Source organism: Ramlibacter sp. WS9 (genome assembly GCF_003797765.1).
Classification (GTDB): domain Bacteria; phylum Pseudomonadota; class Gammaproteobacteria; order Burkholderiales; family Burkholderiaceae_C; genus Ramlibacter.
In genome coordinates, this window is record NZ_RKMB01000007.1 from 112,056 (window position 1) to 226,038 (window position 113,983).

Annotated in this window: 100 protein-coding genes, 1 pseudogene and 1 riboswitch (2 of these 102 only partly in view); of the genes and pseudogenes, 58 read left to right on the plus strand and 43 right to left on the minus strand. The window is 65.2% G+C overall.

Annotated elements, in window-relative coordinates; all coding sequences use genetic code 11:
• Positions 1–1,122 carry the 3' portion of a DUF748 domain-containing protein gene (locus EEB15_RS13195; RefSeq protein ID WP_141510446.1) on the plus strand. It extends 2,295 nt beyond the left edge of the window, so the window shows 1,122 of its 3,417 coding nt (coding positions 2,296–3,417); its start codon lies beyond the left edge, outside the window; its stop codon occupies positions 1,120–1,122.
• A gap of 27 nt (positions 1,123–1,149) precedes the next feature.
• Here the strand turns inward: EEB15_RS13195 and EEB15_RS13200 are convergent, their stop codons facing one another.
• The 4 genes from EEB15_RS13200 to EEB15_RS13215 all read right to left on the minus strand — a co-directional run bounded on the left by EEB15_RS13200 (position 1,150) and on the right by EEB15_RS13215 (position 5,580).
• The gene (locus EEB15_RS13200) at positions 1,150–1,986 is read right to left on the minus strand and encodes a heme-binding protein (protein WP_141510327.1); all 837 of its coding nucleotides are present in this window, start codon (positions 1,984–1,986) and stop codon (positions 1,150–1,152) included.
• Positions 1,987–2,111: 125 nt separating this feature from the next.
• On the minus strand, positions 2,112–3,386 hold the full coding sequence (gene guaD / locus EEB15_RS13205) for a guanine deaminase (protein ID WP_141510328.1): 1,275 nt from the start codon (positions 3,384–3,386) through the stop codon (positions 2,112–2,114).
• Between the two features lie 5 nt (positions 3,387–3,391).
• Positions 3,392–4,462, minus strand: a complete 1,071-nt coding sequence (locus EEB15_RS13210; protein ID WP_141510329.1) for a BMP family ABC transporter substrate-binding protein — start codon at positions 4,460–4,462, stop codon at positions 3,392–3,394.
• 74 nt (positions 4,463–4,536) lie between these two features.
• Positions 4,537–5,580 carry an adenosine deaminase gene (locus EEB15_RS13215; protein ID WP_141510330.1) on the minus strand — a complete coding sequence of 348 codons (1,044 nt, stop codon included), beginning with the start codon at positions 5,578–5,580 and terminating at the stop codon, positions 4,537–4,539.
• A gap of 166 nt (positions 5,581–5,746) precedes the next feature.
• Here EEB15_RS13215 and EEB15_RS13220 point away from each other — a divergent pair, with 166 nt between their 5' ends.
• From EEB15_RS13220 to EEB15_RS13250, 7 genes are read left to right on the plus strand one after another with little or no spacing between them, the layout of a single operon-like run.
• Positions 5,747–6,256 (plus strand): hypothetical protein, encoded by a 510-nt coding sequence (locus EEB15_RS13220; protein WP_141510331.1) that lies wholly within the window; start codon positions 5,747–5,749, stop codon positions 6,254–6,256.
• Between the two features lie 3 nt (positions 6,257–6,259).
• On the plus strand, positions 6,260–7,612 hold the full coding sequence (locus EEB15_RS13225) for a c-type cytochrome (protein WP_141510332.1): 1,353 nt from the start codon (positions 6,260–6,262) through the stop codon (positions 7,610–7,612).
• A gap of 21 nt (positions 7,613–7,633) precedes the next feature.
• The gene (locus tag EEB15_RS13230) at positions 7,634–9,442 is read left to right on the plus strand and encodes a cbb3-type cytochrome c oxidase subunit I (protein WP_141510333.1); all 1,809 of its coding nucleotides are present in this window, start codon (positions 7,634–7,636) and stop codon (positions 9,440–9,442) included.
• The gene (locus tag EEB15_RS13235; protein WP_141510334.1) at positions 9,439–10,128 is read left to right on the plus strand and encodes a cytochrome c oxidase subunit 3; all 690 of its coding nucleotides are present in this window, start codon (positions 9,439–9,441) and stop codon (positions 10,126–10,128) included. Before EEB15_RS13230 ends, EEB15_RS13235 begins: the two co-directional genes overlap by 4 nt.
• Before the next feature lie 36 nt (positions 10,129–10,164).
• On the plus strand, positions 10,165–10,887 hold the full coding sequence (locus EEB15_RS13240) for a heme-copper oxidase subunit III family protein (protein ID WP_141510335.1): 723 nt from the start codon (positions 10,165–10,167) through the stop codon (positions 10,885–10,887).
• A 15-nt stretch (positions 10,888–10,902) separates the two neighbouring features.
• Positions 10,903–11,292, plus strand: coding sequence for a cytochrome C oxidase subunit IV family protein (locus EEB15_RS13245; protein WP_199236524.1), 390 nt, complete (start codon positions 10,903–10,905; stop codon positions 11,290–11,292).
• A 29-nt stretch (positions 11,293–11,321) separates the two neighbouring features.
• Complete coding sequence (locus EEB15_RS13250) at positions 11,322–11,837, plus strand: DUF1269 domain-containing protein (RefSeq protein ID WP_141510336.1); 516 nt, start codon at positions 11,322–11,324, stop codon at positions 11,835–11,837.
• Positions 11,838–11,852: 15 nt separating this feature from the next.
• Here EEB15_RS13250 and EEB15_RS13255 read toward each other — a convergent pair whose 3' ends face one another.
• From EEB15_RS13255 to EEB15_RS13275, 5 genes are read right to left on the minus strand one after another with little or no spacing between them, the layout of a single operon-like run.
• Positions 11,853–13,028, minus strand: a complete 1,176-nt coding sequence (locus EEB15_RS13255; protein ID WP_141510337.1) for a BMP family ABC transporter substrate-binding protein — start codon at positions 13,026–13,028, stop codon at positions 11,853–11,855.
• Positions 13,029–13,066: 38 nt separating this feature from the next.
• The gene (locus EEB15_RS13260; protein WP_141510338.1) at positions 13,067–13,987 is read right to left on the minus strand and encodes an ABC transporter permease; all 921 of its coding nucleotides are present in this window, start codon (positions 13,985–13,987) and stop codon (positions 13,067–13,069) included.
• A 1-nt stretch (position 13,988) separates the two neighbouring features.
• Positions 13,989–15,068 (minus strand): ABC transporter permease, encoded by a 1,080-nt coding sequence (locus tag EEB15_RS13265; protein WP_141510339.1) that lies wholly within the window; start codon positions 15,066–15,068, stop codon positions 13,989–13,991.
• The gene (locus tag EEB15_RS13270; protein WP_141510340.1) at positions 15,061–16,629 is read right to left on the minus strand and encodes an ABC transporter ATP-binding protein; all 1,569 of its coding nucleotides are present in this window, start codon (positions 16,627–16,629) and stop codon (positions 15,061–15,063) included. The genes EEB15_RS13265 and EEB15_RS13270 overlap by 8 nt, the downstream gene beginning before the upstream one ends.
• A gap of 38 nt (positions 16,630–16,667) precedes the next feature.
• A complete protein-coding gene (locus tag EEB15_RS13275) occupies positions 16,668–17,675 on the minus strand; it encodes a LysR family transcriptional regulator (RefSeq protein WP_141510341.1) in 1,008 nt (335 codons plus the stop codon).
• Positions 17,676–17,787: 112 nt separating this feature from the next.
• On the opposite strand from EEB15_RS13275, the gene xdhA reads away from it, so the two are divergent.
• From xdhA to EEB15_RS13305, 7 genes are all read left to right on the plus strand, one after another.
• Complete coding sequence (gene xdhA, locus EEB15_RS13280; protein WP_141510342.1) at positions 17,788–19,242, plus strand: xanthine dehydrogenase small subunit; 1,455 nt, start codon at positions 17,788–17,790, stop codon at positions 19,240–19,242.
• Between the two features lie 76 nt (positions 19,243–19,318).
• Complete coding sequence (xdhB, locus tag EEB15_RS13285; protein WP_141510343.1) at positions 19,319–21,637, plus strand: xanthine dehydrogenase molybdopterin binding subunit; 2,319 nt, start codon at positions 19,319–19,321, stop codon at positions 21,635–21,637.
• A gap of 112 nt (positions 21,638–21,749) precedes the next feature.
• Positions 21,750–21,899: a hypothetical protein gene (locus EEB15_RS33660; RefSeq protein WP_158290096.1), complete on the plus strand. Its 150-nt coding sequence runs from the start codon at positions 21,750–21,752 to the stop codon at positions 21,897–21,899.
• 51 nt (positions 21,900–21,950) lie between these two features.
• Positions 21,951–22,340, plus strand: a complete 390-nt coding sequence (locus tag EEB15_RS13290; RefSeq protein ID WP_141510344.1) for a RidA family protein — start codon at positions 21,951–21,953, stop codon at positions 22,338–22,340.
• A gap of 29 nt (positions 22,341–22,369) precedes the next feature.
• Positions 22,370–22,533, plus strand: a riboswitch (FMN riboswitch).
• Between the two features lie 86 nt (positions 22,534–22,619).
• Positions 22,620–23,135: a 6,7-dimethyl-8-ribityllumazine synthase gene (locus EEB15_RS13295; RefSeq protein ID WP_141510345.1), complete on the plus strand. Its 516-nt coding sequence runs from the start codon at positions 22,620–22,622 to the stop codon at positions 23,133–23,135.
• Positions 23,136–23,324: 189 nt separating this feature from the next.
• Entirely contained in the window at positions 23,325–26,207 is a 2,883-nt protein-coding gene (locus tag EEB15_RS13300; RefSeq protein WP_141510346.1) for a DUF2339 domain-containing protein, read from the plus strand.
• On the plus strand, positions 26,204–27,613 hold the full coding sequence (locus EEB15_RS13305; RefSeq protein WP_141510347.1) for a DUF3999 family protein: 1,410 nt from the start codon (positions 26,204–26,206) through the stop codon (positions 27,611–27,613). Before EEB15_RS13300 ends, EEB15_RS13305 begins: the two co-directional genes overlap by 4 nt.
• A 19-nt stretch (positions 27,614–27,632) precedes the next feature.
• On the opposite strand, the gene EEB15_RS13310 is transcribed toward EEB15_RS13305, so the two are convergent.
• The 6 genes from EEB15_RS13310 to EEB15_RS13335 form a co-directional block, all read right to left on the minus strand.
• A complete protein-coding gene (locus tag EEB15_RS13310) occupies positions 27,633–28,526 on the minus strand; it encodes a LysR family transcriptional regulator (protein WP_141510348.1) in 894 nt (297 codons plus the stop codon).
• A gap of 122 nt (positions 28,527–28,648) precedes the next feature.
• Entirely contained in the window at positions 28,649–29,644 is a 996-nt protein-coding gene (locus EEB15_RS13315) for an ABC transporter ATP-binding protein (protein ID WP_141510448.1), read from the minus strand.
• 35 nt (positions 29,645–29,679) lie between these two features.
• Positions 29,680–30,663: an ABC transporter ATP-binding protein gene (locus EEB15_RS13320; protein ID WP_141510349.1), complete on the minus strand. Its 984-nt coding sequence runs from the start codon at positions 30,661–30,663 to the stop codon at positions 29,680–29,682.
• Positions 30,663–31,604, minus strand: coding sequence for an ABC transporter permease (locus tag EEB15_RS13325; RefSeq protein ID WP_141510350.1), 942 nt, complete (start codon positions 31,602–31,604; stop codon positions 30,663–30,665). Before EEB15_RS13325 ends, EEB15_RS13320 begins: the two co-directional genes overlap by 1 nt.
• Positions 31,570–32,529, minus strand: coding sequence for an ABC transporter permease (locus tag EEB15_RS13330; protein WP_141510351.1), 960 nt, complete (start codon positions 32,527–32,529; stop codon positions 31,570–31,572). The genes EEB15_RS13325 and EEB15_RS13330 overlap by 35 nt, the downstream gene beginning before the upstream one ends.
• Before the next feature lie 23 nt (positions 32,530–32,552).
• Positions 32,553–34,349 (minus strand): peptide ABC transporter substrate-binding protein, encoded by a 1,797-nt coding sequence (locus EEB15_RS13335; RefSeq protein ID WP_141510352.1) that lies wholly within the window; start codon positions 34,347–34,349, stop codon positions 32,553–32,555.
• Positions 34,350–34,516: 167 nt separating this feature from the next.
• Here EEB15_RS13335 and EEB15_RS13340 point away from each other — a divergent pair, with 167 nt between their 5' ends.
• The 6 genes from EEB15_RS13340 (at position 34,517) to EEB15_RS13365 (ending at position 42,307) form a co-directional block, all read left to right on the plus strand.
• Positions 34,517–36,229 carry an MFS transporter gene (locus tag EEB15_RS13340; RefSeq protein ID WP_141510353.1) on the plus strand — a complete coding sequence of 571 codons (1,713 nt, stop codon included), beginning with the start codon at positions 34,517–34,519 and terminating at the stop codon, positions 36,227–36,229.
• 156 nt (positions 36,230–36,385) lie between these two features.
• On the plus strand, positions 36,386–38,614 hold the full coding sequence (locus EEB15_RS13345) for an indolepyruvate ferredoxin oxidoreductase subunit alpha (protein WP_141510354.1): 2,229 nt from the start codon (positions 36,386–36,388) through the stop codon (positions 38,612–38,614).
• Positions 38,615–38,618: 4 nt separating this feature from the next.
• A complete protein-coding gene (locus tag EEB15_RS13350) occupies positions 38,619–40,199 on the plus strand; it encodes an indolepyruvate oxidoreductase subunit beta family protein (RefSeq protein ID WP_141510355.1) in 1,581 nt (526 codons plus the stop codon).
• Positions 40,200–40,224: 25 nt separating this feature from the next.
• Complete coding sequence (locus EEB15_RS13355) at positions 40,225–41,208, plus strand: tripartite tricarboxylate transporter substrate binding protein (RefSeq protein WP_141510356.1); 984 nt, start codon at positions 40,225–40,227, stop codon at positions 41,206–41,208.
• 122 nt (positions 41,209–41,330) lie between these two features.
• Positions 41,331–41,744 carry a thioesterase family protein gene (locus EEB15_RS13360; RefSeq protein ID WP_141510357.1) on the plus strand — a complete coding sequence of 138 codons (414 nt, stop codon included), beginning with the start codon at positions 41,331–41,333 and terminating at the stop codon, positions 41,742–41,744.
• A gap of 74 nt (positions 41,745–41,818) precedes the next feature.
• On the plus strand, positions 41,819–42,307 hold the full coding sequence (locus EEB15_RS13365; protein WP_141510358.1) for a DUF3016 domain-containing protein: 489 nt from the start codon (positions 41,819–41,821) through the stop codon (positions 42,305–42,307).
• 5 nt (positions 42,308–42,312) lie between these two features.
• Here EEB15_RS13365 and EEB15_RS13370 read toward each other — a convergent pair whose 3' ends face one another.
• The gene (locus EEB15_RS13370; protein ID WP_141510359.1) at positions 42,313–43,626 is read right to left on the minus strand and encodes a glycerate kinase; all 1,314 of its coding nucleotides are present in this window, start codon (positions 43,624–43,626) and stop codon (positions 42,313–42,315) included.
• 157 nt (positions 43,627–43,783) lie between these two features.
• Here EEB15_RS13370 and EEB15_RS13375 point away from each other — a divergent pair, with 157 nt between their 5' ends.
• Positions 43,784–44,059, plus strand: a complete 276-nt coding sequence (locus EEB15_RS13375; protein ID WP_141510360.1) for a type II toxin-antitoxin system Phd/YefM family antitoxin — start codon at positions 43,784–43,786, stop codon at positions 44,057–44,059.
• A gap of 4 nt (positions 44,060–44,063) precedes the next feature.
• Positions 44,064–44,483 (plus strand): putative toxin-antitoxin system toxin component, PIN family, encoded by a 420-nt coding sequence (locus EEB15_RS13380; protein ID WP_141510361.1) that lies wholly within the window; start codon positions 44,064–44,066, stop codon positions 44,481–44,483.
• Positions 44,484–44,501: 18 nt separating this feature from the next.
• Here the strand turns inward: EEB15_RS13380 and EEB15_RS13385 are convergent, their stop codons facing one another.
• From EEB15_RS13385 to EEB15_RS33965, 9 genes and pseudogenes are all read right to left on the minus strand, one after another.
• A complete protein-coding gene (locus EEB15_RS13385; protein ID WP_141510362.1) occupies positions 44,502–46,622 on the minus strand; it encodes a 3'-5' exonuclease in 2,121 nt (706 codons plus the stop codon).
• 24 nt (positions 46,623–46,646) lie between these two features.
• Positions 46,647–47,279: a hypothetical protein gene (locus tag EEB15_RS13390; RefSeq protein WP_141510363.1), complete on the minus strand. Its 633-nt coding sequence runs from the start codon at positions 47,277–47,279 to the stop codon at positions 46,647–46,649.
• 17 nt (positions 47,280–47,296) lie between these two features.
• The gene (locus tag EEB15_RS13395; RefSeq protein ID WP_141510364.1) at positions 47,297–50,170 is read right to left on the minus strand and encodes a site-specific DNA-methyltransferase; all 2,874 of its coding nucleotides are present in this window, start codon (positions 50,168–50,170) and stop codon (positions 47,297–47,299) included.
• A gap of 1 nt (position 50,171) precedes the next feature.
• Positions 50,172–51,014: a DNA damage-inducible protein D gene (gene dinD / locus EEB15_RS13400; RefSeq protein ID WP_141510365.1), complete on the minus strand. Its 843-nt coding sequence runs from the start codon at positions 51,012–51,014 to the stop codon at positions 50,172–50,174.
• Positions 51,015–51,028: 14 nt separating this feature from the next.
• Positions 51,029–54,079 (minus strand): annotated as a pseudogene (locus EEB15_RS13405) (BPTD_3080 family restriction endonuclease).
• Positions 54,080–54,233: 154 nt separating this feature from the next.
• Positions 54,234–55,199 carry a tripartite tricarboxylate transporter substrate binding protein gene (locus tag EEB15_RS13410; protein ID WP_141510366.1) on the minus strand — a complete coding sequence of 322 codons (966 nt, stop codon included), beginning with the start codon at positions 55,197–55,199 and terminating at the stop codon, positions 54,234–54,236.
• A 23-nt stretch (positions 55,200–55,222) separates the two neighbouring features.
• Entirely contained in the window at positions 55,223–56,689 is a 1,467-nt protein-coding gene (locus EEB15_RS13415; protein ID WP_141510367.1) for an amidohydrolase family protein, read from the minus strand.
• A gap of 43 nt (positions 56,690–56,732) precedes the next feature.
• A complete protein-coding gene (locus EEB15_RS13420) occupies positions 56,733–57,806 on the minus strand; it encodes a tartrate dehydrogenase (RefSeq protein ID WP_141510368.1) in 1,074 nt (357 codons plus the stop codon).
• Positions 57,807–57,913: 107 nt separating this feature from the next.
• Entirely contained in the window at positions 57,914–59,047 is a 1,134-nt protein-coding gene (locus tag EEB15_RS33965; protein ID WP_199236525.1) for a hypothetical protein, read from the minus strand.
• Between the two features lie 75 nt (positions 59,048–59,122).
• On the opposite strand from EEB15_RS33965, the gene EEB15_RS13430 reads away from it, so the two are divergent.
• Together EEB15_RS13430 and EEB15_RS13435 are read left to right on the plus strand one after the other, a co-directional pair.
• Positions 59,123–60,055, plus strand: coding sequence for a LysR family transcriptional regulator (locus EEB15_RS13430; RefSeq protein ID WP_141510369.1), 933 nt, complete (start codon positions 59,123–59,125; stop codon positions 60,053–60,055).
• Complete coding sequence (locus EEB15_RS13435) at positions 60,052–60,843, plus strand: alpha/beta hydrolase (RefSeq protein ID WP_233259478.1); 792 nt, start codon at positions 60,052–60,054, stop codon at positions 60,841–60,843. Before EEB15_RS13430 ends, EEB15_RS13435 begins: the two co-directional genes overlap by 4 nt.
• A 6-nt stretch (positions 60,844–60,849) precedes the next feature.
• Here EEB15_RS13435 and EEB15_RS13440 read toward each other — a convergent pair whose 3' ends face one another.
• Positions 60,850–62,658 (minus strand): DUF885 family protein, encoded by a 1,809-nt coding sequence (locus EEB15_RS13440; RefSeq protein ID WP_141510370.1) that lies wholly within the window; start codon positions 62,656–62,658, stop codon positions 60,850–60,852.
• Between the two features lie 141 nt (positions 62,659–62,799).
• Here EEB15_RS13440 and EEB15_RS13445 point away from each other — a divergent pair, with 141 nt between their 5' ends.
• From EEB15_RS13445 to EEB15_RS13470, 6 genes are all read left to right on the plus strand, one after another.
• The gene (locus tag EEB15_RS13445) at positions 62,800–63,198 is read left to right on the plus strand and encodes a nuclear transport factor 2 family protein (protein ID WP_158290097.1); all 399 of its coding nucleotides are present in this window, start codon (positions 62,800–62,802) and stop codon (positions 63,196–63,198) included.
• A 27-nt stretch (positions 63,199–63,225) separates the two neighbouring features.
• Positions 63,226–63,594, plus strand: a complete 369-nt coding sequence (locus EEB15_RS13450; protein WP_141510372.1) for a VOC family protein — start codon at positions 63,226–63,228, stop codon at positions 63,592–63,594.
• Positions 63,595–63,604: 10 nt separating this feature from the next.
• Positions 63,605–64,132 (plus strand): orotate phosphoribosyltransferase, encoded by a 528-nt coding sequence (gene pyrE / locus EEB15_RS13455; RefSeq protein ID WP_141510373.1) that lies wholly within the window; start codon positions 63,605–63,607, stop codon positions 64,130–64,132.
• Between the two features lie 82 nt (positions 64,133–64,214).
• Positions 64,215–64,787, plus strand: coding sequence for a GNAT family N-acetyltransferase (locus EEB15_RS13460; protein WP_233259479.1), 573 nt, complete (start codon positions 64,215–64,217; stop codon positions 64,785–64,787).
• Complete coding sequence (locus EEB15_RS13465; protein ID WP_141510374.1) at positions 64,784–65,764, plus strand: MBL fold metallo-hydrolase; 981 nt, start codon at positions 64,784–64,786, stop codon at positions 65,762–65,764. The genes EEB15_RS13460 and EEB15_RS13465 overlap by 4 nt, the downstream gene beginning before the upstream one ends.
• Positions 65,765–65,823: 59 nt before the next feature.
• A complete protein-coding gene (locus EEB15_RS13470) occupies positions 65,824–66,066 on the plus strand; it encodes a hypothetical protein (protein ID WP_141510375.1) in 243 nt (80 codons plus the stop codon).
• 30 nt (positions 66,067–66,096) lie between these two features.
• Here EEB15_RS13470 and EEB15_RS13475 read toward each other — a convergent pair whose 3' ends face one another.
• The 5 genes from EEB15_RS13475 to xdhC form a co-directional block, all read right to left on the minus strand.
• Positions 66,097–71,385 (minus strand): KGGVGR-motif variant AAA ATPase, encoded by a 5,289-nt coding sequence (locus EEB15_RS13475; RefSeq protein WP_141510376.1) that lies wholly within the window; start codon positions 71,383–71,385, stop codon positions 66,097–66,099.
• Positions 71,386–71,397: 12 nt separating this feature from the next.
• The gene (locus EEB15_RS13480) at positions 71,398–72,000 is read right to left on the minus strand and encodes a hypothetical protein (RefSeq protein WP_141510377.1); all 603 of its coding nucleotides are present in this window, start codon (positions 71,998–72,000) and stop codon (positions 71,398–71,400) included.
• A gap of 85 nt (positions 72,001–72,085) precedes the next feature.
• Positions 72,086–73,411, minus strand: coding sequence for a nitrilase-related carbon-nitrogen hydrolase (locus EEB15_RS13485; RefSeq protein WP_141510378.1), 1,326 nt, complete (start codon positions 73,409–73,411; stop codon positions 72,086–72,088).
• 53 nt (positions 73,412–73,464) lie between these two features.
• A complete protein-coding gene (locus EEB15_RS13490) occupies positions 73,465–74,670 on the minus strand; it encodes a urate hydroxylase PuuD (protein WP_141510379.1) in 1,206 nt (401 codons plus the stop codon).
• 143 nt (positions 74,671–74,813) lie between these two features.
• Positions 74,814–75,617, minus strand: coding sequence for a xanthine dehydrogenase accessory protein XdhC (xdhC, locus tag EEB15_RS13495; RefSeq protein ID WP_141510380.1), 804 nt, complete (start codon positions 75,615–75,617; stop codon positions 74,814–74,816).
• 140 nt (positions 75,618–75,757) lie between these two features.
• Here xdhC and EEB15_RS13500 point away from each other — a divergent pair, with 140 nt between their 5' ends.
• Positions 75,758–76,285: a hypothetical protein gene (locus tag EEB15_RS13500; RefSeq protein ID WP_141510381.1), complete on the plus strand. Its 528-nt coding sequence runs from the start codon at positions 75,758–75,760 to the stop codon at positions 76,283–76,285.
• Positions 76,286–76,287: 2 nt separating this feature from the next.
• Here EEB15_RS13500 and uraH read toward each other — a convergent pair whose 3' ends face one another.
• Positions 76,288–76,641, minus strand: a complete 354-nt coding sequence (gene uraH, locus EEB15_RS13505) for a hydroxyisourate hydrolase (RefSeq protein ID WP_141510382.1) — start codon at positions 76,639–76,641, stop codon at positions 76,288–76,290.
• A 67-nt stretch (positions 76,642–76,708) separates the two neighbouring features.
• Here uraH and EEB15_RS13510 point away from each other — a divergent pair, with 67 nt between their 5' ends.
• Genes EEB15_RS13510 through EEB15_RS13525 form a run of 4 tightly spaced genes read left to right on the plus strand, consistent with a single transcriptional unit; the run spans position 76,709 to position 81,373 of the window.
• Positions 76,709–77,377, plus strand: coding sequence for a GntR family transcriptional regulator (locus EEB15_RS13510; protein WP_141510383.1), 669 nt, complete (start codon positions 76,709–76,711; stop codon positions 77,375–77,377).
• 11 nt (positions 77,378–77,388) lie between these two features.
• Positions 77,389–78,336, plus strand: a complete 948-nt coding sequence (gene puuE / locus EEB15_RS13515; protein ID WP_141510384.1) for an allantoinase PuuE — start codon at positions 77,389–77,391, stop codon at positions 78,334–78,336.
• A gap of 2 nt (positions 78,337–78,338) precedes the next feature.
• Positions 78,339–80,153 (plus strand): 2-oxo-4-hydroxy-4-carboxy-5-ureidoimidazoline decarboxylase, encoded by a 1,815-nt coding sequence (gene uraD, locus EEB15_RS13520; RefSeq protein ID WP_141510385.1) that lies wholly within the window; start codon positions 78,339–78,341, stop codon positions 80,151–80,153.
• The gene (locus EEB15_RS13525; RefSeq protein ID WP_141510386.1) at positions 80,150–81,373 is read left to right on the plus strand and encodes an ArgE/DapE family deacylase; all 1,224 of its coding nucleotides are present in this window, start codon (positions 80,150–80,152) and stop codon (positions 81,371–81,373) included. The genes uraD and EEB15_RS13525 overlap by 4 nt, the downstream gene beginning before the upstream one ends.
• A gap of 340 nt (positions 81,374–81,713) precedes the next feature.
• Here EEB15_RS13525 and EEB15_RS13530 read toward each other — a convergent pair whose 3' ends face one another.
• On the minus strand, positions 81,714–82,628 hold the full coding sequence (locus EEB15_RS13530) for a LysR family transcriptional regulator (protein ID WP_141510387.1): 915 nt from the start codon (positions 82,626–82,628) through the stop codon (positions 81,714–81,716).
• A 155-nt stretch (positions 82,629–82,783) separates the two neighbouring features.
• Between EEB15_RS13530 and gcl the strand changes: the two genes are divergently transcribed.
• From gcl to glxR, 3 genes are read left to right on the plus strand one after another with little or no spacing between them, the layout of a single operon-like run.
• Positions 82,784–84,568, plus strand: coding sequence for a glyoxylate carboligase (gene gcl, locus EEB15_RS13535; protein WP_141510388.1), 1,785 nt, complete (start codon positions 82,784–82,786; stop codon positions 84,566–84,568).
• A gap of 14 nt (positions 84,569–84,582) precedes the next feature.
• Complete coding sequence (hyi, locus tag EEB15_RS13540; protein WP_141510389.1) at positions 84,583–85,404, plus strand: hydroxypyruvate isomerase; 822 nt, start codon at positions 84,583–84,585, stop codon at positions 85,402–85,404.
• On the plus strand, positions 85,401–86,300 hold the full coding sequence (glxR, locus tag EEB15_RS13545) for a 2-hydroxy-3-oxopropionate reductase (RefSeq protein WP_199236526.1): 900 nt from the start codon (positions 85,401–85,403) through the stop codon (positions 86,298–86,300). The genes hyi and glxR overlap by 4 nt, the downstream gene beginning before the upstream one ends.
• A 13-nt stretch (positions 86,301–86,313) precedes the next feature.
• Here the strand turns inward: glxR and garD are convergent, their stop codons facing one another.
• Complete coding sequence (gene garD / locus EEB15_RS13550) at positions 86,314–87,900, minus strand: galactarate dehydratase (protein ID WP_141510390.1); 1,587 nt, start codon at positions 87,898–87,900, stop codon at positions 86,314–86,316.
• A gap of 24 nt (positions 87,901–87,924) precedes the next feature.
• Positions 87,925–88,932: a LacI family DNA-binding transcriptional regulator gene (locus EEB15_RS13555; RefSeq protein WP_141510391.1), complete on the minus strand. Its 1,008-nt coding sequence runs from the start codon at positions 88,930–88,932 to the stop codon at positions 87,925–87,927.
• Positions 88,933–89,171: 239 nt separating this feature from the next.
• On the opposite strand from EEB15_RS13555, the gene EEB15_RS13560 reads away from it, so the two are divergent.
• The 9 genes from EEB15_RS13560 to EEB15_RS13600 all read left to right on the plus strand — a co-directional run bounded on the left by EEB15_RS13560 (position 89,172) and on the right by EEB15_RS13600 (position 96,137).
• Positions 89,172–90,134: a tripartite tricarboxylate transporter substrate binding protein gene (locus EEB15_RS13560; protein ID WP_141510392.1), complete on the plus strand. Its 963-nt coding sequence runs from the start codon at positions 89,172–89,174 to the stop codon at positions 90,132–90,134.
• A gap of 62 nt (positions 90,135–90,196) precedes the next feature.
• Complete coding sequence (locus tag EEB15_RS13565) at positions 90,197–91,141, plus strand: 2-hydroxyacid dehydrogenase (RefSeq protein ID WP_141510393.1); 945 nt, start codon at positions 90,197–90,199, stop codon at positions 91,139–91,141.
• 16 nt (positions 91,142–91,157) lie between these two features.
• The gene (gene gudD, locus EEB15_RS13570; protein WP_141510394.1) at positions 91,158–92,489 is read left to right on the plus strand and encodes a glucarate dehydratase; all 1,332 of its coding nucleotides are present in this window, start codon (positions 91,158–91,160) and stop codon (positions 92,487–92,489) included.
• Positions 92,490–92,538: 49 nt separating this feature from the next.
• Entirely contained in the window at positions 92,539–93,327 is a 789-nt protein-coding gene (locus tag EEB15_RS13575) for an HpcH/HpaI aldolase/citrate lyase family protein (protein WP_141510395.1), read from the plus strand.
• A 28-nt stretch (positions 93,328–93,355) separates the two neighbouring features.
• Positions 93,356–94,240, plus strand: a complete 885-nt coding sequence (locus tag EEB15_RS13580) for a 2-hydroxy-3-oxopropionate reductase (protein WP_141510396.1) — start codon at positions 93,356–93,358, stop codon at positions 94,238–94,240.
• Positions 94,241–94,869: 629 nt separating this feature from the next.
• Positions 94,870–95,277, plus strand: coding sequence for an MAPEG family protein (locus tag EEB15_RS13585; protein ID WP_141510397.1), 408 nt, complete (start codon positions 94,870–94,872; stop codon positions 95,275–95,277).
• A gap of 92 nt (positions 95,278–95,369) precedes the next feature.
• Entirely contained in the window at positions 95,370–95,582 is a 213-nt protein-coding gene (locus tag EEB15_RS13590) for a type II toxin-antitoxin system HicB family antitoxin (RefSeq protein ID WP_141510398.1), read from the plus strand.
• The gene (locus tag EEB15_RS34460) at positions 95,575–95,796 is read left to right on the plus strand and encodes a type II toxin-antitoxin system HicA family toxin (protein WP_141510399.1); all 222 of its coding nucleotides are present in this window, start codon (positions 95,575–95,577) and stop codon (positions 95,794–95,796) included. Before EEB15_RS13590 ends, EEB15_RS34460 begins: the two co-directional genes overlap by 8 nt.
• Positions 95,797–95,924: 128 nt before the next feature.
• Positions 95,925–96,137, plus strand: coding sequence for a hypothetical protein (locus tag EEB15_RS13600; RefSeq protein WP_141510400.1), 213 nt, complete (start codon positions 95,925–95,927; stop codon positions 96,135–96,137).
• Positions 96,138–96,454: 317 nt separating this feature from the next.
• Here the strand turns inward: EEB15_RS13600 and EEB15_RS13605 are convergent, their stop codons facing one another.
• The 3 genes from EEB15_RS13605 to EEB15_RS13615 all read right to left on the minus strand — a co-directional run bounded on the left by EEB15_RS13605 (position 96,455) and on the right by EEB15_RS13615 (position 98,875).
• A complete protein-coding gene (locus EEB15_RS13605) occupies positions 96,455–97,651 on the minus strand; it encodes a substrate-binding domain-containing protein (protein ID WP_141510401.1) in 1,197 nt (398 codons plus the stop codon).
• A gap of 103 nt (positions 97,652–97,754) precedes the next feature.
• Positions 97,755–98,522 (minus strand): carbon-nitrogen hydrolase family protein, encoded by a 768-nt coding sequence (locus EEB15_RS13610; RefSeq protein WP_141510402.1) that lies wholly within the window; start codon positions 98,520–98,522, stop codon positions 97,755–97,757.
• An 86-nt stretch (positions 98,523–98,608) separates the two neighbouring features.
• The gene (locus EEB15_RS13615) at positions 98,609–98,875 is read right to left on the minus strand and encodes a GlsB/YeaQ/YmgE family stress response membrane protein (RefSeq protein WP_141510403.1); all 267 of its coding nucleotides are present in this window, start codon (positions 98,873–98,875) and stop codon (positions 98,609–98,611) included.
• Positions 98,876–99,229: 354 nt separating this feature from the next.
• Between EEB15_RS13615 and EEB15_RS13620 the strand changes: the two genes are divergently transcribed.
• The 8 genes from EEB15_RS13620 (at position 99,230) to EEB15_RS13655 (ending at position 105,713) form a co-directional block, all read left to right on the plus strand.
• On the plus strand, positions 99,230–100,267 hold the full coding sequence (locus tag EEB15_RS13620; protein ID WP_141510404.1) for an ABC transporter substrate-binding protein: 1,038 nt from the start codon (positions 99,230–99,232) through the stop codon (positions 100,265–100,267).
• Positions 100,268–100,281: 14 nt separating this feature from the next.
• Positions 100,282–101,091: an ABC transporter ATP-binding protein gene (locus tag EEB15_RS13625; protein WP_370283575.1), complete on the plus strand. Its 810-nt coding sequence runs from the start codon at positions 100,282–100,284 to the stop codon at positions 101,089–101,091.
• The gene (locus EEB15_RS13630; protein WP_141510405.1) at positions 101,088–101,858 is read left to right on the plus strand and encodes an ABC transporter permease; all 771 of its coding nucleotides are present in this window, start codon (positions 101,088–101,090) and stop codon (positions 101,856–101,858) included. Before EEB15_RS13625 ends, EEB15_RS13630 begins: the two co-directional genes overlap by 4 nt.
• Positions 101,859–101,861: 3 nt before the next feature.
• On the plus strand, positions 101,862–102,692 hold the full coding sequence (locus EEB15_RS13635) for an urease accessory protein UreD (protein ID WP_141510406.1): 831 nt from the start codon (positions 101,862–101,864) through the stop codon (positions 102,690–102,692).
• A 176-nt stretch (positions 102,693–102,868) separates the two neighbouring features.
• On the plus strand, positions 102,869–103,339 hold the full coding sequence (locus EEB15_RS13640) for a hypothetical protein (protein WP_141510407.1): 471 nt from the start codon (positions 102,869–102,871) through the stop codon (positions 103,337–103,339).
• Between the two features lie 127 nt (positions 103,340–103,466).
• Entirely contained in the window at positions 103,467–104,708 is a 1,242-nt protein-coding gene (locus EEB15_RS13645) for a DUF4382 domain-containing protein (RefSeq protein ID WP_141510408.1), read from the plus strand.
• A 79-nt stretch (positions 104,709–104,787) separates the two neighbouring features.
• Positions 104,788–105,513: a L,D-transpeptidase gene (locus EEB15_RS13650; protein ID WP_141510409.1), complete on the plus strand. Its 726-nt coding sequence runs from the start codon at positions 104,788–104,790 to the stop codon at positions 105,511–105,513.
• On the plus strand, positions 105,510–105,713 hold the full coding sequence (locus EEB15_RS13655; RefSeq protein ID WP_141510410.1) for a hypothetical protein: 204 nt from the start codon (positions 105,510–105,512) through the stop codon (positions 105,711–105,713). The genes EEB15_RS13650 and EEB15_RS13655 overlap by 4 nt, the downstream gene beginning before the upstream one ends.
• On the opposite strand, the gene urtE is transcribed toward EEB15_RS13655, so the two are convergent.
• The 5 genes from urtE to urtA form a co-directional block, all read right to left on the minus strand.
• A complete protein-coding gene (gene urtE / locus EEB15_RS13660; RefSeq protein ID WP_141510411.1) occupies positions 105,714–106,406 on the minus strand; it encodes an urea ABC transporter ATP-binding subunit UrtE in 693 nt (230 codons plus the stop codon).
• A gap of 3 nt (positions 106,407–106,409) precedes the next feature.
• Entirely contained in the window at positions 106,410–107,285 is an 876-nt protein-coding gene (gene urtD, locus EEB15_RS13665) for an urea ABC transporter ATP-binding protein UrtD (protein ID WP_141510412.1), read from the minus strand.
• Positions 107,282–108,409: an urea ABC transporter permease subunit UrtC gene (gene urtC / locus EEB15_RS13670; RefSeq protein ID WP_141510413.1), complete on the minus strand. Its 1,128-nt coding sequence runs from the start codon at positions 108,407–108,409 to the stop codon at positions 107,282–107,284. Before urtC ends, urtD begins: the two co-directional genes overlap by 4 nt.
• 2 nt (positions 108,410–108,411) lie before the next feature.
• A complete protein-coding gene (gene urtB / locus EEB15_RS13675; protein WP_141510414.1) occupies positions 108,412–109,986 on the minus strand; it encodes an urea ABC transporter permease subunit UrtB in 1,575 nt (524 codons plus the stop codon).
• Between the two features lie 154 nt (positions 109,987–110,140).
• Positions 110,141–111,403 (minus strand): urea ABC transporter substrate-binding protein, encoded by a 1,263-nt coding sequence (gene urtA, locus EEB15_RS13680; RefSeq protein ID WP_141510415.1) that lies wholly within the window; start codon positions 111,401–111,403, stop codon positions 110,141–110,143.
• Between the two features lie 429 nt (positions 111,404–111,832).
• Here urtA and EEB15_RS13685 point away from each other — a divergent pair, with 429 nt between their 5' ends.
• Together EEB15_RS13685 and EEB15_RS13690 are read left to right on the plus strand one after the other, a co-directional pair.
• A complete protein-coding gene (locus EEB15_RS13685; protein ID WP_158290098.1) occupies positions 111,833–113,773 on the plus strand; it encodes a TonB-dependent siderophore receptor in 1,941 nt (646 codons plus the stop codon).
• Positions 113,770–113,983 carry the 5' portion of a VTT domain-containing protein gene (locus EEB15_RS13690; protein ID WP_141510417.1) on the plus strand. It continues 476 nt past the right edge of the window, so only the first 214 of its 690 coding nucleotides appear in the window; its start codon is at positions 113,770–113,772; its stop codon lies beyond the right edge, outside the window. The genes EEB15_RS13685 and EEB15_RS13690 overlap by 4 nt, the downstream gene beginning before the upstream one ends.

Genomic DNA, 113,983 nt, shown 5'->3' on the forward strand with positions numbered 1-113,983 from the left:
GACGAATTTGGTTCGGCCCGGATCCGCGGCGAGCTGAACCCGTTCGCCCTTTCCAACAACACCGATGTCAACGTCGTCTTCAAGAACGTCGACATGGTCTCCGCATCGCCCTACAGCATGAAGTTCGCGGGCTACCGCATCGCTCAGGGAAAGATTTCACTGGACCTGGGGTACAAGATCCGCAACAGCCAGCTCGAGGGCGCGAACCAGATCGTCATCGACCAGCTGACGCTGGGCGAACGCGTGGACAGCCCCGATGCGCTCAAGCTGCCGTTGGAGCTGGCCATCGCCATCCTGAAGGACAACGACGGCCGCATCGACCTGGGCCTGCCGGTGTCGGGCGACATGAACGACCCGCAATTCAGCTACGGCGCGATCGTCTGGAAGGCCATCGGCAATGTGCTCGCGAAGATCGTCACCTCGCCTTTTCGCGCGCTGGGCGGGTTGCTGGGCGTCTCGGGCGACAAGCTCGAGTCCATCGACTTCGATGCGGGCAGCGCCAAGTTGCTGCCCCCTGAGCGGGAAAAGCTCAAGCAGATGGCGCAGATCCTGGCCAAGCGCGCGCAGCTCAAGCTCGCGGTGCCCGGTCATTACAGCGAAACCGCCGACGGCGCCGCGTTGCGCATGCGCGCCGTCCGGCTGGAGGTCGCGAAGCGCGCCGGCCTGAAGCTGGAAGCGGGCGAGGAGCCCGGCCCCATCGACGTCAATGACCGCGCGGTGCGCAAGGCGATGCGCGAGCTGTACGCCGAACGCTTCGGCGACGCCGAGCTGGACAAGGCAAAGAAGACCGCGGAGACCGCGGCGCCTGCGTCGCCGGGCGCTTCCGCTCCCGCGCCGGACAAGCTGCCGGTGTGGCAGCGCGTAACGAAGATGGTGCAGGGCGAGCCGCAGGTGGCGGACGCCGGGGCCTTCTATGCGCAATTGCAGCAGCGCCTGAACCAGAACCAGAAACTGGCGCCCGATGCGTTGGCGCAGCTGGGCGCACAGCGCGCCGAAGCTGTCGTCGCTGCGTTGAAAGAAGCGGGAGCGGATGCGGCGCGGGCCACGGCGGGCCCACCGGCGAATATCGAAGCCGCCGTGGGCAAGCCCGTTGCGCTCAAGCTCGAACTGGCTGCCCGCTAGCCACCGCTGCCCCGGTTCGCTCAGGCCTCAGGTTCTGATCAAGGTTGCCACCGAAATGTGGGGCCAATCGATGTTCAGGAAGTTCAGGATCACCGTCTGGGTGTACTGCAATTGCAGGAACTGCGTGCCGTCGGCGCGCTGCACCGTCTCGATCCAGAAGGTCGCGTCCATCCGCGTCGCGTTGGCGTTGACGGTCACAAACGGGATATTCACGATGCCGCCCACCGGAATCGAGGCCACCTCCAACACCACGGTGTTGACGATTTCCTGGTCCGCGATCGCGTCCACCAGCGCCTGGTTCATGTTCGACACATAGGCCTGCTTCATCCCGGGCGGCAGATTCGAGTGCAGATAGGGGTCCAGATAGCCCAACCCCACGGAGGCCATCCCGGGGCCTGTCGGCTTGGAGCTGACGGGCGCAATCTTGGGCGCATGAGAGACGGTGAAGCCCGTGCCTTGGGCCAGCAGCGAGTCGCCATGCGGAATGGTGGACTGGCGCACGATGCTTGCCGGCGCGGCAGGCGCTGTCGTGGCGGGCACGTTCAGCCAGATGCCGGGCTCGATGTGGATGCCCTCGTGGGTTTGCGCATCATTGACGCGCTGCAAATAGGTCAATCCGAAAATCCCGATGTCATCCTGCGCCGAGCCGCGATTGGGGACGACACCCCCGATCGAGTTGAACTGAAGCATCTCGGTGGTGGCATTGAGCATCAGACGGAACTTGGCATCGTGCTGCTTGTCGGGCAACGCGATCAAGTTGAACCCGCTTCCGGACCACGTGCCGGCAAGCTCGGCAAGCGGCCCCAAAGGGGAAGAAGGTTGGTTTCGCGGCTGGGCAGCGCGCAGGGGAGACGAGACGCTCATGGGATGGTTCCTCCTGGTTTATTGACTGTCGAGACCCGACGTGTGGTCGGGTCCGGGGCATCGTAGGAGGAATCGAAGAGGACTGCCTCCCCAACTTGCAGGAGGAAACGGGAAATCGCGGCCTTCTACGCGATCACTGCTTTCTCGATCACCCGGTCATCCCCCAGCACGATCAGCGAGAACAGCAATTCGTCCAGGCTGCCCGCCTGCGCCGTCTTGCGCGCGAGCAAGGGCGTCGCGGCCGGGTCCAGCACCACGAAGTCCGCCTCGCAACCCGGCTGCAGGTTGCCGACCACGCCATCCAGCCCCAGCGCCCGCGCCGCACCCGCCGTGTGCTGCCACCACAGGTCCTGCGGCGACAGCGACACGCCCTTCTTGGTCTGGCCCTCGCGCCCCACGTAATACGCGGCCAGCATCGTGTGAAATGGGCTGAAGCTGGTGCCGCCGCCCACGTCGCTGGCCAGGCCGTACTTGAAGCCCGCGCGCTGCGCCGCTTCGTAGTCGAAGAAGCCGCTGCCCAGGAACAGGTTGCTCGTGGGACTGACCGCCGCCGCCGCGCCGGTGCTGCGCATCAAGGCGCGGTCTTCGTCGTCGAAATGGATGCAGTGCGCGTAGATGGCGCGATCCCGCATCAAGCCGAAGTCGTCGTAGATGGCCAGGTAGCTGCGCGACTTCGGGAACAGCTCGCGCGCCCACTTGATCTCGTCCAGGTTCTCGGCCACGTGCGACTGCACCCAGACATCCGGGTACTTCGCCGCCAGCTCGCCCGCGCCGCGCAATTGCGCTTCGCTGCAACTCGGCGCGAAGCGCGGCGTGATGGCATACCCTAGGCGGCCATTGCCGTGCCACTGGCGGATCAGCGTTTCGGTGTCGACGAGGGACTGCTCGGTCTCGTCGCGCACGCCGTCGGGCGAGTGGCGGTCCTGCAATACCTTGCCGGCGATGAGGCGCATGCCGCGCTTTTGCGCTTCTGCCATCAGCGCATTCACTGAAGAAGGATGCGAGGTCGCGAAGGCCAGCGCAGTGGTCACGCCATGCCGCAGCAACTCGTCGAGGAAGAAGGTCGCCAGCTCCACCGCGTGCGCTTCATCGGCGAAGCGCGACTCATGCGGAAACGTGTAGTTCTCCAGCCAGGGCAGCAGGCCCGCGGCGGGCGAGCCGATCACGTCGGTCTGCGGGAAATGGATGTGCAGGTCGATGAAGCCCGGCGCGATGATGCGGCCAGGCAGGTGTTCGACGGCGACGCCGGGGAAGTTGGGCGCCAGCGCGGCATAGTCGCCGACGGCGCGGACGACTTGCCGGCCCGAGGCATCGGGGCCAATGACCAGCAGGCCGTCCTTCTCATAAACCGCCGACTGGTCGTCGGCAAAACGCAGGATCGCTGAACGATAGGCTTTCATCCTGCCTATTTTGCGATCTTTCCCTGCACGCCCGATACGAGAAAGTTCATAGACAGTATCTGTTCGTCCGTCATCGCCTGGCCTTGGGCCAGCACCGGTTTGCCTTCGTTGTCCTCTATCGCCCCGGAAAAGGGCTTGAGCTTGCCGGAGGCGATATCTTTCTGCCGAGCCAGCACCTCGTCCTGCACGGCCTTCGGCACCTTGGGCCCGAAGTCGCCGACGCGGATCATGCCTTCCTTGACGCCGCCCCACGTGCTGCCGCTGGCCCATTTGCCGTCCAGCAGGGCCTGCGTGCGGCGCTTGTAGTAGTCGCCCCACTGGTGCGTCACCGCGACGATCTGCGCATCCGGTCCGGCCTTGCGCATGTCCGAGTGATAGGCCACCGCCATCTTGCCGCGCTCCTGCGCAGCGGTCATCACAGCCGTCGAGCCGGTGTGGAAGGCGATGACGTCCACGTCCTGGTTGAACAAAGTCATGGCCGCGTCTCGCTCGCGCGGCGGGTCGAACCAGGCGTTGAGCCACACGACCTTGACCTGCGCCTTCGGGTCGACCGAGCGCATGCCCAGCGTGAATGCGTTGATGCCTTGCAGCACTTCAGGAATAGGGAAACCGGCAACGTAGCCCGCGACGTGCGTCTTGGTCATGCGGCCTGCCGCGATGCCGGCCAGGTAACGGCCTTCGTAGTAACGGGCGTTGGCCGTCGCCACGTTCGCCGCCGTCTTGTACCCGGTGATCGATTCGAACTTCACATCCGGAAAGTCTTTCGCCACCTTGAGCGTGGGCTCCATGTAGCCGAAGCTGGGTGTGAAGATGAGTTTGTGGCCGGTTGCGGCCAGGTCGCGGATCACGCGCTCGGCGTCCGGGCCTTCCGGCACGTTCTCGATGTACGTGGTCTTGACCTTGCCGGCGAGCGCGGCTTCGACGGCTTTGCGGCCTTCTTCATGCTGCCGGACCCAGCCGGCCTCGGTGATGGGCGCGACATAGACAAAGCCGACCTTGGGCGGGTCGTTGGATTGCGAAAAAGCGGGAGATAAAAAACAGGCGGCCACGACAGTGGCAACGAGGTTTTTGTACATGGTGGTCCTCTACATGGCCCCGGACAATGAAAAACGCCGCTGCGGGGCACAGCGGCGGTATGGATTTTACCGCTCTACGCGAACGCCGCGAAGGTTGCGTCCAGCAACTCGTAGTACGCGTCCTTCTGCTTCGCGTCGATGAAGCTCGCCTCGAAGCTGTTCTTCGCCAGCTGGTAGGCATGCTGCGCCGTCATGCCGGTCGCCGCGAAGGTCTGCAGGAAGTTGTCGTTCATATAGCCGCCGAAATACGCCGGGTCGTCGGAGTTGACGGTGGCGCACAGTCCGGCGTCCAGCAGCTCGCGCAGGTTGTGGTCGGCCAGTTGGGGGAACACGCACAGCTTCAGGTTGGACAGCGGGCACACGGTGAGCGGCACGCGTTCTTTTGCGAGCCGCTGCATCAACGCCGGGTCCTTGGTCGACTGCACGCCGTGGTCGATGCGTTCGACCTTCAGCAGGTCCAGCGCCGTCCAGATGTAGGCCGGCGGGCCCTCTTCACCGGCATGCGCCACCAGATGCAGGCCCAGCTCGCGGCAGCGTGCGAACACACGCGCGAACTTCTCCGGGGGATGGCCGAGTTCGCTGGAGTCCAGCCCCACACCGATGAACTTGCCGCGAAACGGCAGCGCCTGCTCCAGCGTCTCGAAGGCTTCCTCTTCGCTCAGGTGCCGCAGGAAACACAGGATCAGCGAGGCGTCGACGCCGAGTTCGAGCCTGGCCTGGGTGCAGGCGCGGTGCAGGCCATCGATCACCGTCTCCATGCTCACGCCACGCGCGGTATGCGTCTGCGGGTCGAAGAACAGCTCGGCGTGCACGACATTGTCGGCAGCGGCCCGCTCCAGGTAGGCCCAGGCCATGTCGTAGAAGTCCTGCTCCTTGAGCAGCACACTCGCGCCCGCGTAGTAGATGTCGAGGAAGCTTTGCAGGTTGGTGAATGCGTAGGCCTTGCGCAACTCCTCTACGCTGGCGTAGGGGATCTGCACACCGTTGCGCGCCGCCAGCGCGAAGATCAGCTCGGGCTCGAGCGAGCCTTCGATGTGGATGTGCAGCTCGGCCTTGGGCATACGGCGCAGCAGCTCGGGCAGGCGCTCGGCAGGAATGGCTTTCACGGGTTTGGACATGGGGACCTCGTCATGGGCGCAAAAGTCGAAGCTTAACTTCGCGGCCGGCGCCTCTTGAATTGCTACGCGTCCGGGTGTAAAAAGAATTGTCGCTGCCTCTGCAGACGCGAGGCAGCTTACGTCAACGTATGGGTCGCTGCGCGCTTGCGCGCAAGGGAGGTCAATCATGGACACTCTCCTGGGTTTGCGTACGTGGAAGTGGCGTGAAACCGACTGGACCGCTGCGGCGGTTTCGGGTTTCGCGGCCGGTGCGGTGTTGATGGTGCTGGACCTGGTCTGGTCGGCCTTCTTCAACGCGGGCGGCCCGTGGCAAACCTCGCACATGATCGCGCCGATCTTCACCGGGGCCCACAACCTGCCGTCGTCCAGCTACCAGTTCAGCCTCGGGGTCGTCGCCGTCGCCCTGGTGATCCACTATGCACTGGGCATCGTCTTCGGCCTGATCATGGCCGCGGTGCTCGTGCAACTCCGCCTGGACTCGTCGCCGGGCATCGCCACGGTGGCAGGTGCGAGCATGGGCTGCGCGCTCTACCTGATCAATTTCGACCTCCTGACCGTCTTCTTCCCCTGGCTGATTTCACTGCGCGGCGTTGCGACGGTCGCGGCGCACGTGGTCTTCGGCGTCGTGGCGGCCCTGCTCTACTGCAGGCTCAAGAGGGTGGCCCCGGAGCACTGAGCCATGGCAATCGCAATCGCGCTTGTCCTGCTGGCCCTCGGCTCGGTCCTGTTTCACTTCCTGAGTCCCTGGTACTTCACACCCATTGCTTCCAACTGGCACACCATCGACACCACGATCGCCATCACCTTCTGGGTGACGGGGGTCGTCTTCGTCGCGCTGAGCGTGTTCATGGCATGGGCGCTGATCCGCTACCGCCACCGAGAGGGCGGCCGCGCGACGTACCAGCCGGAGAACAAGAAGCTCGAGTGGTGGCTGCTGGTCGTCACGGCGGGCGGCGTGGCCGCCATGCTGGCGCCGGGCTTGCTGGTCTGGGCGGATGTCATCCATGTGCCGCAGAACGCCCAGGTCGTGGAGGCCGTCGCCCAGCAATGGCACTGGAGCTATCGCCTGCCCGGCAAGGACGGCAAGCTGGGTACTGTGCACTCTCGTTTCGTGAACGATGCCAACCCCTTCGGGATGAATCCGGCCGATGCCCACGGAAGCGACGACGTGCTGTTGGCCAGCCCGGAGCTGCATCTGCCGCTCGGCCAGCCGGTCAAGATCCTGCTTCGCTCCAAGGACGTGCTGCACAACTTCGCGGTGGCGCAACTGCGCGTCAAGATGGACCTGGTGCCGGGCATGGTGACGTATACATGGTTCACGCCCATACGGACGGGATCGTTCGACCTGCTGTGCCAGGAACTGTGCGGCGTCGGGCATTTCGCCATGCGCGGCAGTATCGTGGTGGAGGAGCCCGCCGCTTACCAGGCCTGGCTGGCCCGCCAGCCGACTTTTGCGCAGACGCAGGCCCGCGCGCCCGGCAATGCCGTGGCCGGCGGGGCCGCGTATGCGGTCTGTGCGGCCTGCCATGGCACCAAGGGCGAAGGCAATCTTGCGCTGAATGCGCCAAGGCTCAGTGGCCAGGGCACCTGGTACCTGGAGCGGCAGCTGCGGCTGTTCAAGCAAGGACAGCGCGGCACGCACGACAAGGATGCGTTCGGCAAGATGATGGCGCCCATGGCCGCCACGCTGGCCGACGATGCCGCCATTGCCGATGTCTCGGCCTACATCGCGGCCCTGCCGGACGCGCGGGTCGCGGCAACGATCCAGGGCAATGTGGACGCGGGCCGGCGGCTTTACGCGACATGTGCCGCCTGCCACGGTGCCGACGGACGGGGCATCGCGGCGACCAACGCGCCCAGGCTCCAGGGCATGAGCGACTGGTACATGGCCAGGCAGCTGAAGAATTTCAGGGACGGTGTCCGCGGCGCGCATGCGCAGGACATCTACGGAGCGCAGATGGCGCTGGTGGCCGGGATGCTCACGGACGATGCCGCCGTGGGCGACGTCCTGGCTTACCTCAACTCGCGGTGACGCCGAACCGGGGAGCGTTCGATGGCCAATCATGTTGCGCACGACGAATCGGACTTCGCCCCGCCGGCGGAAGTGGCGGAAGTCGAGCTGTACCACGCGAAGACGTTCATCGGCAAATACGTCTGGAGCCAGGACGCGAAGGTGATCGCGATCCAGTACGCGGTGACGGCGATCGGGATCGGGCTGGTGGCGCTGGTGTTCTCCTGGCTGATGCGGCTGCAGCTCGGCTTCCCGAACCGCTTCGACTTCATCACCCCCAGCAGCTACCTGCAGCTGGTCAGCATGCACGGGATGATCATGGTGATCTACCTGCTGACCGCATTGTTTCTGGGCGGCTTCGGCAACTACCTGATCCCGCTGATGGTCGGAGCCCGCGACATGGTGTTCCCTTACGCGAACATGGTCAGCTACTGGCTCTACCTGCTCGCGGTCATCCTGCTCGTCGCCAGCCTCTTCGTGCCCGGAGGGCCGACGGGCGCGGGCTGGACGCTGTACCCGCCGCAGGCGATCCTGGACGGCACACCGGGCGCGCGGTGGGGCATCATCCTCATGCTCGTGTCGCTGGGCGTCTTCGTCGTCGGCTTTACCATGGGCGGCCTGAACTACGTGGTCACGGTGCTGCAGGCCCGCACGCGGGGCATGACGATGATGCGCCTGCCGCTGACGGTGTGGGGCATCTTCATGGCCACCATCCTGGCGCTGCTGGCATTTCCGGCCTTGTTCGTCAGCGCCATCATGATGCTGCTGGACCAGACGCTGGGCACCAGCTTCTTCATGCCCTCGCTGGTCTCCAAGGGCCGGCAACTGGACTACTCGGGCGGCAGCCCGCTGCTGTTTCAGCACCTGTTCTGGTTCTTCGGCCACCCCGAGGTCTACATCGTGGCGCTGCCCGCCTTCGGCATCGTGTCCGACCTCATCAGCACCCATGCGCGCAAGAACATCTTCGGCTACCGCATGATGGTCTGGGCGATCCTGATCATCGGCGGCTTGAGCTTCGTCGTGTGGGCCCACCACATGTATGTCAGCGGCATGAACCCGTACTTCGGCTTCTTCTTTGCCACGACCACGCTGATCATCGCGGTCCCCACCGCCATCAAGGTCTACAACTGGGTGCTGACGCTGTGGCGCGGCAACATCCACTTCACGGTTCCGATGCTGTTCGCGATCGCGTTCATCTTCACCTTCGTCAATGGCGGCCTGACGGGCTTGTTCCTGGGCAATGTGGTGGTGGACCTGCCGCTGTCGGACACGATGTTCGTCGTCGCCCATTTCCACATGGTGATGGGGATCGCGCCGGTGCTGGTGGTGTTCGGGGCGATCTACCACTGGTACCCGAAGATCACCGGGCGCATGCTGGACGACACGCTGGGCAAGATCCACTTCTGGGTGACTTTCATCGGCACCTACGCGATCTTCTACCCGATGCACTACCTGGGTTTCATGGGCGTGCCGCGCCGGTATTACGCGATAGGCGGCACGAACTTCATCCCCGACTCGGCCCACTCGCTGAACGCGGCGATCTCCATCGCGGCCTTCGTCGTCGGCGCGGCGCAGATGGTGTTCCTCTACAACCTGGTGTCCAGCTATTTCAGGGGCAAGCCGGCGGGCGGCAACCCATGGCACGCGACAACGTTGGAGTGGCAGACGCCGCAGACGCCGCCCAAGCATGGGAACTTCGGCAAGGAACTGCCGGTGGTCTATCGATGGGCCTATGACTATGGCGTTCCGGGCCTCAAGACCGACTTCATCCCGCAGAACGTTCCACCCGCCGAGGTCGCGGCCGAAGCCTGGGTCCCAGGCGCGCAGCCGGCAGGGAGGGTGGCGACATGACCATCGGCTTGGTGTTCCTCACGCTGTTGATGGCGGTGATCGTGTGGTGGCTGTTCCGCCAGACCATCAACGTGCAGCCGTGGCAGGCACAGGCCGCGGTTCACGAAGCCGCCACGGCCCGGCCGCCGGCCAAGACGGCGCTGTGGGTGTTCCTCGCCGTCGCGACGTCGCTGTTCGTGCTCTTCGTCAGCGCCTATGCGATGCGGCTGGGTCTGGCGGACTGGAGCCCCTTGCCCCGGCCCAGGCTGCTCATGCTGAACACCGCCATCCTGGCCTGCGCCAGCCTGGCCATGGAATGGACGGCTCACGCCGCACGACGCGGCGACACTGACACCGTGCGGCGGGGCCTGGGCGTCGGCGGCATTCTGACGTTGAGCTTCCTGGCCGGGCAGCTCGTCGTCTGGAAGCAACTGAACGACGCGGGGTACATCGTCACGACCGACGCCGCGGCTTCCTTTTTCTACCTGTTCACGGCGGTGCACGGTGCGCACGTGCTCGGCGGCCTCGTGGCGTGGGTTCGTGCCGCTGCACGAACCTGGGGCCGTCCGGATCCGGCCCGGCTCAGGCTGGTCGTCGAACTGTGCGCCACCTACTGGCACTACCTTCTCGCCGTCTGGGTGGTGCTGTATGCGCTGCTCGTGTCGAGTGAACTCGGGCTGGCGATCTGCTCTTCGGCGCCCTTGTGAACGACCCGCTCGAACAAGAACCAGGAGCGAAAGACCATGACGCCCCCCGAAGCAAGCGGTACTGCGGAACTGCTCCCCCGAACCGGAGCCTGGCAAGGCATCGTCGCGGACGTGTCCTCGGACCAGCGGCTCTTCAAGGACGTGCCGTGGGGCAAGCCGATGATGTGGATCTTCCTGCTCAGCGATACGTTCATCTTCGGCAGCTTCCTGATCTCGTACATGACCGTGCGCGCGTCCACCACCGTGCCCTGGCCCAATCCGAGCGAGGTGTTCTCGCTGATGATGTTCGGCAAGAACGTGCCCCTGCTGCTGATCGCCATCATGACCTTCGTCCTGATCAGCAGCAGCGGCACGATGGCCCTGGCGGTGAATTACGGATACCGGCGCGACCGCAGGGTGACCTTCGGGTTGCTGCTGGCGACGGCCGCCCTGGGCGCGACCTTCGTCGGCATGCAGGCGTTCGAGTGGTCCAAGCTGATTTCGGAAGGTGTACGCCCCTGGAGCAACCCCTGGGGCGCGGCCCAGTTCGGTTCGTCGTTTTTCATGATCACCGGTTTCCACGGCACGCACGTGACGATCGGCGTGATCTTCCTGGTCATCGTGGCGCTCAAGGTGCTGCGCGGAGACCTCGACTTGCAACGGCCGGGCTTCCTGACCGGCCGCAGGGGCAACTACGAGATCGTGGAGATCATGGGCCTGTACTGGCACTTCGTGGACCTGGTCTGGGTCTTCATCTTCGCGTTCTTCTATCTCTGGTAGGACATGGAGCAGCACATGGAACACGCAGAACAGCACGCCGCGCCGGTCGAGGCGCAGCCTGTGCCGCATGCCCACGGCCAACAGCACCCGCTGGGGATCTATTTCAAGATCTGGGGCCTGCTGTTCGTACTCAGCCTGGCGTCCTACCTGGTCGACTATTTCCACTTCCAGGGGATGCTGCGATGGTCGCTGATCATCGTGTTCATGCTGCTGAAGGCGGGCCTGATCGTGGCCGTCTTCATGCACATGCTGTGGGAGCGGCTGGCGCTGGTTTACGCCATCCTGGTGCCGCCGCTGCTGCTGATCGTGCTGTTGGGAATCGGGGCTCTCGAAGCCGACTACACGTTCCTGACGCGAGGCGCGCTCTTCGCCCCGGTGGCCGAGCAGCCACCGGCAGCGCATTGATGGATGGCGGCAATCACGGGGAGTTAACCATGTACAGACGCATCTACTGGCTGTTGCCCGATCTGGAAAGTGCGCAGCGCACGATGGACGACCTGCTGCTGGCTCGCATCGCCATGAGCCGAATCCATTTTGTCGCCCGCGAAGGTTCCGACATGTCGGGCCTGCATTCCGCCAATGTGCTGCAGACGTCGGACGTCGTCCGGTCGGCCCAGATGGGCCTGATCATCGGCGCCGGGGTGGGCGCCTTGCTCGGCGCCCTCGTCGCGGTCTACTACCCGATCGTCGGCGACAGCCCGCAATGGGGCCTGGCCGCCGCGCTCGCCGTTGCCGGTGCGCTCTTCGGCACCTGGGCGTCAACCATGATCGGCGTCTCCACGCCGAGCAAGCGGCTGGCGCGCTTCACTCCTCAGATAGAGCAGGGGCAGATCCTGCTGATGGTCGACGTGCACATGTGGCGCGTCGAGGCCGTCGAGGCACGGCTGCGGGCTCTGCACCCCGAAGCGCACCTCGAGGGCACCGATCCAGACATCCCCGCCTTCCCCTGAGGAGGAGCGTCCTTCTTACTTCTTGTCGCCGCCCGGCACCTTGCCTTCGACGCCCTTCACATACCAGTTGATGCCGCCCAGGAACTCGTCGTCGGCGACCTTGTCCTTGGCCAGCATTTCCTTGCCGGCGCTGTTGGCGATCGGGCCCTTCCAGATCGAGAAGCTGCCGTCCTTCAGGCCGGCCTTGATCTCGTCGATCTTCTTCTTGGTGTCGTCCGGCACGTCGGCGGCAACGGACACCATGTCGATCGAGCCTTCCTTGACGCCCCACCAGATCTTGGTCGGCGAGGTCTTCCACTTGCCGTCCAGCGCTTCACGCACGGCCGACACGTAGTACGGCGCCCAGTTGATGATGGCCGAGCCCAGGTGGGCCTTGGGGCCGTAGGACGTCATGTCGCTGTCCCAGCCGAAGGCGCGCTTGCCCATCTTCTCTGCCGTCTGCAGCACGGCCGACGAATCGGTGTTCTGCATCAGCACATCGGCGCCGCCGTTGATCAGCGAGGTGGCGGCTTCGGTTTCCTTCGGCGGGTTGAACCACTCGTTCACCCACACCACCTTGGTCTTGACCTTGGGGTTGACCGACTGGGCGCCCAGCGTGAAGCTGTTGATGTTGCGCACGACTTCCGGGATCGGGATCGACGCGACCACGCCCAGCGTGTTGGTCTTGGTCATCTTGCCCGCGATCACGCCGGCCATGTACGCGCCTTCATAGGTGCGGCTGTCGTAGGCACGCAGGTTCTCGGCATTCTTGTAGCCGGTGGCGTGCTCGAACTTCACGTCCTTGCTGTCGGCGGCGACCTTCAGCATGGGCTCCATGTAGCCGAAGGTGGTACCGAAGATCAGCTTGTTGCCCTGCCCCACCATGTCGCGGATGACGCGCTCGGCGTCGGCCGATTCCGGCACTTTTTCGACGTAGCTGGTGACGACCTTGTCGCCGAATTCCTTTTCCACCGCCTTGCGGCCGTTGTCGTGGGCGAAGGTCCAGCCGCCGTCGCCGACCGGGCCGACGTAGGCAAAGGCGATCTTCAGCGGATCGGGCTTGGGTGCGGGAGCGGGGGCCGACGCCACCGGCGCCGCAGCGGGAGCCGCGGGCTTGGGAGCCTCCGTCTTGCTGCAACCCGCCAGGGCGGCGGCAGCCAGCGCGGACAGCGCCGCGAGCTTCAGCATCGAACGTTTCTTCATGTCTGTCATGGGAGTCCTTCTCCTGGGGTTGAAAGCGAAAAGCGTGATTATGAGCCGGGATAAAACGGCTTGCCCAGGGAGGCCGGCATGTTGATCCGGATCCAGGCGGGGTTGCGGGAAATAAGGGCGAGCACCACGATGGTGGCGATATAGGGCAGCATGGTGAGGAACTGGCTGGGGATGTCCACACCGATGCCCTGGAAGTGGAACTGCAGCATCGTGACGCCCCCGAACAGGTAAGCACCAAGCAACACGCGTGCCGGGCGCCAGGTGGCGAAGGTCGTCAGCGCCAGCGCGATCCAGCCCTTGCCGGCGACCATGCCCTCGACCCACAGCGGCGTGTAGACCACGGCGATGTAGGCACCGGCCAGGCCGCACAGCGCGCCACCGGCGACGACCGCCGCCAGGCGGATACGCCGCACCGGGTAGCCCAACGCGTGAGCTGAATCCGGCGACTCGCCCACCGAGCGCAACACCAGCCCGGTGCGCGAACGGTAGAGGAACCAGATCAGCCAGGCCACCAGCGCGATGGCCAGGTAGACCATGGGGTGCTGGCGGAACAGCGCCGGGCCGATGAGCGGGATGTCGCCCAGCAGCGGAATGGCGAAGTGCGGCCGCTCGGGCAGCTTCTCCTGCACGTAGGCAATACCGGCGAAGGCCGAGAAGCCGGCGCCGAACAGGCTGAGGGCCAGGCCGGTGGCGTACTGGTTGGTGTTGAGCCAGATGACGAGCACGCCGAAGATGGCGGCCAGCAGCGCGCCCGCGCCCATGCCGGCCGCGAAACCCAGCCAGTCGTTGCCGGTGTGGACCACGGTGGCGAAGCCGGCGATGGCCGCGCACAGCATCATCCCTTCGGCGCCGAGGTTGACGATGCCGGCTTTCTCATTGATGAGCAGGCCCAGGGCGGCGATGGCCAGCACGGTGCCGGCGTTGAGCGTGGCCGCGAAAAGCAGTGCGTAGGAATCCATCTCAGTTTGCTCCCTTCAGAGCCAGGGGTGCAGTGAAGCGGATGCGATAAGCCATCAGCGTGTCGCAGGCCAGCAGCGTGAACAGCAGCAAGCCCTGGAAGACGCCGGTCAGCGATTTGGGCAGGCCCAGACGCGATTGCGCCAGCTCACCGCCGATGTAGAACATGCTCATCAGGATGGCGGAGAACACCATGCCGACCGGGTGCAGGCGGCCGACGAAGGCCACGATGATGGCCGCGAAGCCGTAGCCCGCGGGGACGTACGGCGTGAGCTGGCCGAGCGGGCCTGCGACTTCCAGTGCACCGGCCAGGCCGGCGGCGCCGCCCGACGTCAGCAGTGCGATCCACAGCGCCTTGCGCGAAGAGAAGCCCGCGTAGCGCGCGGCCGCCGGTGCCAGGCCGCCCACCTGCTGGGCAAAGCCGGCGCGGGTGCGAAACAGGAACACCCACAGCCCCGCGGCACCCACCAACGCGATCACGATCCCGATGGTGAGGCGCGAGCCCTGCATCAGCTTGGGGATCTGCGTCACCGCGTCGAAGGTCTTGGTCTGCGGGAAGTTGTAGCCGCCCGGGTCTTTCCACGGGCCGTACACCAGGAAGCTGAGCACCATGTCGGCAACGTACACCAGCATCAGGCTCACCAGGATCTCGTTGGCGTTGAACTTGTCTCGCAGCAGCGCGGTGAGCCCCGCCCACGCCATGCCGCCCAGGATGCCGGCCAGCACGATGGCGATGACGATCCAACGGCCGGCGTCCTTGTCGGCCAGCAGCGCGACGCCGCCCGCCATCACGGCGCCGATGATGAACTGGCCCTCGGCGCCGATGTTCCAGACGTTGGATCGGAAGCACACGGCAAGGCCCAGCGCGATGATGAGCAGCGGCGTGGCCTTGACCATCAGCTCGCCCAGCGCATACGGCGATTTGATCGGCTCCCAGAAGAACACCTGCAAGCCCTTGACCGGGTCCTTGCCGAGGGCGATGAACAGGATCACGCCGATGATGACGGTGACGGCCAGCGCCAGCAGCGGCGAGGCGAGGCTCCAGAATTTGGATGCCTGAGGACGGGGTTCGAGCTTAAGCATGTTGCTGTCCTTCTTGCTCCCTCCCCCGCTGGGGGAGGGTTGGGGTGGGGGCTTCGCGGAGCGGCTGGACCACCCAAAGTCCACTCATCCATTCACCAATCAACTGCACAGTCGCCCGCGCCCGGTCAATCGACGGCGACAGCCGCCCTTTCGCGATCACATGCAGCCGGTCGCTGATCTCGAACAGCTCTTCCAGCTCTTCGCTCACCACCAGCACGGCGCAGCCGGCATCGCGCAGCGCCAGGATCGCGCCGCGAATCTGCGCGGCCGCGCCCACGTCCACGCCCCAGGTCGGCTGTGACACGATCAGCAGCTTGGGGTTGGCGTCGATCTCGCGGCCGACGATGAACTTCTGCAGGTTGCCACCCGACAGCGACTTGGCCGCCGCATTGGGGCCGCCGGCCTTGACGTTGAAGCGCTTGATGATGTCCAGCGCCTGCTGTTGCAGGGCCTTGACGTTGATCCAGCCGCCCTTGCCGATCGCATCCGTGCGCGTGAGCATCAGGTTGTGCGCCAGGCCCAGCGTGGGCACGGCGCCGCGGCCCAGGCGCTCCTCGGGCACGAAGTGCACGCCGAGTCGCCGCCGGCTGGTCGGCCCGAGGCGACCCGCGTCCTTGCCGAACACCTGGATCATCGAGGCTTGTGCCCGCGTGTCCTCGCCCGACAACGCGTACAACAGTTCCTGCTGGCCGTTGCCGGAAACACCGGCAATGCCCACCACTTCACCGGCGCGCACTTCGAGCGTGATGCCATCCAGGTCGACGCCGAACTGGTCTTCGCGTGGCAGGCGCAGTTCGCGCACCTGCAGCACGACGTCGCCGGGCTTGCGCTGATGGTGTTCCAGCTGCGGCGGCTCGGCGCCGATCATCAGGCGCGAGAGCGAGGCATTCGATTCATTCTGCGGATTGCACACACCCGTGACCTTGCCGCCGCGCAGCACCGTGCACGCCGTGCACAGCTCGCGGATCTCGTGCAGCTTGTGGCTGATGTAGAGAATGCTGCAGCCTTCGCTGGCCAGCTTCTTCAGCACGACGAACAGCTTCTCCACCGCTTGCGGCGTCAGCACCGAGGTCGGCTCGTCGAGGATCAGCAGCTTGGGATTCGTCAGCAACGCGCGGATGATTTCCACGCGCTGCATTTCGCCCACCGACAGCGTGTGCACCGGGCGCTGCGGGTCGATGTCCAGGCCGTACTCGCCCGCCTTGGCGGTGATGCTGTGCGTGACCTGGTTCAGCGTGAGGCTCTTGTCCAGGCCCAGCCACACGTTCTCGGCCACCGTCAGCGTGTCGAACAGGCTGAAGTGCTGGAACACCATGCTGATGCCCAGCGCCCTCGCCTCCTGCGGGTTGCGCACGTGCACCGGCTGGCCGTTCCACAGCACGCTGCCCTCGTCGGGCTTGACGCTGCCGTAGATGATTTTCATCAGCGTCGATTTGCCGGCGCCGTTCTCGCCCAGCACGGCGTGGATCTCGCCCGGCTGCACGGTGAGCGACACGTCACTGTTGGCTACCACTGCCGGGTAGCGCTTGGTGATGTGCGCGAGTTGAAGTCTTGGAATCACTGCTCTTGTCTCTCTCGTTATGTATTGCTTTTCAGGTGTCACCGCGGAACCGGCTTTGCCGGGCCGCTGGTGGCGCCCCCTTGAGGGGGCATCGCCGCAGGCGCATCGGGGGTGGGCTTTGACCGGAGGGCCGCCGCGACGCTCTTGATTTGTTCGCGCAGCCATTTGGCCGACGCGGAGGCGTGCGTGCGCTCATGCCATAACTGGTAGTACATGAGCTGGGGGAAATCGATCGGGCATTCGAGGATCTTCACGGGCAGGCTGTTCGCGAAGCGCTCGCAATACTGGCGGCCCGTCGTCATCACCAGCAAGCTCGATGCCACCATGCCCGGAATCAGGCCGAAGTGCGGGCAACGCGCCGTGATGTTGCGCGCCAGGCCCAGGCCTTCCAGGTGATCGTCGATCACGCCGCGCGCGCCCGGGTGCGTGGGCGTGGGGGCGATGTGCTCGCACTCCAGCCAGGTTTCCTGCGTCCAGCCGCGCCGGGCCGCCGGATGTTCCTTGGACACCATGCACACCACCTCATCCGCGAACAGCTTGCCCAAGTGCAGGTCTTCCGGGGGCTTCAGCCAGTTGCCGACGACCACATCCACGTGGCCTTGCGACAAGTGCGCGTGGTAGTCCGAATCGGCAGACAGCGGGTGGATCTCGATGTGGGTCAGCGGTGCGTGCGACTTGATCTGCGAAACCAGTTGCGGCAGGAAATGCGGATCGAGGTAGTCGCTGGCGGCGACGCGGAAAGTATGGGTCGCGGTTTGCGGATCGAAGCCCCGCGCGCCGGTAAAAAGCACCTCGGCGGCGCGCAGGATGCTCGCGCTCGGCTCGATCATGCGCAGGCCGGCGTCGGTGGGCACCATGCCGGAGCCCGAGCGCACCAGAAGCGGGTCACCCGAGAGGTCACGCAGGCGCTTGAGCGCCGCTGAGACAGCGGGCTGGTACATGCCCAACCGGAGGGCGGCGCGGGAAACACTGCGTTCAGTCAACACGGTATGCAAGACCCTGATCAAGTGGAGGTCTATCTTGTCGAAAAGCGCTTGATCTCTCATACCTGGGCCTGCATTCTTGTCATATGAACGGGCTTATGTTGCAGCGCAGCCAGCTCTTTACCCTCAGGCTGACTCTCGACGGACACACCACAAATCAACCATACTGGGTTTCATGGAAGCGAAGACGATCCGATTCATCCGCCGCGGCGAGCTTGTCGCGCTGAACAATGTACCACCCGACCGCACGCTGCTGGAAGTATTGCGTGAGGACCTTTCGTGCACCGGCACCAAGGAAGGCTGCGGCGAAGGCGACTGCGGCGCGTGCACCGTGGTGCTGGGCGAAGCGCGCGGCGAAGCCATGCAATACCGCGCGATCAACAGCTGCATCCGCCTGGCTCATTCCATCGACGGCATGGCCCTGTGGACGGTGGAAGACCTGGCCGCGGACGACGGCAGCCTGCACCCTGCGCAAGAGGCGATGGTGCAGTGCCACGGATCGCAATGCGGCTTCTGCACCCCCGGTTTTGTCATGAGCCTGTTCGGCATGTACCAGAACCATGTTTGCCATGGCAAAGGCATCACGCGCGAGCTGGCACAGGAAGAACTCTCAGGCAACCTGTGCCGCTGCACGGGGTACCGGCCCATCCTGGATGCGGCGCAGCAGATGGCGGAACTGCCGGCGGTGAAGGTCGATGAACTCGCGCTGGTTTCGCAATTGAAGCGCCTGAAGGCACCGGCTTCGCAAGCATCGTCCTACCTCGCACCGAAGACGCTGCCAGCCTTGCTCGCTTCGCGCGCCGCGCACCCCGACGCGCAGATCGTCGCCGGCTGCACCGACGTGGGCCTGTGGGTCACGAAGATGCACATGCAGTTCGGCAAGATGCTGGACGTGACGGGCGTGCAAGAACTGCGCCGCGTCGAGCACTACGACAACCACATTGCCATCGGCGCGGCAGTGACGCTCACCGATGCGTTCGACGCGCTGGTTGCGGAGCGTCCGCAGCTCAAGACCTTTGCCAACCGTTTCGCCGGCCTGCCGGTGCGCAACTCCGGCACGCTGGGCGGCAACGTTGCCAACGGCTCGCCGATCGGCGACTCGATGCCGCTTCTCATCGCGCTCAACGCGCACGTGGTGCTCATGAGCACGCGCGGGCACCGCGAGATGGCGCTGGAAGATTTCTACACCGGTTACCGCAAGAACCTGCTGGCGCCCGACGAAGTGCTGGCGTGGATCAAGGTGCCGCGGCCGCGGAAGGGCGAATTCCTTCGCGCCTACAAGATCAGCAAGCGCTATGACGACGACATTTCGGCGGTGTGCCTGGTGGTCAACATGACGCTGAACGGCAACACGGTCGCCCAGGTCTCTATCGGCGCCGGCGGTGTCGCGGCAACGCCGGTGCGTGCAACACAAGCCGAATCCGCGTTGATCGGCAAGCCCTGGACGACCGAAGCTGCACGCAAGGCCTCCGATGCGCTGCGCGCGCAGTTCCAGCCCATCTCCGACATGCGCGCTTCCGCTGCGTACCGCAGCGAGGTGCTGGGCAACCTGATGCAGCGCTTCTGGCTCGAAAGCCAGGGCATGCAGCAGATCAACCTCGAAAACTTCCAACTGGCGGAGGCCGTATGAGCCCCCACGCTCACATTCGTTCGCTGCCCCCCGAGGGGGCGCTTGCCTCCTTTGAGGCGGCTCTGCAGGAGGCAAAATGAACGCCCCCGAGAAATTCCTCAACAAGACGCCGGCGGCGCAGCCGGCCGCCGGCACGCCGCACTTCCACGAAAGCGCGCGCGCGCAGGTCGCTGGCTCGGCGACATACGTCGACGACATCCCGGAGATCAAGGGCACGCTGTACGCCGCGCCTATCCTTTCGACCATCGCCCACGGCAACCTCAGGGGCGTCGATGCCAGCCTTGCGCTGGCCATGCCCGGCGTGCGCGGCGTGGTCCTGGCCAGCGACGTTCCGGGGGATCCGAAGTTCCCCACCTTCACGCACGACGAACCGATCTTCGCCACCAACAAGGTCGAACACATCGGCCAGGTGATCGGCGTGGTCGTCGCCGAGACGGTGATGCAGGCGCGACGCGCGGCGCGCAAGGTGAAGCTCGACATCGAGGCCCTGCCGGCCGTCCTCACCGTGAAAGAAGCATTGAAGGCAGAGAACTACGTCCTGCCGCCCGTCTTCGTGCGCCGCGGCGATGCCGAACAGGGCATCGCGCGCGCGGCGCATCGCCTGTCCGGCGAACTGGAAGTCGGCGGCCAGGAGCACTTCTACCTGGAAGGCCAGGTCGCCTACGCGCTGCCGCTGGAGCAGAACCAGTGGTGGATCTATTCCAGCACCCAGCATCCGGGCGAAGTGCAGCACTGGGTCGGGCACGCGCTGGGCCTGGAGAACAATGCCGTGACGGTCGAATGCCGCCGCATGGGCGGCGCCTTCGGCGGAAAAGAAACGCAGGCCGGGCACCTGGCGGTGTGGGCGGCGCTGGCGGCGAACAAGACGCGCCGGCCGGTCAAGCTGCGCTTCGACCGCGACGACGACTTCATGATCACCGGCAAGCGGCATCCGTTTGCCTACGAATACACGGTGGGCTTCGACGACACCGGCCTCATCACCGGCCTCAAGCTCATGCTCGCGGCCAACTGCGGTTTCAGCGCGGACTTGAGCGGCCCCGTGGCCGACCGCGCCGTTTTCCACGCCGACAACGCTTACTTCCTGAGCGATGTCGAGATCGCGTCTTACCGCTGCAAGACGAACACGCAAAGCCACACGGCCTTTCGCGGCTTCGGCGGGCCTCAGGGGATGATCGTGATCGAGGCCATCCTCGGCGACATCGCGCGCCAGCTCGGCCTGGACCCGATCGATGTGCGCAAGCGCAACCTGTACGGCGTCGACGACCGCAACGTCACGCACTACCAGATGCAGGTGGAAGACAACATCCTGCATCCGATGATCGACCGGTTGGAGCACAGCGCGGATTACCGCGCGCGCCGAGAAGCCATCGCGAAGTGGAACGCCAACAGCCCCGTCATCAAGCGCGGCATCGCGCTGACACCCGTCAAGTTCGGCATCTCGTTCACCGCCACCTTCTTCAACCAGGCCGGTGCGCTGGTGCATGTCTACACCGACGGCAGCGTGCAGGTGAACCATGGCGGCACGGAGATGGGCCAAGGCCTCAATACCAAGGTGGCGCAGATCGTCGCCGATGAACTGGGCGTGCCTTTCGAGCGCGTACGCGCCACTGCCAGCGACACCAGCAAGGTGCCCAACGCCAGCGCCACCGCCGCTTCCAGCGGCACCGACTTGAACGGCCGTGCCGCCCAGTTCGCCGCACGCCAGGTGCGCGAGCGCCTCGCCGAATTCATCGGCCAGCGCCAGGGCTGCGACCCGAAGAAGGTGGTCTTCGCGCATGGCCAGGTGAGCAGCCCTGATGCGGTGATCAGCTGGGAACAGCTGGTCGACGACGCGTACAAGGCACGCGTTCAGCTGTGGAGCGACGGCTTCTACAAAACGCCCAAGATCCACTACGACAAGCACACGCTGACGGGCCGACCCTTCTACTACTTCTCGTACGGCGCCGCCTGCAGCGAAGTGGCCATCGACACGCTCACCGGCGAGAGCCGTGTGCTCAAGGTCGACATCCTCCACGACGTGGGCACGCCCATCAATCCTGCCATCGACATCGGCCAGATCGAGGGCGGCTTCATCCAGGGCATGGGCTGGCTGACGACGGAACAGCTGGTGTGGAACGACAAGGGTTACTTGTCGACCCACGCGCCCAGCACCTACAAGATCCCGGCCACCGGCGACGTCCCGGCGCATTTCAGGGTCGATTTGTGGCCCGAGCCCAACCGTGAAGACAACGTATTCGGCAGCAAGGCCGTGGGTGAGCCGCCCTTCATGCTGGCGATCAGCGTGTGGGAAGCTCTGCGTGATGCGGCAGCGGCAGCGGCGGCGCGTAGCGGCCGAGCCGTTCACATGGATGCGCCTGCCACTGCTGAGAACGTGCTGAAGGCACTCAGCAGTTAACCTGGCTGTCGCGGCGGGGCTCATCTGTCCGACATGGCCTGTCGGAAAACGTCTTCAGTGGACGCGCCCGATGCCTACAGGCTGCCTCCGCCGTCCGGGCGTCAATACACCCATGAAGATTCTGAACCTCATCCATGTCATGGTCGCCCAGGCGTTCTACAACTGGGCGGCCCGCGAAATCAATCCGCTCCACCCGGACCTGCCGCGCATCATGACGCGCCAGATGGAGTTGTCGGACAAGGCCCATCGCGTTTTCAGCTAGGCACGCGCAGGCAGAATCGGGCACGGCACTGCAGCCGCCCCAGGAGGAAAAATGACCCGACGACTCATCAGCTCCGGCTCCACTTTCGAGGAACAGATCGGCTACTCGCGCGCCGTGGTCGACGGCGATTGGGTGTTCGTCTCGGGCACCACCGGCTTCGACTATTCGAGGATGGAAATCCCCGAGGGTCTCCTTGCGCAGACCGAACAATGCCTGAAGAACATCGAGGCGGCGCTGGAGCAGGCCGGCGCAAGCCTGCGCGACGTCGTGCGCGTCACGTACGTCCTCCCCAATGCGGCCGAGTTTCCCGAATGCTGGCCGGTGCTGCGCCGGTACTTTGGCGAGATCCGGCCCGCGGCCATGATGATTTCCGCAGGTTTGGCCGACCCGCGCATGCGGATTGAAATCGAGGTGACAGCAAGAAAACGCACTGCGCCCTAGAATCGCCAACGCTGGCCCCATAAGGCCGGCAGCGTTCTCAGGGCGGGGCGTAATTCCCCACCGGCGGTATCCGCGGCTTTGGCTGCGGGAGCCCGCGAGCGCCCGATGCCCGCCGCAAGGCGGATGCCGGGGTCAGCAGACCTGGTGAGATGCCAGGGCCGACGGTCACAGTCCGGATGAAAGAGAAACGCGAAAAGCGGTGCTGCCGCGCGTTCACGCGCGTGGGCGGCAGCGTTGACGCGCGCCCTGATTCAGGTAAACCACTCTTCAAGGGTCTCCATGAATCAGACTTCTGCCTCCACCAATATCGGCGCCGTGTCGCGCCGCCGCCCACCTCCACGAGCGCGCCAGCGCGTGGCGGTGATCTCTTCCTGCTGGCACCGCGACATCGTCGACAAGGCGCGAGAAGCCTTGCTCGCCGAATTGGCGCGCAACGGCTTGCCCGCCAGCCAGGTCGACCAGTTCGATGTGCCGGGTGCGTTCGAAATCCCGCTCTACGCCAAGAAGCTCGCCCAGTCGGGCCGCTATGACGCCATCATCGCCTGCGGGCTGGTCGTCAACGGCGGCATCTACCGGCACGAGTTCGTCGCCGCCGCGGTGATCGACGGGCTGATGCGCGTGCAACTCGATTGCGAGGTGCCTGTGCTCTCCGCCGTGCTGACGCCGCGCGACTTCCACGAGCACGAGGACCACCTGCGCTTCTTCTCGGAACACTTCGTCAAGAAGGGCGTGGAGGTGGCGCAGGCCTGCCTGCACATCATGGGCCACCACGAGGCCTTGCTGGAAACGGCTTAGCCTTTCGCTGGGCTCAGCCCGGACCTGCGAGCGCCGCAAGGGCTCGCAGGTCCGGCGCGTCTGCGACCGGGAGGCGTGATGTTGGACGCCAAGTACCAAGTTCTTATACTGCACCCATAACGGTCGGCCTTACACGAAGGGGCTGCCACAGTCGCGGCATGCGGCAATGGTTCGACGAGGAGGTTCACCATGGTGATCTGGGGTGCAATATGGGGCGGAGTGCTCGGGCTGTTGTGGCCGGGGCATGATTGGGAATTCCAACTCTTCGCGGGCGCCATCCTGGGTGCGCTTGCCGGGCTGATGCTGCGGCGTGCCGTGCGCAAGGAGGTGCTGGCGCAGCAGGCGAAAGCACCGGCGGGCGCGGCGGCAAAAGCATCTGCGCCAGCAGCGGCTGCCACGGCTGCTGCGGCTGCGGCCGCAACGCCGGTTGCGACCAGCCTGCCAGCGACGGCGATGCCGGCGGCAGCCGAGGCGGTTCCGCCGGCAACCGCAGCCGAACCTGGGCAGACGGCGCCGCCCCTCGCCACAACCACCACGCCCGCAACCCCGGCAACACCACCCGCGCCTGTACGCCCGAAGCCCGTGCCGGCACCCGCCTCACCGGACATGGTCACTGTCCTCTTCGAGAAGGCGCGTGCATGGCTTTTCGGCGGCAACACCGTCGTTCGCATGGGCGTGCTGGTGCTGTTCGTGGGCCTCGCGTTCCTGGCGAAGTACGCCATCGAGAATTCGCTGCTGCCGCCGGAACTGCGCCTGGCCGCCATCGGCGCAGCGGGTATCGCCCTCTTCGTCGTCGGCTTCCGGCTGCGCGGCAAGTCGCCTGACAAGCTCGCATACGCGCTGACGCTGCAGGGCGCCGGGGTCGGCGTGCTGTACCTCACCGTCTTCGCGGCGTTCCGCCTCTACCAATTCCTGCCTGCGGGCGCCGCTTTCGCCGCGCTGGGACTGGTGTGCGCCTTCTCCACCGTGATCGCGCTCGCGCAGAACGCGCCGGCGATGGCCTTCATCGGCTTTGCCGGCGGCTTCGCGGCACCGATCCTCGTGTCCACCGGCCAGGGCAATCACGTGGGCCTGTTCAGCTACTACCTGCTGCTGAGCGTGGCGATCGCCATCATTGCGTGGGCGAAGGCCTGGCGTGCGCTCAACCTGCTGGGATTCTTCGCCACGTTCGGCGTCGCCACGCTGTGGGGCGCGCTCAAGTACCAACCCGAACTCTTCTCGAGCACCGAGCCCTTCCTCATCGGCTTCTTCCTGGTGTACGTGGCCGCGAGCGTTCTCTATGCGACGCGGCATTCGCTGTCGGCCAAGAAAGCCGTCGACGGCACGCTCGTGTTCGGCGTGCCCATCGTCGCCTTCAGCCTGCAGGCCGGGCTGGTGCGCAGTATCGAATACGCAACGGCGTTTTCGTCGCTGGCGCTCGGCGCGTTCTACCTCGTACTCGGCTTGTGGATGGCGCGGCGCAAGCAGGGCCGCGACGAAGCCAGCCGATGGATGGCAGAGTGCTTCGCGGCGCTCGGCCTGGGGTTCGTCACGCTGGCCGTCCCGCTGGCTTTGGACGCCCGCTGGACGTCCGCGGTCTGGGCCATCGAAGGGGCCGGCGTCTACTGGCTGGGCCGCCGCCAGGGCCGCTGGCTGGCGCGCGCCGCCGGACTGGCGCTGCAAGGCTTCGCAGCAATCTCTTTCCTCTCGTCCACGGGGTCCATCCATGCCGCCGCCTGGCCGCTGGCCAACCCGGTGTTCATCGGCGCCGTGATGCTGGCGGTGGCCGCGCTCGGCATCGCCTGGTGGACGCGCATGCCGCTGGAGCCCAGCGACTCGGCCTTGGCGCGCGGCTTCGCCAAACTGGAAAACACGCTGGCACCCGTGCTGTTCTGGGTGGGCTTCCTCTGGTGGCAGTTCGCGCTGAACAGCGAAATTTTCCGCCACACCATGGATGCGAACGGGGTGTTCACGCCTGTCTTCAAAGAGGCAACCCAGATTCACTTGCGCCTGTTGGCCTGGACGGCCAGCGCATTCGCGTTCCACTTCCTGGCCTCGCCGAAGCTTGCCAGGCCCTGGGCCATCGCCGCCACGCCCGCGTGGGCCGTCCTGCCGCTGTTGCTGATGGGAGCCATCTACGGCGCCACGTCCATGAACCACGTGTTCGAAGCCGGCGGCTGGGTGGTCTGGCCCGTTCTGCTCGCGCTGCACTTCGTCATGCTGCGCCGCCTGGACAGCGGAACGCCCGCCGGCTGGTGGCCGTGGGTGCATGCGGGCGGCGTGTGGCTGCTGGTCTTCCTGGCAGGCAACCTGCTGGTCTTTGCCATCGGGCGCGGCAGCCTGTGGCAGACCGCATGGGCCACGGTGATCCTGCTGGTGGCGGGAACGGTGGTGCTGATGATCCTGTCGCGCCGTGCCTGGTTCGAGACGGGGCAAAAACGCTGGCCGCTCGACCGTTTTGCCCGCGCCTACCTTTGGCTGGCGTCCGCGCCTCTGGCTGTCGGCGTGGCGCTTGGCAGCCTGCTGGTCGCCGTGTATTCCGATGGCAATGCGCGTCCGCTGCCCTATGTGCCGCTCTTGAACCCAACCGACCTCGCGGTCGCGATGGGCCTGGCCGCGTGCACGCTTTGGCTGGTGCGACTGCGTGGCAGCGCGTTGGACGTGCCGAAGGGCGCGCGCGCCTCGCACTGGCTCCTGGTGCTCGCCGGCCTGGCGTTCGTGGCCATCAACACCGTGTGGCTGCGCGTGGCGCACCACTTCTTCGCTGTGCCCTGGGACGCGGGCCGGCTCTTCGATTCGTTCCTGGTGCAGGCCGGGTATTCGATCTTGTGGACGCTGCTGGCGCTGGGCTTGATGGTGGGCGCGCACAGGCGTGGCCTGCGCAACGCCTGGATGCTGGGTGCCGTGCTGCTCGGCGCCACGGTGCTCAAGCTCTTCGTCATCGACCTGTCCAACCGCGGCGGCTCCGAGCGCATCTTCGTGTTCATCGCGGTCGGTATCCTGATGCTGGTGGTCGGCTATTTCGCACCGCTGCCGCCACCGCGTGCCGCCGTGCCGGCAGCAGACGACGCACTGGAAGGAGCACGGCCATGAGGCGAGGTTGGTTTCGCATCGCCGGTGCCGCCTTGGGTGCGATGGCCATGCTGCATGCCACGGCGTCGCTTGCAGAAGCACCGGTCCCCACCGAATTTTCCTGGCGCGCGGGCCTGGAGTTGCCCGCGGGCGCGGGCTTGGCACGCGTGAGTCTGCCGGCGCCGGCATTGCTTCGCCTGCAAAGTGTGGACGCACGCGACGTGCGCGTCTTCAACGCCGGCGGCGATGCTGTCGCCTTCTCTTTCATGGGGGCGGCGTCGCAGGCCGCGCCGCCGCCGGCCTACACGCGGTCCTACGGTGCGCTGCCCCTCTATAGCGCCAGCACCAGCACGGCACCCCGCGCGAGCAAGGGTTCGATGCGCGTGCGCATCCAGGACCAGCAGCGGGCCGTGTGGGTGCAGATCGATGGCCAGCCGCCGCCCGCGGCCACGGCGACCAAGCTCAACTCCGTGATCTTCGCGACGCAAGGCGAGAAGCAGCGCCTGGGCGCGCTCAAAGTGCAAGCGACCCTGCCACCCAACGCCCCGATCTGGGTGACGGTGGAGACGAGCACGGATCTCGCCAACTGGACGCCCGCGGGAGTGCGCGGCCGCCTGTACCGTTTCGAGGGCGATGGTGCGCCCGCCAACGACACGCTCGAATTCGAGCAACCCGTCAACCTGGAGGGCCGCTACCTGCGGCTCGACTGGGCGGGGCAAGACGGCGTGTCGGTCAGCGGCGTCACGGGCATCGTGGCCCCGGCCGTGCAACCGCCGGTGCGCGTGCGCGCCGAGCTGCCGCGTGCGCAGCCCGCCGCGAAAGACACGGCGGACCTGGCGCTGCCCTTTGCGACGCCGATCGCGTCGCTGGTGTTGACCTCAGCGCAGCCCAACACGCTGCTGCCGATCCGCATCATGGGGCGCAATGACGTGGCGCAGCCGTGGCGCACCCTGGGCCAGGCCGTGGTCTACCGTATCGGCGACTCGGTCAACCCGCCCATCGCGTTGCATGGCGCCAGTGCGCGCTGGCTGCGCCTGGTCGCCACCAACGGGGCGGACATCGCGGCGGCGCAGCTGCAAGCCAGCGCCGAGTTCGAACCGGTGCAATTGGTGTTCGTGGCCACCGGCAATGGCCCTTTCCAGCTGGCCGCCGGGCGCCCGGACACGCCGTCCGGAGCCTTGCCGCTGGGCACGCTGGCCGCTGCGCTGGGCAACCGCAAGCTGCAAGATCTGCCCGAAGCGAAATTCGGCGCTGTGACGATGGAAAGCGCGCCCGAACCGGGCCCGTTCGAACGCTTCCGGCCCGCGGGCCTTTCGGACAAGGCAGCGCTCTTGTGGGCGGTCCTGATCGGTGGCGTGATCCTGCTCGGCGGCGTCGCCTGGTCGTTGTTGCGGCAGTTGAAGACGCCGCCGCCGGCTGCGGAGTAGTGCGCGGCCTCGACAGCCGCTAGTCCTTGAACAGCCGCTCGATCACTGCGCGCAGCCAGCGGTTGCCAGGGTCGGCCTCGAAACGCTTGCTCCAGTGCAGCGACACCGTGAAGTCGCGCAGCGGAAATTCCGGCTCCACGATGGCGTAGCCGCCTTCGAATCCGCGTGCGATGTTGCGCGGCATCACGACCGCCAGATCGGTCGCCTTGACGATGGACGGCAGCACCATGAAGTGCTCGGTGGTCAGGCGCAGCCGGTCTTCGAGCTTCAGCACTTGCAGGATGCGCAGCGTGTCCGCATGCGAGCGCACGGCCACGAACTCGAGCTGCTGCAGGTCCGCCAGCAGTTGTTTGGGCGTGCGGCGCTTGCGCGTGAACGGGTGGCCGCGGCGAAGCAGCACGACGTACCGGTCTTTCAGCAACTGCGCGCGCTGCGTGTCCTTGACCATCGGCAAGAAGCCGAAGGCCAAATCGATGCGCCCGGCATGCAGTGCGTCGGATATCTGCTCGCGCGGGACCGGCAACGTTTCGACACGCACGCCCGGCGCCTGGTCGCGCAGCGCCATCATCAGCTCGGGCAGGAAGCGGCCCTCGCCGATGTCGCTCATGTGGATGCGGAAAGTGCGCCGCGACTGCGCGGGATCGAACCCGCTCGATTCGCCCAACGCTTCTTCAATCGTGGCCAGGGCCTGGCGGATCGGCTCGGCCAGCCGCTGCGCCTTCGGTGTCGGCCGCACGCCGCCGGGCGCGCGCACGAACAGCGGGTCGTGCACCAGCGCCCGCAGCCGCGTCAGGCCCTGGCTGGCCGCCGGCTGCGTCAAGTCCAGCAGTTCAGCCGCCCGGCTGACGCTGCCCGCGCGGTAGACCGCATCGAACACGCGAAGCAGGTTGAGGTCGATGTCCTTGAGGTGCACTGCAGTTCTACGGCGCGCTGCGGGCTGAGGCCAGGGACACCGCGGAACCGGCTTTGCCGGGCCGCTGGTGTCGCCCCCCTTGAGGGGGGAGGCGCCGCAGGCGCTTCGGGGGGTGTTTCAATTCAACCGCGGAAGTGGCAGGCCACGAAATGGCCGGGGGAGGATTCTTCCAGCGCTGGCCGCTCCGTGCTGCAAAGAGGGAACTGCGCGATCGGGCAGCGCGTGTGGAAACGGCAACCTGTGGGCGGACGCACGGGGCTGGGCACATCGCCTTCGAGCTTGATGCGGGTGCGCTTGACCTGCGGATCGGGGATGGGCACGGCCGACAGCAGCGCCTCGGTGTAGGGGTGCAGCGGGTTGGCGTACAGGCTCTTGGCCGGCGCGATTTCGGCCACGGCGCCGAGGTACATCACGGCCACGCGGTCGCTGAAATGCTCCACCACCGACAGGTCGTGCGCGATGAACATGTAGGTGAGCTGCAGTTTGTCTTGCAGGTCTTCCAGCAGGTTCACCACCTGGGCTTGCACGGACACATCGAGCGCGGACACCGGCTCGTCGCACACCACCAGCCGCGGGTTCACCGCTAAAGCACGCGCGATACCGATGCGCTGGCGCTGACCGCCCGAGAACTCGTGCGGGTAGCGGCGCATGTAGTCGGGGTTCAAGCCCACCAGCGTCAGCAACTCCGCGATGCGGTCGCGGTACTCGCCGGGGCCTTGGTGCAGCTTGTGGATCGTCAAAGCCTCGCCGATGATCGACCCGACCGTCATGCGCGGATTGAGCGACGCATACGGGTCCTGGAAGATGATCTGCATATCCCGCGCCAGCGCGCGCAGCTCGTCCTTGCCCATCGCCGTGACGTTGCGGCCGTCGAACCACACTTCGCCCGACGTCGGCTCGATCAGGCGCAGGATGCAGCGGCCTGTGGTGCTCTTGCCGCAGCCCGATTCGCCCACCACGCCCAGCGTTTCGCCGGCAGCGATGTCGAAGCTGACACCATCCACCGCATGCACTCTCTCGACCTGGCGCGAGAACACGCCGCCCTTGATGGGGAAGTGCTTGACCAGGTTCTTGACCCGCAGCAATGGCTCAGGACGAGGAACCTCCGTGCTGCGCATCGCGGCACCAGCTCCTTCGGGCGGCTGGTCGGCGCTCATGCCTCGATCTCCTCGGCGCGGATGCACGCGACCTTGTGCCCCGGCACGACTTCGCGCAGCGCCGGCGTCGCCGCGCTGCACTCGGGAATCGCGTACTTGCAGCGCGGCGCGAAGCGGCAGCCCTCGGTCGGCTCGATCAGCTTGGGCACGGTGCCGCCGATGGACTCCAGCCGCACGCGGTGCGTGGCCGCCCGGTCGATGCGCGGGATGGAACGGATCAGGCCTTGCGTGTAAGGGTGCTTGGGCCGCGCGAACAGCTCGGTCGCACTGGCCTCCTCGACCACCTTGCCGGCATACATGACGACGACGCGCTGCGCCATCTCGGCGACCACGCCCATCGCGTGCGTGATCAGCATGATCGACATGCCCAGGCGGTCCTTGAGCTCATTGAGCAGGTCGAGGATCTGCGCCTGGATGGTCACATCCAGCGCCGTGGTCGGCTCGTCGGCGATCAGCAGCTGCGGGTTGCACGACAGCGCCATCGCGATCATCACGCGCTGGCGCATGCCGCCGGAGAATTGGTGCGGGTAGTCGTGGATGCGCTTCTCCGGCATGGGGATGTTGACCAGCTTGAGCATCTCCGCCGCGTGGTCCAACGCCGAGCGCCGGCTGTAGCCGCCGTGCAGCCGCACCGACTCCGCGATCTGCTCGCCCACCGTGTACACCGGGTTCAGCGACGTCATCGGCTCCTGGAACACGATGGCGATCTCTTTCGTGCGCACCTTGCGCATGCCTGCGTTGTCGAGCGGCACAAGGTCACGGCCCTGCCACAGCACCTGCCCCGCGACGATGCGGCCAGGGGGCATGGGAATGAGCTTGAGGACCGTCATCGCCGTGACGGTCTTGCCGCAGCCCGACTCGCCGACCACGCACACAGTCTCGCCGCGTTCGACGGAGATGTCGACGCCGTCGACGGCGTGCAGCCAGCCGTCCTCGGTCTTGAAGTGAGTCTTGAGACCCTTGATCTCCAGCAAAGCCATTAGAGAACGTCCCTCGGATCGAGCGCATCCCGCAGCCCATCGCCGATGAAGTTGATGCACAGCACGGCAAGGAAGATCGCCGCGCCCGGGAACATCGCCCAGTACGTCGCGATGTCCAGGTATTCCTTGCTGTCGAACAGGATGCGGCCCCAGGTCGGGATGTCTGGCGGAAAGCCCAGACCTAGGAACGACAGCGTCGACTCCGCGATGATGGCCGCCGCCACGTCGATGGTGCCGGCGACGATTACCGGGCCCAGCGCGTTTGGCAGGATGTGCCGCACCACTTGCCGAGACGTGCTGGCACCCAGCGCGCGCGCTGCCTCCACGAATTCCTTTTCGCGCAGCGAGAAGAACTGCGCGCGCACCAGCCGTGCCACCGGCATCCAGCGGAAGCCGCCGATCACGCAGACGATCAGCATGAACACGCCGACCTCGGGGCCAAACGCCGCCTTCAGCCCATCGCGAAACAGGTAGATGAGCAGCAGCAACAGCGGTAATTGCGGCAGCGACAGGAACAAGTCCGTCAGCCACATCAGCGCCGCGTCGACACGGCCTCGAGACATGCCGGCGATGGAGCCTATGGTCACACCCACCATGATTGCCACGCTCATCGCCGCCAGCCCGACGGCCAGCGAGATGCGGCCACCATAGAGCATGCGCGCGAAGATGTCCTGGCCCAGGTCGTCGGTGCCGAACGGATGCTTCCAGCTGGGTCCCTTCAGGCGAGCGGAGAAATCGATCTCGTTGATCGCGACCTTCCACACCAGCGGACCCAGCACCACCAGTGCGACCATCAGCCCCAGGATGACCAGGCTGGCCAGCGCGAGCTTGTGCCGGCGAAAGCGCCGCCATGCATCCGCCACCAGCGAGACACTGCGCTGCGGCTTGCCCTGCGAGGGCAACGCGCTAGCGGTAACTGATGCGGGGGTCGAGCCAGCCATAGAGCAAGTCGGCAATCAAATTGAAGATGATCACGAGGCAGGAGAAGACGAAAGTCACGCCCATGATCACGGGCGTGTCGTTGCGCAGGATGGCGTCGATCAGGAGCGAGCCGATGCCGGGGATGCGGAAGATCTGCTCGGTGACGATGGCGCCGCCGAAGATCGCGGGCATCTGCAGCGCCACCAGTGTGACGACGGGAATCAGCGCGTTGCGCACCACGTGCTTCATCACGATGTCCCAGTCCGAAAGGCCCTTGCTGCGGGCCGTCGTCACGTGGTCCAGCCGGATCACGTCCAGCATCGCCGAGCGCACGTAGCGCGTCCAGCTCGCGCCCTGGAACAGGCCCAGCACCATGATGGGCATGATCGCTTGCTTGAGGTGCTCCCACCACCATTGCCAGCCGGTGGCGGCGATGTCCGCGCGGAAGACGAACGGCAGCCAATCGAGCTTGATCGAGAACAGCAGAATCAGCAGCAGCCCGGTGAAGAACGTGGGCAACGAGAAGCCGACGAAGGCCAGCGCGCTGGCGATGCGGTCGAACCAGGAATAGGGGCGCATCGCCGAGTAGATGCCCACCGGCAGCGCCACGGCCAGCGCCAGCACCTGCGACGCGCCGATCACGGCCAGCGTCACCGGCACGCGTTGCAGGATCAGCTTGTCGACGTCGACGCGGCTGATGAAGGAAAAGCCCCAGTCGCCCTGGAACATGGCCAGCAGCCAGCGGAAGTAGCGCTGCCAGATCGGGTCGTCCAGGCCGAACTGCTTGCGCAGATTGGCCTGCACTTCAGGCGGCACGTTCGGGTTCAGCGCCATTTCGGCGAAGGGGTCGCCGGGCGCGAGCGCGAGCACGGTGAACAGCACCACGCTGATGCCCAGCAGGCTGGGCAGGGCGATCAAGAGCCGCCGCAGGAGATAGGAACCCACGGCGGGTCAGTTCCGCGGCGGGATCAAGTTTCTCTATACCAGTTCTGCAACTGGGCGAAGTCCAGGTCCCAGCCCGAGAGCCAGGTCACCAGCTTGTTGCCCTGGCCGCGCACGCGAGGCCGCAGGATAAGCGGGATCACGGCATGGTCGCCGCACACCAGGTCGTTGCACTTGATGAACAGCGCCGCCCGCTTGACCGGGTCGATCTCGCCCTCGGCCGCGTTGTACGTCTTGTCGTACTCGTCGCTGTGCCAGCGGCAGATGTTGCGCCCTTGCCATTTGTTCGCCTTGGACGAAATCTCGTCCTTGACGTACTGGTTCATGAAGCGTTCCGGGTCCGGCTGCGTCTGCGTCGTCGTGTACATCTGGATGTCGGCCCAGAACTTCCCGTACGTGTCCGGGTTGGCGACGTCGGACGAGAAGAACACCGACGCGGTGACCGACTTGAGTTCCAGGTCGACACCCGCCTTCTGCGCGGCCTGCTTGACCACCGCCTGCTCCTTCTGCCGGATACCGTTGACGGACGTCTGGTAGACGAACTTCATCTTCTTGCCGCCCTTTTCGCGGATGCCGTCGCTGCCCTTCTTCCAGCCAGCGGTCTCCAGCAGCGCGTTCGCCTTGTCGATGTTGAACTCCATCTTCATGTTCGGCGACTTGTACTTCGAAGGCGCGTTGAGGAAGTTGGGCGTGGCGATGCCGGTGCGGCCGTAGATGAATTGCTGGATCGACTGGCGGTCCATCAGCAGGGCCATGGCCTGGCGCACGGCCGGATCGCTGAAGGCGAAGTGCTTCGACTTGATGCTGGCACGCTCGCCGTCCACTTCGGTCCACGGATCGGTCATGTTGAGCTGAAGGAACTCGATGTCGCCGCAGGGGATGATCTTGGCGACACCCTTGCCGCCGTCTTCCATGCGCTTGAGCACTTCGTCTTCCACCTGCAGGTTCCAGGCGTAGTCGTATTCGCCGGTCTGCAGCACGGCCCGCGCCGCCGAGGTCGCGTCACCGCCGCCCTTCATTTCGATGGTGTCGAAGTAAGGCTTGTTCGGCATGTGATAGCCGGTGTAGAGCTTGCCGCGGACCATGTCGCCCGGCTTGAAGTCCACGAACTCGTACGGCCCTGTGCCCACGGGCTTCAGGTTGGCCGGGGCTTCGCGCGACTTGGCGCCCGTGAAAGCACTGAACACGTGCTTGGGCAGGATCATGCCTTCGGCCGCCACGAAGCTCGTGGCCCAGAACGGTGTCGCCTTGGCGAAAGTGACCTTGATCGTGTGCGAGTCGACCTTGGTGACGACCACGTCCTTGTAGACCGCGCTTGTCACCGCGGCCGTGGCCGGGTCCTTCGCGTATTCCCAGGTGAAGACGCAATCGTCTGCCGTAAAGGGCTTGCCGTCATGCCAGGTGACGTTGCGCTTGAGCTTCCACGTAACGGACTTGCCGTCCGCAGCCACGCCGCCGTTCTCGCGCGTGGGGATTTCCGCCGCGAGGATGGGCACGAGGTTGCCCTCGTTATCCCAGACCGCCAGCGACTCATAGAAGATGCGCGAGCCTTCCTGGTCCTTGGTGCCGTTGGCGAAGTGCGGTTGCAGAAGCGTCGCACCTTGCCACCACAGCACTTTCAGCGCGCCGCCGCCGCCGCGCTTGGTCGGTTTGTAGGCCTGGCTGGCAGGCGCCTGGGCCTGCGCGACCCCGGCATGCATGAGCAGCATCGACGCCATGGGCGCCGTGAGGCCCACGGACACCATCTGCTGGATGAAGTCGCGGCGCGGCAAACGGCCGCTGCGGACTTCGTCGATGGATTGGCGAATCTCTTTTTCCTGCATGGTAATGCTCCTCGGTGGGAACGAAAGGATGTACGCAACCCGCCGGCAAGGCCACCGTGCAAACACTGATACGCGGCGGGTGGATTTGGACGATCCCTCGGCTATAAGCAAGTATCCTGCCCGCCGCGCGCTCGCCATGACGCGCCGGCTCGACTCCAAGGAAGCCCATGCGACTGCCCAACCTGCTTGCCACCCGCCGCGGACGCCTGTTCGCATTCTTCAGCCTCTACATCACCGAGGGAATTCCCTTGGGTTTCGCCGCCACGGCGGTGGCGACACAGCTGAGGCGGCAGGGCGTGGGCCCGGCGGAGATCGGCGCCTTCGTCGCGTCGTTCTACCTGCCATGGGCCTTCAAGTGGGCTTTCGGTCCCTTCGTCGATGTATTCCGTTCGCAGCGCTTCGGTCACCGGCGTGGCTGGATATTGCTCACCCAGGTCATGATGGCCGCCACCCTGCTGGCGCTGGTGGCGGTGCCGCTGCCCACCGGCCTGGGAATCTTCACCGCCATCCTGCTGGTGCACAACACCTTCGGCGCGATCCAGGACGTAGCCATCGACTCCCTCGCCGTCAACAGCTTGAGCGAGGACGAACGCGGGCTGGCCAACGGGCTGATGTTCGCGGGCGCCTCGGTGGGCACGGCGATCGGCGGTGCCGGCGTGCTGTTCATGATGAGCTACACCGGCTTCCAGGCCAGCTTCGTCATGGTAGCGGTGGCCATCCTGGCCGTGACGGCCTTCATTGTCCTGCCCATGAAAGAGGCGGTGGCCGAAAACCTGGGCGCCGCCGCCGCCAGCGCGGGAACCGCCTGGCGTGCAGCAGGCGCAGAGATGAAAGCCTTCGCGGTTCAGTCGTTCCGCTCCTTCATCGGCACACGCGGCGCTTTTTCCGGCGTGTTCTTCGCCCTGCTACCGGCCGGCGCGATGTCGCTGGGCCTGGCATTGCAATCCAACCTGGCGGTCGAACTGGGCATGGACGACGACCAGGTAGGCGCGCTCAGCCTGTGGACGCAAATCATCTCGGCCGCCTGCATGGTGCTGGGCGGCTGGCTGTCGGACAAGTGGGGCCGCCGCCGCACCCTGGCCGTGTACCTGAGCGGCATGAGCCTGCCGGTGCTGTACCTGATGTGGGTGCTGCAGCAGCACGGCTACGTGATGCCCCACGCGCCCGGCGGTCCGGTCATGCCCGCGCTGATCACGGCGCTGTGGATCTCGTCGATCTGGTATTCGGTCTTCCAGGGACTCATGTACGGCACGCGTTCAGCCATCATGATGGACATCACCAACCCCGCCGTCGCCGCCACTCAGTTCACCGCCTACATGGCGATGATGAACCTGGCCATCGCCATCGCTGCCGGGTGGCAGGGCGCGGCTGTCGAGGCATGGGGCTACCCGGTCACGCTGCTCGTCGACGCGATCACCGGCGTGATCTGCGTGCTGCTGCTCCCATGGATGAAGCGACAAGCCGGCGAGTTCAGCGATGCGCTGGCCGAAGGACGCGCGCGCAAATCAGCGCTGGTGTTGGGCCTGTGCTGCCTGGGCTGGTTGCTCTACTGGGCCAACCACGAGCTGTTGGGCAAGGGCCAGCCGATGATGGGCACCTTCTTCACGCTGGTGTTCATCGCCTCCGCGCTGTTCCTGCTGGCCGGTCGCGAGGTGCTGGGCGAAGCGGCCGGGATCTGGCGCAAGGCGTCGCTGTGGGTCGCCCCGTTGCTGCTGTTGATGTACGGCCGCTACTGGGCCGACAAGCTGGCCGGCGTTCCGGCCCTGCGATCGGCCGCCGAAGTGTTCATCTACGCCGTGCCCCTGGCAGCGGGGATCGTGCTGCTGGCGATGGCCGCTCGCAGCTGGCAGGCCCTGGCGCCGCGCGTGCAGCCGGCGTGAATTTCGCCATGCTTGAGATTGATATTCGATAGTCGGCCTATCGTATTGATTGATAGGCGGTGACCGGCCAAACTCCCAGGCTGTCATGCCGGACTCGATTCGGCATCCATGACGTCGGCATTCGTCGCATGGGTTGCGACAATCTTGGAGACCCGCTTGGAAGTTTCATTCGCTAAGGAAATCGAATCCCTTCGCCTCGGCCATGGCCAGACCTTCCACGGTGAAGGCATCCTGGCCATCACCAAGGCGCTGCTGCAGTCGGGCGTGGCGTATGTGGGCGGCTACCAGGGCGCGCCCGTGTCGCACCTGCTCGACGTCATGGTGCAGGCCAAGCCTTACATGGACGAGCTGGGCGTGCACGTCGAGGCCTGCTCCAACGAAGCATCCGCCGCCGCCATGCTGGGCGCGTCGATCCACTACCCGCTGCGCGGCGCCGTCACGTGGAAGTCCATCGTCGGCACCAACGTCGCGTCGGACGCGCTGTCCAACCTGTCGTCACCCGGCGTCAAGGGCGGGGCGCTGATCGTCGTGGGCGAGGACTACGGCGAAGGTGCATCGGTTATCCAGGAACGCACCCATGCCTATGCGCTGAAGTCGAGCATGTGCCTGCTCGATCCGCGCCCCGACCTGGGCGTGATGGTGAAGATGGTCGAGCATGGGTTCCGCCTCTCGGAAGCGTCCAACATGCCGTGCATCCTGGAACTGCGCATCCGCGCTTGCCACGTACGCGGCAGCTTCGACGCCAAGGACAACGTGGCACCGGCGGTATCGACGCGCGCGCTGATGGAGAACCCCGCGGGTTTCGACTACATGAAGCTGGCGCATCCGCCCGTCACCTTCCGCCAGGAAAAGCTCAAGGGCGAAGAGCGCATTCCCGCAGCGCGCAAGTACATCGCGGAGAACCAGCTGAACGAACTGCTGCCGGGCAAGCACGCCGACCTGGGGATCATCGTGCAGGGCGGCCTCTACAACTCGACCATCCGTAGCCTCCAGCAGCTCGGCCTGGCGGATGCTTTCGGCGACAGCGACATACCGGTGCTCGTGCTCAACGTCACGTACCCGCTGGTGCCGGAACAGGTCGCCGATTTCTGCGTCGGCAAACGTGCCGTGCTCGTCGTCGAGGAAGGCCAGCCCGAATACATCGAGCAGGAGATCGCCACGCTGCTGCGGCGGCGCGACATCCAGACGAAGCTGCACGGCAAGGACTTGCTGCCGATGGCAGGGGAGTACGGCGTGGAGGTGCTGGCGCAGGGCGTGCTGGCTTTCACGGACTTGCATTTGCGTTTGCTCCCTCTCCCTCTGGGAGAGGGCGGGGGTGAGGGCAGCACGCCCCTCACCCCAACCCTCTCCCCAAAGGGGAGAGGGAGCTTGAAAACCGCACGCGATTGGCTTGCCGCCAACCGCGACCGCCGCGCCGCCGTCGCCGCGCAGCTGGCGAAGCCCCTGCCCGCCCGGCCACCCAGCTTTTGCATCGGCTGCCCCGAACGCCCGGTGTTCTCGGCGCTGAAAATGACGCAGCAGGACATCGGCGCCGTGCACATCTCGGGCGACATCGGCTGCCATGCCTTCGCCACCTTCGAGCCCTTTTCCATGGGCCATTCCATCCTCGGCTACGGCATGAGCCTGGCGAGCCGTGCGGGTGTTTCGCCGATGATGCAGCGGCGCACCTTGTCCATCATGGGCGACGGCGGCTTCTGGCACAACGGCCTCTTGACCGGCGTGCAGAGCGCGCTCTTCAACCACGACGACGCGGTGCTGCTGATCTTCAAGAACGGCTACTCGTCGGCCACCGGCACGCAGGACCTGATCTCCACGCCGGGCAGCGCGTCGAAAGAGATGGCCGATGGCGGGATGCAGAGCCAGACCCATACCAACACGACGATCGAGTCGACGCTGCAAGGACTGGGCGTGCAGTGGCTGCGCACCGTTCACACCTATCACGTGGACAAGATGAAGGCGACACTGAAAGACGCCTTCACCAGCGACTTCAACGGCCTGAAGGTCATCGTGGCCGAGGGTGAATGCCAGCTGGAGCGCCAACGCCGCATCAAGCCCTGGATCGCCGGCCTGCTGAAGAAGGGCCAGCGCGTGATGCGCGTGAAGTACGGCGTCGACGAGGACGTGTGCAATGGCGATCATGCGTGCATCCGTCTTTCGGGCTGCCCCACGCTCACCATCAAGGACAACCCGGATCCGCTCAAGGTCGACCCGGTCGCGGTGGTGATCGACGGCTGCGTGGGCTGTGGCCTGTGCGGCGAGAACGCGCATGCCGCCACACTCTGCCCCAGCTTCTACCGCGCGGAAGTGATCCAGAACCCCAAGTGGCATGAACGGCTCGCCGGCGCGGTGCGCGGCGCTTTCGTTCGTGCGTTGCAAACGGCGTGATGCGATGAAGACTGCAAGACCCATCTCCTTGTTGATCTGCGCGCTCGGCGGCGAGGGCGGCGGCGTATTGACCGAGTGGATCGTCGACGCGGCACGCCGCGCGGGCTATCCGGTCCAGGCGACGTCGATTCCGGGTGTGGCGCAGCGCACCGGCGCCACCACCTACTACGTCGAAGTTTTCCCGGTGCCGCAAGCCGAACTCGGCGGGCGGCGCCCGGTGTTCAGCCTGAGCCCCGTGCCCGGCGCACTGGACGCGATGGTCTCGTCGGAGCTGCTCGAGACCGTGCGCCAGATCGGCAACGGCATGAGCTCTCCGGACCGGACGCTGGTGATCACCTCATCGGGCCGCACCTTGACGACGCAGGAGCGGATGCAGTTGGCCGACGGGCGTGCAGACAGTGGCGACTTGCTGAGCGTGGTGGACGCGTACAGCCGCGCGCACCATGTGTTCGACATGGGCGCGGTCGCGAAGGAAGCTGGAACGGTCGTCAGTGCGGTGATGCTGGGTGCCTTGGCGGGGAGCGGCGTGTTTCCGATGGCGCGCGAGGACTATGAGGCGGTGGTGAAGGAGTCCGGTGCGTCGGCGGCGGCGAGCTTGCGAGGTTTCGCCGCGGCGCACGACTTTGTTTGTCATGCCGAACTCGATCCGGCTCCCACGGCTAACCCCCACCCTGTCATGCCGGACTCGATCCGGCATCCATCGTCGCACGCCGATTCCTTTCCCGTGCAAGTCCAGGACATGCTCGCACTCGGCCACGCGCGCATGCTCGAGTACCAGGGCCCCGCCTACGCGGCGCTGTACCTGCAGCGCCTGCAGCGCGTCCTCGACGCCGAGCGCGCCGCCGATCCTTCTGCTGCGCACAACTTCGCGACAACCCGCGAAATGGCGCGCTGGCTCGCTTTGTGGATGGCCTTCGACGACATCGTGCGCGTGGCCGACCTGAAGAGCCGCGCCAGCCGGTGGCAACGCGTGAAGGCCGAAGTGAAAGCCGGAGACGACGACCTGCTTCGCGTGTACGACCACTTCAAGCCGGGTGCGCCCGAATTCGCCGCGCTGTTGCCGGCATCGTTGGCAGCACGCGTGCTGCGCTGGGACCGCGCCCGCGTGATCAAAGGCAAGCCCGCTTGGGCGCTGCCGCTCAAGATTGGCACGCACTCCGTGTTTGGCATGCTGGCGCTGCGAACACTGGCTTCGCTCAAGTGGCTTCGCGTGCGCGGCAGCCGCTACGCCAACGAGCAAGCCATGATCGACAAATGGCTGATCGGCGTGGTCGACGGCACACAGCGCGATTGGCAGTTGGGCCACGAGATCGCCTTGTGCGGCCGCCTGATCAAGGGCTACGGCGCGACCAACGAGCGCGGCAAGGAGAACCTGCTGCACGTTCTGGACCATCTCGCACATGGCGAGTCCGCCGCGCAGAGCGCCGAGGCGATCGCAGCCGCGCGCGAAGCCGCGCTGGCCGACGACGCGGGCAAGGCATTCGATTCCGCGTTGGTGCAACACGGTGCCCCGCCGCGCCCCGTCAAGGAACAGCCGATCCGGTTCGTGCGCAAACCAAAAACCAGCGCTGCCGCGCCGAGCTGACAATGAATCTTGCAAGGAGACAACAATGAAATCGTTCTTCCTCACCCGGCGCGCCCTGCTCGCCGCTGCCGTGCTGGCGCTTGGCGCCACAGCGCCCACGGCCTATGCGCAAACCTGGCCCGCCAAACCGATCCGCGTCGTCGTCAACTTCCCGCCCGGCGGCGCCGCCGACCAGTTGGCGCGTGCCATCGGCCTGCCACTGCAGGAAGCGCTGGGCCAGCCCGTGGTGGTGGAGAACCGCGCCGGCGCCAACGGCAACATCGGCGGCGAGGTCGTGGCCAAGTCGCCGGCCGATGGCTACACGCTGCTCATGAGCTCGGGCGGCATGGTCTCGGTCAACCCGCACATCTACCCGAAGATGGCGTTCGATCCGGCCAAGGACCTGGTGCCGGTGGCATCGGCCGCGCGCGTGCTGGTGTACCTGGTGGCCAAGCCCTCGCTGCCCGCCGACAACATCCAGGACTTCATCAAGTACGTCAAGGCCAACCCCGGTCGCCTCTCTTATGGCTCGCCGGGCAGCGGCAGCTCGCCGCACCTGGCCGGCGAAATGCTCAAGAGCCAGGCCGGCCTGTTCGCCGTGCACGTGCCCTACCGCGGCGCGGCACCCGCTTTGCAGGACTTGCTGGCCGGCCAACTCGACTTCTACTTCGATCCCGGCATCGGCCTGCAGCAGGTCAAGGCCGGCAAGCTCAAGCTGCTGGCGGTCGGCAGCCCGAAGCGCTCGCCGATGTTCCCCAACGTGCCGACGCTGGCCGAGGCGGGGCTGAAAGGCTTCGATGCCGACACGGTGTTCGGCTTCTACGCGCCCGCCGGCACACCGCCCGACGTGGTGACCCGCCTGAACCGCGAGATCAACAAGGTGCTGGGCACGCAGGCCGTAAAGGACCGCGTCCTGGCGATGGGTGGCGAGGCCCTGCCGCTGACGCCGGCCGAGTTCGGCACAAAGGCGATGGAGGATTCGAAGCGATTCGGTGCGGTCATCAAGGACCGGAAGATCACGGCCGATTGAATAGATGACCCACCCCCGAAGCGCCTACGGCGCTTCCCCCTCAAGGGGGCGCCACCAGCGGCCCGGCAAAGCCGGTTCCGCGGTGGCCACCCGAATGATGCAGCGACACAGCGACTAAGCAGATGACAAGAATCGTGATTTATCAGCAACGCGTCGAATTCGGCGACTGCGACCCGGCGCGCATCGTCTGGTTCCCCAACTTCTTCCGCTGGATCGATGCGGCTTCGCGGCACTTCTTCATCCAATGCGGCGTGCCGCCCTGGCACGAGACGGAGAAGTCGATGGGTGTGATCGGCACGCCACTGGTCGACACGCATGCCAAGTTCATCCGCACGGCGAGCTACGGCGACGTGCTGCAGATCCACACGAGCGTGGCCGAATGGCGGAGCAAGAGCTTCGTGCAGCGCTACCGGGTAACCCGCAACGACGAGCCCATCATGGAGTGCGACGAGGTGCGCATCTTCGGCGGTCGGCGCGAGGACGGCAGCATGCGCGCGCTGCCCGTTCCGGATGAGATACGCCGGCTCTGCGAGTAAAGCTCCGGCTGAACTCTTGCGCCCTGCCGGGATCGGAATCACCATCAGGTCCGGTCACCGAAAAGGAGCCCCCCATGCGCACAGCCCTCTCCGCCCTGTGCCTCGCCCTTGCCGCCACGGCGGCCGGCGCAGGAACGGCCCATGTCTCGTTCGTCAACGCACCCTCCTTCGAGGACGCCGGCGCCACGTCCTGGGAAGAGCAGGCGAACCTCCAGGCGCTGGCAACGCATCTGCAGGGCCTTGCGCAGCGCATGTTGCCCGCCGGACAGCACCTGAAGGTCGAGGTGCTGGATGTGGATTTGGCTGGAACGGTGCGTCCTTCCGTGCGTGGCTCATCGGTGCGCGTGCTGCGCGGCGGCGCCGACTGGCCCCGCATCCACTTGCGCTACACGCTGGAAGCCGCTGGCAAGGCAGTGGCCAGTGGCGATGAACGCATCGCAGACATGAACTACGCGCGCGGGCTTTCGGGTTCCCGCGATTCGCAGTCGCTGTACTACGAGAAGCGGATACTCGACGCGTGGTTCAAGACACGCTTCGGCGAAGGCACTGTCGCCGCGCGGTAGGCTGGCTACAGAACCAGCATCGCCCGGAAGTCATTCACATTGGTGTGGGTGGGGCCGGTGATCACCAGGTCGTCGAGCTGGCGAAAGTAGCCGTAGGCGTCATTGCGGTCCAGGTACTTGTCGATCTTCATGCCCAGCGACAACGCGCGCGACAAGGTCTCCGGTGCGACGAACGCACCCGCGTTGTCCTCCACCCCGTCGATGCCGTCGGTGTCCGCCGCCAGCGCCCACACGCCGCCCTGCCCTTGCAGCGCCTGCGCCAGGCCCAGACAGAACTCGCCGGCCCGGCCGCCCCGGCCGCGCGGTGTGCCTTCGGGCTGCTTGCGGATGGTGACCGTTGTCTCGCCGCCCGACAGAATCACGCAGGGCTTGGCGAAAGGCTGGCCGCGATGGGCCGCCGCGCGAGCCAAGGCCGCATGCACCTTGCCGACCTCGCGAGACTCGCCTTCCATCTCGTCGCTGAGGATGTAGGCCTCGATGCCCGCCGCCCTTGCCTCTTGCGCGGCTGCTTCGAGCGACTGTTGCGGCGTGGCGATCATGTGGACCTCATGGCCGGTGAAGATTTCGTCGCCGGGTTTGGGCGTCTCCAGCGCGCCCTGCTCCAGCAGGCTCATGATGGCGCCCGGCACGGCGATGCCGTAGCGCTGCAGGATGGCGATGGCTTCGGCGCAGCTGGTGGCGTCGGGCACCGTCGGGCCGCTGGCGATGATGGACGGGTCGTCGCCCGGCACGTCGCTGATCGTCAGCGTCACCACCTTGGCCGGCGCGCAGGCTGCCGCCAACCGCCCGCCCTTGATCCGCGAGAGATGCTTGCGCACGCAATTCATCTCTGAAATGTTGGCGCCCGAGTTCAGCAGCTGCTTGTTGATCTGCTGCTTGTCTTCGAGGGTCAGCCCTTCGGCCGGCAGCGTCAGCAGGGCCGAGCCGCCGCCAGAGATCAGGCACAGCACCAGGTCGTCCTTCGTCAAGCCGTGCGCCATCGCCAGGATGCGCTGCGCCGCCGCGAGGCCGGCCGCATCGGGCACCGGATGGGCGGCCTCGACGATCTCGATGCGGGATTTGAGGCGTTCTGGGCGCGGGGGGATGTGGTGGTAACGCGTAACAACCAGGCCTTCCAGCGGCGCGTCCGCTGGCCACAGCGCTTCGACGGCTTGTGCCATGGACCCGCCGGCTTTGCCCGCGCCCAGCACGATGGTGCGGCCCTTGGGCGGTGGCGGCAGGAAGGCGGCCGTGTTGTGCAGCGGCAAGGCACGGCGCACGGCCGCGTTGTAGAGGTGTTCGAGGAAGCGGCGGGGCTCGGTGGCGGGGTTGGGGGTCATGCGGGGTGTCTCCGCCTGCCATTGTGACTCCGTAACCGGGTGGTAACTATGGCTGCGACGTGAGGACTCCTATAACCAAAACGTGTAGTCTGCGAACGATCAGACGAAGCAGATTGGCTATACTGTACATATTAGCTATTTTTTTGGGAGCCGGCACATGATCACCGTCACCTCCGTGGAAGCCCAGAACAAGTTCGGCCAGTTGCTGGACAAGGCCCAACGCGAGCCGGTCACCATCACCCGGCATGGGCGGCCGGCCGCGTTCATCGTGTCGCCACAGGATATGGACGAACTGCTGGACGCGCGCCGCAAGCGCAGCAAGACAGTGACCGAGTTCGAGGCCTGGAGCCGGCGCGCGGCCGAAGCGGCTTCGCCGGACGCGGCCAAGCTCACCGAACAAGACATCGTCCGGTTGGTCAAGGAAAGCCGGTAAGCGCGTGCGGCTGATATTCGACACCAGCACCCTGGTGGGTGCTGCCCTGCAGATCGGCTCGATACCGCACCGCGCCCTGGCGACGGCACTGGCCACCGGCCAGCTATGCGCATCCGCCCAAACGCTGACCGAGCTGCAGGAAGTGTTGCGCCGCCCCAAGTTCGACCGTTACCAGCCGATCGGCACGCGCAAGGAGTTCTTCGACATTGTGGCCACGGCAGCGGTCGTGTACGAGGTGTCGGCCAGCGATGAAGCCGCGATCACGCCCCGTTGCCGCGATCCGAAGGACGACATGTTCCTGGCGCTCGCGTCGGTCTGCCAGGCCGATGTCATCGTCAGCAGCGACGCCGACCTGCTCGCGCTCGATCCGTGGCACGAGACGCGCATTCTCAAGGCTGCGGTGTACCTGGAACGGCACGGCTGAAAAACGCTTGGGCCAGGACTACTCAGACTTCAAGTCATCCAGAAATTCAGAGGCGGGCTCAGTGGCGGTGATGAGCAGATGATCTCTTGCACGCGTACATGCGACGTAGAGCAAATGCCGCTCGGTATCGTAGACCTCTTTCAGGTCCCCACTATCGGCAATGCCTTGGATGCGGCTTTGCAGCGGAACCACTTCGTCGTCGCAGGCCATAACGACCACAGCGCGGAACTCCAGCCCCTTGGCCAGGTGCATGGTGCAGATCGAAACACGCGCTTCCTCGGGCCGAACCTTGTCGTCCAAGACGCAGAAGTCCAGACCAGCGGCTTTCACAGCTTGGTGGGCGCGGTCGAGTTGCACCTCTGACCGTACGAAAACTGCGATCTCGGCAGGCCGAACACCGTTGCCACAACACGCTTTCAACCATGCGCCCACGCCAGCGGTCTCTTCTGTCTCGCCAGCGAAGGTGCGAACCAATGGCGGCAGGCCGTTGAAGACAGAAATTGTTCCCTTACGCGTTTCCACGTTGCCGTCCACATCCGCCACCTCAGGGCCGAGCAACCGATCCGCCTGGGCGCGAATCTGGTGTGAGGTGCGGTAGTTGATCGTCAGCGTGCGGGATCGGCCACGCACGTCCACGCCCAACGACTTCCAGGAGAACGGCAGTTGGAAAATGCGCTGCCCCAAGTCGCCCGCGAAGAACAGACCGTTCGGCCTTGGGGCGCCGGCCTGTGCGCCCAGGGCGGCAAGAAATTTCAGCTGCGCCACCGACACATCCTGCGCTTCGTCGACCACGATGAAGTCGAAGGGTGGCTGCTCAACACCTTCGAAATGCTTTGCCAGTTGCATGAACATCTGCGCATGAGTAATCAAGCCCTGGTCTCGGAGCTGCGCCCGCGCGTGCTCCACCACCGCCCACACGGCCGCGCGCCGCACTTCGGGCAACTTGGTCTTGCGGCCCAGGCGAACCAGATCGCGGTAGGCCTCCCAGCTTTCCACCTGCCAGGCATCAATCAGGTCGTCCCATTCGGACTGCACAAAAGACAAAGTCAATGCGGGTGTGGCGGACGATCCTGCCTGTGCAATGGCCTCGTCCAGCGCCTTCTCCACGATTTGCCGTGGGGCAAGTTTCAGACGCCCCATCTTTGCGGCATAGAGCCGCTCGCCAACGCCGATGAGCGACAGCACCTCCAGCCGCTCGGCAAGCCTTGGCGTCGCACCGATCAACAGCCGCAGCTTCTGGTGCAGCGCACTGGCCAATGGCTCGGAAAACGTCGCCAGCAGCACGCGGCTTTCAGGATGGTTGCGCGCGAGGAACACGGCCCGGTGCAGCGCCACAATGGTCTTGCCGGTGCCCGCCGAACCGGATACGCGTGCAGGGCCGCTGTAGTCACGCTCCACCCATTCGCGCTGCGCAGGGTGCAGGAACGTCGTCCACTTTTCCCAGGGGGAAGAAAGGGCCCGCTCCAATTCCTCCACGTCGTTCATCACTCTGAAGCGGCGCTGCGCGTCGGGGTGGGCGAACGGGTCGGTGCCCACCGGAGCCACTTGTGCCACCGATGGCGTGCCGCCTGTCGCAATTTCCAGCAGTGCTTCGGCAGCTTCCTTCGGCAGATGGTCCGTCAGCGCCATCAAGGCGTCTTCGTCCGCCACTCGCACATCGGCCAGCCACTCGGTCGGGACGCCATAACTCAGCAACTCGCTATCAGATCGATCAGCGAACAGCTGAACTTTTTGGGGCGCCTCAATGGTCCAGGACCGAGCTGCGGGCTCGGCCGCAACCAGCGGCCGGGTAACTGCTACCTCCTCCACCCGTTCGCGAATCTCGACCCACTGCGCGGCACCCGTCGTAGGGTGCGTTTCCAGCTTACGACGCTCCGCCCAGCGGTAGGCTTTGTCATGGTGATCCACATAACAAAGCAGCAGGCTGGCTGGCGTCTTGTGGACGATCAGCCGGATGTCGCTGCCGACCCGCACCGACCAGAAGTGCTTGTCTTTGGCTTTGTCGAGCTTGTGCAGACTCATGCCCGGATTGACAGGGTTCAACTGCAGATCGAAAGCCGTGGTCTTGACGAGCTTTTGCTCTTCGCCAGTTAGGCGGGCGAGGCTATCGGTAAAGGTGTCGGCGATGCGGAAGTCCATGCTGCGCCAATCGTTTGGCAGTCGCTAAGCGTCAAGCGGGGCGAAATCGGAAAAGTCGGTCGGCATAAGCTCCCAAAGCGGGCGCCTCCCGATCGCTTTCAACGGCTTTTTCCACCAATCCGTCCCCTCGGCATAGTGCCGATTGTTGCCGGCGCTCTTATTGAGTATCGGGAACCTCCGCTTCTCGTCCATGCCGCCGTACTGCGCGGAGAAGTAGTCGAGCATGAGATGTTCAACGTGGACGAAATAGTTCTTTGTTCCGGGACGGGCGGGTTTTGCGAAATAGAAGTCGAAGTTCGCACCTGAGAGACCCAACATGAAATCAAACAGCTTTCGGTCAAAGTGCGTCTTGATTCGCCCCATGATGTTGCCTCGTCCTATGTAGATAACCTGGGATCTCTTGTGGCGATATTGAATCGAAAGAGGATTTGAGAGGGCGATCACATAGACGCCCGTCTTCACAGACTCGACGTTGAAGCCCTGCTCCCAGCAAGCAGATTTAATCGCAAATAGGGCCTCCTTGACTGCTCGATTTCGAAGTTCTGCCTGGACTTTTTTGTCGTAGTCTTCGTACAAGGCGAGATCAAAGCCCGCATAGCGGGCATAGACGGCAAGGCTCTGTCCGCGAACTCCGTACCAAACGTTTTTCTTCATCATTCGCCTAAGTCTTTTTCCTACTCGACCCGGAACACTTTCATCACTTCGTCCCCGAGGTGATTGATAACCTTCACTGCAATCCGCCCTGACTTCGGCCTATCGAACGGCCGTGACGTATCGCTGTTCAGTGTGGCCCAGGCGTCTTCGTTGATCTCCGCCTTGAGCGTGGTCTTCAGCGCCTTGTAGGGGTCGTTTGCTCCGAGGAAATAGGCATGGCGGACGAAGAAGCTTTCTTCGTTGTAGTCGGTGTCGATGAACCAGCAGGCGATGCCGTCGGCGCCATCGCTTCGAACTTCACCGGTATTGGGGTGGAACACGTCCACGCCGTTGACCTTGACGCGCACCTGGCCGTCCTCGGCATTGAGGATGTCGATGTCGGGCTCGCCGAAGATGACAAAGAGATTGCCCTTGCCGGTGTTCTTCAGGTCTTCCGCCATGTGGAGATCGGCGTTCATCCGGGCCTTGAGCACCGGGATGCGACCCAGCTTGTCGAACTCCGATGAGTGCGCGTCGTAGTTGAAGGCGCAGGCGATCAAGACATCGAAGCCGGAATCGCCGGCTTCGCGAGCGGCGGCCACCAGGTCAGGGCGGGAGACGGTGCCGAATTCTGGACCGATGAAGACGGCGGCACGCTTCTCTCCGGAGCCCTCTATGTACCGAGCATCGGCACAAATGAGTTCGCCCGGCCAAGGCGTCAGCGACGTGAAGGCGATCTTGTCCTCTTTGTGCGCCTGTTGCACACCCGCAGTCTTGAGGTTCTCCAGGATGATCTGGACGAAGTTGCGTTCGGCGCTGTATTCGGCATCGCGTTCGGCTGTCTTGAGATTGTTGGGGTCGATCAGTTCGTCGTTTTCGTCGACGCCCAGTACGCGGTGCGGCGAAAGACTCTCCACCGTGAATGGGCCAGCCACGCGCACCTTTTTCTTGTCGTCGTAGGGCTTGTCGTAAAGATACTCGAACTCGGCTTTGGCGGCGATGGAGGCATCGATCTCGCGCTGGCGAGAAATCCGTTGCGTCCACCATTCGGCGTGCAATTCCTTCGCCTTTTCTAGGCGTACGTCGCGGTCTGTCTTGCCAGTGGGGTTGAGCAGATGCTTGTCGGTCAGTTCGCGGGGAATTTCCCACTCCTGCCATTTCTGCCCCAACGCAATGTTCAGTTGCTCGCGCAGCGGCTCCAACATCTTCTGGTACTTGTCCCAGATGACATTAATCTCAGCGTTGTTGGCGATCGACTTCAACGTGATGTGCGGCACGCGCTCGTTGACGAATCCTTGCCGAACGTTGCCACGGGTCGGGGCGCTGGACGGCACTGTACGAGCGACCTCAGCTTCTTTGATCTGTCCGTCACGGCTGTCGGCGAGCAGATAGTAAGGGTAGCGTGCGCCCATGATGCGTGCACGGGCCAGTGTTAGGGCAACGCGAGAGGTGTCAATGGTGATCCAGCGGCGACCCCACTGCTCTGCCACATATGCAGTCGTGCCCGAGCCACATGTCGGATCGAGAACAAGATCACCCGGATCCGTACACATCAGAAGACAGCGTTGGACGGTACGCGCCGACGTTTGGACGATATAGGTCTTTTCCTCTGCGCGACTCGAAAACTTAACGTCGCCCCAGATGTTGTTGACCGCAACGGCGGGAAAGTCATTGATGAACCGAACGTAGCTCAGACTCGTGCCTCTCGCCTCAAGCCGCTTTGCGTACGCAAGCCGCATCATGCCCGACTCGTTTGTTTTCCATCGACTCGTGATACTCGGTCGAAACTCACGACCATCAACTGCAACTGGAAACCAAGATGCTGCACCTTCTCCTTTTTCTCTTCCGAGACTCTGGCTCGTGATGTTGTCTTGCCGATAGACCCGCAGGTCATCGCCTATAGCCCCTGCATCGATCTTCTCCTCGCGAGTCATTGGGCGCCGCTCAAGTGTTGGGAGTTGCACTCGCGAATACTCGGCGAATCCTGCCTGCTCACGCGACTTGGAAATCCACGCATCGCGGAACTTCATGCCCCCCTTGTTCTTTGCGTACCAAAGCACGTAGTCGGTCACTGGCGATAAGTAATCCTGGGTCTGGCTACTGGTCTTCTCGATCGTGACGAGGGCAGCACAGTTATCGTCACCAAATACCTCATCCATAAGCGCCCGAACGCGATGTACGTTCTCATCCCCGATTTGCACAAAGATCGACCCCGAATCGGTCAACAAGTCCCGTGCCACCGTTAGCCGATCACGCAAATAGGTCAGGTATGAGTGAATCCCGTGCCGCCACGTATCCCGAAACGCCTTCACCTGCTCCGGCTCGCGCGTGATGTGATCGGCGTTGCCATCCTTCACATCACGGCTGGTCGTGCTCCACTGAAAATTGCTGTTGAATTTGATGCCGTACGGCGGGTCGAAGTAGATGCACTGCACTTTGCCGCGCAGGCCTTCTCGCTCCGCCAGTGACGCCATCACCGACAGGCTGTCGCCCAGGATCATGCGATTGGCCCAATGCGCGTCGTGCTGGTAGAACTCAGTCTTGGCATCGGTGTCGGGCAGGCCGTTGAAGTCGGCGAACAGGTCCACTTGTTCGGCTGTCGGTTCCTTGGCCTCGCGCCGCCGCTCGGACTCGCGCTTCAGGTCATCGATCAGCACCTTGGGGTGCACCTTCTCCTGGATGTAGAGCGGCGGCGCCTGCACGATCAGGTTTGACCAGTCCTGCTCGTCCTTGCCGCGCCAGACCAGCTGTGGGTCCAGGTCGCGGTTGCGGCGCTCGTATTCCACGCGCACGGGCTTCTGTTCGTCCTTGGCCATCACCGACTGGTATTCGGCGGTGGGGATGTTCTTGCGCTTGGCGTCGTCGTGCTTGAGCGTTTCGACAACGAGGGGGGCTTTGGGTTGCTTGGTGGCCATGTCAGGAGTCGAGCGCGTCGGGGTTCTTCAGGGATTTCTTGTCTTCCGAAAGCAGGCGGCGCTCGACCTTCTTCACGTCTTCTGCGGGCGGCAGGCTTTCGGGGCGGATGCCCCGTTCCAACAGCGTTTTCCGCACCGCTTCGTTGTTGGTGATGTGCTCCTTCGAGATGGCCCGCTCACTACCCAGCTGATGCTGACGCGCATTGAAGATGGTGATTTCGGTGGCGAAGTCCTTGGCCTTCAGGATGATGGTCGGTGCAAAGTCGGCCAACGGCCGGCTGTCGGGCACCTTCCACTGTGCCTTCATGGCCTGGGTGGATTTGCCGAACAGCGCATGATCGCCCTTGCTACGGATGAGCGCAAAGTCTTGGTTGTTACCGGCCTGCTCAAAAATCACGTCGGAAAGCTCCTTCTCCGTCGCGGTGAGCTTTTTTCGGGCAGAGATGCGCTCTGCATCCAGCAGGCGCTGCTCGATCAGCTCCGCGCGGCGCGTCTGAACGGCGAAATAGGTTTGCGCAAAGGCGATTTCCTGCTTCTTGGGGTCGCCGTTCTGGGCGATCAGGTAGCAGGCGTAGCGGGTGAGCATCAAGTCATCCACTTCGCGCTGGCTGCCTGAGCCGAGGTCGACCATTTTGTTGACGTCAACAAAATGGTCTGCGACTGCATGGCCGGACACTTCGCAAGCCACTTTCGCCTTGGAAATGACAGTCAAGAAATTGCGCCACTCCGCATAGCCCAACAGGAACTGCAAGTCTCGGGCAAGCCAATACTCGGTTCCGCCCTCCGTCTGCTGCGCATGGCCCTCAAAGCTTGTGGTCAACGAATGGACAAGTTCTTTCTTCATTTTTCGCTCCTCGCCTACTGAGATTTCAACAGCGCCATCACCATTCGATCGAACGCAGCCTCGACCTTTTCGGCGAAATCTGCTTGCATCTGGTAGACCTCGGTGAACTCCGCGAAGCCCCAGCGCCCATGCGTGCCGAGGTTATTGACGCCGGGAATCCAGTAGACATCCATCGTCTCCTTCTTCACCTTCGCATCTTCGCCGCGAAAGCCCTTGATCTCGACGACCAGATTGAGAAGATCGCTCTCGCCGTGGCCATCGTCGACACGGACGATGAAGTCGGGCCGGTAGTGGTGCATCTCGGAGCCATACCGATAAGGCACTTCCAGCCCCAGATTGTGGTTCTTCACGTAGGCCCGCACGCGTGGGTGTGCCTCGGCCACACGGCAAAATTCGGCCTCCCAATCGCTGTCCAGAATGACCCAGTTCAGTTGGCAGGCTTTCGCGCTGGTCTCCCAGCGCTCCGTCTTCGAGGTATTGAAGTTGACGTGTGCGGTGCTGCCCGTGGGGTTGTACGGGTCGAGTACGGCTTTGATGGGCCGGGTGCCGATCAGCGCGCGGTTGATGCCGGCGGTGATCTTGTCGCAGGCCATGTCCGCCAGCATCTTGTATTTGAGTTGGGCCGGATACGTGCCACCCATGCACTTCAGATAGCCGCCATCGAGCCACTGGCGCGCGATGCGCTTGAGTTGACCGAACAGGTGCAATTGCGGCTCGCCGTCGGCGTCGCGCCACTTGCTCAGGACCAGGTGAGACGTGAGTTCGTACACCACCTGAGACGGCCGGACGTCGCCGGTGTGCACCAGGTTCAGGTCTACGGTTTCGCCGATGATGCCGGACTGGCGCGTCTCGGTGGCACCGACCAGCTCTGGGGTCAGCGTCAATACCGATTCGTCATTGAACTCGGCGGTGAGGCGCTCTTCGGGCAGCTCCGCACGATAGCCTTGGACGCGTGGAAATCGAATTTCCAACGCATCACGGTCGGGGCGGACGGCCTTGACCTGAATCGTCTCGCGCGGCTTCTGCGGCGGCGCGACCACCGGTTTGGCATTGAAGTCAAACGGGATGCCGAGCACGTCGGCGTACTCGACGTTGAAGAGCCCTTCTTCATTCAGTTCGTACGACTGCCTGCGTAGCGCACGACCAATGACCTGCTCGCACAGCAATTGGGTACCAAAGGCGCGGACGCCCAGCACGTGCGTGACGGTGTTTGTGTCCCAGCCTTCAGTGAGCATGGATACGGAGACAACGCAGCGGATGGAGTCGCCCAGGCGCCCGGCCTTGCCGACCGTGTTCATTACCTCGCGCAGTAGGTCCTGGTCCGTAATGTTCTGGCCTGCTTGCGAATCGCCGGTGCGCTCCACGATTTCGCGGCGAAAGCGCTCGATCTCGTCGGCCGCCATGCCGCGGAAGTTGTCGTCCAGCGCTTCGCCGGATTCGAGTTGCTCGCTGTCGATCAGCAAGGTGCGCGGCCGGCCGAGCGCGTTGCCGTGTTCGTCGTGATTGCGAAAAAGGGGCAGCCGGCCTTCAATCAGCTTGCTGGTCCCATCCTTGTGAGGCTGCTGAAATCCGGAGATGTAGTCGTAGACCAGCTTCGATGCCGAAGTGTTGTTGCAGACGACGATGAAGCAAGGCGGCACGGAAATCTTTTCCTGCACCCAGAGCGCGAAGGTCTTTTCGTAGTGGCCGTACAGCGCTTCGAGAGCGGTTTGCAGCTGGGTTGGCAGGTCAAGCGGATTCAGCCCTTCTGCCTTGCCCCGGCCCTTCTTGGGCATCTTGGCGCGGATGTGTTCCCAGAGGTTGCGAAACATCGGCATCTCGGCGCCAGGAATGTTGTCGGCCACCGGCACACGGGGCAGCTTGACGATGCCGCACTCGATAGCGTCCATGAGCGAGAAGTCGCTCATGGTCTAGGGGAACAGGGTGCCTTCGGCGTAGCCCGAGCCGCGCAAGAAGAACGGCGTGGCCGACAGGTCGAAGACGCGGGCAACGCCGAGTTTGCGATTGACGGCTTCGAGCCCGGAAATCCACAAACGAGCTGCTTCGTTGTTTTCTTCGGCTTCCTTCTTCTCTTCGCCCTTCAACTCTTCGTCTGCTACCTTGGCGCCGGGCTTCTCTCGATAGCAGTGGTGGGCTTCGTCGTTGACGACCAGGATGTTGCTCATGCCCATCAGGTCGGGCATGACGCGCTGGAGCATCTGGCCTTCGGTCTCCAGCGTATTCAGTTCGTCGCCGCCCCGGCCCTGCAACAGCAAGCGCCCGCCCTTGGACAACTCCATGCGCTCGCGCAGCTTGAACGCGTGGTAATTGGTGATGACGATCTTGGCGCGCTCCAGATCACCCAGCATGTCACTCGGCACCAGTTCGCGGCTGGCGTAGTAGCTGTCGGGGTCGTTGGGCTGCAGGACGCGCAGCCGGTCCTTGATGGTGAGCCCGGGCGCGACCAGGAGAAAACCACGGGTGAATTTCTTGCTGTTCGGCCGGCGCACCGCGTTCACCGTTTGCCAGGCAATGAGCATCGCCATCACCGTTGTCTTGCCCGCGCCGGTCGCCAGCTTGAGGGCAAGGCGCATCAGTTCGGGGTTGGCGTCGTTGTTGGCATTGGCAAGGTGATCCATGAAAACCTGACCCACTTTGCCCAATTGGGGCGCCACCTCGGTCAACCATATGGCGGTTTCCGCAGCCTCGACTTGACAGAAGAATGGGCGAACACCGCCAAATTCGTGATGCCGCCAGTGCTGCAGCAGGCGTGCCGTTTCCGGCGTCACGCGCCAATCGCTCGGGTTCTTCAGCGCGCGCCACTTGTCCACCTCGGTGCGGACGGAGTTGATGATTGCGGAGTGATATTGCTGCGCCTGGCTGGAAAGCGCTTCGTCGAAAAGGAGGGCCTCTTGCTGGGCTCCCTTTTGCTTCTTCGGTTTGGGAATCGGCGTGATGAACTCCGCCGGCCTGCGCTTGTCGATGATCTGCTGGGTCGGCTGGCCTGTTTTGTCAAGTTCCCAATAGCGTCCAGGATACCCGTAAGGGGAATTCAGTATTGGTTTCTCGAAAAACAGATTCGTCATGGTCCCTGCAGCCTAAGGCCGTCGTCCTCTCGGAGGATTCTAGAGACAGACGAGCTACCGGGCCACTCGAAATGACAAAAGCCCGGCGATATTCGGGCCGGGCTTGATTTGGAGACATGGATTGCGGGTCGGAGCCCGCAATGACAGCCCTTAGCTACTTTTTGCCGAGGCCGAGCCGCTGGGCACCTTCGGTGTACAGCTTGGTCTTGTCCTTCATGAACGCGTCCATCTGGTCCACGCCCACGTTGACCAGCTCGAAGCCGCTCTTGGCCGCCAGCTCCTTCATCTCAGGCTCGTTGTTCAACGCGGCCCACAGGTCCGACAGGCGCTTGCGCTCGGCCGACGGTGTCGACTTGGGCACGCCGATGCCGCGGTAGGCGCCGTCGACCCAGTCCACGCCCAGCTCACGGAAGGTCGGCACGTCCGGCAGCAGGGGATGCCGCTTTTCCATCGCGACGGCGAGCGCGCGCACCTTGCCCTTGTTGTTGATAGCGAACGCCGTGTACGTCACGGCGCCGTCGATCTGGTTGCCCACCACGGCCAACGACATGTCGCCCGTGCCCTTGTAGGGAACGTAGGTGCTCTTGATGTTGAATGCCGCGTTCAGGCGCTCATGTGACGCATGGTTCGCCGAGTTGAGGCCCGAGCCGCCCAGGCTCATCTTGCCCGGATCCTTCTTCGCGGCCGCGATGAAGTCCTGGAAAGTCTTGTGCGGGCTCGCGTCGGGCACCACCAGTGCATCGGGCGTGAAGTGGAACCAGAACACCGGCGTCACATCGGCGGTCTTGTACTGCACCTGGCCTTCGATCGGCTGGAACACGATGTGCGGCAGGTTGACGCCCACGATGTTCAGTCCGTCGCCCGGAAGCTGGTTCATCTGCGACCACATCAGGCCGCCGCCGGCGCCGGCCCTGTACTGGATGATGGTGTCGACCGCAGGGCATTTCTTCTTGAGCACGACTTGCTGGTGGCGCGCCGACAGGTCCGACTCGCCGCCCGGCGGGAAGGCTTGCCAGTAGTTGACGTTCTTGTCGGGACAGCCTTGGGCCATTGCCGAAGTGGCCGACAGCGCCAGCGCTACAAAAGATGCTGCGGCATAGGTTGCGATACGGAAGTTCATGTACTGCGTCTCCTTGGGTTATTTCAAGCTTGCACTGCGAATTGCTCGGCACGCTTGAGCGCGAAGAACTCTCGCCGGTTGCGCGGGCCGTATGTATCGAACGTCGGGTCGGCTTGCGGCAGGTATTCCGCCTTCGCCTTGCCCACCGGGTCCTTCCGAAGCTTCGGGCGCATCGCGGGGGCATCGACGCCGTACACGCGCGCGCCGTTCAGGCCGAATACCTGGCGCTTCAGTGCGGGCGTGAGCGCCGGATACCCGTGCCGCTGCTGGAAGCTTTCGGAGATCTGGAAAGCACGGAAGGCCTGGATCTGGTCCTGCGGGCTCCCGTACCAGATGGAATCGGTGCCCCAAAGCACGTTGTTGGCGCCGACATGCTTGAGCAGCTTGCCCATCAGGTGCGCGGCCCAGTCGGTGTTGCGCATCACGATGCGCCAGGTGGTGCCGAGTTCGGCGTACACGTTGGCGTTCGGTGCGATGCCGTTGGCGCGCAGCGAATTCACCAGGTCGTCGACGCCCGAGCCGTTGTGCTCCTGGTAGGCGCCTTCTCCGCGGTAAGGATTGAAGCCCGCGTGGTAGACGATGAAGTTCATGTCGGGATACCGCTTGGCCACCACGCCGATGTCGCGGCACCCGGCGAACTGCACGCCGCGGGGCGAAAGCGGAATGCCCTTGTGCACGCAGATGTTGCGCACACCCAGCTTGCGCGCCTGCTCGATGAGCGGCAGGCCCAGCTTTTCGTCATCGAGCCAGAAGCCGCCGGGGCCTTGGGGATCGGGATCGAACTGCGTATAGGTCTTGAAACCGGCCACCTTGACCGACGCCGCGTGCGCCTGCATGCGGTCGAGCGCGCCGGGCTCCGCCGGGTTGACCGGCGCGTGCACCAGCAGCCGCTCGGTACCGTCGAGCGCGTCGAGCACCCGCTTCGACGCCAGCGCCTCCTCGTGCGTGAGCGGTGCGTTGGCCATCGTCGACGGCACATGCGACAACACCGCCATGCTGGTGTCGCTGTCGAAGAACACGTCCTTCACGAGCGCTTCGCGCGAGAGGCAAGTGAGCGGATCGGTCTCCTTACAGCTGTTGGCCGCCTGGAAAGCGCGCAGCGCCGTCTCCCATGCGTTGCCGGGCCGCCGCCAGGCGCCTGCTGGATTCACGTGATGCAGCTGCACGTCGAAGATGAATTCATCGCCGCCGATCGCAGCCTGCGCCACCTGCGGGTCGAATTGCGCTTCGGGGTCGATCACGAAGCGGCCGCCTGAACGCCCGTTCGCCGCGAAGACGCTGTCGAAGGCAAACAGCGTGGCGGCCGCACCGCACACCGACGCCAAATACTTGCGCCTCGGCATGCCGGTGCGCTGCGCCGCGGTCTGCGTGGCCGACCACGCGCCTGCGTTGGCCTGCCGCTCCAGCGGTGTGAGGGCAATGGGTGCGTACTCGCCGTTGCTGGTGCTGTCCAGCTTGATGGGCAGGCGCAGGTCGTCGCTTCGGTTCATGGAGAGCCTCCTGCACGGACCTTAGCACCGGCTCCGCGCGTTCTCAATGCGGGCGAACGAGGTATTCGCAGACGGCCGCGGTTACCTGGGCGGTGGTGGCGGTGCCGCCAAGGTCGCCGGTGTGCAGTCGCGTGTCGGCCGTGATCGCCTCGATGGCCTTCATCAGCCGCTGCGCCGCCGCGACCTCTCCGAGATGTTCGAGCAACATCACGCAGCTCCAGAACGTGCCCACGGGGTTTGCCAGCCCTTTGCCCATGATGTCGAACGCGGAGCCGTGGATGGGCTCGAACATGGACGGGTAGCGTCGCTCCGGATCGATGTTGCCGGTGGGCGCGATGCCCAGGCTGCCGGCCAACGCGGCGGCGAGATCGGAAAGGATGTCGGCGTGCAGGTTGGTCGCGACCAGCGTGTCCAGCGAAGCGGGCCGGTTGACCATGCGCGCAGTGCAAGCATCGACCAACTCCTTGTCCCACTTGACATGGGGGAACTCCCGGCTGATCTGCAGCGCGATCTCGTCCCACATCACCATGGCGTGGCGCTGGGCGTTGGACTTGGTGACGACGGTGAGCAGCTTGCGCGGCCGGGCCTCTGCCAGCCTGAATGCAAACCGCATGATGCGTTCCACGCCCGCGCGCGTCATCATGCTCACGTCCGTGGCCACTTCGATCGGATGTCCCTGATGCGCCCGGCCGCCCACGCCCGCGTATTCGCCCTCGGAGTTCTCGCGCACGATCACCCAGTCAAGATCCTTCGGCGCGCAGCGTTTGAGCGGCCCGTCGATGCCGGGCAGGATGCGCGTCGGCCGCACGTTGGCGTACTGGTCGAACCCCTGGCAGATCTTGAGGCGCAGGCCCCACAGCGTGATGTGATCGGGGATGTGCGGATCGCCGGCGGAACCGAACAGGATGGCGTCCATGCCGCGCAGCGCGTCGAGGCCATCGGCGGGCATCATCTCGCCTTGCGCGCGATACCAGTCGCCGCCCCAGCCGAAGCTGGTGAATTCGAAAGCGAAATCCCCGCGCGAGCGGGCCAGGGCTTCCAGCACGGTCCGCCCGGCCGGAACCACTTCCTTGCCGATGCCGTCGCCGGGAATGCAAGCGATCTTGTAAGTCTTCATCGATTCGTCCTGTGTGGGTACAGGAGCGAATCTACGGCTTGTGGCGCGGAAAGGAGCGCGCTGGATTCAAGGCATTGTTCACCTGGAGGTGAACAATGCCCGGCGCATCAAAGCGCCTTGTTCATGTCGACGTTGAGCCCGGCCTGGCGCATCTCGCGAGCCAGCAGCAACCGCCACAGGCCGCCCGCATCCATCGTGTGCCGGGGCATGCCTTCCAGTTCAGGGACCGGCGCGGACTGGTCGGCCAGCAGGCAGCACAGGCGGCCCTGCGGCAACACGCCGAGCAGGAAACCGATGGACAGGAAGGCCGAACGGCTCCCTTCACCCAAGTCGTCGGCCGAGAGCGCCACGATGGCGAAATCGAGCTCGCGCAGCCCGTCGAGCTGCGAGACGACCGAGCCCGAGCCGGACGTCTCGACGGGCACGGCCTGCAGGCCGAGCTGCTCGACGAAGGCGCGGGCGGCGTCGCCGGACTGGTCATCTCGCGCGACGATGGCGACACAGGAAATTCCGGCCGATGCGGGTTTGGTTGTGGACATGGTTTGTGTTTTCGCGAAGGGTGTAGATGTGGGAGCGGGTGTGGGGGCGGCTGTAGGTGCCGGCGTTGGCGCACGGGTCGGGGCCGGCGTGGGCGAAGGCGTTGGCTTGGGCGTCGGTGCCACAGTAGGCGCCGCGGTAGGTGCCGGAGTCGGTGCAGGCGTTGGCGCCGGGGTCGGCGCGGCGGTGGGTGCCGCTGTCGGGGCGGGCGTCGGCGCTTCGGTCGGCGCGGGTGTAGGTGCCGGCGTCGGTACCGGGGTAGGCGCAATGGTAGGCGCCGGCGTCGGAGCAGGCGTCGGCGCCGCGGTGGGAGCGGGTGTCGCCGACGCCCTGCCTTCCAGCCGGTCCGCCAGCAACCTCTTCGCGCCGTTCAGGTTGCCGATCTGCTGCTCGAGGTTTTGCCTGATCGTCTGGCGCAGCTCGTTCGACGAATAACGGTCGCCGAAGACCGACTCCATCTCCTCGTCCAGCGCACCCATCGCGTACAACTTGTACTCCGCCGAGCGGGTACCGCCGAAAATGTCGGCCAGGGTGTTGTTGACATGCTTTTGCAGGGCCTCGACGCGCGGGTCCCAGCGTTCCTGGATGCCCGAAACGTCGAAGTTCTTCAGCTCCTTGATCCGCCGGCCGATCTTGTCGATGGCGGCCTCGAGCGCGGCCTTTTCTTGGGCGCTGGGTTTCGACGCGGATTTCCCAGTGGACATTCACATTCCTGGACGTGGACGGGCCTCGACTTTAACTCTTCCGCCAGAATCCACCCATAGCCCCCAGGAGCCCCCATGGCTGCCGTTCCCGCCGCCTCGTCCGAGATGCAGTTCTTCAGCGCTTTGGTGCGTTGCGGCAGCCTGTCGGCGGCCGCCCGGGAACTGGAGGTGACCACCCCCGCGGTGAGCAAACGACTGGCCCAGCTGGAAGCGCGCCTGGGCGTGCGGCTGCTGGCGCGCACCACACGCCGTATCAGCCTCACCGCCGAGGGCGAGGTCTATCTGGAAAACGCCCGGCGCATCCTGGCCGACATCGACGACATGGAAAGCGCGGTCGCCCGTGCGCTTTCCGCGCCCAAGGGCCTGCTGCGCGTCAACACCACCCTCGGGTTCGGCCGCAGCCACATCGCGCCGCTGATCTCGCAGTTCGCCAAGGCGCATCCGGAGATCCAGGTGCAGCTGCAGCTCACCGTCGATCCGCCGCCCCTCAGCGACGATGCGTTCGACGTGTGCATCCGGTTCGGCGAAGCGCCCGATGCGCGCGTCATGGCGCGGCTCCTCGCGCCGAACCGGCGTCTGCTCTGTGCGTCTCCCGCGTACCTGGCGCGCCACGGGGCACCCAAGTCGCCCGCCGAACTGGCGCAGCACAGCTGCATCGGCATCCGCCAGGGCGACCAGGCTTACGGCACCTGGCGCCTGGCCACCGGCCGGCGCAGCGAGACCGTGAAGGTGCGCGGGCCGCTCAGCACCAACGACGGCGAGATCGCGGTGAACTGGGCGCTCGCGGGGCACGGCATCGTGATGCGCGCGGAATGGGACATCGCCCGTTACCTGCGCAGCGGCCGGTTGAAACAGGTGCTGGAGAACTGGCAGACGCCGCCTGCCGACATCTATGCCGTCTATCCGCAGCGCCACCAGGTTTCGGCGCGCGTGCGGGCGTTCGTGGATTTCGCTGCCGAGCACTTCGGCAAGCCGGCCACGCGGGCGGCCGGACTGGTCGGCTGGTGAACACGGAAAGCGTCACTTTGCGCGTGCTCGTCATCGCCCTCTCCGTCCTGGTCATCGGCTATATCGCCGCATGCGCCGCGTTGTATTGGTTCCAGCGCTCGATGATCTACTACCCGCAACCCGGCCGCCAGGGCCCGCCGGCGAGCCTGATGCGGCTGCAAGCAGGCGGCGCGGACCTCGCGATCACCGTTCGCCCGCATGAGGGCACTAAAGCCCTGGTCTACTTCGGTGGCAACGCCGAGGACGTTTCGGGCAGCCTGCCGCAACTGGCACAGGCCTTTCCCGATCGCGCGATCTACCTGATGCACTACCGCGGCTACGGCGGCAGCACCGGCACACCAGCCGAGGCGGCGCTGCACCATGACGCGCTGGCACTGTTCGACAAGGTTCATGCCGCACATGCGGACGTCGTCGTGATGGGGCGCAGCCTGGGAAGCGGCGTGGCCGTTCGCCTGGCAAGCCAGCGGCCCGCAAGCCGGCTGGTGCTGGTGACGCCCTACGACAGCATCGAAGGAGTCGCGGCGGGCCAGTTCCCGCTGTTCCCGGTGCGCTGGCTGCTGCGCGACAAGTTCGACTCCGGGCAGCACGCGCCGCGCCTGGCCGTGCCCACCTTCATCCTGCTGGCCGAACACGACGAGGTCATTCCGCGCGCCAGCTCCGAGCTGCTGCACGGCCGTTTCGCGAAAGGGGCGGCGCGGCTGAAAGTCGTTCCCGGCACCGGGCACAACACGATTTCCGAAAGCCCGGTTTACTTCGACGCACTGCGGCGCGTCGAAGCCGGCTGGTAACCCGCCCTAGCGCTGTACCGCCAGCCAGCCGTCGATCTTCGCCTCGAGCATGCGCAGCGGCATCGAGCCCTCGCCCAGCACCTGGGTGTGGAAGGCGCGGATGTCGAAACGCGCGCCGAGGCGCTGGCGTGAACGTTCGCGCAGCTGCAGGATCTTCAGCTCGCCCACCTTGTAGGCCAGAGCCTGCCCGGGCCAGGCCATGTAACGCTCGATCGCGCGGCGCGCATCGTCTTCGGTGGAGCCTTCCTTCTCGCGCAGGTACGCGATGGCCTGCTCGCGCGACCAGCCCTTGTCGTGCAGACCGGTGTCCACCACGAGGCGCAGCGCGCGATGCAGCTCCATCAACAGGCGGCCGAGGTAGGCCGTCGGATCGTTCTCGTACAGGCCCAGCTCCCGGCCCAGGCTCTCGGCGTACAGCGCCCAGCCTTCGCCATACGCGTCGTACCAGGCGCTCTTGCGGAACTTGGGCACGTCCAGTTCCTGCTGCGAAGCCATGTGGTAGTGGTGACCCGGCTGGCCCTCGTGCAGGAACAGCGCCGTCATCTTGACGGTGCGGTACTTGGCCGGGTCCATCACCACGGTGTAGAACGCACCCGGCCGCGAACCGTCGGTGGCCGGCGGCACGTAGTGGTCGGACGCCGTCGCGCGGCGGATCGGCTCCACCACGCGCACGTCCAGCGCCGCCTTGGGCGCCCGCTCGAACAGGCGCGGCAGGCCCACCTTGACCTTCTCGTTGAGCGCGCGGAACGCCGCCAGCACTTCTGCCTCGGTGCGAAACGGCGTGAGCTCGGGCCGCTGGTCCAGCGACTTGAAGAACGAGTCCAGGTCGCCGTCGAAGCCGAACTTCGCCTTGACCTGCTCCATCTCGCCGCGGATGCGCGCGACTTCCTTCAGGCCGAGCTCATGGATTTCCTGCGGCGTGAACGAAGTGGTGGTGCTGGAACGCGCCAGCATGCGGTACCAGTCGGCGCCGCCGCGCAGCGCGCCGATGCCAGCCGTGGTGCGCGCCTGCGGCAGGTAGCGCTCGGCCATGAACGTGCGCAGGCGCTGCACGGCAGGGATCACCGACTGCACCACGGCGGCGCGGTAGGCGGCGGTGATCCGTTTGCGGTCGTCCGCGCGAACCTGCGCGGGGAACTCGCGCGTCGCCGCCAGATAGGGGCTGGCCAGCGGATCGGCCGTGAGCAGCGCGTCGAGCTGCGGCATCGTCCGCTCGACCAGCGGCCGCGGCAGCACGATGCCGCGCGCGATGCCTTGCTCCATGTTGGCGATGGCCTGCGCGATCCAAGCCGGCAACTTCTTCAGGCGCGCGAGGAAATGGTCGAAATTGGCCGCTGTTTTCATCGGCTGCGCGCCGGTGCCGCCGGCCCACTGCGCGAGGCGCACCGGCATGCAGTCCATATGGCCAACGGGCGTGAGGTACCAGGGATACGCCAGCCGGTCGAGCCTGTCCTGCGCGTCGTACGCGAGCAACTCGTGCGTCATGCGTGCATCCGCCGGCAACTGCGCGGCGTCGACCGTCTTCAACGCGGCCTGCGTGCGTTCGTACAGGCGGCGCTGGCGCAACAGGTGCTCGGGTGCGATGTCGATCTCGAAGGCGGCTTCGTACTTCGGGTCGCCGAGGTTCTCGGTCGCCTCGATCGGGAACAGCGCCAGCGAGGCGTTGTAGTAGTCGTCCGCGATGCGGTTGAGGCGGGCAATGGCCGGACTGGCCGCGGGCGCGGCCGACGCGTTGCGCCAGGCCGCGGAACCCAGCAGCAGGCTTGTGGCCAGGCTGGCACCGAGGCGGCGGCGCGTGAGGTGAAGGGTATTCATGGCGGGCGATGCTACCGAAATCCGGCACCTGGCGTTGTCACAGGGTTGAAAGTTCCGTAGGGGCCGGCGATGCCTCCTGACAGAATCGTGGAGCGGAACGCGCGGCGCGTGCCACCATCCGCATCCACACGAGGAGTAGCCATGTCCGACACATGTGAAGCGCTGGTGCGGCGCCACTGGCACGAAGCCAACCGGTCCGCGTGGGACAGCTTTGCCGCCCTGCTGTCGCCCGGCCTGGTCTACGAAGTACCGCAGACGCGCGAACGCATCCGCGGCAGCGCGGGCTACGTGGACCTGTTCCGCACCTGGCCCGGCCCCTGGCGGGCCGAGGTGGTCAACGTCATCGCGCAGGCGGGCAAGGCGGTGACGGTCATCGACTTCGTCACCGCCACCGAGCGGATGACGGGCATCACGTTCTTCGAAATTGAAGCAGGCAAAATAGCCCGCGTCACGGACTTCTGGCCCGAGCCCTACGAGCCGCCTGCCCGGTTTTCGAAATACATTGAGCGCTACGCGCCCTTGCCCACCGACGCTTCATGACCCCTCCACGGCTTCTCCTCTCCGTCCATGCTCCACCACATCTCCCTCGGCGTCACCGACCTGAATCGCTCGGCGGCGTTCTACGACGCCGCCCTTGCGGCGCTGGGCTACGTGCGCGTGTGGTCGGACGACACCGCCATCGGCTACGGCCCTCCCGGCGGGGGCGACAAACTGGCGATCAAGCTGCGTGAGGGTGCCGCGGCGCCCGGGCCGGGCTTCCACCTGGCGTTGGCCGCGCCGGATCGCGCTGCCGTCGACCGCTTCCACGAGGCCGCGCTGCGCCATGGCGGCCACGACAACGGCGCCCCCGGCCTGCGCCCGCACTACGGGCCCGATTACTATGCCGCGTTCGTGATCGACCCGGATGGGCATCACATCGAGGCAGTGATCAATTGAGCGCAACGAAATGACAGCCACCATCAACTCCCTGCCCGCCCGGATCCGCCGCAGCGCCCGCATCTCCGGCCGCTTCGTCCTGCGCTCGGGCATGGTCAGCGACACGTATTTCGACAAGTACCAGTTCGAGTCGGACCCGCTGCTGCTGCTCGCCATCGCCACCGAAATGGCGCGGCTGATCCCCGCCGGCACCGAAGTGCTGGCCGGCCTCGAGATGGGCGGCATCCCCATCGCCACCATGCTCAGCCAGGTCACGGGCCTGCCCGCCGCCTTCATCCGCAAGGAACCCAAGGAATACGGAACTTGCCGCTATGCCGAAGGTGCGTCGTTGGCCGGCAAGCGCTTCGTGCTGATCGAGGACGTGGTGTCGAGTGGCGGCGCCCTCAGCGACTCGTTGGCCAAGCTGAGGGCCGACGGCCTGGAGCCTGCGGGCGCGATCTGCGTGATCGACCGACAGACCGGGGGGCGCGAAGCTCTGGCCACGCACGGGCTGTCCCTCAATGCGCTGTACACCTTCGATGACATCGAGCGTGCCTGAACGCCGCTGACACATTTTTTCCGCGGCGAAGGCACAATGCCGCGATGCCGGAAAGCACGCTGGACTACTGGGAGGGCGAACCGTGATCGAGTTCCCCGCCGAACCCACAATAGAAACCTCGCGCCTCACGATCCGCCTCGTGACGCAGGCTGACTTGCCCGCACTGCTGGAATACAACTCGGACGAAGCCGTCACCCGGTACCTGCCGTACGGCAACTGGAACGGCATTGACGACGCGCAGGAATGGCTCGGCCGTGCGACGACACGGCTGGCGGCCGGCGAGGCACTCCAATTCGTGGCCGTGCTGCGCGAAACCGGCCACGTCGTCGGCAGCTGCCTGCTGTTCCACTTCGATGAGTCGAGCCGCCGGGCGGAAGTCGGTTACCTGCTGGGCCGCAAGCACTGGGGCGCCGGCTACATGTTCGAGGCGATGAAGGCGCTGGTCGACTTTGCCTTCGCGCAAATGAACCTGCGCCGCCTCGAAGCCGAGATCGACCCGCGCAATACTTCATCGGCCGAGCTGCTCGAGCGGCTCGGGTTCGTGCAGGAAGGCCTGTTGCGCCAGCGCTGGGACCTGAAGGGCGAGGTCTCCGATTCGGGGCTCTACGGCTTGCTGCGCGCGGACTGGAACCGACGAACCCAACCCCAACCATGAGAGGAAATCCCGTGATCCGCTTTCTCCGCCACGCCGCCGCAGCAACGCTGCTCGCCCTGCCGTTCGCAACCGCGCCCGCATGGGCCGAAGCGCCGATGGTCAAGACCCAGGCACCGGGCTACTACCGCCACATGCTCGGCGACTTCGAGGTGACGGTGCTGCTGGACGGCACCATAAAACTCCCGATACTGAAGTTGCTGACGAACGCCAAGCCCGAGCAGCTGAAGGCCGCCCTCCAGCGCGGCTTCCTGCGCGAGCAGGTGGAAACGTCCGTCAACGCCTACCTGGTCAACACCGGAGCGAAGCTGGTGTTGATCGACACCGGTACCGGCGCACTGTTCGGCCCCGGCGCGCAGTTGTTGAACAACCTGCGCGCGGCGGGGTACACGCCCGAGCAGGTCGACGAGATCTACATCACACACATGCACGGCGACCACGTCGGCGGGTTGATGGCGGGGGCCAGCCGCGCTTTCCCGAACGCAACGCTGCGCATCGACAAGGCCGACACCGATTTCTGGCTGAGCGAAGCCGTGATGAATCGCGCGCCTGAAAGCGTGCGCGATTTCTTCAAGGGCGCGATGGCTTCGGTCAATCCGTATGTGGCGGCCGGCAAGCTCAAGACCTTCGAAGGCGCGACCGAACTCGTGCCGGGCGTGCACGCCATGCCGACCTATGGGCACACGCCGGGCCACACGATTTATCGCGTCGAGAGCAAGGGCCAGACGCTCGTACTATGGGGCGATCTGATGCACGTGGCCGCGGTGCAGTTCGACAACCCCAACGTCACCATCACCTTCGACATCGACAGCAAGAAGGCCGCCGAGCAGCGGCGCAAGGCGTTTGCCGAGGCGGCCAAGAAGGGCTGGCTGGTGGGCGTGGCACACGTCTCGTTCCCGGGCCTTGGCCACCTGCGGGCGCAACCCGGCGGCAAGGGCTACACCTGGGTGCCGTTGAACTATTCGACGCTAAAGGACTAACGGCGCGCGCGGGTTTTCGCGGAAGCATGCCAACGAAGGGCGAGGCTAGAATATTTTCCATGAAACTGGTCCTGCCCGCGCTTGCGGCTCTCTTGCTTGTGGGCGCGTGCGCGTCCGAACCGCAAACCACCGAGGCTGCCGCCCGGCCCAATTGCCGCAACGTGGATCCGCCGACAGGCAGCCGCCTGGTGCGCAAGATCGATTGCGCCGAAGCGCAGGAATTCGAGCGCCAGCGGGCGCAAGGTGACGCCAGGCAGCTGCAGGAAATGCAGCAGCTGACGACCCCGTCCGTCCTGCGATAGCGCGTCAGGGCGCCGGTGCGCCCGATTCCGTCATTCCGCTTCGGGAGCTTTCAACTCGGGCACGTCCACGGCTCGCCAGTCGCGTGGTAGCCAGGGCCAGGGCTGTGGTGGTTCTCCCATGTCGCGGTATAGCAGTGTTTCGAGCACTGGCCCCTGGCCTCGCCACAGGCCGCGTGGGTCTTGCCGAAAGTCGAGTGAGTACCAGTTCGGGACCAGATCGGTTTCTGCCGTACCAATGAGGGCACGGAGCACTTCGCCGGCCTCCATGCGCAACTGCTCTTTGCAGCCCGACCATAGCCGCACTGTGTTGTCATCGCTGGCGCTGGCCAATGTCTTGCCGTCCGGACTCCAGGCCACGCTGCGGACCCAGTCTTGATGCCCTTCGAGCGCACGCAGGAGCCTGCCGCTGGCCGGACCCCACAGCCGCACCGCGCTGTCATCGCCGGCGCTGGCCAGGCTCTTGCCGTCCGGGCTCCACGCCACGCTGCGGACCCAGTCTTGATGCCCTTCGAGCACGCGCAGCAGCTTGCCGCTGGCCGCATCCCACAGCCGCACCGTGCTGTCACCGCCGGCGCTGGCCAGGCTCTTGCCGTCCGGGCTCCAGGCGGCGCTCCAGACCCCGCCTTGATGCCCTTCGAGCGCGCGCAGCAGCTTGCCGCTGGCCGCATCCCACAGCCGCACCGTGCTGTCATCGCCGGCGCTGGCCAGGCTCTTGCCGTCCGGGCTCCACGCCACGCTGCGGACCCCGCCTTGATGCCCTTCGAGCGCGCGCGGCAGCTTGCCGCTGGCCGCATCCCACAGCCGCACCGTGCTGTCATCGCCGGCGCTGGCCAGGCTCTTGCCGTCCGGGCTCCAAGCCACGCTGCGGACCCTGCCTCGATGCCATTCGAGCGCGCGCAGCAGCTTGCCGCTGGCCGCATCCCACAGCCGCACCGTGCTGTCACCGCCGGTGCTGGCCAGGCTCTTGCCGTCCGGGCTCCAGGCTACGCTCCCGACCCAGTCTTGATGCCCTTCGAGCGCGCGCAGCAGCTTGCCGCTGGCCGCATCCCACAGCCGCACCGTGCTGTCATCGCCGGCGCTGGCCAGGCTCTTGCCGTCCGGGCTCCACGCCACGCTGCGGACCCAGTCTTGATGCCCTTCGAGCGCGCGCAGCAGCTTGCCGCTGGCCGCATCCCACAGCCGCACCGTGCTGTCACCGCCGGCGCTGGCCAGGCTCTTGCCGTCCGGGCTCCACGCCACACTCCAGACCCCGCCTTGATGCCCTTCGAGCGCGCGCAGCAGCTTGCCGCTGGCCGCATCCCACAGCCGCACCGTGCTGTCATCGCCAGCACTGGCCAGGCTCTTGCCGTCCGGGCTCCACGCCACACTCCAGACCCCGCCTTGATGCCCTTCGAGCGCGCGCAGCAGCTTGCCGCTGGCCGCATCCCACAGCCGCACCGTGCTGTCATCGCCGGTGCTGGCCAGGCTCTTGCCGTCCGGGCTCCACGCCACGCTGCGGACCCAGTCTTGATGCCCTTCGAGCGCGCGCAGTAGTTTGCCGCTGGCCGCATTCCACAGCCGCACCGTGCTGTCAACGCCGCCGCTGGCCAGGCTCTTGCCGTCCGGGCTCCAAGCCACGCTGCGGACCCTGCCTCGATGCCCTTCGATCGCGCGCAGTAGTTTGCCGCTGGCCGCATCCCACAGCCGCACCGTGCTGTCACCGCCGGCGCTGGCCAGGCTCTTGCCGTCCGGGCTCCAGGCTACGCTCCCGACCCCGCCTTGATGCCCTTCGAGCGCGCGCAGCAGCTTGCCGCTGGCCGCATCCCACAGCCGCACCGTGCTGTCACCGCCGGTGCTGGCCAGGCTCTTGCCGTCCGGGCTCCAGGCCACGCTCCCGACCCCGCCTTGATGCCCTTCGAGCGCGCGCAGCAGCTTGCCGCTGGCCGCATCCCACAGCCGCACCGTGCTGTCATCGCCGGCGCTGGCCAGGCTCTTGCCGTCCGGGCTCCAGGCCACGGCCATGGCGGCGCCAAAATGCTTTGCGGGAGGCGCCAGTGCCAAGCGCTGCACTGCCGGCTCAACCAGAGCGGGAAAGTGCTGTCGCAGACCTGTCGCGCGAAAGGCAGTGGCAGCGAATATCAGCGCATCGGAGAAGTCGGGGCGACCCACCGCTTCCGTGAGATCCGCACACCGCAGATCGGCTCTGGAAAATTGCGCGCCGTCGATCTGGCTGCGCTGCAAGCGCGCGTTGAGCCAAACCGATTGCTGGGCTTGCGCCTGAGTAAGCCCAATACCATCCGCCAAGCAATTGCTGAAGTCCGCCTCCTGCAGTTGCCCCCCCGACAGGTCGGCACCGGGCAGTTGAGTGCCCACAAGCGAGGCTTTTCGCAAATCAGCGCGCGGTGCAAACGCATCAGACAAATCGGCTCCGTCGAGCTGAGCACCCCGCAGATCAGCGTCGGGCGCGCAAACGCCACGCAGATTCAATTCGCGCAAGTCTGCCCCAGCAAGCGCAGCATTCGCGGGGACGTAGGTCGCCATGGCCAGCTTTAAGCCTTCCGTCGGCCCCATCCAATCCTGACCGCGCTCATTGGAGGCGTGCTCCAGCCATGCCAACCGGTGGCCGAGAATCAGGGCATTGACTCGCGCGTCCATCGGAGACGGCGCTTCGGGTGTTCCGGCCTCGGTTGCCAACACGCCTCGCAGCGAGGCACGCAGCGCGGCCCGCCGTGCCTCATCTTGCACTGGCACCAGGTCATGCACAAAACCGCAAACCTCGCGCGACAGGCGCGGAAGGTCCAGCACCTGCGTCAACCGAGCCGCATCGGCATGGCCTGCATCGGCGGTAGCGCGTTCGATACGCCGCGCCAGAAAATATTCGAGAAAGCTGCGATGCGAGAAACCGTACAACCCATCCGGCGTGCGCGAGAGGAAAGCCGCCGTCCGCAACTCCACATCAAGCTGGTTCGGGTCGAGCTTGCCGCGCAGGTCGGACCGATCCTTGAGCATGGCAAACAGGTCGCCGTAGTGCAGCCGGTTGCCGACACGCTGCCAAAGCACGCGAGCCAACTCCTCCAGCACAGTGCGCAGCGTTTCGCTGCTGCTTTGCCGCTCGGTGGGCTTGAAGTCGTCCAACCATTTGTTCGTGTACGTCTGGTACAGCGCGCCGACGTTGACGATGGCATTGCCGCTGGCCTGCCGCTGCTTGAGGTCGGGCAAGCTGGCGATGATGATGTCCAGTAGCTGCGGCCGATCGCCCAACTCCAGCAGCTTGTGCTGCTTCAGGAACTGCAGCGCCTCGTGCCCCTGCGCGTTGCCCAGACGGCGCGTCAGGAATTGCTCGATCTGCTTGGCGTCGAACGAGGCCACAGTGTCAATCGCACCATCGAAGCGCTGCGCGATGTCTTGCAGCGGCGAGGTAGCGATGCGGTCTTCCTGGCCGGCCGCCGCCTTGATGGCGTCACCATGGTCCTTGAAGAACTGCTCGCGGCAAGTTACCAGCACACGGTTGCCCTGGGCCGTGTCGCCGGCACCGCCGGTGATACGCACCAGCATGCGGAACTGGTCGACGACACTGCGCCCGGCGGCGGCAATGCCCATTTCATCGAACGCATCGAACAGCAGCACAATGCGGCCGCGTTGGATCAGGTGCAGCAAAACGCGCGGGTCTTTGCGCTGACCGGTGGCCTGCAGCCAGCGCTCGGCCAACAATTCTTCCAGCGACACCTTGTTGGGAAATTCACGCAGGCTGATGCGCAGAGGAACCGGTGCATTACTGTCACTGCGCGCAAGCTTGGCCAACTCATAAGCCAGTTTCTCGGTGAATGCCGTCTTGCCGGTGCCGTAGTCGCCCAGCAGCACCCACAGCCGGCTGCCGCGGCCTTTGGCCCAATCGATGCCATGCGCAACCAGATCCTGGATGCCGGGGTCTTTCTTGTCTGACTTTGCGTTGGCTTGGTTGGGCTGGCTGCGCTGGGTGACGTAGGCCGCGGCCAGGGGGTACTGCTCGAAGTTGGCAACCAAGCTACCTAAATATCGATCGAAGTCGAGCAGACGCCGTTCCAGATCTTGCGGAGTGACGGCGCTGATGTGCAGGTCTTTGGCGCTGGACAGGGCTGCGGGCGAAAATCGATTGGCCACCACCATGCCCCGCGCATTGAGGCGCCGCGCTTCGGGCTTGCTGAGCCAGACGCCGAGCTTATCGACCACGTCCGCACCCTTAGCGGCGTTGTGATCCTTGCACTCGACGAAGTAGGTGACGGTGTCTAGGCCCGACTCAATGCGGGCGATCAAGTCCACCCGGTTGCTATCCACCAATTGTTCGGGCTCCACCGCGTAACCCAACAGGCGCAGTAAATCGGCGACGCGCTCCTCGAAGCGCTTGCCTTGTGCTGAGCGCGAGCCGCGCGGGTCTCGCGGTTCGCGCTCGAAGATATCGGGGCGTGCGTCGCGTTGCTGCTGGTCGGCGGTGTCGTCGATGAGCAGGGTTTCAACAAAGGCCCCAAGGTCGGTAGCGAGTTTCTCGTAGTCTTTTGCGATCTCCCGCTCGGGGTTGTTGATGAACAAGGCCTCCGAGAACGGCAGTTCAGGATCGAAGCGAATTTCGTGACGTGCAGCCAATTCAACCTTGAACGCCTTTGCCCACAATTCACGGCCAGCCGCTAAGAGGCCGGCGTTGTCTTGCGGAATGGGTGAGGCCACGGGGAACAGGTGCAATGCACCCTTGTCGCCACGCAGACTGCGCTGCTCTTCTGTGTCACGCAACAGCGCCTGGCGAACATGCCCCAAGCCGTACAGATTCTGTTCACCGTACCCGCCCACCAGCACGGTGGCATCGGGAATGGCACCGGCGATTAGCCCACCCAGATCCGTCAGGCCGGTGCGCGAGTCCAACAGCACATGGCGATAGCCCAGCTCACCCAGATGTTCGATGAGTTCGTTGAGCAAATCGCGGCCAACCGTGGGGTCGTCGGCCAGCAAGTGGTTCCATTGAATGGCGAAGTACAACGCCGCCGCGTCTGCGTCGTCGCCATGCGCAGGCAAGATGGACAGATTGGTCAGAGGGGTGGCATAGAGCAGGTCGTCGAACCGCTTGAGGTCACTGCTGCCCGGTGGGCGCAGCTTGTTTTTCTGCCATCCGATCAGCCAGTCAAAGAACCCAGCTTTGCAAGTACCTGTGCCGCGCAAAGCCTTGATGCGATGCAGACCGGGCGCTTCGACGTCGAGGTCCCATAGAAGGGTCTTGCCTTTGCGCGCCAGCGCGACGGCCATGTTGGCTGCCAGCAAGGTGCGACCAACGCCGCCCTTGTAGCTGTAGAAAGTGATGACGGCCGGGCGCATGGGGGCAGCAGGTTATGCGGCTCTTCTCAGGCCGAAGAATGTGTTGGCGACACTGCCTGGACCGGTCGAAGCGGCCTCAGCGGCACGAGCACCCCTGGCCTCCGCTGCCGGCAGCGACACCCAACTGTCCTTGCCCTTGCGCTGTCGCACGATCTTGCCTTGCGCCTCCAGCGTGCCCAGTAGTTGACTGACACGACCCGCGCTCAGTTTCAATGCAGCTACCAGTTCGGACTGCTTGCACGGTCCTTCGCTTGCGCGCTCCAGGATGGCATCCTCATGCAGCAGTTTGACGGGCACCTCGACGGCTTCGACCTGCAATGCATGGCGCTTGCCTTCGAGCAGGTCGCCAAAGGCTTTCCAGCGAGTGCGAAAAGCCTGGGCTTCAGTGGTATTTGGCGTCAGGTCTTGTGCGAGTTCGCAAAGCTCTTGCACCTCCAAGACACCTTCGCGATCCTTGGGCCGCAGCAATACAACCATGACCCACTGGTTCAAATAGACGTCCAGCGCGACCAATTGTGGCGCGGTCAATTCGTCCAGGCCGCGTAGCGCTTCGAGCGCTTCGGCAGGCTCGGACTGCTCGGCCAAGTCTTCAGGGTGACGATCAAACCAGCCCATGATTAAACCAATCTAAACTAACATCGAGACAGTTTATATCGTTTTATAGCTGCATTTTTCAAGAGGAATGCCCTTACAAGTGCAACTATTTGACTCGTTTCAGGCTTGGCCGAGGGGCTTCTGACAACACTACGGGCGTCTGCGGAGCCAAACCAAACGTCACTGCCCCGCCTTGCTCGCCCACTTGGGGTTGTGGATCCCTTTGACCGCCTGCGTGCCCAAAACCACGCACGCACTCCTGTGGCGGCCCGTTTCGCGGCTCAGCCGTGTTGAGCGTTTGCGCAATCACCGAATGCGCGCCCGTCTTGACCTGGGCCAAGGCCTTGGCACTGGCCTTGTGGGCGCGAATGGTGCTCTCACCCCCAAAGCTTGGCACCAGCACCCACTCCACCGGAATTTCGGTCAAGAGGCTTTCGACGGACGGGTGAGAATCCATGAAGTCCTTGCAAATCAACACAGTCATGCAGCCGACGGGCGTGGCCAATACATGGATGGAGTCGCCGACGGAGACGTCTTCAGCACCGATCTCCAGATCGCCAAACAATCGAAGTTTCCGATGCGTCAGTACAGTGCGTCCCCTTGCGTTGTAGACCGGCGCCGTGTTGAACGCCTGGTCGCCCGCGGGCTCGTGAAAGCTGCCGGCAACCAACAAGATCAACGCAGACGACGGCTTTGTACGCAGGCGCTTGACCAGCATGCGACGATGCTCAAGATCAAGCGTGAACTCGGGCAAGACGACAACATGCGCGCCGGCAGCGTCGGCATCGGACAGGGTCGCAAGAATCGATTCCATCCGCTTGTCTTGGGGTTCGACTTGCGTAGTGCGCCACTTGATCCCGTTGTGCGCCCATTTCACATCCGCTCCGTCCTCGAAGTGACCAATCCACACCTTGAGTTCCGGATGCGCTTTCCCCCACAAGTCGGCCAAGGCTTCGTTGACACGTGACTGGCTGAAGCTCAGTTCGACGCGCAAACCATTCGCGGTCTTGACAGGTAGCACGACGTGCCGACGGACCCAGGCCCCCAGATTGCCGACCTGCCTGTTCAACATGGCAAGCCGCCGCGCCTGTAGGGTCACTGGCATCAGCCAATAGTCGTTGCCATTCTCTTGGCGGGCCAAGGCTTCGCGACCACCCCGCGAGGCCCTGTTGTAGCGCGCATCGGTCGCCGCAACATAGTCGTCCAACGCTCGAACCAGGGCCAGTGGGCTCGCATGGATTCGATCAAGCGCCGGATCGATTTCCCGCTCCAGATCGCTCAGAAACTGCGATGTCGCAGTTGCCAATGCCGCGTCGTTCCCGCGCGCTTGTTCCCAATCATTCAGGCGCGGACCAACTGAACCCAACACCCAAAGACGAACCAGGGCCTGCCTGTAGTCATGCGCCTGCAGCAACTGCGCTACTCGTTCCACCCCACCTCCCGAGAATTTATCTCGGGCAGTTTATGCGAGTTGCACAGCCACGCCTACTGTGTTTTGGCCCCACCGTGAAACCACTGCCCGATCAGCGCGCGTTCGGCGTCGGTGATCCCGGTGCTGTTGTTCATCGGCATGAGCTTGGTCACCACCGCCTGCTGATAAACCGATTGCGCATGTTGCTTGAGCGCCCCGGGCGAATCCAGGCGCACGTTCTTCATCTGCACCTGTGCGCCATGGCACATGTAGCAGCGCTGCTCGAGCACCTTGTGCACGTCGGCGTAGCTCACGGCTTTTGCCGGCGGCGCTGCCGCTGTGGCGGACGCCGGGGCCGGCTTGAGCCACACCATCACCGCCGCAATCGCGGCGACGCCCACCAGGGCATACGGCAGCGGGTGCCGGTTGCGCCCCAGTTTCCATCCATGGCGCATGACGAAGAACTGCCGGATGGCCGCGCCGGCGAACATCATGAGGATCAGCACCAGCCAGTTCTGCGGATGGTTCCAGGTGAAGCTGTAGTGGTTGCTCAGCATGCTGAAGATCACCGGCAGCGTGAAGTAGGTGTTGTGGACGCTGCGCTGCTTGCCGCGCTTGCCGTGGATCGGGTCGACCGGCTCGCCTGCCTTGATGGAGGCGATCACCTTCTTCTGCCCGGGGATGATCCAGAAGAACACGTTGGCGCTCATCGCCGTGGCAATCATGGCGCCCACCAGGAGGAAGGCCGCGCGGCCCGCGAACCAGTGGCAGGCCAGCCACGAGGCCACGCAGACCAGCACGAGCACCAGCGCGCCGACGATCGCGTCACCGTTCTTGCTTTGGCCGAAGAACCGGCATATCGCGTCGTACAGCAGCCAGAACACCGCGAGGAACGACAGCGCCACGGCGATGGCCGCGGCAGGCTGCCAGTCCATCAGCGACTTGTCGATCAGGTAGGTACTGGCGCTCCAGAGGTACGAAACGGTGAAGAGGGCGAAGCCCGTCATCCAGGTGGTGTAGCTCTCCCAGTAGAACCAGTGCAGGTGTTCGGGCAACTTGGGCGGCGAGACGTTGAACTTGACCGGGTGGTAGAAGCCGCCGCCGTGGACGGCCCACAACTCGCCGCTGACGCCCTGCTTCTTCAGGTCTTCATCGACAGGCGGCGTGAGACTGGAATCGAGAAAGACGAAGTAGAACGAGGAGCCGACCCACGCGATGGCGGTGATGACGTGGACCCAGCGCAGGAGCAGATTGGCCCAGTCGAAGAGATAGCTTTCCATGTTGGATGAACTGTGGAAGCCTGCTCACCACTGCGGGCGCTCTGAGCAGTTGGGGCCGCGAACAACGGGAAGGGTCCCGGGCTCCGCTGCGGCCTGTGCACCGAAGTGTATACAGTTTTGTCGGGGAGGGCCAGCGCAACCCATCAGGGTTTGTCCGGGGGAGCGAATTGCAGGATCTGCGCCGCGACACTCACGGCGATGACCTCGGGCTCTTTGCCGGTGATGCCCGGCAAGCCAATGGGGCAGGTGATCCGCGCCAGCTCGGCGTCACTGAATCCTCGGTCTTGCAACCGGTGCCGGAAGGTCGCCCACTTGGTCTTGCTGCCGATCAGGCCGATGTAGGGAAGATCGTCCGACTCCCTCAGCCTGCGAAGGCAGGCCGCCACGACGTCCAAGTCCTCTGCGTGGCTGAAACTCATGATGAGGATGCGCGAACCCGGCGCCAAGCCGGCCACCGCGCCGTGCACTGGATCGGAATGCTCGCACACGACGTTCGCAGGCACCTGCTCGGGAAAGATCTCGTCGCGGCTGTCGATCCAGGACACCGCGAACGGCAGTGCCGACAACACGTTGGCCAACGCCTTGCCCACATGGCCGCCGCCGAACAGGGCCAGGGGTGACAGGTGCGGCGCGAGCCGCTCTTCCAACGCGGGTATGTCGTCAGCGCCGATACGCTCGAAGCGCAAGTCCACGACGCCCCCGCAACATTGGCCGAGGCTGGGCCCCAATGGATATGTGCGCACAAGATCGTCCGACGCGCCGGCCAAGTGCCGCCGCGCTTCATCGATCGCCTGGAACTCCAGGTGGCCGCCGCCGATGGTCCCGACCACGCCATCGGCGAAGACGGCCATCCATGCACCCGCCTCACGCGGCGCCGAGCCCTTTGTGGTGTCGACGGACACCAACACGGCGTCTTCGTCAACGAGCCTGGATGTGACAACATTCATGGAAATCGCGGTGAACAGGGCGTCTAATCGAAAAGAGCGAAACTAATGAGTAACGGCAGTCGTCCAAAAGAACAGTATCGCGTTCAATTGAGCTCAGCTGTAACCGCGCCCGAGAAAAGCGCACCATCCCGGAGACGTTCATGAAGCATATTCCCCGCCTGCGCTATTCGTTGCCGGGCGCCCTGGCCGCCATTGGTGCGGCCATTCTTGCAAGCTGCTCCTCGTCCGTGCCGCTCAAGGAGCCGGCCGCGCAGGCTCCGGTCGATTCCAAAGCGCCCGCTGAAGCCCAGGCGCCCAGCACCAGCCCTTCGTACGCCAGCTCGCGCGCTTCCAGCGCCGCCACGGCACGCGCGTATCGCGCAGACGCCGCATCGCACCTGTACGCCGCGAATTCTGAACGCATCTACAAGGGCCGCCTGCCGCCCATGCTGTACGCCATCGGCGTGCTGCAGGTGGAAGTCGACGGCCGCGGCGCCGTGCGCAAGCTCGACTGGATGCGCGCGCCCAAGCACGCGCCGGAAGTGATTGCCGAGATCGAGCGCACCGTCCGCGCCGCGGCGCCGTTCCCCGTGCCCGCCCGTATGGGCAAGGTGGTTTACACGGACACGTGGCTGTGGCACAAGAGCGGCCGCTTCCAGCTGGATACGTTGACCGAAGGTCAGGACTGAGCTCACGAGCCCCGGTACGTCGAATAGCTCCACGGGCTCACCAGCAGCGGCACGTGGTAATGCTGCTCCGGGTGGGCCACGCCGAAGTCCAGCGCCACCTGGTTCAGAAAGCTCGGCTCGGGCAGCGCCACGCCTTTTGATTTGAAGTAGCCGGCCACATCGAACACGAGCCGGTACGTCCCCTTCTTCAAGCTCGCACTGTCGTACAGCGGGCCGTCCGGGCTGCGCCCGTCTTCGTTGAGCGTGAAGCGCTTGACCAAGGCCGAGCTCTCGCCTTGCGTCGTGTAAAGCGCCACCGCCATGCCGGCGGCGGGGCAGCCGTGCATGGTGTCCAGGACGTGCGTGCTCAGGCCCATCGCGATCTCCAAATATTGTGGACGATAGTGTATACACTTTTTGGATTTGCGGCTATCATGCCGATCCATGGAGTCGTCATCCACCACTCATTTCATCGTCGAGTCGCTGACACGGGCGATCGTGGAGCACCGGCTTCAGCCCGGTACCAAGCTGGCCGAACAGAAGCTGGCCGACCATTTCGGCGTGTCGCGCACACTGGTGCGGCAAGCGCTTTTCCAGCTGACGCAGAACCGCCTGATCAGGATGGAGCCTGCCCGCGGCGCCTTCGTCGCCGCGCCCACCGTCGAAGAAGCTCGCCAGGTTTTCGCCGTGCGCCGGATGCTGGAGGGCGAAATGACGCGCGCCTTCGTGCGCGAGGTGACGCCCGCCAAAGTGCGAGCACTGCGCGAGCACATCGCGCAAGAAAAGGCCGCGGTCGACGACAACGACGCGGCCAACCGCATCGAGCTGCTCGGCGATTTTCACGTGCGGATGGCCGAACTCATGGGCAACGAGGTGCTGGCGCAGATGCTGCGCGACCTCGTCTCCCGCAGCTCGCTGATCACGCTGATGTACCAGCGCGCCGGCGCCGCCCGCCACTCCCAGGAAGAACACGTCGAGCTCGTCAAGGCGATCGCCGCGAAAGACGAGACCCGCGCCGTGAAGCTGATGCACGAGCACCTGCTGCACGTGGAAGAGAGCCTGGCATTCGACCGCAAAGTGCCAACGCACGACGTCGCTGCCGCCCTGTCTTGAATCGCACTGCCATGACATACGACAGCACAGCCCCCTACCCGCGAGACCTTGCCGGCTACGGCCGCAACCCGCCCCATGCGCGCTGGCCGGGCAACGCTCGCGTGGCTGTGCAGTTCGTGCTGAACTACGAAGAAGGCGGCGAAAACTCAGTGCTGCACGGCGACGCGGGTTCGGAGCAATTCCTCTCGGAGATGTTCAACCCGGCTAGCTACCCGGCGCGGCACCTGAGCATGGAAGGCATCTACGAATACGGCTCGCGCGCGGGCGCCTGGCGCATTCTGCGTGAGTTCGAACGGCGAAGCTTGCCGCTCACGGTCTTCGGCGTCAGCATGGCGTTGCAACGCCATCCGGAATTGACCACTGCCTTCAAGGAAGCAGGCCACGAAATCGCCTGCCACGGACTGCGCTGGATCCACTACCAGAGCATCGATGAGGCGACTGAGCGCGAACATATGCGGCTGGGCATGCAGATCATCGAACAGCTCACAGGCGAACGCGCCCTGGGCTGGTACACCGGCCGCGACAGCCCCAACACCCGCCGGCTGGTTGCGGATTACGGCGGCTTCGAATACGACAGCGACTACTACGGCGACGACCTGCCGTTCTGGATGAAGGTCAAGAAGACCGACGGCACCGTGGCGCCGCACCTCATCGTGCCCTATTCGCTCGACACCAACGACATGCGCTTTTCCCTGCCGCAGGGCTTCGCGCAGGCCGAAGACTTTTTCGTCTACTTGCGCGACAGCTTCGATGCGCTGTATGCGGAAGGCGACCCCAACGGAGAAGACCGACCCAAGATGATGAGCGTCGGCATGCACTGCCGACTGCTCGGCCGCCCGGGCCGCATCGTCGCGCTGCAGCGCTTCCTGGACCACGTGCAGAAGCACGAGCACGTCTGGGTTTGCCGGCGCATCGACATCGCGCGGCACTGGAAGTCCACGCACCCCTACAAAGGCTGACCATGGCGCCTACGCTCGCCCAACTGAACGCGGCTTCCTCCGACGAAGCGGCTCTCCTGCTCGATGGCTTGTACGAGCATTCACCGTGGATCGCGCGGGCCGCTCTCGCGCAGCGCCCTTTCAAGTCGCCGGCACATCTCAAGCACGCCATGGCGAGAATCGTGGCGGAGGCCGGCCGCGACAAGCAGCTCGGGCTGATTCGCGCCCACCCCGAACTCGCCGGCAAGGCCATGGTGAGCAAGACGCTCACGGCGGAATCCACGAACGAGCAGAGCAAGGCCGGCCTCACGGACTGCACGCCGGAAGAATTCGCGAAGATCCAGCAGCTCAATGCCGGCTACAACGCGAAATTCGGGTTTCCGTTCATCCTGGCCGTGCGCGGGCCGCGCGGCACGGGGTTGACCAAGAAAGAGATCATCGACACCTTCGAGCGCCGCCTGGACAACCCGGCCGATTTCGAGTTGGCCGAGTGCCTGCGCAACATCCACCGCATCGTGGAGATTCGCCTGAACGACAAGTTCGGCGTGGAGCCCGTGCTGGGCAACATGGTGTGGGACTGGCAGGAACACCTGGCCGAGTTCAGCGATCCGGAGTTCAAGGAGAAGGGCCAGCTCACCGTCACCTACCTCACCGACGCGCACCGCGCCGCTGCGCTGCGGATTGCCGGCAACATGAAGGACTGCGGGTTCGATGACGTGGGGATCGATGCGGTGGGGAATGTTGTGGGGCGGTACAAGGCGAGCCCTCACCCCAGCCCTCTCCGACAGGGAGAGGGAGCAAAACCCAAGACCCTCATGACGGGTTCGCACTACGACACCGTGCGCAACGGCGGCAAGTACGACGGGCGACTGGGCATCTTCACGCCCATGGCCTGCGTGCGCGAACTGTCGCGCCAGGGCCGGCGGCTGCCGTTCGACTTCGAAGTTATCGGCTTCGCCGAAGAAGAAGGCCAGCGCTACAAGGCGACCTTCCTGGGCTCCGGCGCATTGATCGGCGGATTCAATCCGGCCTGGCTGGACCAGAAGGACGCCGACGGCGTCACCATGCGTGAAGCCATGGAGCACGCCGGCCTGCCAGGAACGCTGGAGGCCATTGGTGCGTTGAAGCGCGATCCCGCCGACTACCTGGGCTTCGTCGAAGTGCACATCGAGCAGGGGCCGGTGCTCAATGAGATCGACCTGCCGCTGGGCATCGTCACATCCATCAACGGCGGCGTCCGTTACCTCTGCGAAGTGGTCGGCATGGCCAGCCATGCGGGCACCACACCGATGAACAGCCGCCGCGACGCCGCGTCGGCCGTCGCCGAACTCGCGCTCTACATCGAAAAGCGTGCCTCAAAGGATGGCGACTCGGTCGGCACCATCGGCATCTGGAATGTGCCGGGCGGCTCGACCAACGTCGTGCCCGGCCGCTGCCAGTTCACGCTGGACCTGCGCGCGCCGACCAACGCGCAACGCGACGCGCTCGTCAACGACGTGTTGGCCGAACTGGCGGCTATCTGCGAGCGGCGAGGCGTGCACCATACGGTCGAGGAGACCATGCGCGCCGCGGCCGCCCCCAGCGCGCCGGATTGGCAGCAGCGCTGGGAGCGCGCGGTCGATGCACTGGGCGTTCCGCTGTACCGCATGCCCAGCGGCGCCGGCCACGACGCGATGAAGCTGCACGAAGTGATGCCGCAGGCCATGCTGTTCGTGCGCGGCCAGAACTCGGGCATCAGCCACAACCCGCTGGAGTCCAGCACCAGCGACGACATGCAACTCGCCGTGGAGGCGTTCCAGCTGCTGCTGGACAACCTGTCCAAAGAAATTCTCACATGACCGACTACGACAAACTCGACGCCTGGGTCGACGCCCATTTCGATGAGGAAGTGCGCTTCCTGCAGGAGCTCGTCCGCGTTCCCACCGACACCCCGCCCGGCGACAACGCGCCGCACGCGGAGCGTACTGCCGACCTGCTGCAAGGCTTCGGCTTCGAGGCCGAAAAGCATGCGGTGCCGCAAGCCGAGGTGCGCGACTACGGCCTGCAATCCATCACCAACCTGATCGTGCGCCGGCGCTACGGCGAAGGCCGCACCATTGCGCTGAACGCGCACGGCGACGTGGTTCCGCCCGGTGAAGGCTGGAGCCGTGAACCATACGGCGGCGAGATTCAAGACGGCAAGATCTACGGCCGCGCCACCGCCGTGAGCAAGAGTGACTTCGCGAGCTTCACCTTCGCTGTCCGCGCGCTGGAGTCGCTGCAGGCGAAGCTGAACGGCACTATTGAACTGCACTTCACCTACGACGAGGAGTTCGGCGGCGAGATGGGCCCGGGCTGGCTGCTGCGCAACAAGCTCACCAAGCCCGACTTGATGATCGCGGCCGGCTTCAGCTACGAAGTGGTGACTGCCCACAACGGCTGCCTGCAGATGGAAGTGACGGTGCACGGCAAGATGGCGCATGCAGCCATCCCGGACACCGGCGTCGACGCGCTGCAAGGTGCGGTGCAAATTCTCAATGCGCTGTACGCGCAGAACCGGCTCTACAAGGATGTGACTTCAAAGGTGCCGGGCATCAATCACCCGTACCTGAACGTGGGGCGGATCGAGGGCGGCACCAACACCAACGTCGTACCCGGCAAGGTCGTGTTCAAGCTCGATCGCCGCATGATTCCCGAAGAGAACCCGCAGGAAGTGGAAGCCACGATTCGCCGCGTGATCGCCGAGAGCGCGGCGCTGTCACCCGGCATCACGGTGGATATCAAGCGCCTGCTGTTGGCCAACTCGATGCGCCCCCTGCCCGGCAACCAGCCGCTGGTCGACGCGATCCAGAAGCACGGCGAACAGGTCTTCGGCGAGCCGATCCCCGCGATGGGAACGCCGCTCTACACCGACGTGCGGTTGTACGCGGAGGCGGGCATTCCCGGCGTGATCTACGGCGCCGGGCCACGCACAGTGCTCGAGTCGCATGCCAAACGCGCCGACGAGCGGCTGGATCTGGAAGACCTGCGCCGGGCGACGAAGGTGGTGGCGCGGACGCTGCGGGATCTGCTGTCCTGAAGAGTCTGTCACTGCGGGCTTGACCTGCAATCCACGGTTTGCTCGCTCGAGTGGTTGGCGCGATCGAGGCGGCGGGGCACTCTGCGCTGCGAATGTCCCCCGTCGCGGCAAGCCGCTCCCTCCTCCTTTATTTCGCTACGCAGAGCGCCCCACCACCCCGATCCGGGAAGGTTGTCGGTATTCGACGGTTGCGCGCCAACTGGGTCCCCCATGGATGCCGGGTGGCCGATGCGGCGAAATGAAGGAGGAGGAAGGCCGTAGGCCGACGGGGGACATTCGCTGCATCGGCCACCCGGCGTCCATGGCCCCGCACAGGTCGCTGTGCAGCGCTTCGATGAGACTAGGCCTTCGGCAACGACTCCCACCAGCGCTCGCCGAAGCGCCCCTGAAGGAACGCCACAAAAGCCTGCACCTTGCCCGGCACCAGTTTGGGCGAGGGGAACACGGCGTGGATCTCCTGCTCGGGCAGCGAGTATTCGCGCAGCACTTCGACAATGTGGCCTGAAGCCAGCGAGTCGCCGGCAACGTAGTGCGGCAGCGCCGCGATGCCCAGCCCGCTGCGTGCGGCAGCAAGCACCGCCGACAAATTGTTGGAGCGAAACTTGCCCGTGACAGGCACCGTGACCGGCTCGCCGCGCGGCGAGAACAGGCGCCACACGTCGTCGCCCTGCACGCTGCTGTAGATCAGCGTGTCGTGGCCGCTCAAGTCAGCGGGGCGCTTGGGCGTGCCGTGCTTCTTCAGGTACTTGGGTGACGCGGCCATCACCCAGGGGTTCATCCCGAGGAAGCGCGCGCCCAATGTGGAGTCAGCCAGCTTGCCCATGCGTACGGCCAGGTCCAGGCCCTGCGCGACCAGGTCGCTGTAGCGGTCTTCGAAGCCCAGGTCGACCTGCACCTGCGGGTGCTTGGCCATGAAGTCCAGCGCCAGCGGCAGCACCACACGGCGGCCAAACGCCACGGAAGTGCCGATGCGCAGCAACCCTTGCGCCTGCGACTGGCGCAGTTGCACGATGTTTTCGGCCTCCTCGGCCTCGCGCACGATGCTCTTGCACTTCTCGTAATACAGCGCACCGGACTCCGTGAGGCTCACGCCGCGGGTATTGCGGTTGAGAAGGCGAACTTTCAGCCGCGTTTCGATGGCTGCGACCTGTTTGGTCACCGTGGGCTGGGTGGTCGCGAATTCCTTGGCGGCCTTCGAGAAGCTGCCGGTTTCCACCACCCGCACGAACATTTCCATCGCCTGCAACCGGTCCACTGTCGAGTCTCCTGTGAGGGGCAGTTATTCCGCCATGGAATGAATGTTATGGCCGCACGCCGCCTTCCGCAATGGCAGCCCGGTTCATACAGTCGAACCCAATCGGGAGCATGCGCTCATGTCCCCAGCCGGTAACGAGACAACAGGAGTACGACATGGCAAGAATGACAGCCGCCCAGGCCGCCGTCTGGGTGATGGAGAAAGAAGGCATCACCCAGGCCTTCGGCATCCCGGGCGCGGCGATCAACCCGCTCTACTCGGCGTTGCGCAAGCAAGGCACGATCGCCCACATCCTGGCGCGCCACGTCGAAGGCGCGTCGCACATGGCCGAGGGCTACACCCGCGCTGCCGCCGGCAACATCGGCGTGTGCATCGGCACCTCCGGCCCGGCCGGCACCGACATGATCACGGGCCTGTATTCGGCGCAGGCCGACTCCATTCCGATCTTGTGCATCACCGGCCAGGCGCCGCGCGCGCGCCTGTACAAGGAAGACTTCCAGGCGGTGGACATCGAGTCCATCTCCAAGCCCGTCACCAAGTGGTCGGTCACCGTGCGTGAACCTGCACAGGTGCCGGGCACGTTCCAGCAGGCCTTCCACCTCATGCGCTCTGGCCGACCGGGCCCGGTGCTGATCGACCTGCCGTTCGACGTGCAGATGGCCGAGATCGAATTCGATCCCGACACCTACTCGCCCCTGCCCGCGTACAAGCCGGCGGCCACCCGCGCCCAGATCGAGAAGGCGCTGGACATGCTGCAGGCAGCCGAGCGCCCGCTGATCGTGGCCGGAGGCGGCATCATCAACGCCGATGCGAGCGACCTGCTGGTGGAATTCGCCGAACTCACCGGCGTGCCGGTGATCCCGACGCTCATGGGCTGGGGCACCATCCCAGACAACCACAAGCTGATGGCCGGCATGTGCGGCCTGCAGACCAGCCACCGCTACGGCAATGCCACGATGCTGGCTTCCGACTTCGTGCTGGGCATCGGCAACCGCTGGGCGAACCGCCACACCGGCTCGGTCGAGGTCTACACCAAAGGGCGCAAGTTCGTGCACGTGGACATCGAGCCCACGCAGATCGGCCGTGTGTTCGCGCCTGATTTCGGCATCGTCTCGGACGCGAAGAAAGCGCTCGAGCTCTTCATCGAAGTAGCGCGCGAGCGCAAGGCGGCACTGAAGAAGCGCGACACCTGGGTGGCCGAGTGCGTCGAGCGCAAGCACACCATGCAGCGCAAGACCAACTTCGATGCCGTGCCGATGAAGCCGCAGCGCGTGTACCAGTGCATGAACCGCGCGTTCGATGAAGACACGACCTACATCAGCACGATCGGCCTGTCGCAAATCGCGGGCGCACAGTTCCTGCACGTGTACAAGCCGCGCCACTGGATCAACTGCGGCCAGGCCGGCCCGCTCGGCTGGACGGTGCCGGCGGCACTGGGTGTGCGCGCGGCCGACCCGACGCGCAAGATCGTCGCGCTGTCTGGCGACTACGACTTCCAGTTCATGATCGAAGAGTTGGCCGTGGGCGCGCAATTCAAGCTGCCGTACATCCACATGGTGGTCAACAACTCGTACCTCGGCCTCATCCGCCAGTCGCAGCGCGGCTTCGAGATGGACTACTGCGTGCAGCTGGGCTTCGACAACATCAACATGCCCGAAGACGGCAGCCCCGAGCGCGCGTATGGCGTGGACCACGTCAAGGTGGTCGAGGGCCTGGGCTGCAAAGCGATCCGCGTGCACAAGCAGGAAGAGATCCGCCCGGCCATCGAGCAAGCCGAAGCCTGGATGAAGGAATTCCAGGTGCCGGTGGTGATCGAGGTGATCCTGGAGCGCGTGACCAACATCGCGATGGGCACCGAGATCAACAACATCAACGAGTTCGAACCGCTGGCTGAAAGCCGCGACGACGCGCCGACGGCCGTTCTGTCGATGCTGGACTGACCGGGAGAAGTCACATGCCCCAATTCGCCGCCAACCTCACCATGCTCTTCACCGAGCTGCCGTTCATGGAACGCTTTGCCGCCGCGCGCGCGGCGGGCTTCGACTCGGTCGAATACCTGTTTCCCTACCCCTTCGCGAAGGAAGACCTGGCCGCCGCCTTGACCGTCCACGGCCTGCGCCAGGTGCTGCACAACCTGCCCGCCGGCAACTGGGACGCCGGCGAGCGCGGCATCGCCTGCCACCCGGACCGCGTCGCCGAGTTCCGCGAAGGCGTCGCCCGCGCGATCGAGTACGCCATCGCGCTGAAATGCCCGCAGGTCAACTGCCTGGCCGGCAAGATGCCCGCCGGTGTGGAGCGCGAGCATGCCCACGTCACCTTCGTCGGCAACCTGCGCTACGCCGCCGACAAGCTGAAGGAAAACGGCATCCGTCTCCTGATCGAGCCGATCAACCCGTTCGATATTCCCGGCTTCTTCCTCACCCGCACCGACCAGGCGCTGGCGGTCATCGACGAGGTCGGCTCCGACAGCCTCTTCCTGCAGTACGACATCTACCACGCGCAGCGCGTGGAAGGCGAGCTGGGCGCCACCATCGGCAAGCACCTGGACCGCATCGGCCACATCCAGCTGGCCGACAACCCCGGCCGCAACGAGCCGGGCACGGGCGAGATCAACTACGCCTGGCTGTTCAAGCACATCGATGCGCTGGGCTACGCCGGCACGATCGGGTGTGAGTACAAGCCGAAGACGACGACCACCGCAGGATTGGGCTGGATGCAAGCCCTCACCCCAGCCCTCTCCCAGAGGGAGAGGGAGCAACACAAGGAACTCGCATGATCAAATCAGGACTCAAACTCGGCTTCATCGGCCTGGGCATCATGGGCGCGCCGATGGCGGGCCACCTGCTCAAGGCGGGCCATGCGCTCTTCGTCAACACCGTGGGCAATGTGCCCGAAGAACTCGCCGACGGCGGCGTGACGATCTGCACGAATGCGCGCGGCGTGGCCGAACGCGCCGACATCATCTTCATCATGGTGCCCGACACGCCGGACGTCGAGAAGGTGCTGTTCAGCGAATACGGTGTCGCGTCGGGCCTGGCCCGCGGCAAAACCGTCGTCGACATGAGCTCGATCGACCCGATCGCCACGCGCGGTTTCGCCAAGCAGATCGCTGCGCTGGGCTGCGACTATCTCGATGCCCCGGTCTCGGGTGGCGAAGTCGGCGCCAAGGCCGCCAGCCTCACCATCATGGTCGGCGGCGAGGAAGCGGCGTTCGAGCGCATCAAGCCGCTGTTCGAGCTGATGGGCAAGAACATCACGCTGGTGGGCGCGGCGGGCGACGGCCAGGTGTGCAAGGTGGCCAACCAGATCATCGTGGCGCTGAACATTGCGGCTGTGGGTGAAGCGCTGGTGTTCGCATCCAAGGCCGGTGCCGACCCGGCGCGCGTGCGACAGGCGCTGATGGGCGGGTTTGCCGCGTCGCGCATCCTGGAAGTGCATGGCGATCGCATGGTCAAGCGCACTTTTGCGCCAGGCTTCCGGATCGCGCTCCACCAGAAGGACTTGAACCTCGCGCTGCAAGGCGCCCGCGCGCTAGGCGTCGCCTTGCCGCAAACAGCGGGCGCGGCGCAACTGATGCAATCGTGCGTGGCGCTCGGCCTGGGCCAGGCCGATCACTCGGCGCTGGTGCAAGCCCTGGAAAATATGGCGCAACACAAGGTCGCACCGGACTGATGTGCCGACTGATTCAAGTCACCGGCGCCGGGTTGAACAGCACGAGCGAGTTGTGCAGCTTCCACTGTTCGGCCCAGGTCTTCTTGCGGCCGCTGGCCACATCGAGCATCAGGCGGAACAGCTCCCAGCCCACCTCTTCGATGGTGGCCGTGCCATCGGCGATGGTGCCCGCATTCACGTCCATCAGGTCGTGCCAGCGCCGCGCCAGGTCGCTGCGCGTGGCGACCTTGATCACGGGCACTTCGGCCAGGCCGTAGGGCGTGCCACGGCCCGTGGTGAAGACGTGCAGGTTCATGCCCGCCGCGAGTTGCAGCGTGCCGCAGATGAAATCGCTCGCCGGCGTGGCGGCATAGGTCAGGCCCTTCTGGCGGAGTTTTTCGCCGGGCGCGAGCACGCCTGAGATCGGAGACGAGCCCGACTTGACGATGGAGCCCATTGCCTTTTCGACGATGTTCGACAGGCCGCCCTTCTTGTTGCCGGGCGTCGTGTTGGCGCTGCGATCGACGCTGCCGCGCTTCAGGTAGGCGTCGTACCACGCCATCTCGCGGATCATGGCCTGCGCCACTTCCGGCGTGGTCGCGCGCGAAGTGAGTTGATCGATGCCGTCGCGCACCTCCGTCGTCTCCGAGAACATCACGCTGGCCCCGGCACGCACCAGCAGGTCGGTGCAGAAGCCCACGGCCGGGTTGGCGGTGACGCCGGAGAATGCGTCGCTGCCACCGCACTGCACGCCGACCACCAGTTCGCTGGCGGGTACGGTCTCGCGCGTGCGCGCGTTCAGGCGCTCCAGGTGCATCTCGGCCTGCCGCATGATGGACTCGACCATCGACATGAAACCGACGTGTGCGTCGTCCTGCAGGCACACCACGTCGAGCTTCGCTTCCGCGCTCGTGCCGACATCAGCCACGTTGCGCTCGTCCACCAGGGGAATCGTCCCGGGCGGCATCAGGCGCTCGGGCTGCAGCTTTTCGCAGCCCAGGCTGACCAGCATCACCTCGCCGCCGAAGTTGGGGTTCAGGCTGATGTTGCGCAGTGTGCGGATGGGCACGACGGCGTCGGGTGCGTCGATCGCCACGCCGCAGCCGTAGCTGTGCTCCAGCGCCACGACATCGTCGACGTTGGGGAATCTGGGCAGCAGCTCCGCCTTGATCCGCTGCACCGCGAAGTCGGTGACACCGGCCACGCATTGCACGGTCTGCGTGATCGCCAGGATGTTGCGCGTGCCCACCGAACCATCGGGGTTGCGAAAGCCTTCGAACGTGTAGCCTTCCAGAGGGGGCATGGCTTCGCGCCGCACTGTGGCGATCGGCAAGTTGTCGAGTTCCCGGGCGTCGGGCATCTTCAGCAGGCGCTCGTGCACCCAGCTGCCGGCCGGGATGTCCTTCAGCGCGTAGCCGATCGGCACGTTGTAGCGGCGAACGACGCCACCTTCGGCCAGGTCGGTGAGCGCCACCTTGTGCCCTTGCGGCACCTGCTCGCGCAGCGTGAGGCCCGAAGGGAAGACGGTGCCGGCGGGAAGCCCGCCGTTGTTGGCGACGATGGCGACGTTGTCGGCTTCGTGCATGGTGATGTAGAGAGGGGGTTGCTTTTCGGTGGCCATGGGAATCTTGGGGGTGGTGCAGGTTCAGGCTGCGACGGCGGTGGACTGCCGCTCGATGATGCGAAAGCCCACGTCGACGTGCGATTGCGCGATCGGCCGGCCCTGGCAGCGGTCGATGATCATTTGCGCCGCGAGCCGGCCGATTTCGGCGCCATTGACATGGGCCGTGGTGAGCGACGGGTCGATGTGGGCCGAGAAGTCCGCGTCGCCGAAGCCGCAGACCACCAGGTCCTGCGGTATGCGCAGGCCGCGCGCGCGCGCTTCGATCATCACGCCGTGGGCGAAACCGTCCGAGCTGCAGTAGATGGCTTCGATGTGCGGATCTTTTTCCAGCAACTCGCCCAGCGCGCGCCGCCCGCGCTCCAGGCTGGTGGGCGCGGGGACGAAGGCGGTGGGCACGTCGCGCCCCAGCGTGGCGACGAAACCCTCATAGCGCATCATCGCGCGATGGTCGTCGCCTGTGGCCACCCCCATCCGCTGCCAGCCGCGGCCCAGGAAGAACCCGGCGATCGCGCCGCCGACCTTCACATGCGAGATGCCCACCATCATGTCCACCGGCCGGTCGCTCAGGTCCCAGGTCTCGACCACCGGGATCCCCTGCCTGCGCAGCTGTTCGCGCGCCGCCGGCGAGTGGACGAGCCCGGTGACGACGATGCCGTCGGGCCGTCGGCTGAGCATGGTGTTGAGCAGCTTCTCCTCGCGTGAATGGTCGTAGCCGCTTTGGCCCAGGATGAGTTGGTAGCCGGCCGCATCGAGTGTTTCCGTCAGGGCCCTCACCGTCGGCAGGAATTGCGGGACCGAAATCGTCGGCACCAGGCCGGCCACCGTCAGGCTGCGGCGGGACTTCAGGCCACCCGCCAACAAATTGGGGATGTAGCCTGTCGCGGCCACGGCGTTCTGGACGCGCGCTATGGTCTTGTCCGACACCAGCGCGGGATTGCTCAATGCACGCGAGGCGGTGATCAGCGAAACACCGGCTTCGCGTGCCACGTCATGGAGGGTGGCGTTCTTCAGCGGTAGAGGCGATGACATCTGGATTTGCACACTTGACAAGGTATAATGACAACGTTACCATACTCGGCAAATGTTCGCCACCCCCGAGGCGATTCACCGTTCTCATAGGTAAATTTCGCACTGACAGCGGATTTGTTTTCATATTTTTCTGAACTGCCGTGCGATATGACAACGTTGTCATGCTCTCGCTCTCGTGTTCTCGCTCTCGACTACTCACCCTTTTCCCACCTTGGACTTCCCTTACCAGGAGACTTCCCATGAAAAAAGTACTGACCGCACTCGCCCTCTCGTTCACGGTGCTCGCCGCGTCCGCGCAAGCCTGGCCGACAGCCAAGCCCATCACCATCGTCGTGCCGTTTCCCCCGGGCGGCTCCACCGACCTGATCGCGCGGCAGCTCGCCAACGACCTGCCCAAGAAGCTGGGCGGCGGCACGTTCGTCGTCGACAACAAGGCCGGCGCAACCGGCACGATCGGCGCCGCGGCGGTTGCCCGCGCACCGGCGGACGGCTACACGTTGCTCGTCGCTTCACTCGGCCCGTTCGTGATCGCACCGCACCTCATCAAGGTGCCTTACGACGCACTGAAGGACCTGGACCCGATCTCTGTCGCGGTGCAGGCGCCCAACGTGCTCGTCGTGCCCGCCGCCTCGGCGCACAAGACGATCGCGGAAGTGATCGCGTATGAAAAGGCCAATCCCGGCAAGATGACTTTCGCGTCGTCGGGCAACGGCAGCAGCGACCACCTCACGGCCGAGTTGTTCTGGCAGCAGACCGGCACCACCGGCATCCACGTGCCCTACAAGGGCGGCGGCCCGGTGATGACCGACCTGCTGGGCAACCAGGTGGATTCGTCCTTCATGAACATCAACACCGCGATGCCGCAGATCCTGGCCGGCAAGCTGCGCCCGCTGGTCATCACCAGCGCCAAGCGCTCGCCCTTGTTGCCCAATGTCCCGACGATGGAAGAAAGCGGCATCATGGACGCCAACGTCTATTCGTGGCAAGCCATCGCCGGGCCGAAGAACTTGCCGGCGGACCTCAAGAAGAAGCTGCGTGACGCAGTGGCGGCTTCGCTGAACGACCCGGCGATCAAGCCCAAGCTGCTCGAGCTCGGGTTCGAGATCGTGGCCAACACACCCGAGCAGTTCGCCGCCTTCCAGGCCGCCGAGTACGCGCGTTGGGCCAAGCTGATCAGCAGCCGCAACATCAAGGCAGACTGAACGGCAGCGCAACGCGCGCATCATTCGCGAACGCGGCATCACGCTCGACTGAAGGATTACCCTTGAAGCAAAAACTCCTGGTGGCCGGGCGCATCACGCCCACGCTCGAAACACGGCTGGCCGGCGCCTATGACGTGACGAACCTCGCGGCGCAGGCCGATCCCGCCGGCTACCTCGAGGCGCATGGCGCAGAGTTCGCCGCGCTCGTGACCAACGCGGCCAGCGGCGTCGACAACGCCACGATCGACGCCTTGCCCAATTTGAAAGTGATTTCGAGTTTCGGCGTCGGGCTGGACAGGATCGACGTGGCCCATGCGAACGCCCGCGGTGTCGCTGTCGGCTACACGCCCGATGTGCTGAACGATTGCGTGGCGGACCTCGCCATCGCCCTGATGCTCGACACAGCCCGGGGCCTGAGCGCCTCGGACCGTTACGTGCGGCGCGGCGAGTGGGTCAAGGCGCCATTTCCGCTGATGCGCAAGGTCAGTGGCGCGAACCTCGGCGTGGTCGGCATGGGCCGCATCGGCCGTGCCATCGCAGAGCGCGCGGCCGGGTTCTCGATGGACGTCCGGTATCACACGCGCCGCGTGGTCGCCGACGCGCCCTGGAGGCACGAACCGTCGCTGGTGGAACTCGCGCGCTGGGCCGACTTCCTCATCGTGATCACGGCGGGCGGTGCCGCGACACGCCATCTCATCGACGCCGCCGTGCTGGACGCGCTGGGGCCCAAGGGCTTCCTGGTCAACGTCGCTCGCGGCTCGGTGGTCGACGAGCAGGCGCTGGTGTGGGCCCTGAAAGAAAAGCGCATTGCCGGCGCGGGTCTCGATGTCTACCAGGACGAGCCGAATGTCCCCCAGGAACTGATGGCGCTCGACAACGTCGTGCTGGCGCCGCACATCGCGAGTGGCACGCTCGAGACGCGGCAGGCCATGGCCGACCGCGTGTTCGACAACCTCCATTCATTTTTTGCCGAGGGCCGGCTGATCTCGGCCGCGCCGGCAGCGTAAAGGCACGTTCTCTCCCATGAATACCGCAACTCCACGAGTCACCGCCCTGCGGGTGATCCCCGTCGCGGGGCGCGACAGCATGCTGCTCAACCTCAGCGGCGCGCACGGCCCCTTCTTCACCCGCAACCTGTTGATCCTCACAGACAGCGCGGGCCACACCGGCGTCGGTGAAGTGCCGGGCGGAGAAAAGATCCGCCAGACGCTGGAAGACGCGGGCGCACTGGTCGTCGGCCAGCCGGTCGGCGATCACCTTCGCGTGCTGCAGCAGGTCCAGCGCCAATTCGCCGACCGCGACGCCGGCGGCCGCGGGCAGCAGACTTTCGACCTGCGCACCACCATTCACGCGGTCACCGCAATCGAGTCAGCCTTCCTCGACCTGCTCGGCCAGCACCTGGAAGTGCCGGTTGCCGCGCTGCTCGGCGAGGGCCAGCAACGTGATGCAGTGGAGATGCTGGGCTACCTGTTCTTCGTCGGCGACAAGTCGAAGACCGATTTGCCGTACGCAAGCGATCCGCAGGCCGGCAACGACTGGTTCCGCTTGCGGCATGAAACCGCGATGACGCCCGAATCCGTCGTGCGCCTGGCCGAAGCAGCGTTCGAGCGATATGGCTTCAACGACTTCAAGCTCAAGGGCGGCGTGCTGCGCGCCGAGGAAGAGATCGAAGCGATCAAGGCATTGCACGAGCGCTTTCCGAAGGCGCGCGTGACGCTGGACCCGAACGGCGGCTGGTTGCTCAAGGACGCGATCCGCCTGATGCGCGACATGCGCGGCGTGGTGGCCTATGCTGAAGACCCTTGCGGTGCGGAAGACGGATTTTCGGGCCGCGAAGTGATGGCGGAATTCCGCCGCGCCACCGGCCTGCCGACGGCAACCAACATGATCGCGACCGACTGGCGCCAGCTTTCGCATGCGCTTTCGCTGCAATCGGTGGACATTCCCCTGGCCGACCCGCACTTCTGGACGATGGCCGGCTCGGTGCGCGTCGCGCAGACCTGCCGCGACTGGGGCCTGACCTGGGGCTCGCATTCCAACAACCACTTCGACGTCTCGCTCGCCATGTTCACGCATGTCGCCGCCGCGGCGCCGGGCAAGGTCACCGCGATCGACACCCACTGGATCTGGCAGGACGGCCAGCGCCTGACGCGCGACCCGCTGCGGATCGAAGGCGGACGGGTGCAAGTGCCCAAGCAGCCGGGCCTGGGTGTCGAACTCGACATGGCCGAAGTGGAAAAGGCCCACCGGCTGTACCTGGAACACGGCCTGGGCGCGCGCGATGACGCGGCCGCCATGCAATACCTCATCCCCGGATGGCAATTCAACCCCAAGCGCCCCGCGCTCGACCGATAGGAATCCTCATGCACAAGAACCTGATTGCCGGCGAATCGAGGAGCCACCCATGAGAGAAAACCGCCTGCGCGCTATCTGGAAATCGGGGGGCGCCGCCGTCAACGGCTGGCTGGCCATCCCCAACAGCTTTGCCAGCGAAACCATGGCGCACCAGGGCTGGGACACCTTGACCGTGGACATGCAGCACGGCGTGGTGGACTACCAGGCGATGGTGACCATGCTGCAGGCGATATCGACCACGGCCACCGTGCCGGTGGTTCGCGTGCCCTGGCTGGAGCCCGGCATCCTGATGAAAACGCTGGATGCCGGCGCCTATGCCGTGATCTGCCCGATGGTCAACACGCGTGAAGACGCGCAAAAGCTGGTCTCCTGGACCAGCTACGCGCCGCGCGGCACGCGCAGCTTCGGCCCCGTGCGCGCGCTGCTCTACAGCGGCGCCGACTACCCGGATCATGCGAACGACACCATCGTTCGTTTCGCGATGATCGAAACCGCGCGGGCGCTGGAGAACCTCGACGACATCCTGTCGGTCGAGGGCCTCGACGCGGTCTACATCGGCCCGTCGGACCTGTCGCTGTCACTCGGCTGCAAGCCTTCGATGGACGAGCTCGAGCCCAAGGCGGCGCAAGCCGTGGAGCACATCCTGGCGCGCGCCAAGGCGCACGGCGTGGTGGCCGGCATCCACAACACGGCGCCCCCGGCAGCGCTGGAGCGCATTGCCAAGGGCTTCCAGTTCGTCACCATCAGCTCGGACGCCCGCCTGATCGCGGCCGGTGCGCAGCAGGTGATGGCGGCCATGCGCGCCGGACAGGCCGCGCGACCCGCCGGCTCCTATTGACTAAACCAACACAGAGAGTGAGAAAACAATGAAGATCGGATTCATCGGCCTGGGCATCATGGGCGCGCCGATGGCGCAACACCTGCTGGCCGCGGGCCACGAACTGTTCGTCCGCACGCGCAGCAAGGTACCCGAAGCGCTGAAGGCCGCGACCGCGTGCCCCACCAATGCTGCAGTGGCACAAGCCGCTGACGTGGTGTTCCTCATGCTGCCGGACACGCCCGACGTCGAGTCGGTGCTGCTGGGCAAGGACGGCGTGACGTCCGGCTTGTCCAAGGGCAAGACCGTGGTGGACATGAGTTCCATCTCGCCGATGGAGACCAAGCGCTTCGCCCAGGCCGTCAACGCGCTGGGCTGCGACTACCTCGACGCGCCTGTCTCCGGCGGCGAAGTGGGCGCGAGGGCCGCGAGCCTCACGATCATGGTCGGCGGGCCGGATGCGGCGTTCGAGCGCATCAAGCCGCTGTTCGAACTCATGGGCAAGAACATCACGCTGGTCGGCGGCAATGGCGACGGCCAGACCACCAAGGTGGCCAACCAGATCATCGTGGCATTGAACATCGCCGCGGTTGGCGAAGCGCTGTTGTTCGCGTCGAAGGCCGGCGCCGACCCGGCCAAGGTGCGCCAGGCGCTGATGGGCGGCTTTGCCGCGTCACGCATCCTGGAAGTGCATGGCGAGCGCATGGTGAAACGCACCTTCAACCCGGGCTTTCGCATCGCGCTGCACCAGAAGGACCTGAACCTCGCGCTGCAAGGCGCACGCGAGCTGGGTGTGGCGCTGCCGCAAACCGCGGGCGCCGCGCAGCTGATGCAGTCATGCGTCGCACTGGGTCTGGGCCAGATGGACCATTCGGCGCTGGTGAAGGCGCTGGAGAACATGGCGCAGCATCCGGTGATGCCGGACGCGGCCTAACCTGTCATGCCGGACTCGCGATCCGGCATGGTTTTCCGGCCGTCATTGCGGGCTGGACCCGCAATCCATGACTTTCGTTCGTCCTCGCGTCGCGGCAGGCGGTACCCGGCAGGGCCTCACACTGCGGCGGTCGTCGCTTCGCGCCGACTTCGCTGAGATTCTTGGCCCGGGACCGGCGCCGTACAACTCGCAAAGCGCCTAAGGCCGCTTTGCTCAAACAGGTCCGGCGAGAATGAAACGAAGCGCGCAAGCGCGCCCGGCCCCGGACCAAGAATCCCAGCCGCCACAGAGATCGGCCCCGCCGGGTACCGCCTGCCGCTCAACGAACTTGGTCGGCATCCAACGGTTGCTCCGGGCTATAGTGTTGCTATCGATGTGGCGGAGCGCACCAATATATGAAGTCGGCCAGCTTGGCGGATTCGACGACTGCACGCGGAACGATGCGAAGCCGCAAGCGAGGACTGGTCGGGCCCAGCGGCTCGGTTCAGAACCTTGATGCGTCCGCGCCCACCGACCTAGACGACGGACTATCCTGGGATCAGCAGTTTGGAGGACTGCGAACATCACGTTAGGCGTCAGAAACCACAACTGGGCTGCACATGTCGCTGCTGATACCCGAGCCAACACTCATGACTACGACGCTTCTGGCCTTTCTAGGGTTTCTCTGTTGGACCCTCTTTCTACTCGTGCTCATGGAGGTTGTTCGTTCCAAGCTGGTTCTTACACGCGAGATACCCGCCAACGGCTTCAACCCCGAAAACTCGAATCTGTCACCGTTCATGCAACGCTTGGCCCGCGCGCATGCAAACTGCCTGGAGGGCTTGCCTCTCTTTGGCGGCTTTATGCTTCTCGCGGTCGTCGCAGGCAAGTCGAACATCACCGATCCGTTGGCCTACGTGCTACTGGCCGCGCGCATAGCCCAATCGACCATTCACCTCGCATCAACATCACCGCTCGCTGTGACCGCAAGATTCACCGCCTTCGCAGTGCAAATGATCATCGCTGCGTACTGGGCTATAAAGTTCCATGGTGCATAGTTGGGGCCGACTGACGCCTAACCCCTCATGTCAAACGTCCGACTGCACCGGCAAGGTAGCGCCATAATGGAGGCCGATTGGGAGCCAAACACATGGAACTCACTGCTGTGCTTACACCTGCGGAAGAAGGCGGCTTCGTCGCGCTGAATCCCGAGACGGGCACGACCACTCAGGGCGAGACCGTCGAAGAGGCGGTGGCAAACCTGCGCGAAGCTACAGCACTCTATTTGTCTGAGTTCCCGCTGCCATCTACCGGCCACCCCGTGGTCACCGTCTTCAGCATCCCCACACCCAGCCATGCCTAAGTTTCCCCGAGTCTCGGGTGCTGAAGCACAACGAGCTCTGGAGCGCCTAGGTTTCGTCAAGCTCCGTCAGAGCGGCAGTCACGTCATCATGCGGCGTGACTCAAAGGGTTGCGTTGTACCCATGCACCCGGAACTCAAGGTCGGCACGCTTGCGGGGCTTCTTCGGCAGGCTGAGGTAGCGACGGACGAGTTCATCGAGGCGCTGAAGAAGTGAGGTCGAACTGGTCATTCCACACGGAAGCCTACGGTGCCGGTGACTTCCAACGTTAACCTCAGCGAAAGCGATTGCGACCGCATATGCCAAAGCGTCCACTCCTTGAGCGCCTCCGCCAGAAGAAGGCAATGCAGCGCGGCCCCGTCGCCGTGGGCTGGTACACGCCGGATGAGTGGGCTCGCGTAAAGGCCGTTGCTACCGATCCGGAGGTCTTTGAAGACCCGTTTCAGGAGTTGGAGGCGATGGCCACAGACGCACTGCGCGACCTGCGAAATGTCGGCGTCGTTCCAGTCAAGGTTTTGATCTCGGCCGGCCGAAGACGCAAGGAGTCTCCGGCTTGAGGCGCGCCCACACGCTGGATGTCGCGGCAGGCGGTACCCGGCAGGGCCGATCTCTGTGGCGGCTGGGATTCTTGGCCCGGGGCCGGGCGCGCTTGCGCGCTTCGTTAACTGACTCGCCGGACCTGTTTGAGCAAAGCGGCCTTAGGCGCTTTGCGAGTTGTACGGCGCCGGCCCCGGGCCAAGAATCTCAGCGAAGTCGGCGCGAAGCGACGACCGCCACAGTGTGAGGCCCTGCCGGGTACCGCCTGCCGCGACCGCGACCGACCAAGAAAAAGTCATGGATTGCGGGTCAAGCCCGCAATGACGGACTTCAGACCCTATCGCTTGTTCTTGATCGGCACGTTCATCTCTTCCGGCTTGATCTCGCGCACGAGTTCAGGCACGCCCCAGGCGAACGCCGGGTCGTTCTTGATCCGGAAGTGATACATCGACTGCATGGCCTGGTGGTCTTCCTTGCGGAAGGTCATCTTGCCCTTGGGCGTTTCGAAGCTCATGCCCTCCATGGCGGTGATCATCTTGTCCGCTTGGGTCGCGCCGGCCGTCTTCTTCAGCGCCGCGACGATCGCCATGCCCGCGCTCATGCCGCCGGCGGTGAAGAAGTCGGGCGGTGACTTGAACTGCTTGTAGTGGTTGGCCACCAGCCATTCGTTGGCCGGGTTCTTCGGAATGCCGAAGTAGTAGTACGCCGCGCCTTCCATGCCGGGGAATTGCTTGTACGCCACCATCGCCGGCAGGATGTTGCCGCCGCTGGCCACGTCGATGCCGTAGCGCTGCTTCAGGTTCTGCGCGGCCAGCGCGTTGTATGGCGGCGTGGCGCCGGCCCAGACGACGGCGATGAACTTGCGGCCCGGTTTGTCCTTCAGCTGGTCGACCAGCCGCTGGATGCCGGCGGTGTAGTCCGACGTGTTGGGCGGCAGGTATTCCTCGTGGACGACCTTGGCTTTCTTCAGCGCGTCCTTGAAGGCCTTGATGCCGTCGCGGCCGAATGCGTAGTCTTGCGCCAGCGTGCCGATAGACACATCCGCGAAGTCCGCAACCGCCGCGTTGGCCAACGCGTCCTGCGAGCTGTTGCGGCCGGTGCGGAAGATGTACTTGTTCCACTTGTCGCCGGTGATGGCGTCGGCCACCGCGGGCTCGACCAGCAGGATCTTCTTGTATTCCTCGGCCACCGGCAGCAGCGCCAGCGCCACGGCGCTGGATGTCGGGCCCACTGCAAAATCGACCTTCTCGTCACCGTAGGCGGCCGCCAGCAGGCTCTTGCCCACGTCGGGCTTGCCCTGGTCGTCCTTTTCCAGGATGACGATTTTGCGGCCGTTGACGGTCATGGTGCCGCCGGTCGCGTAGTCCAGCCCCATCAGCAGGCCCGTCTGGGTCTGCTTGGCATAGGCCTCAAGCGGGCCGGTCTTGCTGTAGATGTGCGCGATGCGGATGTCGCCCGTCTGGGCGGTGGCCAGGGTGGACACGGCTGCGGCGGCAACGGCGGCTGCAGCCAGCAAAAAGCGATGAAGGCTCATGGAACTCCCCTCGGTGAAAGAGGCCCCGAAACTAACACAAGCAACGTGAAAAGCGCGAGGTAAAACCCGCTATCGGCGCGCCGCGCTCATGGCGAACAAGGTTTCACTGCGGGTGCCATTCGAAGTGCCGATCGCCCAGCGTGAAAACACCGACGCCGCTGGCTTGCGATGGCAGGCGAAACATGAGCTCGCCGTCCGGCCCTGCCACGGTGCTGCCGCCGCCGTCCACACTCTCCTCGGGCCGGTTCAGCGCGTTTGGCCAGTTGGTATGAACCACATGCGCCTGCGTCGCTGCCGCCAGGCGCTGAATGTCGCGCACGTACTGAGGCGGATCGGTCCTGGGCTTCTCCGGGTCTTGACGCAGCGCCGCGGGCAGGAAAATAAGGTCCACCGATCCGGGCGCCAGTTCCGAAGAATAGACATCGACGTCTTCGACTTCGCGGCAGATCACCGCGGAGCAACGCAGGCCTTGCATGCGCCCGACCGGCCGCGACTCGCCCCGCTTGAAGAAGGTCGCCTCCGGATCCGTCAGCCCGCGCTTGGGCACCACCGCCGAAGTGACGCCTCGCTCGTCGATGAGCAGATGGGAGTTGTAGATGGCGCCGTCCGCGCCGAAGGTCGGCGCTCCGGCGGCGATGGCCATCGACAGCTTTGCGGCGTGGGTTTGCAGCTCGTGAAGGGCGGGCGAAACCATCTCGGGCGTGGCTTCGCGGCCGATCATCCGGTGGAACCCAGTGACCGCCAGTTCGGAGAATCCGCAAACCTGCGCACCGCGCGAATGGGCCAGATCCATGGCTTTTCGCATCGACGCCACGTTCTCCGGCGTGGTCCAGTGCATGCTGATCTGGGCTATCGCGATTCGGTGGGTCATCTCGGCATGGTAGAGCACCCGGAACGAAAGAAGGCACCCGGCCTTGCGACCGGATGCCCGAAATTTTTGAAGCTGTAGCAGCGCTTTTAACGAACGCGGCCGCGGCGGAACAGGTTCACGATCGCCAGCAGGATGATCGCGCCGACCAGCGACACCAGCAGCGAAGCGATGCTGAAGCCGTCATTGATCGTGCCTGCGCCGACCAGCGGGGAGATCAGCCAGCCGCCGATGAAGGCGCCGACGATACCCACCACCACGTTCAGCAGGATGCCCTGCTGCCCGTCGGTCTTCATGACCAGGCTGGCGAGCCAACCCACGATGCCACCTACGATAAGCCAGAGTATGAAACCCATTTGAGACTCCTTTGCCGCGAACGGCGTGTTGTTGAAAGCGAGCCGGCCCTCTTGGTTCCGACCACCCGCCGCCAAAAACGAACGGCCGGTGAACGCACTATCGTGCTCGGCCCAGGCCCAAGGCGTAGTCGCCCGTAAAGGCTCAGCGTGCGCGGCCACCGCGTGGCAGCGTCGGACGGGCCCTACCCCTGGCACCGCTGGGCTACGGGGGTAAGTCCGCACGGGCCCGAGCGGCCCATCCAGCGAAAATGCGGGCTGTCCTGGGGCATCGCGCCGGTCTGCGGCACCCTTTTTGCTTTGAATGAGTTCGTGTCACAAGCCTTCCCACAAAATCTTCGCCGTACGGAGCCCACAATGAAGAAACGCGTCCTTCTCCAAACCGCCGCCGCCATCGCCCTGGCAGGTCTCATGGGTTCAGCCCATGCGCAGGCAACGCCGATCAAGTTTCAGCTGGACTGGCGTTTCGAAGGGCCGGCGGCCCTGTTCCTGACGCCCGCCGCCAAGGGCTACTTCAAGGACGCCAAGCTCGACGTGACCATCGATGCCGGCAACGGCTCGGGCGGCGCGGTGACGCGCGTGGCCTCGGGCATCTACGACATCGGCTTCGCCGACCTGGCCGCGCTGATGGAATTCCACGCCAACAACCCGGATGCGCCGAACAAGCCGGTGGCCATCATGATGGTCTACAACAACACACCCGCCTCGGTGATGGCGCTGAAGAAGTCGGGCATCACGAAGCCGTCCGACCTGAACGGCAAGAAGCTGGGCGCACCGGTGTTCGACGCGGGGCGCCGCGCCTTCCCGATCTTCCAGAAGGCCAATGGCATCGGCAGCGTGAACTGGACGGCGATGGACCCGCCGCTGCGCGAAACCATGCTGGCCCGGGGCGATGTCGACGCCATCACCGGCTTCACCTTCACCTCGCTGCTCAACCTGGAAGCGCGTGGCGTGAAGGCCGAGGACATCGTGGTCCTGCCCTACGCCAGCCACGGCGTGAAGCTCTACGGAAACGTCGTCATTGCCACGCCCAAGATGCTCAAGGAAAACCCCGCGGCGGTGAAAGCCTTCCTGTCGGCCTTCACCAAGGGCGTCAAGGAAGTGATCGCCAAGCCCGAAGCGGCGATCGCCGACGTCAAGGCGCGCGACGGCATCATCAACACCGAACTGGAAACGCGCCGGCTGAAGCTCGCCATCGACACCGTGATCAACAGCGCCGACGCGCGCGCGGAAGGCTTCGGCCAGGTCAACCCGGGCCGCCTGTCGCTGATGGCGTCGCAAGTGTCCGATGCATTCAACACGAAGACGCGCGTGAATCCCGACGCCGTGTGGAACGGCTCGTTCCTGCCGTCGAAGGCGGAGTTGGACGCCGTGCTGCCCGCGCCGAAGAAATAAGCGAAGACCTGTCGTTGTCCAATTTCGCTGAATTCGAAGACGTCTGGCTCGCCTACAACGACGAATCGCTGGCGCAGGGCCAGTTCGCCGTCGAGGCGATCGACCTGTCCGTGGCGCAGGGCGAGTTCATCGCCATCGTCGGCCCGTCCGGCTGCGGCAAGTCCACCTTCATGAAGCTGGCCACGGGCCTGAAGATGCCCTCGCGCGGCGCCATCCGGATCGACGGCCAGCCAGTCACCGGGCCGCTGAAGATCTCCGGCATGGCGTTCCAGGCGCCGTCGCTTTTGCCGTGGCGCACGACGGTCGACAACGTGCTGCTCCCGCTGGAGATCGTCGAGCCGTACCGCAGCAACTTCAAGGCCAAGCGCGCCGAATACGAGCAGCGCGCGCGCCGGCTGCTGCAGAAAGTCGGGCTGGCCGGCTACGAAGACCAATTCCCGTGGCAGTTGTCGGGCGGCATGCAGCAACGCGCCAGCATCTGCCGTGCGCTGATCCACGAGCCGAAGATGCTGCTGCTGGACGAGCCGTTCGGCGCGCTGGATGCCTTCACGCGCGAAGAGCTGTGGTGCATCCTGCGCGACCTGTGGACGGAGCAGCGCTTCAACGTCATCCTGGTCACGCACGATCTGCGCGAGTCGGTGTTCCTCGCCGACACCGTGTACGTGATGAGCAAGCGGCCCGGCCGCTTCGTGGTGAAAAAGCAGATCGAGCTGCCGCGCCCGCGCGACCTGGAGATCACCTACACCAGCGCGTTCACGGACATCGTGCATGAACTGCGCGGCCACATCGGCGCGATCCGGCAGGCTGCCGGGGTGGCGCCATGAAGATCACGCGCACCGTCGAGCGTTGGTCCCCTGTCGTCGTGCTGGTGGCCGCGCTCCTGCTCTGGCAAGCGATCGTCTCGGGCTTCGGCATTCCGGAATTCATCTTTCCCAGCCCGCTGCAGATCGCGCAGCAGTTCGCGGAATTCAAGGTGCCGCTGTTCGAAGCGGCGTGGAAGACGTTCTGGGTCACGATGCTCGGCTTCGGCATCTCCATCGTCGTGGGTGTGCTGCTCGGGTTCCTGATCGGCAGCTCGCGGTTGGCGTACACCGCGCTGTATCCGCTGATGGTGGGGTTCAACGCCGTGCCCAAGGCGGCCATCGTGCCCATCCTGGTGGTGTGGTTCGGCATCGGCCTGGGCCCGGGTGTGCTCACGGCCTTCCTCATCTCTTTCTTTCCGATCACGGTGAACATCGCGACGGGCCTGGCGACGCTGGAGCCGGAGTTGGAAGATGTGTTGCGCGTATTGGGTGCCAAGCGCTGGGACGTGCTGGTGAAGGTGGGCTTGCCGCGATCGATGCCGTTCTTCTATGCCTCGCTGAAGGTCGCGATCACATTGGCTTTCGTGGGCACGGTGCTGGCCGAGATGACGGCCGGCGACTCGGGCATCGGCTACCTGATGCAGTCGGCCAGCAGCCAGCAGCGGATGCCGCTGGCGTTTGCGGGCCTGGTGCTGATCAGCGCGATGGCGATGGCGATGTACGAGCTCTTCAGCCTGCTCGAAAAGCACACCACCGCCTGGGCTCACCGCGGATCCCAGGGGCACTGAGGCGTGGCCTGGCACGCCCGTCTGTCGCTCGACTACCGCCGCGAAGCAGACCGCTGCGTCGCGCGTTTCGAGCATGACGGGCCCTTGCGCATCCTGCAGACGCTCTACCCCGAGGGAGATGGCATCTGCCACAACGTGCTGGTGCACCCGCCCGGCGGGCTGGTGGGCGGCGACACGCTGGAGATCGCGATCCGCGCCGGTGCTGGCGCGCACGGGCTCATCACAACTCCGGGCGCCTCGCGCTTCTACCGTTCGGACGGCGAGACGGCCGCGCAGCGCACGACCATCGCGCTGGACGAGGGCGCGCGGCTGGAGTGGCTGCCCCTCGAAGCCATTTGCTACAGCGGCTGCATCGCCGAAAACCACCTGAACCTCGACCTCGCGCCCGGCTCGGAATTGATCGGCTGGGACGTGACCGCGTTGGGCTTGCCCGAGGCGAATCTGCCCTTCTTGCACGGCAGCCTGCTGCAACACATCGAACTGGGTGGTGCGTGGCTCGAGCGCGGGCGTATCGCAGCCGGGGATGCGGCGTTGATGGATGGCGCGCTGGGCTTGGCGGGCCAGCGCTGCATTGCCACGTTGTTCCTGGCCACGGGCAGCGATTGGGCACGGGCCCGGCGCGACCTGGCGCTGGAACTGGCGCGCGACGTCATCGCTGCTCATCCGCTGGCGGAAATGGCCGGCGCCACGGCACCCGGGCCGCGGGTCGTTGCCGTCCGCGTGCTGGCGCCATTGGTCGAGCCGGCGCTGAGCCTGCTCAAGTCCATCCGCGGCGCCTGGCGCACGGGGCTGTGGGATTTGCCCGCGACGCTGCCTCGCACCTGGGCGCTGTAGCGGCCTATAGCGGCCCTACGGCAAGCTCAGCCGGGCTGCTGTCCCACGCTTGCCATCCCCGTCCTACGGCCGGACCGGCATCGCGCTGCCTGGGATGCGGTGTCTCCGCTGTCATGGCCGGGCTGGCTGCGTCCCTAGACTGCATTGCATACCCAGACAAGCTTACAGGAGCCATCATGAACGCACGCACCACCGGCCACTCGCGCAAGAGCCTCGCCTCGTACGGGGTCGTCGCCCTTCTCGCGATGACGGCCGCCACCGCCCAGGTCGCCACCGGCACCACCGGCATCGACACGTCGGGCAATTACCAGCAGGAAGTGCAGGCCTGCATGACCGGCAAGACCCAGCAGGACCGTGAAACCTGCCTGAAGGAAGCGCGCAATGCCCAAGCCGACAAGAAGCGTGGCGTGCTCGACAACGCCGGCTCCAAGTTCGACAACAACGCGGCGGCACGCTGCGATGTGCTGGCCGGCGAAGAGAAGGCTGCATGCAAGGCCCGCGTGATGGGCTACGGGAGCACCAGCGGCAGCGTTGCCGGCGGTGGCCTGCTGCGCGAAGTGGAAACCGTGGTGATGCCCGCGGGCGCCGGCTCGGTGACCGTCCAGCCCAAGACCGCCGAACCGGTGGTGCTGGTGCCCAGCAAGTAGGAGACCTGAAGAGAGAGAACCTCGGCGGGCCTATGGCCCGCTTTTTTTCACATTCGATACTTCCGCTCACGGCGGTGCCTCGATTCCAGGGTCACCATCGCGGCACCTGACACACCTTGGGGAAAACATGACTGCTGCAAGACCTGCTGCCGGACGCACCGTGACAGCCTGGCGTTGGATCGCAATGTTGGGATGTGCCGCGCTGGTGACCGCATGCGGCGGCGGGGGCGGCGGTGGCGGAACTGCCGCCAGTCAAGGCACGCTGCGGGTGGCGCTGACGGACGCGCCTGCGTGTGGCTACGACCACGTCTGGGTCACCATCGAAAAAGTGAGCGTGCACCAGAGCAGCAGCGCCGCGGAAGCAGATGCAGGCTGGACCGACCTCACGCTCTCGCCCGCACGGCGCGTCGACCTGCTCACGCTGACCAACGGTGTTCTTGAAGAGCTGGGCTCCACGCCGCTTGCCGCCGGGCGCTACTCGCAGATTCGCCTGGTCCTGGCCGGGAACAGCGGCACCGGCAGCACGAGCGTTGCCAACGCGGTGCAGCCGACCGGTGGCCCTGTGATTCCGCTTTCGACGCCCAGCGCGCAGCAGAGCGGGCTGAAGCTGCAAGCACATGTCGATGTAGCGGCCGGACAGGTGGCCGACGTGGTGCTGGACTTCGACGCTTGCAAGTCCATCGTCAAGGCCGGCAATTCGGGTAACTACATCTTGAAGCCGGTGATCTCCGTGGTGCCTCGCGTCGTGACCGGCCTGCAAGGTTTCGTCACGACGACGCTCGCCCTCGGCAGCACGACCGTGTCGGCGCAGCAGGACGGCGTCACCCTTCGTACCACCGTTCCGGATGCAACGGGAAGGTTCAGTATTCCTTACCTTGCCACCGGCACTTACACCTTGGTCATCGCGTCGGAAGGCCGCGCTACCGGTGTGATCACCAACTTGCCAGTCGGCACGTCGAGCACGGCCATCAACGGCACCGCCACGGCGATCGTGCTGCCGGCCTCGTCGATGGCCGACGTGACGGGAACCGTGTCGCTCGTCTCCACGTCTGGCAGCGGCACCGTGACCACCGCGTTGACGGATGCCGTCGTGTCGGCTTCGCAAGCATTGACCGGCGGGCCGACCATCTTGCTGAGCGGCCAGCCGGTCGACTCGACGCTGGGCACCTATAGGTTCCACTTGCCGACAGGCGCGCCGGTGAAGGCCGCATACACGTCACCCGCCGTGCCGCTTACTTTCGTGGCGGACACTGCGGCCGCCGGAAAGTACAGCATCAAGGCCGAGGCGCCGGGGCGCGCCGCCCAAACCAAACCGGCCGACATCAGCACAGGCGTCAGCGCTACAGTGAACTTCAGCTACGGGCCGTGACGTACCGGGCCGCCGGCAACCGGGGGTAGACGCGACGCCGTCCTACAGACGCGCGCCGAACCTCCGCTACGCTGGAGCCGTGATTCGACGAACCTCACCCCACTCCACTGTATCGCGCACCGGGCTGTCAGGCCCGGTGTTCTATTTGGGCCTCTGCGCGGCCGTGCTCGCGGGCGGCCTCTACCTCGATCGCTCATCGGCAAAGACCGCGCCGCCGCGCGAGATCTCGGCGCTGCATGAAGACCTCGCGCGCGAGCGGGCCTCGTCCGACGTGCTCGAAGTTGCCCGCTGGGCGATCGCGTCGCACGACCATGACGGCCTGCCCTTCCTGGTGATCGACAAGAGCCACGCCAGGCTGTTCGCCTTCGACGAGTCCGGGCGCCTGCGCGCACACGGCCCGGTGTTGCTCGGCGCCGGGTTCGGCGACACACCTGCAGCACCTGCCACGCCCGCCGGCCGCTTCGTCGCGGACACGTGGCTATCGGGACAAAGTGACGCCATCGTCTGGGTCCATGCGGGTGTCACGGTTTCGCTGTATGCGGCGCCCTCGCCCGCCTCGCCCGGCCGGGCCCAGCAGCGGCTCGCGTCTGGCCGCGTGGAAGACAAGCGCATCTCTGACGGCTCGCTGCATGTGGCGAGCGATTTCTACCGTGAGCACCTTGCGCCTTTGCACGGTCGGGCCAGTGTGGCGTACGTGCTGCCGGAGGCAAGGCCGGTGCGTGAAGTCTTTGCGCTCGCAGGGCGTGAACCGCAGCTGGCAGCTCAATCGTTCAACCCGATCCCGCTCACAAGGAGACTCTCATGAACGCCGAAAGACCCGGTAAGGCCGAACATGGCGCGCAAAGCGAAGTGACGTGGGACGGCGGCAAAGGCCGCCAGCCTTACGCCAACCAGGGCCCGCAGGAAGCAGGCCCCAGTGGTGGAGGCGCGTTCGCCGAAGGCAACCGCGGGGACCTCTCGGGCCGCAATGTGGAGCAGCTCGAACAGGTCCGGAAAAAGCCGTGATCAGATCGCGACCAGCTGGCGCACGCCCTGCGCTTCCATGTCCTTGCCGAGGCCGCGCGCGATGAACTCGCCGCGCTGCATCACCAGGTAGTCGTCCGCGAGTTCCTGCGCAAAGTCGTAATACTGCTCGACCAGCAGGATCGCCATGTCCCCACGATCCGCCAGCATGCGGATCACGCGGCCGATGTCCTTGATGATGCTCGGCTGGATGCCCTCGGTAGGCTCATCGAGGATGAGCAGGCGGGGCTTCGCGGCCAGCGCACGAGCGATGGCGAGTTGTTGCTGCTGCCCGCCCGAAAGATCACCGCCGCGACGTCCCAGCATTTGCTTGAGCACGGGGAACAGTTCGAACAGCTCCGCCGGGATCGGCGTCGAGGCGCTCTTGTACGCCAAGCCCATGCGCAGGTTCTCTTCGACCGTGAGACGGGCAAAAATTTCGCGGCCCTGCGGCACGAAACCGATGCCGGCGCGAGCCCGCTGGTACGGCGTGGCTGCGTGAATGGGCTTGCCGTCGAACTCGATGCTGCCCGTCTTGATAGCCACCAGGCCCATCAACGACTTGAGCAGCGTCGTCTTGCCGACACCGTTGCGTCCGAGCAGCACCGTGACTTTGCCGACGTGCGCTTCAAGGCTCACGTCCCGCAGGATGTGCGAGCCGCCGTAGTACTGGTTGATGTTCTTGACTGTCAGCATGGCTTAGCGACCCAGGTAGACCTCGATCACGCGCTCGTCGTTCTGCACCTGCTCCAGCGAGCCTTGCGCCAGCACCGAACCTTCGTGCAGCACCGTGACGATTTCCGAGATCACCTTGATGAAGCTCATGTCGTGCTCCACCACCATCAGCGAATGCTGCCCCTTGAGCTTGAGAAAGAGTTCGGCCGTGCGCGAAGTCTCTTCGTCGGTCATGCCGGCGACGGGCTCGTCCAGCAGCAGCAGCTTCGGATCCTGCATCAGCAGCATGCCGATCTCCAGCCATTGCTTCTGCCCGTGGCTGAGGTTGCCGGCCATGCGCGACACGGACTCTGCCAGGTGAATGGTGTGCAGCACATCGGCGAGCCTGTCGCTCTGCCCGGAGTCCAGGCGGAAGAACATTGACGACTGCACACCCTTGTTGGTCTTGAGCGCGAGCTCCAGGTTCTCGAACACCGTGAGCTGCTCGAACACCGTGGGCTTCTGGAACTTGCGGCCGATGCCCATCTGCGCGATTTGCGGCTCGGTGTGGCGCAAGAGGTCGATGGTGCTGCCGAAGAACACGGTGCCTTCGTCCGGACGGGTCTTGCCGGTGATGATGTCCATCATCGTCGTCTTGCCCGCACCGTTCGGCCCGATGATGCAGCGCAACTCCCCCGGTGCAATGTCGAGCGACAGCTTGTTGATGGCCTTGAAGCCGTCGAAGCTCACGCTCACGTCTTCCAGGTAGAGGATGCGGCCGTGCGTCGTGTCGATCTCGCCCGGCGTGACGCGGCGTGAGAAGCCGGCGGCGCGGCCGCCCGATTCGGTCTGGCCGACCGACCCACGTGCCTGGTGCGCCTCCACGCGCCGCGCGCCTTCTTCGAGCAAGTCCGGCGTCATTGCGGGCCCCGCTTGAAGCGCTTGACCAAACCGACGATGCCGTTCGGCAGAAACAGCGTGACAGCGATGAAGAGCGCGCCCAGGAAGTACAGCCAGATCTCGGGTGCGGCCACGGTGAGCCAACTTTTGGCGCCGTTGACGAGGAACGCGCCGACGATGGGCCCGATCAGCGTGGCACGGCCGCCGACCGCCGCCCAGATGGCGATCTCGATCGAATTCGCCGGGCTCATCTCGCTGGGGTTGATGATGCCGACCTGAGGCACGTAGAGTGCGCCGGCCACGCCGCACATGATGGCGGACAGCGTCCAGATCGTGAGCTTGTAACCGATGGGGTTGTAGCCCGAGAACATCACGCGCGACTCCGCGTCGCGGATAGCCTGCAGCACCCGGCCGAACTTGCTGGTGACCAGCCAGCGGCCGAACAGGAAGAACGCCAGCAGCGTCACGCCGGTCATGACGAACAAGGTCATGCGCATGGATTGCGTGGCGATGGGGATGTTCAGGATGCGCTTGAAATCGGTGAAGCCGTTGTTGCCGCCGAAGCCGGTCTCGTTGCGAAAGAACAGCAGCATGGCCGCGAACGTCATCGCCTGCGTGATGATGGAGAAGTACACGCCCTTGATGCGTGAGCGGAAGGCGAAGTAGCCGAACACGAAGGCCACGATGCCCGGCACAGCGACGATGAGGAACAGCGTGGCGATGAAGCTGTCGCTGAACGTCCAGTGCCACGGCAGCACCTTCCAGTCCAGGAACACCATGAAGTCCGGCAGGTCGCTCTTGTAGTTGCCGTCGCGGCCGATCTGGCGCATCAGGTACATGCCCATGACGTAGCCGCCCAGCGCGAAGAACAGGCCGTGGCCCAGCGAGAGGATGCCGGTGTAGCCCCAGATCAGGTCCATCGCCAGCGCGCAGATGGCGTAGCACATGATCTTGCCGACCAGCGCCACGGCGTAGTCGCTCATGTGGAACACGCTGTCCGCGGGGACCAGCAGGTTCAACACCGGTGCGACAGCGCACACAACGATCAGCGCGACGATGAAGGCCGTCCAGCCCATGCGCGTGAGCACCGCGGGCTTGCCGGGAAGTGCCACGGGCGTGACTGCCGGAATCGGATCTCGGTTCATGGTCATGCGTCTGCCGTGCGGCCCTTGACGGCGAAGATGCCTTGCGGACGCTTCTGGATGAAGACGATGATGAACACAAGCACGCAGATCTTGGCGAGCACGGCGCCGGTCCATCCTTCAAGGAATTTGTTCAGCACGCCCAGACCCAGCGCGGCGTAGACGGTGCCGGCCAGTTGGCCCACGCCACCCAGCACCACCACCATGAACGCATCGACGATGTAGCCCTGGCCCAGGTCGGGGCCGACGTTGCCGATCTGGCTGAGCGCGCAGCCGGCCAGCCCCGCGATGCCCGAACCCAGCGCGAAGGCGTAGGTGTCGATGCGAGCGGTGTTCACGCCCATGCACGAAGCGATCGGCCGGTTCTGCGTGACGCCGCGCACGAACAACCCGAGGCGTGTCTTGGAAATCAGGAAGGCCATGCCCAAGAGCACCGCCATGGCGAAGCCGATGATGACGATGCGGTTCCAGGGCAGCTGCAGGTTGCCCATCACGACCACGCCGCCGCTCATCCAGCTGGGGTTCTCCACGCCGACGTTCTGCGCACCGAACACCGAGCGCACCAGCTGCATCAGCATCAGGCTGATGCCCCAGGTGGCCAACAGCGTTTCGAGCGGACGGCCGTAGAGGAAGCGGATCACGCTGCGCTCCAGCGCGGCGCCCATCAGCGCGGACGCGGCAAAGGCTACGGGCACTGCGGCGACCAGGTACCAGTCGAAGGCGCCCGGCAGGTATTTCTGGAACAGGCCCTGCACCACGTAGGTGGCATAGGCGCCGATCATCATCAGCTCGCCGTGCGCCATGTTGATGACGCCCATCAGGCCGTAGGTGATGGCCAGGCCCAGTGCCACCAGCAGCAGGATCGAGCCCAGGCTGATGCCGGAGAAGATCGCGCCGGCCTTGTCCCCCCACGCGAGCGACGCCTCCACCGTGCGCAGCGATGCTTCCAGCGTAGACTTCACTTCACCATCTGTCTCGGCCTTGATGCGCTCGATCAAGAGTGTCTTGGTGCCGGCGTTCTTGCTCTGGCCCAGCAACCGAGCCGCTTCCATGCGCTTGGCCTTGTCGCTGCTGCCCAGCAGCACGGCGGCGCGCACCATGCCCAGCTGCTCCTTCACCTGCGCATCGGTCTCGGCGGCGTAGGCTTTTTCGATCAGCGGCAGCTTGGATTCGTCGCTCTCGTTCTGCAGCGTCTTGATGGCCTGGCGGCGCAGCACCACGTCTTTCGAGAACAGCTTGAGCGCCGCCATCGCCGCGTCGAGTTCGCCGCGCATGCGGTTGTTGTTGATCACGTCTTCGGCGTCAGCCGGCAACGGCTGTTCGGCACCGGTCACCGGGTCGAAGCCCTTGCCGTCCTTGACGAGGAACACCTTCTCGCCCGCGACTTTGACGCCGTCGTCGATCAGCGCCTGGATGAAGGCCGCCGTCTTGTCGTCACCCGCAGCGACGGCCTTGTTCAGCGCTTCGATGCGCGCATCCGTCTCCCCCGCCGCCATGGCTCGCGCCTCGGCCGGGGTCAGGGCGTGGACGTTGGCCGTGAAGAGGAACGCTGCTGTGAGGACGAGACTGCGGATGAACATGAAAGAACCTGTAGGTTGGGCAACACGTTGCCCACGCTGGAGGCACCTCTTATCCCCTCTCCCCTTTGGGGAGAGGGTTAGGGTGAGGGGCATGGCGCGAGGCCCTCACCCCTGCCCTCTCCCAGAGGGAGAGGGAGTAAAGCCCGCAGGCGTCTTATTTCTTCGCCGGCTCGTCCGGCTTCTTGTCGTTGCCTTCGATGAAGGGCGACCAGGGCTTGGCCTTCACCGGGCCTGGCGTCTTCCACACCACGTTGAACTGGCCGTCGGCCTTCACTTCGCCGATGAACACCGACTTGTGCAGGTGGTGGTTCTTTTCGTCCATCTTCGAGACGATGCCTGACGGTGCCTTGAAGGTCTGGCCGGCCATCGCGGCAATGACCTTGTCGGTGTCCGTGGACTTGGCCTTCTCGACGGCCTGCTTCCACATGTTGATGCCGATGTAGGTGGCTTCCATCGGGTCGTTGGTCAGGGGCTTGTCGGCGCCGGGCAACTTCTTGGCCTTCGCATACGCGGCCCACTTCTTGGTGAACTCGTCGTTGGACGGGTTCTTGATCGACATGAAGTAGTTCCAGGCGGCCAGGTGGCCCACCAGCGGCTTGGTGTCCACGCCGCGCAGTTCTTCTTCACCGACCGAGAAGGCGACGACCGGCACGTCCTTGGCCTTCAGGCCGGCGTTGCCCAGTTCCTTGTAGAAAGGCACGTTGGAGTCGCCGTTGATGGTGGAGACGACTGCCGTCTTGCCACCGGCCGAGAACTTCTTGACGTCAGCAACGATGGTCTGGTAGTCGCTGTGGCCGAACGGGGTGTACTTCTCGTCGATGTCGGTGTCCTTCACGCCCTTGGACTTCAGGTAGGCGCGCAGGATCTTGTTGGTGGTGCGGGGGTACACGTAGTCGGTGCCCAGCAGGACCCAACGCTTGGCGGCGCCGCCGTCCTTGGACATCAGGTAGTCCACGGCGGGAATCGCTTGCTGGTTCGGCGCGGCGCCCGTGTAGAACACGTTCTTGGACAGCTCTTCACCCTCGTACTGCACGGGGTAGAACAGGAGGCCGTTGAGTTCTTCGACGACCGGCAGCACCGATTTGCGCGACACGCTGGTCCAGCAGCCGAAGATCACGGCGACCTTGTCCTGCGTCAGCAGCTGCTTGGTCTTTTCGGCGAACAGCGGCCAGTTGGAGGCCGGGTCCACGATCACCGGCTCGAGCTTCTTGCCCATCACGCCGCCCTTGGCGTTGATTTCTTCAATGGCCATCAACACCGTGTCTTTCAACACGGTTTCCGAAATGGCCATGGTGCCCGACAGGCTGTGCAGGATGCCAACCTTGATGGTGCCCTTGTCCTGGGCCATGGCGACGGTACCGACGCTCGCCAGGGCGACCGCGGCCGTGAGGGCCTTGAGGGTGAAACGACGTTGCATGTGTGTTGCTCCTTAAAGCAAAAGGAAGACCTGAGTCGAAAAGAGAGTCTGGAAATTCGCCCCACCCCGCCTTTGCGGACAGCCGATGTGGACGGATTGATTCTGGGGAGAAGGCTGGCCCAGGCATATACGCCGGGTGGCGTATGCAACAGGCGCCCCAGGTGCGTGCAAAATTTTTTCGTGGCGCCGGGCTGCGGGTTGACCCCTACTCGTGGCCCCTGCATCGGCTGCGGGGCAGCCCGGGCGTTACGGCGCGAGGCGTTGATCCAGAAGGCGTTTTGTCGCGGCATGCGCATCCGCGGTGCTCTGCCGCGAGCGCACGGGCACCGCATTTTCGGGCAGCGACTGTCAACCTTGACAGGATTGAACCCCGGGGCGTGCTTCCACACAATCGGCCTGTTCTCGAAAAAAAGAAAACGGAGCCATTGCGTGAAGCAAGAGCCGAAGAGGGAGGGGGAACAGGCACGAAGCCACCCCCAGGACGCGGGTACGCTGTTGCATGCCCTGGTCAGGATCGCGCTGCCGTGCGTGCTCGGCGGCGGGCATGCGCTCGCCGTTGCGCAAACGCCGGTGACGCTGGAGGAGGTCCGCGTGAGCGCCAGCGCGCTGCCCGTGACGGCCGCCGCGGCGAGCCAGCACGTGACGGTGCTGACGCGCGCCGACCTGGACGCGCTCGGGCAACTCAGCGTGGCCGAGGCCTTGGCGCGGCAAGCCGGCATCGTGGTGGACCGAAGTCCGCGCAGCGGCGGCTACGGCTCGCTCTACCTGCGCGGCGCCGACCCGAGCCACGTGGTGGTGCTGGTGGACCACGTGCGCCAGAACGACCCGCTGTCGTCGCGCGGCAGCGCCGTGGACCTGAACACGTTGTCCACCGGCGACGTCGAACGCATCGAGATCGTGCGCGGCAACGTCAGCGTGGTGCATGCCGAGGCCCTGGCCGGGCTGATCCACATCTTCACGCGCCGCGCCGCCGGCACCGGGTATGCGGGCGTGGCGGTGGGCGGCGATGGCCTGCGCGCGGCACAGGCCGGGTTTGCCGGCGCGCAGCTGCGCGGCAGCATCAGCCACCGCGAAGACGGTGACAAGGCCGGCGGCTTCAACCGCACGCAAAGCGCCAACGCCGCGTGGGAGCAGCCGCTGGACGGCGGCGGCTCGGTGACGGTTTCGGCCCGCGTGGCCGACAGCCTCAACCGCGCGTTTCCGGACGACAGCGGCGGCGCCGAATTCGCCGTGCTGCGCCAGCTGGATTCGCGGCGCGCCACCAGCGGGCAGCTGTCCGCGCGGGCCGCCATCAACACGGCCGCCTCTGGCCGCGTCGAACTGCAGGCGACCACCCTGTCGCGCGACGGCGACGAGGTGACCAGCGGCGTTGCCCCCGGCGTGCGCGACCCCTTCGGCCTGCCCGCGATGACCACGCAGACCGACTACCGCCGCCACGAGGTTCAGGCGCTGTGGCTGCCGCCCACGAATTCCGATCTGCAAGTCACGCTGGGCATCCAGCACCAGCGCGAGACCGGCAAGCTCGCCAGCAACATCGACTTCGGCTTCTTCGCGCTGCCCGCCGACTTCGAGCTGTCGCGAAGCGTCACCAGCCTCATGGCCGAGGCTCGCTACCAGTGGGGTAGCTGGACGCTCCAGGGCGGGCTGCGCCACGAGCGCCCCGATGCGGGCGACGCGGCCACTCATCCCATGCTGTCCGTGCAGCACGCGCTGGGTGATGCACTGGGACATTGGGGTGTTTCCGTTTCGCGCGCCACCAAGCTGCCCAGCTTCTATGCGCTCGCGCATCCGCTGGTGGGCAACCCGCTGCTGCGCACCGAGCGCGCGACCCACCGCGAGCTGTACTACGCCAGCCCCCAGCGCTCGGCCTGGCCCAGCCGCGTCACGCTCTTCAGCGCGCGCTACAAGGATTTGATCGACTTCGACGCGGGCCCGCCGCCGCAGCTGGTCAACCGCGCGCGCATCAACGCCGACGGCGTGGAATGGCGCACCGGCCACACCTGGGACAACGGCTGGCGCCTGCGGCTGGACGGCACCGTGATGCGCGTGCGCGACCCGGAGGGCATCACCGAACTGCGGCATCGCCCGCACGCGCAATGGAGCGCGCAGCTGAACGTGCCCTGGGGGCCGCGGCGCGACTTCACGGTGCTCGCGAAGCATGTCGGACGGCGGCTGGATTCGTCCATCCCCACCGGCGACCAGCAGCTGGCGGCGGTAAACACCGTGGACATCTCAGCCCGCATGCCGGTGGGCGCCGCCATCGCCACGCTGGCCGTCGACAACCTGGCCAACAGCCGCAGCGCGGAAACGATAGGCACGCCCACGCCATCGCGCCGCCTGCGGCTCGCCCTGAACTGGAGCCTGCCATGACGACCGGTCCCACCGCCCTCTCCGCGCCCAGCCGCACCGCGCAATGGCTGCGTCTGGGCGGCATGCTGCTGCTGCTCACGCTTTTCATCCTGGTGCCGTTCGCGCTGTGGGGCGACGCACTGGACCAGGCCACGCCGGCCTGGATGACGCGGCCGGACAACGCGGTGCTGCTCGCCACGCTGGGCATCGCGCTGCTGGTGGCCGACGTGC

Excerpts from the sequence above, each read along its gene's own strand:
- EEB15_RS13200 (WP_141510327.1), bottom strand. The coding sequence starts at position 1,986 with ATGAGCGTCTCGTCTCCCCTGCGCGCTGCCCAGCCGCGAAACCAACCT.
- guaD (WP_141510328.1), bottom strand. The coding sequence starts at position 3,386 with ATGAAAGCCTATCGTTCAGCGATCCTGCGTTTTGCCGACGACCAGTCG.
- EEB15_RS13210 (WP_141510329.1), bottom strand. The coding sequence starts at position 4,462 with ATGTACAAAAACCTCGTTGCCACTGTCGTGGCCGCCTGTTTTTTATCT.
- EEB15_RS13215 (WP_141510330.1), bottom strand. The coding sequence starts at position 5,580 with ATGTCCAAACCCGTGAAAGCCATTCCTGCCGAGCGCCTGCCCGAGCTG.
- EEB15_RS13220 (WP_141510331.1), top strand. The coding sequence starts at position 5,747 with ATGGACACTCTCCTGGGTTTGCGTACGTGGAAGTGGCGTGAAACCGAC.
- EEB15_RS13225 (WP_141510332.1), top strand. The coding sequence starts at position 6,260 with ATGGCAATCGCAATCGCGCTTGTCCTGCTGGCCCTCGGCTCGGTCCTG.
- EEB15_RS13230 (WP_141510333.1), top strand. The coding sequence starts at position 7,634 with ATGGCCAATCATGTTGCGCACGACGAATCGGACTTCGCCCCGCCGGCG.
- EEB15_RS13235 (WP_141510334.1), top strand. The coding sequence starts at position 9,439 with ATGACCATCGGCTTGGTGTTCCTCACGCTGTTGATGGCGGTGATCGTG.
- EEB15_RS13240 (WP_141510335.1), top strand. The coding sequence starts at position 10,165 with ATGACGCCCCCCGAAGCAAGCGGTACTGCGGAACTGCTCCCCCGAACC.
- EEB15_RS13245 (WP_199236524.1), top strand. The coding sequence starts at position 10,903 with ATGGAACACGCAGAACAGCACGCCGCGCCGGTCGAGGCGCAGCCTGTG.
- EEB15_RS13250 (WP_141510336.1), top strand. The coding sequence starts at position 11,322 with ATGTACAGACGCATCTACTGGCTGTTGCCCGATCTGGAAAGTGCGCAG.
- EEB15_RS13255 (WP_141510337.1), bottom strand. The coding sequence starts at position 13,028 with ATGACAGACATGAAGAAACGTTCGATGCTGAAGCTCGCGGCGCTGTCC.
- EEB15_RS13260 (WP_141510338.1), bottom strand. The coding sequence starts at position 13,987 with ATGGATTCCTACGCACTGCTTTTCGCGGCCACGCTCAACGCCGGCACC.
- EEB15_RS13265 (WP_141510339.1), bottom strand. The coding sequence starts at position 15,068 with ATGCTTAAGCTCGAACCCCGTCCTCAGGCATCCAAATTCTGGAGCCTC.
- EEB15_RS13275 (WP_141510341.1), bottom strand. The coding sequence starts at position 17,675 with ATGAGAGATCAAGCGCTTTTCGACAAGATAGACCTCCACTTGATCAGG.
- xdhA (WP_141510342.1), top strand. The coding sequence starts at position 17,788 with ATGGAAGCGAAGACGATCCGATTCATCCGCCGCGGCGAGCTTGTCGCG.
- xdhB (WP_141510343.1), top strand. The coding sequence starts at position 19,319 with ATGAACGCCCCCGAGAAATTCCTCAACAAGACGCCGGCGGCGCAGCCG.
- EEB15_RS33660 (WP_158290096.1), top strand. The coding sequence starts at position 21,750 with ATGAAGATTCTGAACCTCATCCATGTCATGGTCGCCCAGGCGTTCTAC.
- EEB15_RS13290 (WP_141510344.1), top strand. The coding sequence starts at position 21,951 with ATGACCCGACGACTCATCAGCTCCGGCTCCACTTTCGAGGAACAGATC.
- EEB15_RS13295 (WP_141510345.1), top strand. The coding sequence starts at position 22,620 with ATGAATCAGACTTCTGCCTCCACCAATATCGGCGCCGTGTCGCGCCGC.
- EEB15_RS13300 (WP_141510346.1), top strand. The coding sequence starts at position 23,325 with ATGGTGATCTGGGGTGCAATATGGGGCGGAGTGCTCGGGCTGTTGTGG.
- EEB15_RS13305 (WP_141510347.1), top strand. The coding sequence starts at position 26,204 with ATGAGGCGAGGTTGGTTTCGCATCGCCGGTGCCGCCTTGGGTGCGATG.
- EEB15_RS13315 (WP_141510448.1), bottom strand. The coding sequence starts at position 29,644 with ATGCGCAGCACGGAGGTTCCTCGTCCTGAGCCATTGCTGCGGGTCAAG.
- EEB15_RS13320 (WP_141510349.1), bottom strand. The coding sequence starts at position 30,663 with ATGGCTTTGCTGGAGATCAAGGGTCTCAAGACTCACTTCAAGACCGAG.
- EEB15_RS13325 (WP_141510350.1), bottom strand. The coding sequence starts at position 31,604 with ATGGCTGGCTCGACCCCCGCATCAGTTACCGCTAGCGCGTTGCCCTCG.
- EEB15_RS13335 (WP_141510352.1), bottom strand. The coding sequence starts at position 34,349 with ATGCAGGAAAAAGAGATTCGCCAATCCATCGACGAAGTCCGCAGCGGC.
- EEB15_RS13340 (WP_141510353.1), top strand. The coding sequence starts at position 34,517 with ATGCGACTGCCCAACCTGCTTGCCACCCGCCGCGGACGCCTGTTCGCA.
- EEB15_RS13350 (WP_141510355.1), top strand. The coding sequence starts at position 38,619 with ATGAAGACTGCAAGACCCATCTCCTTGTTGATCTGCGCGCTCGGCGGC.
- EEB15_RS13355 (WP_141510356.1), top strand. The coding sequence starts at position 40,225 with ATGAAATCGTTCTTCCTCACCCGGCGCGCCCTGCTCGCCGCTGCCGTG.
- EEB15_RS13360 (WP_141510357.1), top strand. The coding sequence starts at position 41,331 with ATGACAAGAATCGTGATTTATCAGCAACGCGTCGAATTCGGCGACTGC.
- EEB15_RS13365 (WP_141510358.1), top strand. The coding sequence starts at position 41,819 with ATGCGCACAGCCCTCTCCGCCCTGTGCCTCGCCCTTGCCGCCACGGCG.
- EEB15_RS13370 (WP_141510359.1), bottom strand. The coding sequence starts at position 43,626 with ATGACCCCCAACCCCGCCACCGAGCCCCGCCGCTTCCTCGAACACCTC.
- EEB15_RS13375 (WP_141510360.1), top strand. The coding sequence starts at position 43,784 with ATGATCACCGTCACCTCCGTGGAAGCCCAGAACAAGTTCGGCCAGTTG.
- EEB15_RS13385 (WP_141510362.1), bottom strand. The coding sequence starts at position 46,622 with ATGGACTTCCGCATCGCCGACACCTTTACCGATAGCCTCGCCCGCCTA.
- EEB15_RS13390 (WP_141510363.1), bottom strand. The coding sequence starts at position 47,279 with ATGATGAAGAAAAACGTTTGGTACGGAGTTCGCGGACAGAGCCTTGCC.
- EEB15_RS13395 (WP_141510364.1), bottom strand. The coding sequence starts at position 50,170 with ATGGCCACCAAGCAACCCAAAGCCCCCCTCGTTGTCGAAACGCTCAAG.
- dinD (WP_141510365.1), bottom strand. The coding sequence starts at position 51,014 with ATGAAGAAAGAACTTGTCCATTCGTTGACCACAAGCTTTGAGGGCCAT.
- EEB15_RS13410 (WP_141510366.1), bottom strand. The coding sequence starts at position 55,199 with ATGAACTTCCGTATCGCAACCTATGCCGCAGCATCTTTTGTAGCGCTG.
- EEB15_RS13415 (WP_141510367.1), bottom strand. The coding sequence starts at position 56,689 with ATGAACCGAAGCGACGACCTGCGCCTGCCCATCAAGCTGGACAGCACC.
- EEB15_RS13420 (WP_141510368.1), bottom strand. The coding sequence starts at position 57,806 with ATGAAGACTTACAAGATCGCTTGCATTCCCGGCGACGGCATCGGCAAG.
- EEB15_RS33965 (WP_199236525.1), bottom strand. The coding sequence starts at position 59,047 with ATGTCCACTGGGAAATCCGCGTCGAAACCCAGCGCCCAAGAAAAGGCC.
- EEB15_RS13430 (WP_141510369.1), top strand. The coding sequence starts at position 59,123 with ATGGCTGCCGTTCCCGCCGCCTCGTCCGAGATGCAGTTCTTCAGCGCT.
- EEB15_RS13440 (WP_141510370.1), bottom strand. The coding sequence starts at position 62,658 with ATGAATACCCTTCACCTCACGCGCCGCCGCCTCGGTGCCAGCCTGGCC.
- EEB15_RS13445 (WP_158290097.1), top strand. The coding sequence starts at position 62,800 with ATGTCCGACACATGTGAAGCGCTGGTGCGGCGCCACTGGCACGAAGCC.
- EEB15_RS13450 (WP_141510372.1), top strand. The coding sequence starts at position 63,226 with ATGCTCCACCACATCTCCCTCGGCGTCACCGACCTGAATCGCTCGGCG.
- pyrE (WP_141510373.1), top strand. The coding sequence starts at position 63,605 with ATGACAGCCACCATCAACTCCCTGCCCGCCCGGATCCGCCGCAGCGCC.
- EEB15_RS13465 (WP_141510374.1), top strand. The coding sequence starts at position 64,784 with ATGAGAGGAAATCCCGTGATCCGCTTTCTCCGCCACGCCGCCGCAGCA.
- EEB15_RS13470 (WP_141510375.1), top strand. The coding sequence starts at position 65,824 with ATGAAACTGGTCCTGCCCGCGCTTGCGGCTCTCTTGCTTGTGGGCGCG.
- EEB15_RS13475 (WP_141510376.1), bottom strand. The coding sequence starts at position 71,385 with ATGCGCCCGGCCGTCATCACTTTCTACAGCTACAAGGGCGGCGTTGGT.
- EEB15_RS13480 (WP_141510377.1), bottom strand. The coding sequence starts at position 72,000 with ATGGGCTGGTTTGATCGTCACCCTGAAGACTTGGCCGAGCAGTCCGAG.
- EEB15_RS13490 (WP_141510379.1), bottom strand. The coding sequence starts at position 74,670 with ATGGAAAGCTATCTCTTCGACTGGGCCAATCTGCTCCTGCGCTGGGTC.
- xdhC (WP_141510380.1), bottom strand. The coding sequence starts at position 75,617 with ATGAATGTTGTCACATCCAGGCTCGTTGACGAAGACGCCGTGTTGGTG.
- EEB15_RS13500 (WP_141510381.1), top strand. The coding sequence starts at position 75,758 with ATGAAGCATATTCCCCGCCTGCGCTATTCGTTGCCGGGCGCCCTGGCC.
- uraH (WP_141510382.1), bottom strand. The coding sequence starts at position 76,641 with ATGGGCCTGAGCACGCACGTCCTGGACACCATGCACGGCTGCCCCGCC.
- EEB15_RS13510 (WP_141510383.1), top strand. The coding sequence starts at position 76,709 with ATGGAGTCGTCATCCACCACTCATTTCATCGTCGAGTCGCTGACACGG.
- puuE (WP_141510384.1), top strand. The coding sequence starts at position 77,389 with ATGACATACGACAGCACAGCCCCCTACCCGCGAGACCTTGCCGGCTAC.
- uraD (WP_141510385.1), top strand. The coding sequence starts at position 78,339 with ATGGCGCCTACGCTCGCCCAACTGAACGCGGCTTCCTCCGACGAAGCG.
- EEB15_RS13525 (WP_141510386.1), top strand. The coding sequence starts at position 80,150 with ATGACCGACTACGACAAACTCGACGCCTGGGTCGACGCCCATTTCGAT.
- gcl (WP_141510388.1), top strand. The coding sequence starts at position 82,784 with ATGGCAAGAATGACAGCCGCCCAGGCCGCCGTCTGGGTGATGGAGAAA.
- hyi (WP_141510389.1), top strand. The coding sequence starts at position 84,583 with ATGCCCCAATTCGCCGCCAACCTCACCATGCTCTTCACCGAGCTGCCG.
- glxR (WP_199236526.1), top strand. The coding sequence starts at position 85,401 with ATGATCAAATCAGGACTCAAACTCGGCTTCATCGGCCTGGGCATCATG.
- garD (WP_141510390.1), bottom strand. The coding sequence starts at position 87,900 with ATGGCCACCGAAAAGCAACCCCCTCTCTACATCACCATGCACGAAGCC.
- EEB15_RS13555 (WP_141510391.1), bottom strand. The coding sequence starts at position 88,932 with ATGTCATCGCCTCTACCGCTGAAGAACGCCACCCTCCATGACGTGGCA.
- EEB15_RS13560 (WP_141510392.1), top strand. The coding sequence starts at position 89,172 with ATGAAAAAAGTACTGACCGCACTCGCCCTCTCGTTCACGGTGCTCGCC.
- gudD (WP_141510394.1), top strand. The coding sequence starts at position 91,158 with ATGAATACCGCAACTCCACGAGTCACCGCCCTGCGGGTGATCCCCGTC.
- EEB15_RS13575 (WP_141510395.1), top strand. The coding sequence starts at position 92,539 with ATGAGAGAAAACCGCCTGCGCGCTATCTGGAAATCGGGGGGCGCCGCC.
- EEB15_RS13580 (WP_141510396.1), top strand. The coding sequence starts at position 93,356 with ATGAAGATCGGATTCATCGGCCTGGGCATCATGGGCGCGCCGATGGCG.
- EEB15_RS13585 (WP_141510397.1), top strand. The coding sequence starts at position 94,870 with ATGACTACGACGCTTCTGGCCTTTCTAGGGTTTCTCTGTTGGACCCTC.
- EEB15_RS13590 (WP_141510398.1), top strand. The coding sequence starts at position 95,370 with ATGGAACTCACTGCTGTGCTTACACCTGCGGAAGAAGGCGGCTTCGTC.
- EEB15_RS34460 (WP_141510399.1), top strand. The coding sequence starts at position 95,575 with ATGCCTAAGTTTCCCCGAGTCTCGGGTGCTGAAGCACAACGAGCTCTG.
- EEB15_RS13600 (WP_141510400.1), top strand. The coding sequence starts at position 95,925 with ATGCAGCGCGGCCCCGTCGCCGTGGGCTGGTACACGCCGGATGAGTGG.
- EEB15_RS13605 (WP_141510401.1), bottom strand. The coding sequence starts at position 97,651 with ATGAGCCTTCATCGCTTTTTGCTGGCTGCAGCCGCCGTTGCCGCCGCA.
- EEB15_RS13610 (WP_141510402.1), bottom strand. The coding sequence starts at position 98,522 with ATGACCCACCGAATCGCGATAGCCCAGATCAGCATGCACTGGACCACG.
- EEB15_RS13615 (WP_141510403.1), bottom strand. The coding sequence starts at position 98,875 with ATGGGTTTCATACTCTGGCTTATCGTAGGTGGCATCGTGGGTTGGCTC.
- EEB15_RS13620 (WP_141510404.1), top strand. The coding sequence starts at position 99,230 with ATGAAGAAACGCGTCCTTCTCCAAACCGCCGCCGCCATCGCCCTGGCA.
- EEB15_RS13630 (WP_141510405.1), top strand. The coding sequence starts at position 101,088 with ATGAAGATCACGCGCACCGTCGAGCGTTGGTCCCCTGTCGTCGTGCTG.
- EEB15_RS13640 (WP_141510407.1), top strand. The coding sequence starts at position 102,869 with ATGAACGCACGCACCACCGGCCACTCGCGCAAGAGCCTCGCCTCGTAC.
- EEB15_RS13645 (WP_141510408.1), top strand. The coding sequence starts at position 103,467 with ATGACTGCTGCAAGACCTGCTGCCGGACGCACCGTGACAGCCTGGCGT.
- EEB15_RS13655 (WP_141510410.1), top strand. The coding sequence starts at position 105,510 with ATGAACGCCGAAAGACCCGGTAAGGCCGAACATGGCGCGCAAAGCGAA.
- urtE (WP_141510411.1), bottom strand. The coding sequence starts at position 106,406 with ATGCTGACAGTCAAGAACATCAACCAGTACTACGGCGGCTCGCACATC.
- urtD (WP_141510412.1), bottom strand. The coding sequence starts at position 107,285 with ATGACGCCGGACTTGCTCGAAGAAGGCGCGCGGCGCGTGGAGGCGCAC.
- urtC (WP_141510413.1), bottom strand. The coding sequence starts at position 108,409 with ATGAACCGAGATCCGATTCCGGCAGTCACGCCCGTGGCACTTCCCGGC.
- urtB (WP_141510414.1), bottom strand. The coding sequence starts at position 109,986 with ATGTTCATCCGCAGTCTCGTCCTCACAGCAGCGTTCCTCTTCACGGCC.
- urtA (WP_141510415.1), bottom strand. The coding sequence starts at position 111,403 with ATGCAACGTCGTTTCACCCTCAAGGCCCTCACGGCCGCGGTCGCCCTG.